The organism is Desulfotruncus arcticus DSM 17038 (genome assembly GCF_900113335.1).
GTDB lineage: Bacteria > Bacillota > Desulfotomaculia > Desulfotomaculales > Desulfallaceae > Desulfotruncus > Desulfotruncus arcticus.
On record NZ_FOOX01000001.1, the window covers coordinates 1 to 115,343 of the forward strand.

Annotated in this window: 112 protein-coding genes, 1 pseudogene and 1 riboswitch (1 of these 114 running past the window's edge); of the genes and pseudogenes, 101 read left to right on the forward strand and 12 right to left on the reverse strand. The window is 45.4% G+C overall.

The features are described from left to right. Positions 1-83 precede the first annotated feature (83 nt). The 5 genes from BM056_RS00005 to BM056_RS00025 all read left to right on the forward strand — a co-directional run bounded on the left by BM056_RS00005 (position 84) and on the right by BM056_RS00025 (position 7,261). On the forward strand, positions 84-389 hold the full coding sequence (locus tag BM056_RS00005; RefSeq protein ID WP_092467465.1) for a hypothetical protein: 306 nt from the start codon (positions 84-86) through the stop codon (positions 387-389). A gap of 203 nt (positions 390-592) precedes the next feature. Beyond that, on the forward strand, positions 593-1,345 hold the full coding sequence (gene ku / locus BM056_RS00010) for a non-homologous end joining protein Ku (RefSeq protein WP_092467467.1): 753 nt from the start codon (positions 593-595) through the stop codon (positions 1,343-1,345). Between the two features lie 347 nt (positions 1,346-1,692). Beyond that, a complete protein-coding gene (locus tag BM056_RS00015) occupies positions 1,693-2,556 on the forward strand; it encodes a tyrosine-type recombinase/integrase (protein ID WP_092467469.1) in 864 nt (287 codons plus the stop codon). 284 nt (positions 2,557-2,840) lie between these two features. Continuing rightward, positions 2,841-6,098: a DEAD/DEAH box helicase gene (locus BM056_RS00020; RefSeq protein ID WP_092467471.1), complete on the forward strand. Its 3,258-nt coding sequence runs from the start codon at positions 2,841-2,843 to the stop codon at positions 6,096-6,098. A 170-nt stretch (positions 6,099-6,268) separates the two neighbouring features. Then, positions 6,269-7,261, forward strand: a complete 993-nt coding sequence (locus BM056_RS00025; protein WP_131820695.1) for a hypothetical protein — start codon at positions 6,269-6,271, stop codon at positions 7,259-7,261. Between the two features lie 810 nt (positions 7,262-8,071). Here the strand turns inward: BM056_RS00025 and istB (BM056_RS00030) are convergent. Together istB (BM056_RS00030) and istA (BM056_RS00035) are read right to left on the reverse strand one after the other, a co-directional pair. Next, positions 8,072-8,848 (reverse strand): IS21-like element helper ATPase IstB, encoded by a 777-nt coding sequence (gene istB, locus BM056_RS00030; RefSeq protein WP_092467475.1) that lies wholly within the window; start codon positions 8,846-8,848, stop codon positions 8,072-8,074. Next, positions 8,848-10,425 (reverse strand): IS21 family transposase, encoded by a 1,578-nt coding sequence (gene istA, locus BM056_RS00035; protein WP_207648106.1) that lies wholly within the window; start codon positions 10,423-10,425, stop codon positions 8,848-8,850. Before istA (BM056_RS00035) ends, istB (BM056_RS00030) begins: the two co-directional genes overlap by 1 nt. Positions 10,426-10,800: 375 nt before the next feature. On the opposite strand from istA (BM056_RS00035), the gene BM056_RS27095 reads away from it, so the two are divergent. Continuing rightward, entirely contained in the window at positions 10,801-10,950 is a 150-nt protein-coding gene (locus BM056_RS27095) for a site-specific integrase (protein WP_274377491.1), read from the forward strand. 320 nt (positions 10,951-11,270) lie between these two features. Next, the gene (locus tag BM056_RS00045; protein WP_207648107.1) at positions 11,271-12,449 is read left to right on the forward strand and encodes an SIR2 family protein; all 1,179 of its coding nucleotides are present in this window, start codon (positions 11,271-11,273) and stop codon (positions 12,447-12,449) included. 144 nt (positions 12,450-12,593) lie between these two features. Here the strand turns inward: BM056_RS00045 and BM056_RS00050 are convergent, their stop codons facing one another. Beyond that, positions 12,594-13,457, reverse strand: a complete 864-nt coding sequence (locus BM056_RS00050; RefSeq protein WP_092467477.1) for a hypothetical protein — start codon at positions 13,455-13,457, stop codon at positions 12,594-12,596. Between the two features lie 611 nt (positions 13,458-14,068). On the opposite strand from BM056_RS00050, the pseudogene BM056_RS00055 reads away from it, so the two are divergent. The 7 genes and pseudogenes from BM056_RS00055 to BM056_RS25950 form a co-directional block, all read left to right on the forward strand. Further along, a pseudogene (locus tag BM056_RS00055) lies at positions 14,069-14,263 on the forward strand (helix-turn-helix domain-containing protein); the annotation flags it as partial. A gap of 1,562 nt (positions 14,264-15,825) precedes the next feature. After that, positions 15,826-18,177, forward strand: a complete 2,352-nt coding sequence (locus tag BM056_RS00060; protein ID WP_092467479.1) for a phosphoadenosine phosphosulfate reductase domain-containing protein — start codon at positions 15,826-15,828, stop codon at positions 18,175-18,177. After that, complete coding sequence (locus tag BM056_RS00065) at positions 18,170-22,321, forward strand: hypothetical protein (protein ID WP_092467481.1); 4,152 nt, start codon at positions 18,170-18,172, stop codon at positions 22,319-22,321. The genes BM056_RS00060 and BM056_RS00065 overlap by 8 nt, the downstream gene beginning before the upstream one ends. Next, positions 22,311-24,551, forward strand: a complete 2,241-nt coding sequence (pglZ, locus tag BM056_RS00070; RefSeq protein ID WP_092467483.1) for a BREX-4 system phosphatase PglZ — start codon at positions 22,311-22,313, stop codon at positions 24,549-24,551. The genes BM056_RS00065 and pglZ overlap by 11 nt, the downstream gene beginning before the upstream one ends. Positions 24,552-24,563: 12 nt before the next feature. Beyond that, on the forward strand, positions 24,564-26,054 hold the full coding sequence (gene brxL / locus BM056_RS00075; protein ID WP_092467485.1) for a BREX system Lon protease-like protein BrxL: 1,491 nt from the start codon (positions 24,564-24,566) through the stop codon (positions 26,052-26,054). Between the two features lie 4 nt (positions 26,055-26,058). Further along, a complete protein-coding gene (locus BM056_RS00080; RefSeq protein WP_092467487.1) occupies positions 26,059-26,256 on the forward strand; it encodes a hypothetical protein in 198 nt (65 codons plus the stop codon). A 19-nt stretch (positions 26,257-26,275) separates the two neighbouring features. Next, the gene (locus tag BM056_RS25950; protein WP_165613304.1) at positions 26,276-26,419 is read left to right on the forward strand and encodes a hypothetical protein; all 144 of its coding nucleotides are present in this window, start codon (positions 26,276-26,278) and stop codon (positions 26,417-26,419) included. Between the two features lie 187 nt (positions 26,420-26,606). Here the strand turns inward: BM056_RS25950 and BM056_RS27100 are convergent, their stop codons facing one another. After that, complete coding sequence (locus BM056_RS27100; protein ID WP_274377492.1) at positions 26,607-26,735, reverse strand: hypothetical protein; 129 nt, start codon at positions 26,733-26,735, stop codon at positions 26,607-26,609. Positions 26,736-26,780: 45 nt separating this feature from the next. On the opposite strand from BM056_RS27100, the gene BM056_RS26730 reads away from it, so the two are divergent. Next, the gene (locus tag BM056_RS26730; RefSeq protein ID WP_274377493.1) at positions 26,781-27,014 is read left to right on the forward strand and encodes an ATP-binding protein; all 234 of its coding nucleotides are present in this window, start codon (positions 26,781-26,783) and stop codon (positions 27,012-27,014) included. 574 nt (positions 27,015-27,588) lie between these two features. On the opposite strand, the gene istB (BM056_RS00090) is transcribed toward BM056_RS26730, so the two are convergent. From istB (BM056_RS00090) to BM056_RS26735, 4 genes are all read right to left on the reverse strand, one after another. Then, positions 27,589-28,365, reverse strand: a complete 777-nt coding sequence (gene istB / locus BM056_RS00090) for an IS21-like element helper ATPase IstB (RefSeq protein ID WP_092467489.1) — start codon at positions 28,363-28,365, stop codon at positions 27,589-27,591. A gap of 6 nt (positions 28,366-28,371) precedes the next feature. Beyond that, on the reverse strand, positions 28,372-29,910 hold the full coding sequence (istA, locus tag BM056_RS00095) for an IS21 family transposase (protein WP_092467491.1): 1,539 nt from the start codon (positions 29,908-29,910) through the stop codon (positions 28,372-28,374). A 178-nt stretch (positions 29,911-30,088) separates the two neighbouring features. Next, a complete protein-coding gene (locus BM056_RS00100) occupies positions 30,089-30,487 on the reverse strand; it encodes a hypothetical protein (RefSeq protein WP_092467493.1) in 399 nt (132 codons plus the stop codon). A 1,180-nt stretch (positions 30,488-31,667) separates the two neighbouring features. Continuing rightward, positions 31,668-32,153: a helix-turn-helix domain-containing protein gene (locus tag BM056_RS26735; protein ID WP_092467495.1), complete on the reverse strand. Its 486-nt coding sequence runs from the start codon at positions 32,151-32,153 to the stop codon at positions 31,668-31,670. A 24-nt stretch (positions 32,154-32,177) separates the two neighbouring features. Between BM056_RS26735 and BM056_RS00110 the strand changes: the two genes are divergently transcribed. From BM056_RS00110 to BM056_RS00240, 27 genes are all read left to right on the forward strand, one after another. Next, positions 32,178-32,867: a GspE/PulE family protein gene (locus BM056_RS00110; RefSeq protein ID WP_435050942.1), complete on the forward strand. Its 690-nt coding sequence runs from the start codon at positions 32,178-32,180 to the stop codon at positions 32,865-32,867. Positions 32,868-33,113: 246 nt separating this feature from the next. Continuing rightward, complete coding sequence (locus BM056_RS00115) at positions 33,114-34,139, forward strand: type II secretion system F family protein (RefSeq protein ID WP_165613305.1); 1,026 nt, start codon at positions 33,114-33,116, stop codon at positions 34,137-34,139. A gap of 42 nt (positions 34,140-34,181) precedes the next feature. Beyond that, a complete protein-coding gene (locus tag BM056_RS00120; RefSeq protein ID WP_092467501.1) occupies positions 34,182-34,691 on the forward strand; it encodes a prepilin-type N-terminal cleavage/methylation domain-containing protein in 510 nt (169 codons plus the stop codon). Between the two features lie 17 nt (positions 34,692-34,708). Continuing rightward, positions 34,709-35,164, forward strand: a complete 456-nt coding sequence (locus BM056_RS00125; protein WP_092467503.1) for a type IV pilus modification PilV family protein — start codon at positions 34,709-34,711, stop codon at positions 35,162-35,164. Between the two features lie 4 nt (positions 35,165-35,168). Then, on the forward strand, positions 35,169-35,681 hold the full coding sequence (locus BM056_RS00130) for a PilW family protein (protein ID WP_165613306.1): 513 nt from the start codon (positions 35,169-35,171) through the stop codon (positions 35,679-35,681). Continuing rightward, a complete protein-coding gene (locus BM056_RS00135) occupies positions 35,682-36,941 on the forward strand; it encodes a hypothetical protein (RefSeq protein WP_092467507.1) in 1,260 nt (419 codons plus the stop codon). Next, the gene (pilM, locus tag BM056_RS00140) at positions 36,922-38,004 is read left to right on the forward strand and encodes a type IV pilus assembly protein PilM (protein ID WP_092467509.1); all 1,083 of its coding nucleotides are present in this window, start codon (positions 36,922-36,924) and stop codon (positions 38,002-38,004) included. Before BM056_RS00135 ends, pilM (BM056_RS00140) begins: the two co-directional genes overlap by 20 nt. Continuing rightward, positions 37,997-38,725 carry a PilN domain-containing protein gene (locus tag BM056_RS00145; protein ID WP_165613307.1) on the forward strand — a complete coding sequence of 243 codons (729 nt, stop codon included), beginning with the start codon at positions 37,997-37,999 and terminating at the stop codon, positions 38,723-38,725. The genes pilM (BM056_RS00140) and BM056_RS00145 overlap by 8 nt, the downstream gene beginning before the upstream one ends. Further along, positions 38,709-39,479: a type II secretion system protein M gene (locus BM056_RS00150; protein WP_092467513.1), complete on the forward strand. Its 771-nt coding sequence runs from the start codon at positions 38,709-38,711 to the stop codon at positions 39,477-39,479. Before BM056_RS00145 ends, BM056_RS00150 begins: the two co-directional genes overlap by 17 nt. 99 nt (positions 39,480-39,578) lie before the next feature. Next, the gene (locus BM056_RS00155; protein ID WP_092467515.1) at positions 39,579-40,973 is read left to right on the forward strand and encodes a TldD/PmbA family protein; all 1,395 of its coding nucleotides are present in this window, start codon (positions 39,579-39,581) and stop codon (positions 40,971-40,973) included. Between the two features lie 172 nt (positions 40,974-41,145). Continuing rightward, positions 41,146-41,228: riboswitch (cyclic di-GMP riboswitch) on the forward strand. A 159-nt stretch (positions 41,229-41,387) separates the two neighbouring features. Further along, positions 41,388-43,058 (forward strand): GspE/PulE family protein, encoded by a 1,671-nt coding sequence (locus BM056_RS00160; RefSeq protein WP_092467517.1) that lies wholly within the window; start codon positions 41,388-41,390, stop codon positions 43,056-43,058. A 20-nt stretch (positions 43,059-43,078) separates the two neighbouring features. Next, the gene (locus tag BM056_RS00165) at positions 43,079-44,140 is read left to right on the forward strand and encodes a type IV pilus twitching motility protein PilT (RefSeq protein ID WP_238456253.1); all 1,062 of its coding nucleotides are present in this window, start codon (positions 43,079-43,081) and stop codon (positions 44,138-44,140) included. 35 nt (positions 44,141-44,175) lie between these two features. Continuing rightward, positions 44,176-45,384 carry a type II secretion system F family protein gene (locus tag BM056_RS00170; RefSeq protein ID WP_092467521.1) on the forward strand — a complete coding sequence of 403 codons (1,209 nt, stop codon included), beginning with the start codon at positions 44,176-44,178 and terminating at the stop codon, positions 45,382-45,384. Positions 45,385-45,395: 11 nt separating this feature from the next. Beyond that, positions 45,396-46,112, forward strand: coding sequence for a sigma-70 family RNA polymerase sigma factor (locus BM056_RS00175; RefSeq protein WP_092467523.1), 717 nt, complete (start codon positions 45,396-45,398; stop codon positions 46,110-46,112). 35 nt (positions 46,113-46,147) lie between these two features. Then, on the forward strand, positions 46,148-47,338 hold the full coding sequence (gene pilM / locus BM056_RS00180) for a type IV pilus biogenesis protein PilM (protein ID WP_165613308.1): 1,191 nt from the start codon (positions 46,148-46,150) through the stop codon (positions 47,336-47,338). A gap of 2 nt (positions 47,339-47,340) precedes the next feature. Next, entirely contained in the window at positions 47,341-48,075 is a 735-nt protein-coding gene (locus BM056_RS00185; RefSeq protein ID WP_092467527.1) for a PilN domain-containing protein, read from the forward strand. Continuing rightward, on the forward strand, positions 48,072-48,602 hold the full coding sequence (locus BM056_RS00190) for a type IV pilus inner membrane component PilO (protein WP_092467529.1): 531 nt from the start codon (positions 48,072-48,074) through the stop codon (positions 48,600-48,602). The genes BM056_RS00185 and BM056_RS00190 overlap by 4 nt, the downstream gene beginning before the upstream one ends. Before the next feature lie 42 nt (positions 48,603-48,644). Beyond that, positions 48,645-49,211 (forward strand): hypothetical protein, encoded by a 567-nt coding sequence (locus BM056_RS00195; RefSeq protein ID WP_092467531.1) that lies wholly within the window; start codon positions 48,645-48,647, stop codon positions 49,209-49,211. A gap of 17 nt (positions 49,212-49,228) precedes the next feature. After that, positions 49,229-50,491, forward strand: a complete 1,263-nt coding sequence (locus BM056_RS00200) for a secretin N-terminal domain-containing protein (RefSeq protein WP_092468376.1) — start codon at positions 49,229-49,231, stop codon at positions 50,489-50,491. A gap of 205 nt (positions 50,492-50,696) precedes the next feature. Then, the gene (locus BM056_RS27105; protein ID WP_274377494.1) at positions 50,697-51,080 is read left to right on the forward strand and encodes a type II secretion system protein; all 384 of its coding nucleotides are present in this window, start codon (positions 50,697-50,699) and stop codon (positions 51,078-51,080) included. A gap of 598 nt (positions 51,081-51,678) precedes the next feature. Then, positions 51,679-51,927 (forward strand): toxin-antitoxin system protein, encoded by a 249-nt coding sequence (locus BM056_RS00210; RefSeq protein WP_092467533.1) that lies wholly within the window; start codon positions 51,679-51,681, stop codon positions 51,925-51,927. Then, positions 51,927-52,274, forward strand: coding sequence for a type II toxin-antitoxin system PemK/MazF family toxin (locus BM056_RS00215; RefSeq protein WP_092467534.1), 348 nt, complete (start codon positions 51,927-51,929; stop codon positions 52,272-52,274). Before BM056_RS00210 ends, BM056_RS00215 begins: the two co-directional genes overlap by 1 nt. A gap of 109 nt (positions 52,275-52,383) precedes the next feature. Next, positions 52,384-53,217: an REP-associated tyrosine transposase gene (locus BM056_RS00220; RefSeq protein WP_165613309.1), complete on the forward strand. Its 834-nt coding sequence runs from the start codon at positions 52,384-52,386 to the stop codon at positions 53,215-53,217. 288 nt (positions 53,218-53,505) lie between these two features. After that, entirely contained in the window at positions 53,506-55,011 is a 1,506-nt protein-coding gene (locus BM056_RS00225) for a pilus assembly PilX N-terminal domain-containing protein (RefSeq protein ID WP_092467538.1), read from the forward strand. Further along, positions 54,996-55,457, forward strand: a complete 462-nt coding sequence (locus tag BM056_RS00230; RefSeq protein ID WP_165613310.1) for a type IV pilus modification PilV family protein — start codon at positions 54,996-54,998, stop codon at positions 55,455-55,457. Before BM056_RS00225 ends, BM056_RS00230 begins: the two co-directional genes overlap by 16 nt. A 15-nt stretch (positions 55,458-55,472) precedes the next feature. Then, positions 55,473-56,024, forward strand: coding sequence for a prepilin-type N-terminal cleavage/methylation domain-containing protein (locus BM056_RS00235; protein WP_092467542.1), 552 nt, complete (start codon positions 55,473-55,475; stop codon positions 56,022-56,024). 21 nt (positions 56,025-56,045) lie between these two features. Continuing rightward, complete coding sequence (locus BM056_RS00240) at positions 56,046-57,200, forward strand: type IV pilus twitching motility protein PilT (RefSeq protein ID WP_337833475.1); 1,155 nt, start codon at positions 56,046-56,048, stop codon at positions 57,198-57,200. Positions 57,201-57,236: 36 nt separating this feature from the next. Here the strand turns inward: BM056_RS00240 and BM056_RS00245 are convergent, their stop codons facing one another. Then, complete coding sequence (locus BM056_RS00245; RefSeq protein WP_092467544.1) at positions 57,237-58,496, reverse strand: hypothetical protein; 1,260 nt, start codon at positions 58,494-58,496, stop codon at positions 57,237-57,239. 164 nt (positions 58,497-58,660) lie between these two features. Between BM056_RS00245 and BM056_RS00250 the strand changes: the two genes are divergently transcribed. From BM056_RS00250 to BM056_RS00275, 6 genes are all read left to right on the forward strand, one after another. Beyond that, positions 58,661-59,413, forward strand: a complete 753-nt coding sequence (locus tag BM056_RS00250) for a prepilin peptidase (protein WP_092467546.1) — start codon at positions 58,661-58,663, stop codon at positions 59,411-59,413. A 250-nt stretch (positions 59,414-59,663) separates the two neighbouring features. Continuing rightward, positions 59,664-60,395, forward strand: coding sequence for a hypothetical protein (locus tag BM056_RS00255; protein ID WP_092467548.1), 732 nt, complete (start codon positions 59,664-59,666; stop codon positions 60,393-60,395). A 1-nt stretch (position 60,396) separates the two neighbouring features. Further along, positions 60,397-61,089, forward strand: coding sequence for an ABC transporter ATP-binding protein (locus BM056_RS00260; RefSeq protein ID WP_092467549.1), 693 nt, complete (start codon positions 60,397-60,399; stop codon positions 61,087-61,089). 5 nt (positions 61,090-61,094) lie between these two features. Beyond that, the gene (locus tag BM056_RS00265; RefSeq protein WP_238456254.1) at positions 61,095-62,243 is read left to right on the forward strand and encodes an efflux RND transporter periplasmic adaptor subunit; all 1,149 of its coding nucleotides are present in this window, start codon (positions 61,095-61,097) and stop codon (positions 62,241-62,243) included. A gap of 8 nt (positions 62,244-62,251) precedes the next feature. After that, positions 62,252-63,439 (forward strand): ABC transporter permease, encoded by a 1,188-nt coding sequence (locus BM056_RS00270; RefSeq protein ID WP_092467551.1) that lies wholly within the window; start codon positions 62,252-62,254, stop codon positions 63,437-63,439. Beyond that, complete coding sequence (locus tag BM056_RS00275; RefSeq protein WP_238456255.1) at positions 63,432-64,658, forward strand: TolC family protein; 1,227 nt, start codon at positions 63,432-63,434, stop codon at positions 64,656-64,658. Before BM056_RS00270 ends, BM056_RS00275 begins: the two co-directional genes overlap by 8 nt. A gap of 85 nt (positions 64,659-64,743) precedes the next feature. Here BM056_RS00275 and BM056_RS00280 read toward each other — a convergent pair whose 3' ends face one another. Beyond that, a complete protein-coding gene (locus tag BM056_RS00280) occupies positions 64,744-65,007 on the reverse strand; it encodes a DUF3243 domain-containing protein (protein ID WP_092467555.1) in 264 nt (87 codons plus the stop codon). A gap of 248 nt (positions 65,008-65,255) precedes the next feature. Here BM056_RS00280 and BM056_RS00285 point away from each other — a divergent pair, with 248 nt between their 5' ends. From BM056_RS00285 to BM056_RS00315, 7 genes are all read left to right on the forward strand, one after another. Continuing rightward, positions 65,256-65,471, forward strand: a complete 216-nt coding sequence (locus BM056_RS00285) for a hypothetical protein (protein ID WP_027363472.1) — start codon at positions 65,256-65,258, stop codon at positions 65,469-65,471. 128 nt (positions 65,472-65,599) lie between these two features. After that, complete coding sequence (locus BM056_RS00290) at positions 65,600-66,943, forward strand: TldD/PmbA family protein (protein ID WP_092467557.1); 1,344 nt, start codon at positions 65,600-65,602, stop codon at positions 66,941-66,943. Positions 66,944-67,179: 236 nt separating this feature from the next. Then, positions 67,180-67,626 (forward strand): type II 3-dehydroquinate dehydratase, encoded by a 447-nt coding sequence (gene aroQ / locus BM056_RS00295; protein ID WP_092467559.1) that lies wholly within the window; start codon positions 67,180-67,182, stop codon positions 67,624-67,626. Positions 67,627-67,693: 67 nt separating this feature from the next. After that, a complete protein-coding gene (locus BM056_RS00300) occupies positions 67,694-68,767 on the forward strand; it encodes a M24 family metallopeptidase (protein WP_092467560.1) in 1,074 nt (357 codons plus the stop codon). A gap of 114 nt (positions 68,768-68,881) precedes the next feature. Then, the gene (gene efp, locus BM056_RS00305) at positions 68,882-69,439 is read left to right on the forward strand and encodes an elongation factor P (RefSeq protein WP_092467562.1); all 558 of its coding nucleotides are present in this window, start codon (positions 68,882-68,884) and stop codon (positions 69,437-69,439) included. Between the two features lie 82 nt (positions 69,440-69,521). Then, positions 69,522-69,956: a CD1247 N-terminal domain-containing protein gene (locus BM056_RS00310; protein WP_092467564.1), complete on the forward strand. Its 435-nt coding sequence runs from the start codon at positions 69,522-69,524 to the stop codon at positions 69,954-69,956. A 320-nt stretch (positions 69,957-70,276) separates the two neighbouring features. Further along, the gene (locus BM056_RS00315) at positions 70,277-71,962 is read left to right on the forward strand and encodes an FAD-dependent oxidoreductase (RefSeq protein ID WP_092467566.1); all 1,686 of its coding nucleotides are present in this window, start codon (positions 70,277-70,279) and stop codon (positions 71,960-71,962) included. 125 nt (positions 71,963-72,087) lie between these two features. Here BM056_RS00315 and BM056_RS00320 read toward each other — a convergent pair whose 3' ends face one another. Beyond that, the gene (locus BM056_RS00320) at positions 72,088-72,330 is read right to left on the reverse strand and encodes a DUF2283 domain-containing protein (RefSeq protein WP_092467568.1); all 243 of its coding nucleotides are present in this window, start codon (positions 72,328-72,330) and stop codon (positions 72,088-72,090) included. Positions 72,331-72,354: 24 nt separating this feature from the next. Then, positions 72,355-72,633 carry a hypothetical protein gene (locus BM056_RS00325; RefSeq protein ID WP_207648108.1) on the reverse strand — a complete coding sequence of 93 codons (279 nt, stop codon included), beginning with the start codon at positions 72,631-72,633 and terminating at the stop codon, positions 72,355-72,357. Positions 72,634-72,867: 234 nt separating this feature from the next. Here BM056_RS00325 and spoIIIAA point away from each other — a divergent pair, with 234 nt between their 5' ends. The 46 genes from spoIIIAA to BM056_RS00560 form a co-directional block, all read left to right on the forward strand. Continuing rightward, positions 72,868-73,887, forward strand: a complete 1,020-nt coding sequence (gene spoIIIAA, locus BM056_RS00330; protein WP_174549921.1) for a stage III sporulation protein AA — start codon at positions 72,868-72,870, stop codon at positions 73,885-73,887. Then, positions 73,875-74,393, forward strand: a complete 519-nt coding sequence (gene spoIIIAB, locus BM056_RS00335) for a stage III sporulation protein SpoIIIAB (RefSeq protein WP_092467570.1) — start codon at positions 73,875-73,877, stop codon at positions 74,391-74,393. The genes spoIIIAA and spoIIIAB overlap by 13 nt, the downstream gene beginning before the upstream one ends. A gap of 16 nt (positions 74,394-74,409) precedes the next feature. Beyond that, entirely contained in the window at positions 74,410-74,613 is a 204-nt protein-coding gene (spoIIIAC, locus tag BM056_RS00340) for a stage III sporulation protein AC (protein ID WP_092467572.1), read from the forward strand. Between the two features lie 11 nt (positions 74,614-74,624). After that, positions 74,625-75,014 carry a stage III sporulation protein AD gene (spoIIIAD, locus tag BM056_RS00345; protein WP_092467574.1) on the forward strand — a complete coding sequence of 130 codons (390 nt, stop codon included), beginning with the start codon at positions 74,625-74,627 and terminating at the stop codon, positions 75,012-75,014. A gap of 42 nt (positions 75,015-75,056) precedes the next feature. After that, positions 75,057-76,223, forward strand: a complete 1,167-nt coding sequence (spoIIIAE, locus tag BM056_RS00350; protein ID WP_435050943.1) for a stage III sporulation protein AE — start codon at positions 75,057-75,059, stop codon at positions 76,221-76,223. 27 nt (positions 76,224-76,250) lie between these two features. Next, the gene (locus tag BM056_RS00355) at positions 76,251-76,889 is read left to right on the forward strand and encodes a stage III sporulation protein AF (protein ID WP_092467577.1); all 639 of its coding nucleotides are present in this window, start codon (positions 76,251-76,253) and stop codon (positions 76,887-76,889) included. A gap of 127 nt (positions 76,890-77,016) precedes the next feature. Continuing rightward, positions 77,017-77,625, forward strand: coding sequence for a stage III sporulation protein AG (spoIIIAG, locus tag BM056_RS00360; RefSeq protein ID WP_092467579.1), 609 nt, complete (start codon positions 77,017-77,019; stop codon positions 77,623-77,625). Continuing rightward, positions 77,622-78,266 (forward strand): SpoIIIAH-like family protein, encoded by a 645-nt coding sequence (locus BM056_RS00365; RefSeq protein WP_092467581.1) that lies wholly within the window; start codon positions 77,622-77,624, stop codon positions 78,264-78,266. Before spoIIIAG ends, BM056_RS00365 begins: the two co-directional genes overlap by 4 nt. A 159-nt stretch (positions 78,267-78,425) precedes the next feature. Further along, a complete protein-coding gene (gene accB / locus BM056_RS00370) occupies positions 78,426-80,279 on the forward strand; it encodes an acetyl-CoA carboxylase biotin carboxyl carrier protein (RefSeq protein WP_174549922.1) in 1,854 nt (617 codons plus the stop codon). Positions 80,280-80,301: 22 nt separating this feature from the next. Continuing rightward, positions 80,302-81,645 carry an acetyl-CoA carboxylase biotin carboxylase subunit gene (gene accC / locus BM056_RS00375; protein WP_092467585.1) on the forward strand — a complete coding sequence of 448 codons (1,344 nt, stop codon included), beginning with the start codon at positions 80,302-80,304 and terminating at the stop codon, positions 81,643-81,645. 187 nt (positions 81,646-81,832) lie between these two features. Continuing rightward, positions 81,833-82,234: an Asp23/Gls24 family envelope stress response protein gene (locus BM056_RS00380; RefSeq protein ID WP_092467587.1), complete on the forward strand. Its 402-nt coding sequence runs from the start codon at positions 81,833-81,835 to the stop codon at positions 82,232-82,234. Between the two features lie 15 nt (positions 82,235-82,249). Next, complete coding sequence (amaP, locus tag BM056_RS00385) at positions 82,250-82,786, forward strand: alkaline shock response membrane anchor protein AmaP (protein WP_092467589.1); 537 nt, start codon at positions 82,250-82,252, stop codon at positions 82,784-82,786. 13 nt (positions 82,787-82,799) lie between these two features. Then, entirely contained in the window at positions 82,800-83,018 is a 219-nt protein-coding gene (locus tag BM056_RS00390) for a DUF2273 domain-containing protein (protein ID WP_092467591.1), read from the forward strand. A 10-nt stretch (positions 83,019-83,028) separates the two neighbouring features. Further along, the gene (gene nusB, locus BM056_RS00395) at positions 83,029-83,475 is read left to right on the forward strand and encodes a transcription antitermination factor NusB (RefSeq protein ID WP_092467593.1); all 447 of its coding nucleotides are present in this window, start codon (positions 83,029-83,031) and stop codon (positions 83,473-83,475) included. A gap of 136 nt (positions 83,476-83,611) precedes the next feature. After that, the gene (locus BM056_RS00400) at positions 83,612-84,472 is read left to right on the forward strand and encodes a sulfide/dihydroorotate dehydrogenase-like FAD/NAD-binding protein (protein WP_092467595.1); all 861 of its coding nucleotides are present in this window, start codon (positions 83,612-83,614) and stop codon (positions 84,470-84,472) included. Beyond that, a complete protein-coding gene (gltA, locus tag BM056_RS00405; RefSeq protein WP_092467597.1) occupies positions 84,472-85,887 on the forward strand; it encodes an NADPH-dependent glutamate synthase in 1,416 nt (471 codons plus the stop codon). Before BM056_RS00400 ends, gltA begins: the two co-directional genes overlap by 1 nt. 35 nt (positions 85,888-85,922) lie before the next feature. Beyond that, the gene (gene xseA / locus BM056_RS00410) at positions 85,923-87,134 is read left to right on the forward strand and encodes an exodeoxyribonuclease VII large subunit (RefSeq protein ID WP_092467599.1); all 1,212 of its coding nucleotides are present in this window, start codon (positions 85,923-85,925) and stop codon (positions 87,132-87,134) included. A gap of 19 nt (positions 87,135-87,153) precedes the next feature. Next, positions 87,154-88,005: a bifunctional 5,10-methylenetetrahydrofolate dehydrogenase/5,10-methenyltetrahydrofolate cyclohydrolase gene (locus BM056_RS00415; protein WP_092467601.1), complete on the forward strand. Its 852-nt coding sequence runs from the start codon at positions 87,154-87,156 to the stop codon at positions 88,003-88,005. 11 nt (positions 88,006-88,016) lie between these two features. Further along, entirely contained in the window at positions 88,017-88,649 is a 633-nt protein-coding gene (locus tag BM056_RS00420) for a cyclodeaminase/cyclohydrolase family protein (protein ID WP_092467603.1), read from the forward strand. Between the two features lie 146 nt (positions 88,650-88,795). Continuing rightward, on the forward strand, positions 88,796-89,026 hold the full coding sequence (gene xseB / locus BM056_RS00425; RefSeq protein WP_092467605.1) for an exodeoxyribonuclease VII small subunit: 231 nt from the start codon (positions 88,796-88,798) through the stop codon (positions 89,024-89,026). Further along, entirely contained in the window at positions 89,026-89,916 is an 891-nt protein-coding gene (locus BM056_RS00430) for a polyprenyl synthetase family protein (protein WP_092467607.1), read from the forward strand. Before xseB ends, BM056_RS00430 begins: the two co-directional genes overlap by 1 nt. An 805-nt stretch (positions 89,917-90,721) precedes the next feature. Next, on the forward strand, positions 90,722-91,288 hold the full coding sequence (locus BM056_RS00435) for a hypothetical protein (RefSeq protein WP_092467609.1): 567 nt from the start codon (positions 90,722-90,724) through the stop codon (positions 91,286-91,288). Positions 91,289-91,404: 116 nt separating this feature from the next. Further along, positions 91,405-93,300, forward strand: coding sequence for a 1-deoxy-D-xylulose-5-phosphate synthase (gene dxs, locus BM056_RS00440; protein ID WP_092467611.1), 1,896 nt, complete (start codon positions 91,405-91,407; stop codon positions 93,298-93,300). 26 nt (positions 93,301-93,326) lie between these two features. After that, complete coding sequence (locus BM056_RS00445; protein WP_092467613.1) at positions 93,327-94,145, forward strand: TlyA family RNA methyltransferase; 819 nt, start codon at positions 93,327-93,329, stop codon at positions 94,143-94,145. A gap of 267 nt (positions 94,146-94,412) precedes the next feature. Further along, positions 94,413-95,282 carry an NAD(+)/NADH kinase gene (locus BM056_RS00450; protein WP_092467615.1) on the forward strand — a complete coding sequence of 290 codons (870 nt, stop codon included), beginning with the start codon at positions 94,413-94,415 and terminating at the stop codon, positions 95,280-95,282. After that, the gene (gene mnmM / locus BM056_RS00455) at positions 95,272-95,886 is read left to right on the forward strand and encodes a tRNA 5-(aminomethyl)-2-thiouridylate-methyltransferase MnmM (protein ID WP_092467618.1); all 615 of its coding nucleotides are present in this window, start codon (positions 95,272-95,274) and stop codon (positions 95,884-95,886) included. Before BM056_RS00450 ends, mnmM begins: the two co-directional genes overlap by 11 nt. Then, the gene (argR, locus tag BM056_RS00460) at positions 95,867-96,322 is read left to right on the forward strand and encodes an arginine repressor (RefSeq protein WP_092467620.1); all 456 of its coding nucleotides are present in this window, start codon (positions 95,867-95,869) and stop codon (positions 96,320-96,322) included. The genes mnmM and argR overlap by 20 nt, the downstream gene beginning before the upstream one ends. 6 nt (positions 96,323-96,328) lie before the next feature. Continuing rightward, positions 96,329-98,038, forward strand: a complete 1,710-nt coding sequence (gene recN / locus BM056_RS00465) for a DNA repair protein RecN (protein WP_092467622.1) — start codon at positions 96,329-96,331, stop codon at positions 98,036-98,038. 388 nt (positions 98,039-98,426) lie between these two features. Then, positions 98,427-99,770, forward strand: coding sequence for a SpoIVB peptidase (spoIVB, locus tag BM056_RS00470; RefSeq protein ID WP_274377504.1), 1,344 nt, complete (start codon positions 98,427-98,429; stop codon positions 99,768-99,770). Between the two features lie 141 nt (positions 99,771-99,911). Continuing rightward, complete coding sequence (spo0A, locus tag BM056_RS00475; RefSeq protein ID WP_092467625.1) at positions 99,912-100,676, forward strand: sporulation transcription factor Spo0A; 765 nt, start codon at positions 99,912-99,914, stop codon at positions 100,674-100,676. A gap of 256 nt (positions 100,677-100,932) precedes the next feature. Continuing rightward, a complete protein-coding gene (gene steA, locus BM056_RS00480; protein ID WP_092467627.1) occupies positions 100,933-102,057 on the forward strand; it encodes a putative cytokinetic ring protein SteA in 1,125 nt (374 codons plus the stop codon). Between the two features lie 11 nt (positions 102,058-102,068). Continuing rightward, entirely contained in the window at positions 102,069-102,953 is an 885-nt protein-coding gene (locus BM056_RS00485; RefSeq protein WP_092467629.1) for a copper transporter, read from the forward strand. A 1-nt stretch (position 102,954) separates the two neighbouring features. After that, positions 102,955-103,641, forward strand: a complete 687-nt coding sequence (locus tag BM056_RS00490; RefSeq protein WP_092467631.1) for a glycosyltransferase family 2 protein — start codon at positions 102,955-102,957, stop codon at positions 103,639-103,641. A 4-nt stretch (positions 103,642-103,645) separates the two neighbouring features. Beyond that, positions 103,646-104,512 carry an MraY family glycosyltransferase gene (locus BM056_RS00495; RefSeq protein ID WP_131820696.1) on the forward strand — a complete coding sequence of 289 codons (867 nt, stop codon included), beginning with the start codon at positions 103,646-103,648 and terminating at the stop codon, positions 104,510-104,512. 5 nt (positions 104,513-104,517) lie between these two features. Next, a complete protein-coding gene (locus BM056_RS00500) occupies positions 104,518-105,201 on the forward strand; it encodes a P-loop NTPase family protein (protein ID WP_092468386.1) in 684 nt (227 codons plus the stop codon). Positions 105,202-105,326: 125 nt separating this feature from the next. Beyond that, on the forward strand, positions 105,327-105,554 hold the full coding sequence (locus tag BM056_RS00505) for a 4Fe-4S binding protein (protein ID WP_092467635.1): 228 nt from the start codon (positions 105,327-105,329) through the stop codon (positions 105,552-105,554). Next, positions 105,547-106,614, forward strand: coding sequence for a 3-methyl-2-oxobutanoate dehydrogenase subunit VorB (locus BM056_RS00510; RefSeq protein ID WP_092467637.1), 1,068 nt, complete (start codon positions 105,547-105,549; stop codon positions 106,612-106,614). Before BM056_RS00505 ends, BM056_RS00510 begins: the two co-directional genes overlap by 8 nt. Then, on the forward strand, positions 106,611-107,363 hold the full coding sequence (locus BM056_RS00515) for a thiamine pyrophosphate-dependent enzyme (protein ID WP_207648109.1): 753 nt from the start codon (positions 106,611-106,613) through the stop codon (positions 107,361-107,363). The genes BM056_RS00510 and BM056_RS00515 overlap by 4 nt, the downstream gene beginning before the upstream one ends. Continuing rightward, positions 107,363-107,908 (forward strand): 2-oxoacid:ferredoxin oxidoreductase subunit gamma family protein, encoded by a 546-nt coding sequence (locus BM056_RS00520; protein WP_092467640.1) that lies wholly within the window; start codon positions 107,363-107,365, stop codon positions 107,906-107,908. Before BM056_RS00515 ends, BM056_RS00520 begins: the two co-directional genes overlap by 1 nt. Before the next feature lie 375 nt (positions 107,909-108,283). Further along, positions 108,284-109,408, forward strand: a complete 1,125-nt coding sequence (locus tag BM056_RS00525; RefSeq protein ID WP_092467642.1) for a M20/M25/M40 family metallo-hydrolase — start codon at positions 108,284-108,286, stop codon at positions 109,406-109,408. A gap of 1 nt (position 109,409) precedes the next feature. Next, positions 109,410-110,501 carry a DUF3866 family protein gene (locus BM056_RS00530; RefSeq protein WP_092467645.1) on the forward strand — a complete coding sequence of 364 codons (1,092 nt, stop codon included), beginning with the start codon at positions 109,410-109,412 and terminating at the stop codon, positions 110,499-110,501. Positions 110,502-110,705: 204 nt separating this feature from the next. Continuing rightward, complete coding sequence (locus BM056_RS00535; protein WP_092467649.1) at positions 110,706-111,380, forward strand: hypothetical protein; 675 nt, start codon at positions 110,706-110,708, stop codon at positions 111,378-111,380. A 50-nt stretch (positions 111,381-111,430) separates the two neighbouring features. Beyond that, positions 111,431-112,063 (forward strand): stage II sporulation protein M, encoded by a 633-nt coding sequence (gene spoIIM / locus BM056_RS00540; protein ID WP_092467651.1) that lies wholly within the window; start codon positions 111,431-111,433, stop codon positions 112,061-112,063. Between the two features lie 368 nt (positions 112,064-112,431). Further along, entirely contained in the window at positions 112,432-113,334 is a 903-nt protein-coding gene (gene xerD / locus BM056_RS00550; protein ID WP_092467655.1) for a site-specific tyrosine recombinase XerD, read from the forward strand. 18 nt (positions 113,335-113,352) lie between these two features. Beyond that, a complete protein-coding gene (locus tag BM056_RS00555; RefSeq protein WP_092467657.1) occupies positions 113,353-114,528 on the forward strand; it encodes a phosphopentomutase in 1,176 nt (391 codons plus the stop codon). An 11-nt stretch (positions 114,529-114,539) separates the two neighbouring features. Further along, a protein-coding gene (locus BM056_RS00560; protein ID WP_165613311.1) for a pyrimidine-nucleoside phosphorylase crosses the window boundary here: on the forward strand, positions 114,540-115,343 show its 5' portion. It continues 501 nt past the right edge of the window; only the first 804 of its 1,305 coding nucleotides appear in the window; the start codon lies at positions 114,540-114,542; its stop codon lies beyond the right edge, outside the window.

Below are 115,343 nucleotides of genomic sequence, written 5' to 3' on the forward strand. Positions count from 1 at the left end.
GGCCTGTGACAGGATTAAGGACCGCTTTGGTGAAAAGGCGGTGGTAAGGGGCGTATCATTAACTGAAGGGAGTCTGCACAAAAATGAGCGATAAAAACAATGTCTTGTGGGAAAAACACCGGCTCTACCTGCCGGATATGCGCAATCGCGCTATCCACCGGTGCGGGCACTGCAAATTTTTTGTGGGCATCCGGGGCAAAACGGAAACCCGCAAAGGCTGCGTGGTTAAAATAAAGGCGTACGGCAACCTGGAGAAGCCCGTTCCGCCTGTGGTCCCGGTTATGGACATTATTAAGCGGGTCGGACTGGAGGGCTTGGATGAGTGTCTAAAGCACGGTGCCCCGGACGCTCAAAGCTGCGGTAGTTTTAAGTTAAAACAAACAAGATAGTAACAACTAGATCGCACCCCGTTGGTGGTAAGGGGTAACACGATTTTAAACTATCGACATCCAATAGCAAAATTAACTTTTAAGGGAAAAAGTCTTTACTATTTTCTGTAGCACTGGTTATAGGATATATGACTTAAACACCATAACTTCCCTGCTGACCTGTCCTTCCATAACTAATACAATGATAGCAGGGAGGGGTTTATATGCGTGCTATATGGAAAGGTTCAATCTCATTTGGCCTCGTGAATATTCCTGTAAGTGTATGCGGGGCTGTTGAAACAAAACAAGTTTCATTTAATCAGATTCACGAACCCTGTAAGTCCCGGATTAAATACCAGAAATATTGTCCTTGCTGCGATAAAGAGGTACCAGCTGAAGAAATAATAAAAGGTTATCAAACTTTTGACGGCATGATTACCGTTACCCAGGAAGATCTGACTTCAATACCACTGCCGTCTTTAAAGACCCTGGAGTTGGATGGTTTTATTAAAGAGAAAAAAGTAGATCCTATGTTCTACCAAAAGCCGTATTATTTGCTGCCAAATAAAAGTGACGAGGCATATTGGCTCCTTTACCATGCACTAAAGAAAAGTGGTAAAGTAGCGATTGCTAGATTTGCTGTCCATTCTCGTGAGCACTTGGCCCTGATCCGTCCGGCAAATAATGTGCTTACCTTGTGTACGTTGTATTACCCTGAGGAAATAAGGGAAGTTAAAGAGGTACCGATGAAGCCGGATGCCAAACACTTGGATATGGCCATTAACCTGATAGAGCAGCAAACAATAGATTTTAACCCGGAGAATTACAAGGATCGTTATCAAGAGGCACTCGTTGAGATGCTAAGCAAAAAGCAGCCTGAGATTGTAAAGCGGGATGAGCCACAGCAAGTAACTGATTTGATGGAGACGCTTAAGAAAAGTATTGAGAAGGCCAAAGAGAAGCAGAAGTCTGCTTAAGTAATTTTATATTTCCTTGTATATTCTTTTAAAAATCAAGTTTGAAATTGCTGGTTATATAACTGGCGTTTTTTATTCTATATGCTAATTAGAGATTAAAACGTTAGAGAAACAATAACATTTTGCGGCAAAGGACCGTTACAGAACCATTAATCTTTATTTTTCTGTAATGTCTGGTTTTCATGTATTAAATGAATAGTGGTATAAGCAACACAATATCATTTGTGTTGCTTAAACCGCCCAAAAGAGGTATAATATACCCACCTTATGCAACATAATTTATCGGTTTTATATGGTTTTGCAATGCAACACAATTTTTTGAGCAACTAATTGGGTGGTGAATTTATTTGGAAAAGTTAGAAGGCTTTGGCGTATATTTACAGAAGCAGGATAAAAGTCAAAATACAATAAATGGATACGTTCTGGATATGCGGCAGTACCTAAAATGGTTTATGGAATCCTTTGGTAAAGAATGTACCGGGCTATACCGTCAAAATGTTTTGGAGTATAAAAGCTTCCTACTAAATATACGAAATCAGAACGCAAAAACGATAAACCATAAACTCAGCAGCCTTTCAAAATATAACCAGTACCTTATCGCTGAAAATATCCAGCAAAATCTAGTAATAACCAAAGAAGATATAGTGAGTGTGCAGCTAGATTACGCATCACCAACAAAGGTAACAGAAAGTGATGTAAAGGAATTTATCCAGGGGATTTTGGAAACTAAAAATAAGAGGGACTATGCTATTGTGGTTCTTCTGGCCTATGCGGGCTTGCGTATATCCGAGGCCCTGGCGGTTAAGATTGCTGATCTTAATTTGAAAGCAAGGGAGCTGCTAATTAGGAATGGAAAAGGGGAAAAACAGAGGACGGTTATTTTAAATAGTAAAGTCATAAATGCCGTTAAGGAATATCTCAAAGAACGGAATAGTTATAAGTCTGCTGGTGATTCACCCTTTTTGTTTGTTAGCAAAAAGAGGGGGCAACTTGACCGGACAGTGGTTAACAGGATATTTAAAAAATACAATCAAGGGCATAACGAAATTACGCCTCACCAGTTGCGCCACTTTTTCTGTACCAATGCAATTGAGAAGGGCTTTTCTATCCATGAAGTTGCCAGTCAGGCTGGCCATTCTTCTGTAAATACTACTTTATTATATACAAATCCTGATAAACTGAAATTGAAGAAGAAAATGGAGTTGCTTTAAGAATTAACGATTAATCAGGATCAGTTGGCGATAAAAATAGGCGAGCTCCAAGTGCTTGCTTTGCGGGTAGAATAATTATTCCTGAAACCGAAAGAAAAAGGTTTTTACAATTTTATGTCGTATTTGCTTTATGTCGTATTTGCTAATGTAGGCAACGTAACGTATCATATAGGTTACGTTGCCTATTTCATTTTTAAATGAATCATTTTTTATTTCCCCAAAAATTTCTGTTCGTATTCACCAGGGTAAGTAACACGAATATAAAAAATGAGGGAGGGAATAAAATGAACGCCATAATCGAACAAAAGGTTCTTAATACTTTAGAAAGGATCAGCAACATGTCTAAACAAGTGCTGGTTTTTTTGCGAGGTTTTCCTTGTAGTGTTTACGAACGTTTGAAAAAACAGCGAATCCCTTGCCTTAGTAACCCAAAATGGATAAATGATAATGGGTATATCAATGTTATCATGTTGACTGAGCATAACAGACAGTTAATGAAAGCATTTCTTACAATAGACGATACCATACCACTTGTTTGGGGATATTACGAAGAATTCATTGCTTTGACAACATCTATTAACGAACTAAATAAGCAGTTTGATGGTGACATAGTTATTTTGGATAACAACCTTTTCGATAAGTACTACCCGCTGGATATTCCTACCTGTCTACTTAAGAAGTTAAAAACATTTTATAACAGCGACATCACTGATGTAGACAGTGATGTTGAAGCACTTTCCAACTTTTATAGTGATGTTGTCGAGTTCAGAGATGGCCTGTACGGTTTGGCTTTTATTAATCGTCACGATGAAGAAAGCATCCCTGTATATGGTTATCTTGAACCACAGGAGTACATAACATATAGCCCGCTTCGTGAGAACTGTATGTCTTACCCAACCCATGATGACGTACTTTTTCCGATTAAAGAAAACTTGCAGCAAGGTAGGGCTTTACCAGAAATGCAGATAGTCGTCGACGGAGAACGGGATACAAAAAAAATTGCGTTAATTATCAGTGCTCTCCAGATGATGGGGGTACCTTTTACTATTGCTAGAAACACGCGTTTTGTCAACCTGAATGATTATGAGAGGGACACCTATCTACCAATCCTGAAGAAATATTGGGGTGAAGATAATAGTTTCCGACTGCTGGATTTCTATAAGAACCCCGACAAGTCCAATGAACTGATAAAAATCTCCCAAGGCCATATTATCAGTGACATTGTTCAGCAAAGCATGCGAGCGGTCAAAAACCAAGGAGGTTTCAATGATATTGTCATTACGGCCCCGACAGGAGCAGGAAAGTCAGTACTGTTTCAGATACCTGCCATTTATATGGCACAAGAACATCAAGCGGTTACCCTTGTGATCACACCTTTAATCGCGTTAATGCGCGACCAAGTTGAACAACTCAATGCACGCGGTATTGATTTTGCGACATTTATCAATTCAGAAATTAGTTTTGAGGAGAAAAACCAACGTATCGAAGGCATCAAGAATGGCCATTATTCAATAGTATACCTATCGCCTGAACTTTTTTTAGTCAATGCATTAGAAAGCATGATTGGACCCCGTCGATTAAGGCTTCTTGTTGTAGACGAAGTGCATCTGGTTACAACATGGGGGCGTGACTTCCGTGCGGATTATTGGTATTTAGGTGGGTATATCGATAAGTTACGAAGCCAACGTCTTTCCAAAACCGAGACGGTGTTCCCAGTTCTTTGCCTAACCGCAACGGCTGTTTATGGTGGTAAAGAAGACATGGTGGAAGACACTATTCGTAGCTTAAGTCTAAGCAATCCCAAGCTCTACATCGGAAATGTGAAACGAAAAAATATTGGATTTGACATCAGATTCCACCAAAAGGTAGTCGGCGGGCACGATGATTTTAAACTATTGAAGACGCAGAATATCATTAACAGCTGTATTAAGCACCAGAAAAAGTGTATTGTTTATTGCCCGTATACATCCCAAGTTGAAGATGTTGTTGACAGCTTTGATGATGTGTCCAAGTCTAGAGTCGGTAAATATTACGGAGGTTTTGACAAGTATGAAAAGATAGATTCCCAGAACAATTTCAAGAATGGGCAATATTTCGTCATGGTATGTACAAAAGCGTTTGGCATGGGTGTGGATATTCCGAATATTGAACAGGTTTATCATTATGCACCAACGGGGAATTTGGCCGACTATGTTCAAGAAATTGGTCGCGCTGCTCGTGATCCTAAAATCAATGGTATTGCAGTCACTGATTTTACAATCAAAGATATGAAATATGTACGCATGTTATATGGCTTATCGGGAATGCGCCAGTATCAGCTAAGGGAAATGATACGCAAAATCTATGCAATATACCGAGAGAAAAAGCACCGACATCTATTGATTTCCCCAGAAGCTTTCTCATATCTTTTCAAGGAGAATGAACTTGAAAACAAAGTAAAAAGCGGAATGCTTCTTATAGCAAAAGATCTTGAGGAAATATACACTTTTCCTGTATTAAACGTACGTCCCAGAGGGTTGTTTACAAAGAATTATGTAAATGTACCATACGAGATTGAGGAGGAGTTTCTACAACGATTTGGTTGCTATATCCAGCGAGTTGATGATGACATGAAGCGCGTTATTCCATGCGCGAACAAGCATTGTTCGGATGTTGTGGTATACAACAGTGGAGCAGTATATGAAATGAATATGGCATCTTTATGGGAAGAACAGTTTAACAAGTTAACATTTGCTCAGTTTAAGAGAAAATTTTTTGATGGGGAACTGTTCCAGTTTGATAACGGGCAGAGGCCCACAGCGCGTGTCAATTTAATCATTAACTATGAAGAAAAATATGAAACTGTCTCTGAGAAGTTGGACGACTGTATGGAAAAGCTTATATCTATTTTCCAATATTTTAAATCACAAGCCAGAACATTTACGAGATTTGAATTCAGAGAACAGTTTAAGGAAATACTTGGTGAACAATATAAAAGCCAGGAGTTGCCCAAAATCATTCTGGGATTGTTCATCGCAGATATTTCACATAATGTTGGATTTAATTGCAATGCGGATCGAATGAAGTTCATACAAGCGCGTAAAGCACACAATAGCGATGAGATGGTATACCGAATCATGAATTCAAACTTCAATATGATCAAACGGCATTTCTCCCGTTTGTTGGAGCAATGTTTACCTAACAACGAAAGCGGACGGTTCGCAACATATATCCCGGTTGCCCATAATGATAAGCTGCCAGAACTCATTAATCTTGCGATATTCCTTGAGCTTTTGGGGTTGGCGACATATGAAATTATCGGGGGTAAAAATACTGAAATCTTCTTGCGTATCAACGATCCAAACAAATTGCGTCGAGCATTGCAAGGAAGTTACTCAAACAATATCCTGACAGATATTGAGCGAAAGCATGAGTATTCGCAAAAGATTCTTGTTGAATTTATGAAAAATAAATTTAGTGACGAAGAACGTTGGGATATAATTGAGGACTATTTTCTTGGTAGAGATGAGATTGTGAAATTCAGACTAGGAATACAGCAATGAAAGATGTTGGCTGCTTATTATAATGCTTATGATGTTATTGGAAGTTTTGGAGGTAATAAATGATTACTGATTAAATAGTGAAAATTGCCTGGTTTTAGAAGGGAGTTTCGAACAATAATTCAATTTCACATTATTCATATAACTAACAACGGTATGGAAGACTAACAATCGTGAAAAAATTAATTAAAGAAGGTATAGGAATGAGATTTAATATGTTGCAAAATTCAATGGATTCTCTAAGCGAAGCTATAGAGTATTATATTAATGGTAAAAAATATACAGATGAACGATGTTATAAATTTTGCATTTTTATGCTTTATCATAGTGCAGAACTTATACTAAAGGAAATACTTTATAGGGAACATAAAGTATTGATTTGCGAAAGAATAGAAGATTTTAAAAATAGTGGAGATATAAAAACAGTTGGATTAAAGGAATCACTCAAAAGGGTGCATAGAATTTGCCAAATAGACTTAGGCAGATACCATAATTATTTAATAGTTTTGGCTGATAATAGAAATAAAATTCAACATTACGAATTTAATATTGATGTGGAAACTCTAATTAAGGTTATTATATCTTCATTTTCGTCAATAGAATATTTAGTGCATAGCGTATTAAATACTCATTTTGACGACTTCGGTGATTTGATTACACAAGAACAGATTGAAGAATTACATAGTGATCAGGAAGCTTATATTAAACGAAAAAGGGATATTCGTGAGGATATAAAATCAAATAATTTACAGAAAGTATCATTCGAATGTTGGGAAGATAAATATATAGCCCTACCTTGCCCGAAATGCTCAGAAACTTTTTTGGTAAATGACGATTTGGTAATAAAATGTTTATTTTGTGGCAAACAATATGGTTCTATTGAAGATTTATATAATCATGACAAAAACTGCATTATTGCTGATTTCATGGAACGAGAATTAGAAAGAAGAGAAGCATTATTTGATGAATTGATTGAGTGTCCATGGTGCAATTATAGGACTGTAATATTTGATAAAGGCAACTTAAGATGGAAATGCGCTGCGTGTGGAAAAAGTTTTAGTAACGATGAAGTTAGAGATTATCATTACATGAAAGGAAGAGACGATTGGGAAGCTGAAGTTGCAGATATGATGGAAGACCCTCACTATAACCATCTTTGGGAGTAAACATTTAAATTAACTTCCCATATACTGTCAATGCGGCCACTAAACATAGATTTTGCTAGATGCCTCAATAATGAAAAGCAAAACCCAGGTTAACAAAATTAGTATTTATAACTCCGAAGCAGAATTTTTCTGAAGTTAAATATTTCTTACCATGTGCGGGAAACACCGGAAAGATGACAAAAATAGTACGACCCTCGAAAAGGTGGAATAAGCGAATTAGGTATCCGTGGTTAGCCTTAAGGCGACCTGCAATTGAGCCAACTCCTGAATGCTTGTATCCGTGTTAATTAATTCTTGATCCTAATTGAACTCGTATCGACCGTAAAGAACATCACAGGAACCACTGCGCCAGCAGTTTAGTGCTATCCATATTAGCCTAAGATCAGTTATCTGTTTAAATAACATACTGGCGCATATTGAGCTAAAGTAACTGATTCTGCCCCGCAAAGGCTTGTACGGGAGGTATTTTGTGTGTTTCGTAGCTTCAGATGGCTGGTCATTCTAGTCATCCTCCTGTCATGCGTCGGCTTCTATGTGTTATACTTCCATACATTTTATCCGGGCCGGCTGGGAGTGATAGCCGCCTGTGACTGTCAAGTAAAAATGAACAAATTTCGATAAATAATAATTAACACACAAGATATTCCATAAATGGAGTTTGGTATTTCCCTCTAACGGTAGGCTGATGCAGTGTCGCCTATGGACAACCTAATGGTTGACCACAGGGCTTGGATAACGCTCAACGCGTTCTCCACACTGACCACAGCCTCGGCTGCAATAAAACAAATAGTAATATCAAATGCAATATCATTACGGTTTTGTGGGTTCCTTTTCCCCTGGGTTAAATATGGTTTGCCTGTGTTTAAGCCGGTAACTGTCACCATCCAGAGCCAGCACTTCGCTTTTATGAAGAATACGATCAAGTATTGCTGTGGTGATAGCTGTGTCACCCAGGATTTCTCCCCATTCTTCCGGTCCCTTGTTGGAAGTGATGATGAGAGAAGTCTGTCCGTAAAACTTGTTAATCAACTGGAAAAACAAGTTTGCTTCATGGCGATCGATGGCCATGAACATTAAATCGTCTATAATGACCAGATCAGAGGTGGTTAACCGCTTTAGCCTGGCCCTGGAAGAGCGGGTAATTTCCTGGGTTTTAAGCAACCCCACCAGTTCATCCATGCCGGTAAAATGAACCTTGTAGCCACGCCTGACAGCTTCTACGCCCAGCCCGGTCGCCAGATGCGACTTTCCTACCCCCGGAGGGCCAAGCAGAACCAAATTGTAGGCCTGCTCCAGCCAGTGAAGCTCTTTTAACTGATTTAGCTGCTTCTGGCTTAATGATTTTTGCTCACTAATATCAAATGTCTCCAGTGTCTTGTACTCTGGAAATGCAGCCCATTTGAGCTGTTTTTCCAAGCGGCGCTTTTCTCTGGTGGTTACCTCGTGAGTTACCAGTTGATAGAGAAATTCTTGGTAGGTGAAATCATTATCCTGGGCTTTAATCAGTAGTTCATCTAATATGCCGGCTGCTGCCGGTATGTTTAACGCTGTCATATGCTGCTTTATGAGGGATAAACCGGGTTCCATTAAACCCCTCCCGTCGATGTAATTTTATAGTCATTCAGATCTCGTACTTTTGGTTTTATCTTTAATTTGTAACTGTTTGCCGGGTCAACAGTTTTAATCTCTGCTGGGGAGAACGATTCAGGTATAGAGATGGCTTTTTGCCTAAAGTAATCCACAGCATCGCCAAAATCGCTGGCGCTAAAAAGTTTGTTTTTAAGGCAATATTGTAAAGCTTTTTCAATTACTGCTTTCTCCGTATCCTGAATGGTGTTCTGAATGAGCTGCAGTTGGTCGCGTACGTATCGCGGCTTTGCAACATGGATACCGTTTAGGAAGGGCTGGAAATCAGGCAGGTCATGATATTCTTCTATTACCTTGTCAATCAGCTGCTGTATTTTACCGCTCTTATTGCGCCCATGATCATTGTTTTTCACGAGCTTTCCTTTATCTATACTTATACAATGGCGGGCGATAACCTCACCGGTTTGCGGGTTAATGATCTTTAGTGTACCAACTTCCGCCAGATCAAGGTAGACAAAGGTCTTTGGATCTTTATATGTGCCCAGGGGCACGCTATAGCGGTTTCCATTGTAAGGTACAGTGTTGTTCTTTCTCACTGAAACTGATATACTGCCGGTAACAAGTATTTCTTGTTGTTCGATTTTTTCTATTACCGGCGTTAGGTATTTGCGTTCCTCGTTAAATACCTCTGCCGGTATTTTCTTTGTGGTGTTGTGTATTTTACCGTTGCCGGTGCGATTAAGCCAGGACCGGCATTCTTCATTAAGTTTATCGATATGGTAAAAAATGCGGTTGCGTGAGAAGTTCTTTTTTACAAAGCCGACTACGTTTTCTATCCGTCCTTTGGTCTCTGGGTCTTGTTTTCGGCACATGTAAATTTTAAATTGGCGTTTTGTTAAGTATTTGGCAAATTCTTGGGTTAGTACTAGATCTCCGTGATTTTCACTGACCAGAATCAGGTGATCTTGGTCGTAGACAATCTCTTTAGGCATCCCCCCATAATATTCAAAAGCGTTTTCATGGGCCTGGATTACATCCCTTGTGGTAAAGGGGCGGGCCAGCCATTCTACATACTTATATCGGGAGTTGGAGAGGACAAAAGCTATAAACCATAATCTTATGGGTTGTCCTAGTGTATCCAATAGCTTTGTTTCCCCAAAATCAACCTGGGCCTGATAACCCATAGGCGGGTCCTCGACTGCTTCATATTGCCGTCTAGTTACGATTTTAGGTATGTCATACTCCTTTCTCAGATATCGAACATAATTTCTAACAGTTCCTTCGCAAAAGTTAGCATGGGAGTGTTTCTCCATAATCCAGTCCAGCACTTGGGCTGCAGACAAATCAGGATATGTCTTGAGCCAGTCAATTACCTCATGTTTATATGCATCTAGTTTCTTTTGGCGTGTTCTGCTATCCCGGTTTAGTTTTTCCACGTTTTCTGGTGTAGCGTCGAGGTAGGCATAGACTGTGTTTCGGCAAACACCCAACTTTCTAGCTATTTGGGAAACGTTTAACCCAATTTCTCTGAGTGACTGAATGTCGTAGTACATCTTCCACCTTTCATTACTGTGCATATTTTCCTCCAGCTATGATGTATTGCTTAAATAATTTCCAGCTCATCATAGCCTAAAAGGAGGATTCTGGTATATAGTGTTCATTCTTATTTGTTGAAATCTGTTGATTCTATTTTATCAGTCACACCGCCGCGAAGAGACTCACCCAAGAAGGAAGGGTTAATCAGGCAGCTTGAAAGTTGAAGGAGATTCTTTACGATTACTCGGGCAGCCGACTACTGCAAATCGGGCTCTTAGTCTGCACAGACATCCCACGTCTTAGTTATCAGGCGTCACAGTATATTAATACCTTGTAAAAAGAGAGGGCACTTTGACCGGACAGTGGTTAATAAGATATTCAAAAAGTATAAACAGGAGCGGAATTAACCTCACCAGTTGCGCCATTTTTTCTGTACAAATGCGATTGAGAAGGGCTTCTCTATCCATGAAGTTGCCAGTCAGGCTGGTCTTTCTTCTGTAAATACTACCGTATTATATACAAACCCTGATAAATTAAAATTAAAGAGGAAAATGGAGCTGCTGTAAGAATTAACATTTTGGGTGTTAAGAGATATAAAAGTAGAATAGAGCAATCTCCATCCCCAGGGTGCTTTGCTCTGGTCAGCAGATTGAACTATTCCTGAAACCCAAAAAGGATTTTACAATTTTATGTCGAATTTGCTAATGTAGGCAACGTAATACATCATATAGATTACGTTGCCTGTTTCATTTTCCAAAGGAAATCGCACCTAACGCAGAATTTAAAAAATTGATTTATTGACTAAAAAAACATAGGCAATATTTATTGGACTTGTGTTGGAATTAATATGATATTTGCAATTAAGGAAAAGGGAAGTGGTGGTTAAGTGTCTTCTTTAGATATATCATTAGTTACTACGGCAGCAGTTGTTCCGATATTATCTATGGGTATTGAAAAAATATTAAATAACATTACAGATTTAAATAAAGATGAGCTGGAAAAATTATATCAAGAAATAGTTAAGAAAACTTCTAATGAGCAAATATCAAAGGAACAACAGATTATTAAATTAATAGAGGCTTATAAGAGTGGTAAATTAGTATTAACTTTAGGGGCCGGAATAGCAAAAGAGCACGGATTACCTGACTGGAATACATTATTACAAGAACTATTTATTGATGCAATTATGTCTGAAACCAAAGAAACAAAAGAGAGGTCTTTAGTGTTATCCAAATTATTTACTGAATTTGGAATGTCTAACCCATTGTTATCAGCCAGGTATCTAAGATATCACTATCAAAATAATACTAAAGTAATTGATAATTTATCATTTGAGAAAGCAGTTAAACAAGTAATATATGATAAAATTAAGATAAATGTTAACTCTGAGTTATTTAAAGAGATTAGGCAATTATGTATAGCGGCTGGCAACAATCCTAATTTAAATAGTATTATTACTTACAATTATGATGATGTCCTTGAAAAATTTCTTTCTAGTTTGGAAATAGATATACCTTTTAAGTCCATTTATGGAAATGGCATAAATCCTTCCTATGGAGAGTTACCTATTTATCATGTGCATGGATTCTTGCCTCAGAATGGTGAATTAAGTAAAATAACTTTGAGTGAAGATATATACCATCAACAATACAACGACATATATAGTTGGAACAATATAGTTCAAATAAACAAATTTAGAGATAATATTTGTATTTTTATTGGCCTATCGTTTACTGATCCTAATTTAAGGAGAATCCTAGATATTGCAAGATTACAAAAGGGCCATTCTGACGATTATCACTATCTTGTTAAAAATCATTACAATGCTAATAAATTAAAGGAAAATATTGAAAAGTATTTAGAATTGAATCCAAGTATTTTAAATGAAAAACAAAAGGCAAACCTTAATTTGGATGAAACTGTAAATTACCTTGTTAATATCACTGAGAAATTTGAAGAAAAAGATGCTTTATCATTTGGAGTGCAAATAATCTGGGTAGATGACTATGCACAGATTCCAATAATACTTAGGCAAATAAGAAAAATGGATTTAAACAGCAAATGACACTATAAGTTTTTGTGATGATATCCCTTTAATGTAACACAATAGAATTGAGTTACATTGGCTAGAAAAAATAAACCATACCATTCGTGGTATAGATGCCAATCTTGAGAAAGAGAACATAGACAGACAGAAAAAATGAATATATTAGTTCTTAAGCTTTTGGTCAGCAAGGATTGCTTCTAAAGATTTTGAATTTAACACTCTGCTTGGGTTTTTTTCAATTGTTTCATTTATCTTTTCCCTTTGGGTTTCACTCATTTGAGAAACTAATTTATTTGTTTCCGTTATGCGATGATTTAAAAAATCCCCAAACCCTGGAACCTCACATGATTGAGGTATTTTAACAGTTCCCCTTTTGTAAATACGTGTTTTGCTCCACCCCTTTATATCATGGGGAAATATGTGACTTACTAATATTATCCCTGGCAGTTTTGAGTAAGCAAATACTACTTGTTTACTATTAGCCACAGTTGCATCTGTAGTACGTAATAAATACCAGTTTGTATGGTCAATTACTTCGGTACCAGGAGTGACTGATTCTATAGTGTCAAGGAAGAAAATGTGATTTTTGTATGGCCCCATATTTCTGCTATTATTTAGTAGGTAATCTTTCCAGACTGAAACTGCTTTTCCCAATTCTTTATCTAATTTCTGTGGGAGATTATTTTTCTGGTTTATTATCTCTAGAATAGCCACTCGCCAATTAATAGAGATAATAAACTTAAGAAGCCATTCATCATAATGGAAAAATTTTTGACCATTTTGGAACGGTATGAATATCTTTTCTGCAAACTGCTTTTCGAAACGGGAAAACAATAACTCACAATCATTACACAATAAGCGACACTTAAACAAATCCTGAGACCTTCTATTTGGAGTTGTTGCTTGGCGAAGATACCCCGTTGCAGAGGATTTCTTCAACCATCTTCCAGCAAAATCAGGAATAATATGGCTTTCCCTTAGTTCTTTTATTTGATTGCACAAAGCGCATTTACTAATTATAGCCATGTAATATATATCCTTCTTTTTATAAACTTTTAAATCTATAACTGGTTATTGATAATTGAAAAAAATAGGATGATACATGTCTATTTTTGATATTAGGTTTAGTTTGTTTAAATGTCAAGGGGATTCATGTTATAAGTTGCAACGCCAAAAAAATAAACGGCCCCTGGTCGCGGTCATAAACGACACAGGGGCTATATTATAGAGGTGGTTGGATATTATTATCTTCACCTTCCATGGGCCATTTTAAAAAGAACCCAGCTGTTTCTACCAGTCTATAATGTTCTAACAATGATGGTGTAAAAATTATCCAGGATCTGCTAGACAATGATGCCAAAGTATAATCGTCAGTCAGTTCATTTTGCCTTCAAGTCTCTTTTTGGTGTCCTTATTGGCAAGCACTGGTTTAACTTTAGTAAATTGCATAAATAAAACCAACATGCAACCTGCTTAATCAGCAGGTTGCATGTTGTTATAAGTTGTTTTTAATTCAGGTGATTTTTATATAAGTGTGCTGATTATTCAAGATAAAACGTAGTTTATTCTTGCGTTCATAAAGATTTACTATTGTAATTTGAAGTTATGAGTGCTATAAGTGGAAAGAGGTGACTTTGTTGGCCGTTAGTTATAAGAAATTATGGAAAATATTGATTGACAAAGAAATGAAAAAAAAAGACTTACAAGCAGCAGCAAAAGTCAGTTGGGCGTCAATTACAAAGCTGTCTAAAGGTGAAAAAGTGAGTATGGATGTTCTGATTAAAATTTGTAAGGTACTCGAGTGCGATGTCGGGGATGTTATGGAATTGATTCTTGATGCCCCCAAAGAATATGCAAAAGCTTTATCGAGCGAAAACAACACTATAACATTGATTTCACAAGATAAGGCCATACTTGTCCCTGCAGAGAAGCATGATGAAATGACGTTGCTTGAGGGTGGGAATGTTGCAACGACCATTTCGCCTAAAGGAGTACGTGAGCCTGCATTTGCCGAAATAATAATAGGGGTAATGTCGGCGCATTTCCCTAACGGCTTTAGGATTGATTCTCCGATTGAGTTATTGCGCTTTCGCCGTTTCGCGGCCGAGGACTTTGGTGATGAGATCTCGATAGCTGATGAAGAGTTAATGAAGTCCATCGCCTCTTGCGGCACCTTCTTTGATGGCAAGATGTATGTCGTCGAAAGTGAAATTGAAAGAAGAATACAAAACAAAGTTGATTTGGCAATTTGGGGTGGTGCGAAAATTATCTTCTACAATGCGTTTTACGCACGGCACGAAGAATGGCTGTTCGCCGGAAGCGTTATCTCGGAGAAAATGCTGAAAGACATCCTCGTTAAGCTGTACCCTAAATACACTCACAGGGCAAATTACTTCTCACCGAAAGCGCGAAACGGTACGGAACTCGCCAAAATCAGAAGCGAAATCATGCGAGTTTGGGGTAGCGATGTCGTGCTGAACTATGAACAGCTTTCCGAACGCCTACCGTACATTCCCCTCGACAAGATAAAATATGCGTTGGCATATAATGGTGACTTTATATGGAACGCTACGGAAGTTTACACTCACGTTGGTAGGGTTGACGTGACTGATGAGGAATGCGCCGCCATCGCCAACTATGTTGCGGTTGCCTGTCGGACAGACGGTTACGCCTCCCTCAACGACGTTCCGCTTGGGGAAATCGAAAAGCGCAATTACGAACTGACACTCAGGGCAATTCACAACGCAGTGTTTGGGATTGTCCTTGCCGACAAATATGACAGGCGCGGTAAAATCATAACCAGAAAGGGAGACACACTCGACGCACTCGCCATAATGAAAGAACATTGCCGCACGTTGGATAAATGCTCTCTCCAGGACTTACTCGACTTCGAGCGGGAACTTACGGGCGAATCACACCGTTGGATACCGATGGAAGCAGGCTACTCCGTAATGGTGCGAGCGGATGAGGATAGCTATGTCGCGGAAAAGTATGTTCATTTCGATGCCGCCGAGATTGATCGCGCACTTGACCTTTTCGTGACTGGCGAATACCTGCCGCTTAAAAGCGTCACCACGTTTGCGGCGTTCCCGCATTGCGGACAGGCTTGGAACTTGTTTTTGCTTGAAAGCTATTGCCGACGGTTCAGCGATAGATTTTGCTTTGAGGTGTTGGCAGTCAATTCTAAGAATGCCGGCGCGATAGTCCGCAAAAGCTGCCGTCTGTCTTACCTTCAAATTATGGCGGATGCAGTCGCTGATTCCGACATACTGCTTGAAAAGGCTGCGATTGAAGAATTTTTGTGTAATAACGGCTATATAGGCAGACGGTCTTATGCAAAGACCGATGAGTTAATTAAACAGGCAAAAGCCATACGAGAAAAGAGGGATTGAGGTTGTACTCGTATACCTACGACAAGAGAACAGGCGGGGTATTGCTCAATTCCTCGCCTACGGGTTTTTCAAAAGAGCCGCGCCCCGTCTATGCTACAGAGCTTGACATTTTGGGCTTTGATAGATACTGGAAGTACGATAGGCAAACCGAATTCCCATACATGTGGGCGGAGGCGAATAACTACTGGTATCGCGGAACACTTGTAGCCAAACTTAAAGGCGGCAATCTCTACACAGCGCCAGAGATAATTATTACTACAGATGAAAATGGTATCCCCGTATTGCCTGAGCCAAACGGCAACGCCTTGCGTCCTGTTGATATTACGGAAATGGTTGAGGCAAACCGCGAGATGCTCGAAATCATAGAGCAAACTACGGTTAAAAAAATACTAGCAATATACGAAAAATACAAGGGCACGCTTGACCTATTCCACGTCGCCTTTTCCGGTGGGAAGGATAGCGCTGTTTTGCTTGACCTTATTAAAAAGTCTTTACCAAAGGGTAGCTTCGTGGTTGTGTTCGGAGACACGGGGATGGAGTTTCCGGATACGTACGATGTGATAGATAAAACCCACCAATCCTGCGAGGAGGAGAAAATACCTTTTTATATTGCAAAGTCGCACCTTGAACCCAAGAAGTCATGGGAAATGTTTGGCCCCCCGTCGCGTGTTTTGCGCTGGTGCTGTAGCGTACATAAAAGCACACCTCAAACCCTGAAACTACGAGAAATTACAGGAAAAAACAATTACAAAGGTTTGGCATTCGTAGGCGTTCGCGCACAAGAAAGCGCGGCGCGTGCCGAATACAAATACGAGAGTTACGGTAAAAAGCAAAAGGGACAGTTCAGCCATAACTCTATCCTCGAATGGACATCAGCAGAGGTGTGGCTTTATATATATGCAAACAATATTCTGATAAATGATGCGTATAAAAAAGGTAACTCGCGAGCAGGCTGTCTGTTTTGTCCTATGACGGGCTGCACAAGCGATTATATGCGACTACAAAGCTATACCGCTGAAATTGATGGTTATATAGATACTATTAAGAGAACATACGATGGTCTAAAGTGGAAATCTAATAATTGTGAATCATACGTTATGAGCGGTGCTTGGAGTGCACGAAAAAACGGCAGGGAACTTGCTAACAACATCTTCCACTGCGTTGAAAGGTCAAAAGATGGAGACTTAACAATAGAAGTAATAAACCCTTTTTCTGAATGGAAGGAATGGGTAAAAACGCTCGGTAACCTGAAAGAAAACAATGACAAATACTCCGTTTCTTTTAACGGAGAAACGATAAGATTTTTTATTAAGGCGCTAAAAAATGGCTATACCGTCACCATCTCCGAACAGGTACTGAAAGACAAACCTTCTTTCAGTAAAATGTTTCGGCAGGTATTTCGAAAAGCAGCTTACTGCAGAAGTTGTCGGGTTTGCGAAGCAAATTGCAAAAACGGTTGTATCAGTTTTAGCGATGGCAAAGTTAAAATAAGTAATTGCATAGGTTGTCACGAGTGTCATTCAATAGACAGTGGTTGCCTGATGTACCATTCTTTACGACACCCTAAAGGAGGAGGAAAGTCAATGAAAAGCCTAAACTCTTTCGCAGGTCATGCACCAAAACCGGAATGGTTAAGGTCATTTTTTGAATTAAAGGAGGATTTCTTTTCGGAACATACTCTGGGTCCAATGATGTATGATATGTTCAGACGTTTCCTTAGAGACTCTTCGTTGAACGAAAAGAACCACTTTACGGAGTTTGCCGAATTGATTTCGCAAATCGGGTGGGAAACAGACGTAGCACAGGGACTTATTCTCATTAACCTTGTTGCCGAAAATCCACAAATTGAGTGGTACGTCAAGAACTTGGATATTGGGCGTGCTTTCCCGAAAAATTATGTTGTAGAAATGTTGACCGCTGAGGGACTTTCTGATAAAGCGGCCAAATTTCTTATAAGTGATTTCAAACGCCTTACAATAATCCCACTCGGTACAAATCTCCGCTTCGGCTACATTACTGATGACGGCGACCTTGTTCGCACGAAATGCTCCGTGTCCGACCCACGCGTGGTGCTGTATGGATTATTCAAATTTGCCGAGAAATGCAACGATTATAAGGAGTTCACACTCGCCACACTCTTGAACGACAGCATAGACCGTGATGGGATAAGCCCTACCCGCATTTTCGGCCTTGACCGAGAGGATATGACGCCACTCTTAATCGGGCTATCGGCGAAATACCCGGAATTCATAACAGCTTCGTTCACGCACGATCTTGAAAAGATAACGCTTGCGGAAGACAAAACCTCGTCGGATATACTCGACTTGTTTAAGGAGGAAAACACGAATGGCTAACAAATACCGTGAATACTTCGACATCGACGAAGAATACTTTCCGCAAATAAATGACTACTCCATAGCGGCCGCAAGTCCAGATTTTTGGACGCGTACATACCCACACCAGACTTTCATCGATATGCTAAGCAGTATGGAGCGTGTCTTGGCACGGCAAGAGAAGCGGTCCCTTTGGATCGAGGGTGCATACGGCACAGGTAAATCTCAATGCTCCTATGCCTTGAAGAAAATTCTTGAAGTGCCGGAAGAAGAACTCCGTGCCTACTGGAATAGGTATGAACCGCTGAAAAAGAAACCCGACTTGCTTGAAAAACTAGTCGGACATAAACAAAAAGGAATCGTTACCGCGCACCGCTATGCCTCCGGCGGCATCGGTTCGCCCCGTGACTTGTTCCTTGCCGTGCAGGATAGCATAAGAGCTGCCCTGATTGAGCAAAAACTCTATGCCGGAGAGAACACGCTGAAGGAAAGTGTCATCGCTTGGATTGATGAACCGTCGCACAAGCTGTTCTTTGACGCGCTTTTGCAAAAGCCGGAATGGTCGGCTTTGTTCTCGCAATCAACTGCGGAAGAAGTGCTGAAAGCGCTCCGCAAGGGCGGCGAGGTCAAAATGCTGATGGACAACTTGTTTCGCCTTGCCGACAAAGAAGGCATTACCGCTTTGAACATCGATGCAGACAGGCTTCTGGCTTGGCTGACGGACATTATCGACCAAAACAACGTGAAAATCGTCTTTATTTGGGACGAGTTCTCCGACTATTTCAAAAACAACCGCGAGAGCCTGTCCGAGTTTCAGAAACTCGCAGAACTGGTAAACTTAAAACCGTTCTATTTTATCGTGGTCACACACGAGTCAGGACAACTTTTCACCACGGCTGATACAACTTGGACAAAAGTGCGCGACCGCTTTATTCCGGTTCAAATCACTCTGCCGGATAACATTGCCTTTAACCTTATAGGTCACGCCTTTAATGTAAAGCAGGCGGCAAAAAGTGACTGGGACAAATGGGCTGACGACCTGAACAGTCGTGTCAGTTCTTCCCGTACGGCGGTTATGAAAGCGGCGAAAATCACCGAACCGCAAGTAATGAAAGACATTATGCCACTCCACCCTATGGCAGCGCTCTTGCTAAAAAATATAGCTTCCGCATTTAAGTCCAATCAGCGAAGTATGTTCGACTTTATAAAGTCGCCAAATGCGGAAGACGTGAAGGCATTTCAGTGGTTCATTGAGAACACGGGTCCATTTGACGACCATCCACTCCTGACAGTGGATATGCTGTGGAATTTCTTCTACGAGAAAGGCAGGGATAACCTCACTGCTGACATTAGGCTTATTTTAGACACGTTCCCCCAGCAGCAGAATTTAAGGGAAGATGAGAAAGCTGTCCTAAAGGCTATTCTGATAATGCAGGCGATTGACCAACGCTTGGGTGGTACGATTGATCTGTTCAAGGCTACTGAACAAAACCTAAGCTATGTGTTTGAGGGAATTACTTCAGGCTTAGACGTGTCCTGCAAGAACATTGCGAAACAGCTTGTCACAAAAGGAATTCTGGTTTCGAATCCGATTAGCGGTGGGAGGTATGTTTTTACCGCCGCTGTGCTTGCAGGCGACCAAGCAAAAATTGACGGTTATAAAAAAGAAATCCGCCAAAACAGCACAACCTCGAAACTTGTTACTGAGGGTGGCCTTTCGACCGTACTCTCTCTGTCTCCTGCGCTCCGTTTGAGGTTTGAATCCGAACCCAATACAGGGAAAATTACGCCTGTGACCACTGCGGATTTTACCCGTACAATAAATAACCTACGCGACAAACCCACTGGGTGGAAGTTCCATGCTGTTATAGCGTTCGCCAAAGACGATGCCGAAGCCATAAGTTTCCGCAAGACTATCAAAGCGGCAGTCGCCGATAAACAGTACGAGAACATTGTTTTTATTGATGCACTCTCCACCCCGCTCGGCATTGAAGCTTTCGAACAATACGTGGATTATTCCGCTATGGCAATGTACTATAACGGAAACAACAATTCAGCATCTCGGGAAAGTTCCGACAAGGCAAGGCACGTTTTAGACCAAGATTGGAAGAACTGTATTTATAACGGTCAGTTCATAGTATACACCTATGCAAATCAAGAGGGTGAGAAACTCGGCAATGGACAAGGCGTGGCGAGCGTCCTCCAAACCATAGTAACTGCTCGCTTCCCTCTCGTATTTGATTTTGCTAAAGGACTAAGCGAGAATCAGTTTAAACTAACTAACGGAAAAGCAAGTGCAAAAAGTGGTATCTTGCAAAGCACAAGTGGCGTTATGGTAGGCGTAGAGAAGCACGTTTTACATACTGTATGGAAAGTGGATAAATACTGGGAAGTCCCGCCCACGGCAACGTTGTCGATTTCAAAGATAAAAGTCGAGGTAGACAAGTTGATTGAGGACGCGTTTAATCGCGATGGGCAAATTTCAATCGATGAAATATACGACTTTCTTGAAGAGAAATACGGTTTTGCGCCTTGCAATCTTTCAGCGTTTTTTGTAGGCTTCCTGCTGAAAGAATATGGTGGTGAACCGTTCCGCTACAGCGATTCATCTGGTGGTCACGAATCCATGACGCAGGACAAACTCGCGGAAATGCTAGGCAACCATATTGGAAAAACTCCAAAACCTACTTACATCGTAAAAATGACTGCCGAGGAAATGGCGTTCTATGAACTCACTGAAAAGGCGTGGGGCATTGCGCCTAATTCTTGTTCATCGGCGGGACAGGCGGCTATTGCCGTTACCGCAAAAATGCGTGGGCTTGGATTGCCCGTGTGGTGCCTTGCCGAAGTTGACGATTATGGTGTTTATAACGTTGTTCAAAAGTACATTGAACTTGTCCAAAAAGAGGGCAACGAGGCGCACAAAAAAGCCGTTGAAATAGGCAATGTCGCTACTGTCAAAACAACGCTACCCGAGAACTTAGCGGCTTTTCTTACGGGAACAAACTGCCAAAAGGGAATGCGCGAGTTCTTAACCTCATTCGAGGGGGGCAAAATTTTGTCACTTGCTACTGAAATCGGTGCAAGTGGGAATGTACTCGCGGATATACGTGCTTTGTTCGCGGTGAAGCATTCCTGCTTATGGGATAAACAGACAGGTGAGGACGAAATCCGCAAACTCCTGACCGATTACGGCGTTGTCAAAGAAAGCAACATCCTTTTGAACGTGACTGCCCATTCTCGTTCGGAAGCATTCAAAGAGTGGCGCGAACGGCTGAAGTTTATTGGGGTTTCTTGCGAGGCATTACGAGCAAAGTTTCCTTCGTTGACTAAAGTCCTTGATGCACTTCTGAAAATATATCAGCAATCGGACGTGTTGCCAGACCAGCTAAAGATGTTACTTTCAGAACTGACGGCACATAGTGTAGAAATACGTAATTTGCTTAATAACGAAAAGCAAATATTCACCGAAGTTTACGCTCCGTATCTCGACGACTTGAGCGATTCTGATATCAGCGAGGTAAAGAGCAAACTACCAACAGGGATGTTTGAACTCCAAAAAACGGACTGCAATGCAAAAGTTAAGACGGCAGCGGAGGAATTCCGTAAAAACCAGCTAAAAACACAACTTTTTAACCTCTGGAAAGAGAAGACTGGAACGAAAACCCCTCGTGAATGGTCAAGTCATTATAGAACCCCGATACTTTGTTGTGTATCCGAAAACGAGTTTGGTTCGGCGAAAAAAGCGTTTGACACACTGAACAGAAAATGGTCTACAGACGCGGAAATAAAATCCGCTCTTGCATTCCTTGAAACTACGAGCTTGTTTGGAGTTCTGTCAGACGAAAGCAAGCGTAATGCCGCATTTGAACGCGGTATCGTCGGCGAATACCGTGCCTTGCTTCCAAATCCGGACAAGGTTAGGGACGCGCTCGACCGTTTGTCTGTTGACACCTACGAATGGCTCGCGAATCCCAGTGTCAAAAACAAAGTCAAGCAACTTGCCGAAGCGGAATACAACGCTGGTGGGAGTGACAAGGCTCTTATGAAAATTGACGAAATGGACGATTCCCAATTGAAGCAGTACCTTAAAGGACTCGTCAGGAAAAACATGACCGTTGGGATTAAAATTATAACGAACGGAGGCAAGGCAGATGTCAATTAAAGCGGTAAAAAAGTACCTGTCCTCCAACGTTAAGCTACCTTACTTCCTTATCGTCGGCGATAGGCAGTATAAGGATATCAAGAACAAATTGTCGGAATTAGGACTTGCTTCCGTCAAAGTAAGCGACTATTGCGGCGACGATAAATTTCCGGATATTGATGGTTTGTTTGAACGCCTTAAGACCGCCGATGTGAACGCAGGTGACAACAAACTGGTTGTCATAGGACTTGGCGAATATCTCGCTCTTCGTGGAAATACCGAAGCCGCAAGCGTATTTTCGCAACTGAAAGACCTGAACATTGGAGGGGCAAAAGTTGTTTTGCTTTTGCGTGGAGTTGCCACTCAAATCAATAGCTTGCAAGTAGATCCGCGTTTTGACAGTCGACGCTTCAGTATAATTGATAAAGCAGATTGCGATTTGTCGTTCACACTTGCCCCTCCATCTGTTGGTCTGCCGGCTTTGACAGGAATTAAGGCTTTACTCATAACACTCGAAAATGGCATATCCGGGAATGTTGTCGTCAACACAACGGTTAATCTTGATAACGCCCTATTAACCGTTCATAAAATAACTGATGCCTACGATGGTATTAAATTTATCTCACTTGGCTTCAACTTGCCGCGCTCCTGCGGCAGTGATGTGCAGTGGGCTAAACTACTGACGGAATTGGTGCAAAATAAGGGCTCGCTTGATGCAGCGTTTGAAAAAAACGGCTTTGGCGGCACCCTTGAAGCAGATTTTTATGTCCGAGTTGCGGGGCTTGAATATAGGAATTGGCTTTACTTCATTGCCTTGAAAAGCAAATCTGACACTCTGTCAAATGGCTATTTGCGGTTCGTATTGGATAATACGAACCGTTTTGAAGACTTTAAGACGAACGTGCTTAACGCAATAATTGAAGTTCCGCACATTGATAAGCGGTTTCGCATGTTTTACGCCGAGAGAAAACTACTTGTGGAGAAATTTCCGGAGTCGGACATTGCCGATTTCGTTGTTAATAACCGTAAGAACATCGCTGAAAGTGTTTATAAGCTGACGGACGGTACAAAAACAGAGCGTGAAGAGGTTATAGCTTGGGTTTCTCAAAATGGAGTCATACCGCAAATTGCTGATATATACCCCGCATTGACAGCTTATTTGAAAAAATATGTCTTTAATTGTGGTGACCTGTCAAATCTGCTGACGGAGTATTTTGACGCATATAAACGACAGAAAGTTTCCAACACGCTTGAAACCGATTTCATGGAAAAAGTGGAGAAACTTGCCAAAAGCCGTGAGTATAACCGATTGCCCACGCGCAACGAAATAATCGACGGTTTGAATAAAGATGACACCTATCTTTATTGGCTAGATGCGCTCGGCGTTGAGTATTTGGCATTTATATTGGAATTGGTGCGCATTCGTGGGCTATCTATTTCAATAAATATTGCCCGTGCGGAGTTACCGACCATAACCTCTATTAACCGCGATTTTTACGATACTTGGCAAGGCGGTAGAAAGGAAAAGAGCGATAAACTCGATGACACAAAACATAACGATAAGGGTGGGTATAATTTTGAGAACAATGTTTTGCCTATCCATCTTGCCAAAGAGCTGGAAATCATCTCAGGGGTTATTGACAAAGCGGCTACAGAACTTGCCCTGCGTCATTATAAGCGTTTCCTGATTGTAAGTGACCACGGAGCCTCTCGCCTTGCAGTATTGCGACGCAAGGAAGAACAGTACGAAACCGACACAAAAGGCGAGCATTCTGGGCGTTGCTGTAAATTATTTGAGCCATATGACTTACCGTTTGCCGCAGAAGAGAACGGTTACCTTGTGCTTGCGGATTATGGGCGTTTCAAGGGAAGTCGCGCGGCTAACGTCGAGGTTCATGGAGGGGCTTCACTTGAGGAGGTTGTCGTTCCGATTATTGAACTGACGCTGAAAGACAGCAACATAATCGTTGAAATGGTAGAAAAATTCGTAACTGTTGACTTCCGTACGGGAACGGAAATGACGTTATTCTTCAACTCTCCATTGAAGAATGTGTCGGTTGTCTTGAACGGCGAACGTTACTCCGCTTCTCCGCTTGATGGCAATCACTATAAGGTTGCGCTTCCTGACACAAAGCGGGCAGGCAATTACCCCGCTGATGTTTATGCTGGAGATGACCTGATCGGGAAAATACTGATTAAGGCACAAGGCAAGAGCGGCAAGGTCAACGACGCATTTGACGATTTATTTTAAGGGGTGCTTTTGATGATTGAGAAACTGCGAAATTGCTTTGACGAGATGGTTGTATATAAAGACCTTAAGAAAAGTAACTTCTTTTCTGCGCTAAGCCTACCTTCATTCATGCGGGACTGGCTCTTGAAGAAATTTGAGGATGAGAACGGACATTTTGATTCGGACGAATTGGCTCGCTTCGTGCGGACGTATCTGCCGCGCAAGGACGATTGGACAGCAATAAAGAATAGGGTAATTATTGAAAACGAACGTGTAAAATTTCTTGCCAAGATTTCTGTCGATATAGATATTAAAACTGGCGAGGTATCTTTTGCACTTCCTGACTTTGGCCTTTCAAGCAAAGATACCATCATTGAGGATATTGTCTGGCACAGTTGCAAGGAGGATTTGGTTCGTGGACGAGAAACTTGGGGTATGGTTGAAATAGGGTATCGACCTCCCGATAACTACGACTTGGAATTTTCTCGGAACAAAGCCAAAGGAGCTAACAGAGGCAAAATCAAGCTTACTGCCTTTAAGAGCTTCTGCCCCTACACAATTGACATTGAGTACTACAAAGATGCCCGTTGGGAATTCAGTACGTCAGAATGGCTTGACGTGCTGTTGGGCGCAGTTGACTACAACGAGAGTGGTTACCTCGGTGACGAAGAAAAGAAACTCACAATGCTGACCCGCTTGCTTCCTTTTGTAGAAAAACGGTTGAACCTTATCGAGCTTGCGCCAAAAGGAACGGGAAAATCATATCTATTTGGGCGCGTCAGCCGTTTTGGTTGGCTCTCAAGCGGAGGCGTTATGAGTCGTGCAAAAATGTTCTACGACCTAAACAAACGCAAAGAAGGTTTAATTTCAGGAAACGACTTTATTACACTTGATGAAATACAGACCATATCATTCACTGATGTAGATGAAATGAGAGCTGCTCTGAAGGGCTACCTTGAATCAGGTATTTTTACTGTCGGAAACTACGAGGGAACCGCCGACGCGGGTGTGATCCTCTGCGGCAATATTAAAAAGGAAACAATGGATGCAGACGGTTATAGCAATATGTTTGAAGAATTGCCTGCCGTATTTCACGAATCTGCCTTGATAGAGCGTTTTCATGGTTTTATAAAAGGATGGAATATTCCGCGAATGAACGATGACCTTAAGATTTCTGGGTGGGCGCTTAATTCAGAGTATTTCTGTTCAATAATGCATGAACTACGGGAGGATATGAGTTATCGCGCCATTGTGGATGAACTCATCGAAGTTCCTGAAGCCGCCGACACACGCGATACCGAAGCTGTAAAGCGAATTGCGACTGCCTACCTGAAACTGCTCTTTCCAAATGCGCGTGAACTCGGTGATATTACAGCCCGTGAGTTCAAGCGCTACTGCCTTGACAGGGCGCGCAAAATGAGGGACACCATAAAATACCAACTCGGTGTCCTTGATGAGGAATATCGGGGTAAAGATATACCCGCATTCAGCGTCAGACTCGACCAGGACATGCAGGATGGGTAACGCAATGGAAAGCAAGGTTTGTTATGTCTGTGGAAAAGAAAACCTTAGCAAGAATGAGATTGGGCTTACAAAAAAGTTGCTTAACAAAAATGCCAAACGCTTTTATTGCCTTGATTGCCTTGCGGAGTACTTGGAAGTAGATACCGAGTTTCTGCTAGAAAAAGTCGAAGAGTTTAAAATGCAAGGCTGTATATTTTTTTAAGGAGGCGATACTTTGATTTATGCCCGATAATGCAGCCTACGACAAAAATATCGGACGCGTCTTAGAGAAAATGCTCCCTTTTTTTCGGGAGCAATATGGTAACGCCTCCAGTCAGTATACACTCGGAGTAAAAGCAAAACGTGCCATTGAACAAGCTTGCTAGCAGGTTACGTGGCTATCGGAGCAGAGCCTTCTGAAATCGTGTTTACTTCAGGAGGCTCTGAGAGTAATAGTTGGGTGTTGCCTTCCGTGTGAAGCAATGTTGTACACGTTATTACCTCTTCAATCGAGCTTCACTCTGTGCTAAACTTATGCCTTTCGCTTGAACGTAAGTGCATAGATGCGACTGACTAGGCGTAGAAGTTGTTCGACGTGGCTACAAGGTTCATTTTACCGGCATGGATGATGCTTAAAACCCAGGAGATTACCAGTTCTTCCAGGGCCAATCTAAAGCGGCTAACCACTTCTGATCTGGTCATTATAGACGATTTAATGTTCATGGCCATAGATCGCATGAAGCAAACTTGTTTTTCCAATTGATTAAAAAGTTTTATGGTCAGACTTCTGTCATCATCACTTCCAACAAGGGCCCGGAAGAATGGGGAGAAATCCTTGGTGACACAGCTATTACCACAGCTATACTGGATCGTATTCTTCACAAAAGCGAAGTGCTGGCTCTAGATGGAGACAGTTACCGGCTTAAACACAGGCAAACCATATTTAGCCCCGGGGAGGATCAACCCATAAAACCTTATTGATACCTACATTAAATATTATTATGTGTTTTATTGCAGCGAGGTTGTGGTCAGTGTGGATAACGCGTTGAGCGTTATCCAAGCCCTGTGGTCAACCATTAGGTTGTCCATAGGGCGGCACTGTCCATCAGCCTACCGTTTGCGGGGAATACCAAACTCCATTTATGGAATGTCTTGTGTGTTAATTATTATTTATCCTGGATTCCTGGTGACACATAACGAGGATGTTGAGAATGTCCTGTAATTTTAATGGTTTTAGGTTTTCACCTGTCATTCTCTCCTCGTTATGTGTTGTTTCTCATAACGAGGAGAGAATGAGCGTTTTCAATCTTTGCGGGCACCTCGTTATGCTTTTCCGGGAATCCAGGATTTATCGAAATTTTGTTCATTTTTACTTGACAGTCACAATATGGATATACCGTTGCGGTGAAACCGCAGTTCCGGAAAAACGGAAACCGCCTGTCCGGAACTGGGAAACCGCCATTAATATGGGATATAAGTGTTCCTGTGCGGCGAAGCCGCAGTTCCGGTGTGGCGTGAGTCGCCTGTGTGGAACTACTGGGCCACCACCATTTAGTTATTCACTAAGTATTTTATCTAAACCGTATACCTCACGCATTGAAATGTCCCTGGACGGATCAATGCTTTCGATATTGATTTTATATGCATCATGAACGATACGATCCAGTATGGCATCTGCCAGGGGACCATCGTTACCACCAAGCTGCTCATACCAGCCGTCTGCTCTGTATTGGGAACAGAAGATAGTAGAGGATTTCTTCCTACGGCGATGTAGTAATTCGAAAATGTCTTTGCGTTCATTTTCATTTGGTTTTAGTAGCAACCATTCATCAATAATGAGCAGTAATGGGTTAGCATATTTCGCCATGACCTTTTTGTAGGTGCCTTCATTCCTTGCCATTTCAAGGTCTATTAGAAGGTCAGGGAGTCTTACGTACTTTGCAGTATAATACTGCTTGCAGGCTTCCATGCCAAAGGCACAGGCCATATATGTTTTTCCACTACCTGTGGCTCCGGTAATGAAAATGTTACGATATTCCGTGATATATTCACAGGTTGCAAGCCTTGTGATAAGCTGCTTGTTTAACTTACGTCCAGATGTATAATCAATGTCCATGACACTTGCATCCGGCTGGTCAAAATTAGCATTCCTGATCAGTCTTTTTAGACGGTTATTTTTTCGGCTGCTGTATTCAATGTCTACCAGCATACCGAAGCGATCGTCAAAAGGTACTTCTTTCATTTTGGCATCAGTCAGCTGGTTGCGGAATGAATTTGACATGGCAGTCAGGCGCATTTCAATTAATTTATCAATCGTACTTTGGTTTGTCATAGATGTTTACCTCCCGTAATAGCCGGCACCTCTTGTAATGCCGTAGTTATTGTGTGTGGTTTCCGATTTATCCGGTTCACTTTGTGACTTGTCCTGCCCAGTTGTTAGTATGTTTTTGATACTTTTATAACTGGGGGTGGCTGTATAGGAAAGTGCCTTATTGCAGGCGGCTTCCAGACGCTCGACTGAATATTTGTCAGCCAGCTTTAAAAGCCCCATACAGCTTTTGTAAGTCTGCTGTTCCACACGTTTGGAGGTAAGTATTGCATCTACCACCTGATACGTATTGCTTCCAATTCGCTCAGCCCATTTGCGGAAACGATCGCCGTTCCATTCCAGATATTTCTGGTGGTCTTCCGGCATGTGTTCTACTATGGTGCTGTAACGTCCTTTGCGACCGTAAAGACGGCGATGGGAGGCTATGCGGTTATGATTATAGAAAACTTCAATTGTTTTATCTGTTATCCTCACGTCAACCTTACGTTTTATGTATTCGTAAGGGGCTGAGTATAGCATTCCGTCAACGGATATGTGATAATTGAACTGAACGGTGGCTTGTTTCCATTCGGCCAGTTCATAAGGGGTAGCAGGTAATGGCGCCAGTAATGGCAGTTCTTCGTCGCGGAAGAGACTTAACCGGCTGCCCTCTTTCTTTTGGAAAAGTCGGGCATTGAAGGCCTCCTGTTTCTCCCGAATGGCGCGATTTAATTCCGCCAGTGAAAAGAACTGTTCATTTCTTAATGCAGCGGTAATCCATGTGGATATATTCCCTACAGAACCCTCTACATTTGGTTTATCTTTTGGCTTTCTAACCCTGGCGGGAATGATGGCAGTACCATAGTGTTCCGCCATCTCGTGGTAAACGGCATTTAACTGCTGATTGTACCAGCCACCTTTATGTATCACGGCAGTCTTGCAGTTGTCGGATACAAGGATTTTGGCAACGCCGCCAAAGTATTCATACATATGAATATGGGCAGTTATCCAGGCTTGCTGTTTTTCATTGACGAAAGCCTCAACATAAGCATACTGGCTATAGGTCATAACCCCGACAAATAGATGGGCATCAATGATTTCACCAGTATCAGGATCGATGATGTGTCCAGGGTCGCCTGCCCAATCTACCTCAACCTGTTCACCTGGTTTACGTCCAATATGCATGGTTGCACGGCGTTTCTGCTCATCCTGCTGGATGTAATAGCAGAATTGGGAATACATGAGTGGTTCCTCACCGTTAAGGCGGCAATCCTCCATGTATTCTGTCCATAAGAGCTTTTTGCTGACTCCGTTTTTGAGTAGCTCTTTATGGATATAGTTTAGGTCAGGCATTCGTTTTTTGACGTTTTCCTGCTTGGTCTTAGGGAACAGGATTCCCCCTAATACAGCATCAGTCTGATTGTCATCTAATGGCCAAGTAATATTTAACTCCTTTGCTCTATTGATGACTCGGTTGACCGTTTTCTTAGAGACACTGCTGCTGTAAGCAATGTTCTGCTGACTGAATCCCAAACTATGAAGCCTAAGGATTTCTCGGTATTTGGTCACTTAAATGACCTCCTTCAAATGTATTTACATCATTTCTGATGCATAAATACATTGTAAAGGAATTTCATTTAGCGGTTTCCGCTACCGGAATAACGGTTTCCTTGCAGCCGGAATGACGGTTTCCTATAATCGGACAGGTGGTGTAATATCGCCCGGATTACTCACAATATTTACCAAATTAGCAATTACACGTAATACCACAACATTCAATTGAACAATCTTTTATTATAAATGGTTCAAAACCAACTAGATTTTTTTTAAGCAAACAATTAATTGGAAAATTGTATCTTTTTCGAAGCTTGCGTCCAAAGTCATGACGCCACTCTTTACTGTACTCGTTTACTATTCCAATAAGTATTCCGTCATCAATTGGCAATTTGTCTAAAATGATAATTTGAGCAAAGTGTTTAGAATTTTTTTTGTTTTTTGAGTAAGTTTTAATCGCTTCCGCAAGAGCATAATTATTGTCAATGTTGGCCCTACTGAGATATTCCCGTACGTTTTCTGTTCTGAGAAAATTGATTTTCTGGATACATATATTGTTACAATCCATAATTGCATTATCAAGTGTAATCATATTTACCTCCAAATTTTAAATTTCCTCGCGAGGTGGTGTTATTATATATAAATTAGTATCTTCTTGGCTACCCGGAAAATTGGGCATTTAAGGCCAAGTACTTATTTTCACTATTAATGCAGGGGTGGGGATGTTACCTACTAGGTGTAAAAGTGGAGATCTTTGATTTTCTTTAATTTTCTTAGATTTTTAATTTAAAATGGAAAGGGACTAATTAACGTCATATGAAAGTGCTTGTGAGACTAGCGTTTAAAACACAAGCATTAAAAAAGGCAAATTAAAGACACTTTGGACCGTCGATCTTTGGAAAAAATAGCTTAGCTGTAACACCATATACAGGGGTGTAGGTTGAAACCAACGCCAACTTAACAATCTGTATTTTGATAAACCGGGTGAAACGACCGATTAATAGCTTGTCCAACTTAACACAATAGATAGTTTGATAAGTTGAGGCTTAGAGGCACAATTACTTGTTATTTCTGAGGTTGAAGGTATTTTTTATTATATTTTTAATTTATCATAATGAATTCATTTTTAAGTTCTACTTAACAAAACGTATTATGCTAAAAGGGGTGCATATTCAACCCAATGTGATCGGTATCTATTAATCATAGTTAAGGCCTTGGGTCGGTGTAATATGAGGATAAAAAGGGAAAAGGGGCGGCTGTGCATACGTCGACAAACGGCCCGTCTCCACCATATACAGCGGAGGTAACCAAGAATAGTCATTCCTTGTGTCTATGTGGTACCTTTAATGTAATCAAAAGAAAAGAGTTATGATTTGGGGTAGCGCCCGGTCTCCGGCACCAACCGGTAACCCAATATAACTAAACTTAACTTTTTCTAGGTACATAATCCCTTTTTCTTATAATTGAAACCGATTCTTGTATTAGCATATTGGAGCGATTCCGGGTGTCGCCTCCACCTAAAGCAGGGAAAGTCGGGGAGCTGTTATCTCCAGTTTTTCTGTTTTTTCTCTGCGGGAAATTTTTAATTAATTATTGGCTGCGCACCACTCTGTTGCGCTCTATCCTCTGGCCCGATATTCGATAATCCGAGTCTCCCATCCTTTTTGCTGTTCGAGTCTCATATAATAAAATCTTCCCCCAATTAGTTTTCTGAGGGAGATTATCCTATCAATCTAGAAATAACAACATGTGGGTAGTGTTTGAGACTTACATTATTTTCCTATCTTCCCCCTTATTTTTTCAAAGGTATCCCTGGACATTCTCTTGCCTTTTTCCCAATCCAGGTATGTTATAATAGACACGCCTAACATTTTCCCTACATCATCACATCTTTTCGTGTTTTTCTTTCTCCACTGCCGGATAAAACTTGTGTATTTATCTGACAAAATAAAATTGTAATAATCATCCTCGAAATACCCTACCGGAACCTTTAAAGCTAGGCAAATTTTTTCCATTATACTATGGTGAGGAGGATTAACGCCGGATTCGTACGCATATATGGCTTGTTCTGTACACCCACAAAGGTTACCTAGTTGGGCAGCGGTGAGATTCCTTAGGAACCGTTTCTTTCTAATTTTCTGACCCAGGGTATCCTCGGGGTAGTTTATATACTTATGTGCCTTATTAACTTTCTGATATAGAACTATCCCAGTTTTATCCCGCTTGCAACAGGAAGTGGAAAAACTACTACCCTTTATGCTGTATTAAACCATCTTAATGATATTGAAAAAAATATTATTACGGTAGAAGACCCGGTGGAGTACATAATTAAAGGAATTAACCAAACTCAGGTTAATGTCAAGGCTGGAATGACCTTTGCCGCCGGATTGCGCTCGATCCTGCGTCAGGACCCCGATATTATCATGGTTGGTGAGATAAGGGACACGGAAACTGCGGCAATAGCAGTTCGGGCCGCTAACACCGGTCACCAAATTTTTTCCACTTTGCATACCAATGATGCTCCGGGAGCGATAACCAGGCTTCTCGATATGGGAGTGGAACCTTTTAGAGTTTCCTCATCAATACTGGGCGTTGTAGCCCAACGTCTTGTGCGCGTGATCTGCCCGCACTGCAAAGAAGCCTACCAACTGGACCCGGGTGCCCCGGAGCGCCAGTTTTTATGTTTAGAGCCAAATGACGAAATTACTTTATATCGTGGAAAAGGCTGTGAAAAATGTGGAAATATAGGGTATCGGGGAAGAATGGCTATTCATGAAGTGCTTATAGTTGACACAGAACTGCGCAATGAAATTGTAAAAAATGTTTCAACCGGTGAATTGCGGCAAAAATCCCTGGCAGGGGGGATGATTTCACTGAAACAGGACGGAATTGAGAAGGCAAAACAAGGGTTAACTACGATAAAGGAAATTATGCGGGTAGCTTACACGCAGGAATCGAATATACAATCATAATTGCGGAGACAGGTGACCTTTTATTAAATAAAGAAATTTAAATGAAGAAATTAAATTAAAAATTAAATTAATGAAAAATATGCCAAGATGTGAAGGATTTGGTTGATGGCTGTCGTATTATATAAGCAATATTTCCAGATATGGAAGGCGTGAAAAAAATTCATGCTTCCCCAACGAAAAATATTTTTCCAAGCCGTAAAACCAAAAGAATTTTGGGGTATAATGTTTGACTCTCTGCAGCCAAGAGTGGGTTCAAAAGATCTGGCTGAGTTTTGCCGCCAGTTTTCGACTATGCTCAGCTGTGGGATCTCCATTATTCAGTGTTTAAATATATTAAGCCGGCAAGCAGAAAATAAAACGCTGGTACGAGCCACAAAGGGCTTGGTGGAACTGCTTGCGAATGGGCAGTCTCTGGCGCAAGCTGCCGGTTCCTATCCTAAAGTGTTTCCAAAGATTTTTGCCAGCATGCTGGAAGCGGGAGAGATCAGCGGCTCTCTGGATCAGATTATGGAAAGACTGTCCATTCACTTTGAAAAAGAGCATGATTTAAGAGAAAAAATCAAATCAGCCATGACTTATCCGGCAATAGTTCTGATGGTGGCGATAATAGCAGTTGCGGCAATGATTATATTGGTGCTTCCTACCTTTGTTAATATGCTCAATGAATACAATGCTGAGTTGCCTTTTGCTACAAGAGCGTTGCTAAGCTTGCTTATGAGCGGCTATTGGTATGTTCTACCGGGCGTTTTAACAATTATCTTTTTAATATTTAAACATATTGCCACAACAACCGGAGGAAAAACATTTATCGATAGCCTATCCTTGCGGATTCCAGTGTTTGGCGGATTAATCAAACGAATAATTATAGCCCGCTTTGCCCGTACCCTGGCCATCTTATTAGCCAGCGGAGTTCCCCTGTTGCAGGCGTTTGACGTGGTTAAAAGGGTTGTGGGCAATGCTATTGTTGAAAAGGCCATCATCGAAGCAAACCAGTGTGTGCGGGAAGGTCAGGGCATCGCCCTCCCGCTGCAACAAAGCGGTGTGTTCCCCCCAATGGTTACCCGCATGATAGCAATTGGCGAGGAAACCGGTGCGCTGGACTCCATGCTGGAAAAACTGGCTCAGTTTTACGAACGTGAAGTGGGGTATTTGGTTTCTCGTTTAGCTTCAACTATTGAACCAATATTGGTAGTTGCTATGGGGGGAGTTATCGGGTTTATTATACTGTCGATCATGTTGCCTATATTTAGCGTCATGAATTCAGTTCAATAACTCAACTTAGATACGGGAGAAAAAAGTGGGGCCGTTTCCTAAATGCCAAAAGAATTTGGGTGGGCGATCATGATTGCAAGAAATATGAAATTGCGCTCAGGGTATACACTTGTTGAAATTTTAGTTGTATTGGTGATTATGTCCATAATTATGGCTATAGCAATTCCTGACTTTAAAGACACTTATTTCAGGCGTATTTTGCTTACTGCAGCGTTAAGTTTGCAGCAGGAGGTTAGAACCACCGGTCAGGATTGTCTGCGTCTGGAATTCGCTAAATATTATATTCTTCTAGATACCTCCGGTGAACGCTGTATCATCTATGAACGAACCGGAGTAATTAGCCACCCGATTAAAGTAATTAAGATGCCCTATGATGTTGACCTGGTATCTACAAACTATGCGGCAAAAAAAATTGAATTTTCCGCCATAGGATATCCTACTACCGGTGGGCACATAGCTTTAAAGAGCAAAATTACCGGCGATTTTAAATACGTAATTATTACACCGGTTACCGGGCGGAGCAGGGTAAGTGACGCTTTAGCCGTTGAATAACCTGCAGGAGGACTCCTTTGTTTAGGGATAAGCAGGGTATGACCCTGATTGAAGTCATGATAGCTCTTTTAGTACTATCAATAAGTATTACTCCGCTTTTGAGCAGTTTTCTGGTATCAGCAAAGCAACTGGCAAGCTCGGAGAGGAAAGCGGCAGCCTTGTATAAAGCCCAGGGAATTTTGGAAGATGTAGTGCAGCAAAATTATGATAATATCAATGATCTATTAAAGATCGATGGTGAACTGAGCCGGGTGGCTGCTGATTATGGATACACAGAGGCTTTAAATGTAATTGCGCAGGATAACCGGGACAATAACGTCTTGCTTGCTTCGGCTGCAACAGGTTATAGTTATACGGTTGAAGTAACTGAGCAAAATGCTGTCAAAAAAATTATTGTTACCGTTTATTATATGGAGCCTTCCGTTGGCCGGGAAACAAGCATCAAGCTGGCGGGGGCCAGGGCCAAGAGGTGAATCCGTGCCTGCCAAAACTCAAAAAGCTTCAAATCTGGGTTTTACCCTGGTTGAATTAATGGTATCGATGGTGATTTTGGGTATCCTGCTGGTTTTGCTCAACGGGTTTTTTATATCCGGCCTTATAAAGTGGCACCGCGTTCAGGATAAAGCCGAAGTTGTAGAGAACTTGCGGATAGGGTTGAACCGTGTCACCAGGGAGATCAGGCAGGCCCGGTATTTTCCTTTTGAAAGCGGCAGCCCGTCTCAACAGGGGAAAGTGACTTTTACCAGTTTAGAAGGTATTAACGTCACTTACTACTGCTCAGTTAGTACCGATGCTGAGCACGCCTGCCAGTTGATCAGAAAAGCAGGCGGTGCTGCCAACCCGGTGGCCCGGTATGTTAAAGAGATAATTATTGACCCACCGGATTACAATGAACACACCCGGATGATTAATATTACCCTGGCAGGCGAAAAAGGAAAAAGCGGCGTTGTACGGGTTAGCACCAGAGTTTCGCTGCGGAAGGCGGATTGATTGCCATTGCGCCAAAACGACGGACAGGCTTTGATCATGGTGGTTATCAGTATTGCCATATTGTACGTTATTACAGCATCTCTGGGGTCTATTACCGGCCATACCCACAAAAACATGATTAGCGAGCTGGAACTTACGCAGGCTCTGTATGCGGCAGACGCCGGAATTGAAAACACCATCGGCAAAGTACTTAACGATTCAGCATGGTATGAGGGGTTGTCCTCTGCTTTTACCACTGTTTTTAATAACCAGGAATTGACCGCCGGAGTTGTATATGGAACTAAAATAAAAAAAGTAAATAATACTGATCAAGTATTTGGCACTGCGGCGATGATCGAATCCGTGGGGCAGTGCATCAACGCCGGTAATGTTCAAGCTAAAAAGACGCTGCAATGCTATATAGCGGTTTATACAGCAAACGATTACTTTAAAGGCTTAACTGTTTTACCTGGAGAAGCTGCAGGGGCGACGGTTACAGGATCTGCTGCAATTAACTCCCCGGTCATCTGTAGCAGCGATTTAACCCTGGGGGACAGCCTGACCGTAGTTGGAAATAACCCTGTTTACACCGGTGGCGAGCTGACTCTTGCGGATAGCGCCTCCTGTGACGCCGGCAATGTACAGCAAAGTTATTCTTACATACCACCGGTTCTGGACCTTAATGACTCCTATTACCAAATTCTTGCTGCAGAATACGGGGCGGAACATTTATTTACTTCGGGTGTGTCTGATCCAACATATACATTCCCCAATAGCCACATCGACACCAAACAGGTTATCATACCCGACAGCGACGGGGCAGAAGCCACTGTTTATTTATACTCAGGCTGTTATTACGTGAACGGGGATTTGAACATCAGCGGCTGTTACCAGGGTAAAGCCGTAATTTTTGCATCCGGTGATATTAAAATTGCCAGCGATCTGGTAAGCGTAAACGACTACTGCGAAGAGACTGCCGGGGCAGGGGATCTAACGCTGATTGCGCTTGGGAATATCATGGTTGAAGAGAGCAAAGTATATGCCAACCTCATGGCTCGCGGAGTATTTCAAACCAGCGGTGCTGTAATATTGCGGGGCGCCGTATGCGCAAGCGGGATTGATTTGGGCCGGAGCCATTTTGATCTGAATTTTAACAGTTTGGATGTTAATAAAGCCGCCATACCTGTTACGGTGAAGGTGTATAATTGGCAAGAATTGTACCCGGTAATTGCGGGTACCAAAGTTACGGTGGTAATGCGCGATGAAAAAAATTCTGCATAAACTACTCCCAAGAAAAATACCCTGCTCGGCTCTTGATATAGGGGTTGGGGAAACAAAATTCGTATCCCTGGCTCCGAGCGGAGAAAAACCCGTAATCATGTTCACTGCCAGGTATCCCACTCCGCCCGGGTTTTGGACCGAAATAATCAGTCGAAAGTTGACCGGTGGAAACTTGGCGGAAATGATCGTACAGCACGATCTGGGTGGAACGGAAATTATTTCAACCATCGGCAACGACAGCGTGGTTACCCGCCATATCAGTCTGCTCAAAGCTGCGCCAAAAGAACTGGCTAAAGCGGTGATCAATGAAGCGCAAAAAGTCATGCCTTATGATACTGACGAACTGGTGGTACGCCATATCATGCTGGAAGAGCGGGCAGCCGGAAACCAAAACAAGGTAGAGATTTTATTTGCGGCGCTGCCACTTTCATTAAGCTATCAGTATCACGCACTGTTAAAACACTGTGGCCTGGCGCTGGTCGCGCTGGACCTGCCCGCCATTGCCCTATGGCGGCTTTTTAAAAATGAACTGGCCCAAAGCGAGGCAATAACGGCCATTATGGATATCGGAGAAACCAGAACTTGTTTGGTTATAGCAAAGGGCCAACAGCTGCAGTATACCCGGACAATGCCCGTCGGCGGTGCTTTATTGACCGGTTCCATGGCTGACGGCTTTGGCATGAGCATTGAACAAGCCAGGGCGATGAAGGAAGAGCAGGGAATTATACTGGATAAAGGAAGCCTGGCCGGGGCAGAGGCAACTGCACTACAAATTGATTTATCCCTGCGGGATGGATTAGGCCAAATGATTAAGGAAATACGGCGTTCACTTGAATTTTATGCTGCCAGGGATTATGCCGCACCCGTCAGGCAAGTCTTTCTTGCCGGCGGCACCAGCAAGCTAAAGGGTTTTGAGCAGTTTATCGGTGAGGCATTGGACCTGCCCGCGAAAGTAGTCCAGCCGTCCAGTATCTTATTTAACGCTTCGGGAGAATTAGGTTACGATCCGGCAATGGCAGTAGCCTATGGCCTGGCGCTGCGGGAGATGCCGCCCGATGTATGAGATTAACCTCCTGCCACCCGAGCTGCAAAAAAAGGTTGCCATTGATGTAAGTAAAATGCTTGTGCCGTTAGTTGTTGTCGTCATTCTTATAGTTATGGGCGGCAGTTACTGGCTGCTGCAAATGAAACAGTATCAGGCCGCCGCGGAAACTGCCCGGATAGATGTAAGATTAAACGAAATCAGCCCTCTGGTGCGGAAAATTGAGCGAATGAAGCGGGAAAGATTGGATGGAGAGAAAAAAATTAAGACCTACCGGCAAATTACCGCTCAGCGGGTAACCTTCATCCCCATGCTAAACGCTATTGCCCAAACTATGCCCGTGGATATGTGGCTTACCGACATCAGTTTGGAAAACCGCCGGGAATACGCGGCACGCGGCGGTTTTGCCTCGCCGCCGGGAGTTTTGGCCATGAATGAGCAGCCGGAAGATATAAATAATAAACCCGGTAATAATACCTTTAGCTCGGATAGTAAGGACAATGACCCGGACGGGGAAGAAGGAGTAAAGGAAGTGCCGCCTCCCAATCTGGTGGTGCTTAAAGGCGTTTCTTATTCTCCCGCCTCGGTTGGTGTTTTCATCAATAACTTGTCCGGGCTGCCCTACTTCCGGAACATTGATTTAATTGAGACTTCGGTAAAAAAATTGGAAGGCTCGATAGGTCAGGCCTTCTGCATTGAAGCCAGGCTGCGGGAGGGAAAACAAGATGTATCAAAATCTTAGCTCCCGCGAAAAGAAAATGCTGCTGGTGCTGGCCGTGGTTATTATACTAAGCGGGTTTTACGTATTCCTGTTACGTCCGCAAATAGGCAACTGTACTGAAAACATGGATAAATTAAAGCAAAAGCGGGAACAGCTGCAAAAAGCCGAGGCAACCTTGCACTCCCGAAAAGAGGAAGAAAAAAAATATGCCGAGTTTCAAATAAAATGGAAAGATTATACCGTAAAGCTGGATACTGAGTACAGGCGGGGTTCGTCACTTGTGCTGATCGGGCTAAAAGCCGCCGATTTAGGTGTGACCATCAATAAACTGGTGCCGGGCGGGATTATAGACAAAAAGGACTACCTGGAACTGCCCCTGGTTTTAGAAGTAGAAGGAGAATACGAAAACGTTAGACAGCTATTGAACGAAATTGAAACATTATCTAATACCACGGAAATAAGGGCTTTAAAGGCTAGTGTTAATAAAGAAGAATTAAAGCTGAAAATACCGGGTTGGGAGAAACCTGTTACGGTTGCTGCCTATCCGGTTAACGTGCAGTGTGACATAACGGTGTATTCAGCGACCACTCCCGGTGGCAAACTCTACCTGGAAGAGGAAAAAGGCAGCGCCTGGCAAATAGGCCGGGAAAATCCTTTTAGTCAGCCTGATCCTGTATCGCCTTATCCGGAAGTGCCGGTTCCCGTGATTCACTATGAAGATGAAGCCGGTAACAGCATCCAAAGTGACATTTACGGTGAGATACCTCCGACCTAAAATTTAAGGAATGTTTTGATCAATTTGCCATTTATCAAGTATTATATATAAAGAACCGGAAAACAATATGCTAATAGTAAATTAATACGGGGTGAAGAAATGGATCAGCAGGTTATCAAGGATGTACTGGCCGAAGCGTTAAAAAACGGCGGAGACTTTGCCGATATATACATCGAGCACAAAAGGGCAACCGGTATCGGCTGCGAGGGAGGCAAAATCGAACGAATTCAATCCGGCATAGAATCCGGTGCCGGAATCCGGGTAATCTCCGGTGAAGCAACTTCCTATGCCTACACCAATGATTTAAGCCGGGAAGGTTTGATGGGCGCGGCGAAAATCGTCAGCCACGCCGCCAAAGGGGAGAAAAAAGATATTCAATTTGAGCTGAAGCAGGTGCAGCCCCGGGTGACTTTTAACATTAAACAAATGCCGGACAGCGTAACCACCGAACAAAAGGTGAAGGTGGTAAAATCCGCCGACAGGGCTGCCCGGGCGGTGGATCCGGATAAAATCAAACAGGTCATGGTAGGTTACGGCGACGTGGTGCAAAAAATAATCATCGCCAACAGCGAAGGCGATTACGTAGAGGATCAGCGGGTACGCACCCGGCTGATGGTGCAGGCTGTGGCCGCTGAAGGTTCAGTTATACAAACAGGCTACGAAGCGGTGGGCAGTCACAGCGGCTTTGAGCTGCTGGAGCGCAACGACCCTGAGGAAATTGGCAGAATCGCTGCCAAGCGCGCGGTGCAGATGCTCACCGCCAAGCCCGCTCCGGCAGGTAAAATGCCGGTAGTACTGGCAGGAGAGGCCGGAGGCACAATGGTCCACGAAGCTTGCGGGCACGGCCTGGAAGCGGACCTGGTGCAAAAAGGGCTTTCGGTCTACGCCGGGAAGAAGGGCCAAAAGGTGGCCGCCGACTGCGTAACCGTAATCGACGATGCCACTATGGATGACCGCTATGGTTCCTATAGTTTTGATGACGAGGGCGTTCCGGCGCGCAAAGTGGTGCTGATTGAAAACGGAATGCTGAAAGACTACATGTATGACCGGCTCACCGCCAAACGGGACGGGGTGGAGCCCAACGGCCACGGCCGCCGGGAGTCCTACCAGGATAAACCCATCCCGCGTATGGGCAACACCTACATTGCGCCCGGCCAAGACGACCCGCAGGAAATAATCCGCAGCGCCGGCAGCGGGCTGCTGGTGAAAAAAATGGGTGGCGGTCAGGTTAATACCACCACCGGCGATTTTGTTTTTGATGTAGCCGAAGGCTTTTTAATCAAAAACGGGGAAACCGGCCCCATGGTGCGAGGAGCCACCCTCACCGGCAACGGCCCCGAGGTGCTCCGGATCGTTGAAAAAGTGGGCAGCGACCTGGGCTTCACCATCGGCACCTGCGGTAAAGACGGCCAGGGCGTACCGGTCAGCGACGCCCAGCCTACACTGCTGATCAAACAGCTAACCGTGGGCGGCACGGCTCACGGGGAAGAATAAAGTAAATATTATTATAACCAAAGCCCGGTTATGGTAAATGCCGGGCTTTGGGGCGTCAGGGCTCTTTGGTTCTGATAATTTTTCTAATTATTAGCGAATTATGTCTTTGGCTGTTGTTTTTTAAAGTATTTATATATATAATTAATCAATATATTGATATAAATTATTTTCAGTCTGAAAAAGGCAAACGTTTCGAAAGAGACGGGCGCAAAGTTGCGGGCCTAAGGCGAAAGCTATGGCAGTCGGACTACCAGGCGCGATTACTGTAAAGTATCGTGCTTTTTTTATGAGCACATGTAAAGCATGCGCGAAGTGGCACATTATACCAATCGATTTTATGCGCAATTAAAAGGAATATGTTGCTTTTTCTTGAAATTAATTAAATAATCATCTTATATGCCGGAGGATTGGAGGATGAGATTAACCAAGGACTTTTTAGGAGTTCGGCTGGTTCAAGAAGGGGTTATCTCCCAGCAACAATTGAATCAGGCATTAATTCATCAAAAAGCTAACCGGGGTTTCCTTGGCAAAGTGTTGGTGGATTTAGGCTTTTGCACGGAGGAAGATATCGCCAAAGTAATGGCCAAACGGGCCGGGGTGCCATTCGTATCATTGGAAAAGTATCCGATTGATCCGTCAGCCGTAGCCAAGCTGCCGACGGAAGCCCAGAGAAAATATAAAGCACTGCCCATCAGCTTTAGTGGGGATAAACTACTGGTAGCGATGCAGCATCCCAATAATGTTATAGCCATTGATGATATGCGCATACTGACGGGATATGATATTAAACCTGTGGTTGTCGCCGATAGTGAATTTAACGCAGCCCTGGAAAAATACAGCCGGATCAACTTGGAGTTCGAACAACCGGCAGATGAGCAGCTGCCGGAGGAAGAACTCGATATCGAGGCGGATGACTCCGAGATTAAGCCTGCGGTTCAACTGGCCAACATGATTCTGTCCCAGGCGGTGAACTCTAAGGCCAGCGATGTACATATTGAAGTTTATGAAACTCAACTGCGCATACGTTTTAGAATTGACGGCGTTTTGCATGATACAATGCAGCTGTCCAGGAAGCTGCATGCTTCGCTGGTTTCGCGCATTAAAATAATGGCTAATATGAACATAGCCGAGCGCAGAATCCCACAGGACGGCCGGATGTCGATTAAAATAGAGGGACGTACTATTGATGCCAGGGTAGCTTCGCTACCCGCCAGTTTCGGCGAACGGTTAACCCTGCGGCTGCTGGACCGGTCAGCTAAAATAATCACTCTTGAGGAACTGGGGCTGGAGCAAGGGGTTTTGCAAAAATACCGGGATGCCATCAACATGCCGTACGGCTGCGTACTGGTTTCAGGACCGACCGGTAGCGGCAAAAGCACCAGTTTATATGCCAGCCTGATTAATGTGGACAGGGTGGCTAAAAATGTAATTACCGTAGAAGATCCGGTCGAATACCGCATGGAAGGCATTAACCAGATTCAGATCAACTCCAAAGCCGGTCTTACCTTTGCTTCCGGGTTGCGTTCCATATTACGCAGTGACCCGGATATTATTATGGTTGGCGAAATAAGAGACTATGAAACAGCCAAATTGGCTATTGAATCTGCTTTAACCGGGCATATGGTTTTTTCCACGTTGCATACAAATGATGCGGCCGGCGCAATCAGCCGCCTTACTGAAATGGGAATCGAACCCTTTTTAACTGCTTCATCAATTGTCTGCATTTTAGCCCAGCGCCTGGCGCGGGTTTTATGCCGGAACTGTAAACAGGAGTACGAAATGACGCGCGATCAACTGCGGGATATACCGGATTTTCCATTTGATAAGGGAGAAAACCGGGTAAAATTATACCGCCCCAAAGGGTGCATGCGCTGCAGTAATACTGGGTACCGGGGACGGATAGGCATATACGAGTTGCTATTTGTAACGGAAACAATTCAGCGTCTGGCCCTGGAACGCAGGCCGGCCAAGGAGATCAAGGAAACTGCAATCGCCGAGGGCATGATGACGCTGCGTCAGGATGGACTGCACAAAGTAAAGAATGGCATTACTTCATTAGAAGAATTAATGAGGGTGATACAATGAGTTCCCAGGCGGGGCTGAGCATGAATGAAATTCTTACCCGCACAGTAAAGATGAATGGTTCCGATTTACACCTGACTGCCGGCAAGCCGCCTGTAATCAGGATCAATGGTGAACTGGTAACGACGGATATGCCCAGACTGATGCCGCAGGATATAGAGCAACTGGTATATGCTATCCTTACGCCCAAGCAGAAAGACAGTCTGGAAAAGGATCTGGAACTTGATTTCTCCCACTCTGTACCCGGCATCAGCCGGTTCCGCGGCAATATCATGTGGCAGCGCGGCTCACTGGCGGTTAACTTCCGGGTAGTGGCTATGGATATTCCCAAATTTAAAAGCCTTGGTTTACCCGCTTCGGCGAAAAATATTGCCCGGCTGCCGCGCGGCCTGGTTCTGGTTACCGGTCCGACAGGCAGCGGCAAATCAACCACGCTGGCATCAATTATTGATCTGATAAACGAAAACCGCTGTCTTAACATAGTTACCGTGGAAGACCCCATTGAATTTTTACATAGTCATAAGAAATCCATTATCAAGCAGCGCGAGGTGGGCAGCGATACGCATTCCTTTGCCGCGGCGCTCAGGCATGTGCTGCGTCACGACCCCGACGTCATTTTAATCGGTGAAATGCGGGACATGGAAAGCATCTCCATAGCTCTGACTGCAGCTGAAACCGGGCACCTGGTTTTTTCCACACTGCATACCCAAACAGCGCCGCTGGCCATCCACCGTATTATTGATGTTTTTCCGGAGGGTATCCGCAGTCAAATCAGGCAGCAGCTTTCGGATTCATTACAGTCCGTTGTGGCCCAGCAGTTGATTCCCCGGACTGATGGTAAAGGCAGAGTGGCCGCTGTTGAAATACTTTGGGCCACCTCGGCGGTTAGAAATTTAATTAGGGAAGGCAAAGAATACCAGCTGTACACGGTTATGCAGACCGGTCGCAATGTGGGGATGCAAACCATGGACCAGGCACTGGCCGAATTATGCCTTTCCGGTTTGATCTCCAGAGAAAATGCTTTGGGCAAGGCAGTTGATCGTATTGAACTGGAACGAGCTTTGAAGAACAATATTTCTTTCTAAAAATTATCTGCAGCAAGTTCAGGAAGGTTGGTTTTATGCCTCTTTACACGTATGAAGCCATAGATGAAAAAGGCCTGCCGGTATCCGGCAAAATGGAGGCGGAGCAAGAAAATTCCGCCGTTGCCAAATTGAAAAAAATGGGATACATGGTCATAGACCTGGCGGAGGTCAAAAATACTTCTTTAACCTTTACATTTGCCGGACGGCGCAAAATTAAAATAGGCGATATCAGTTTTTTCAGCCGCCAGCTATCGGCCATGCTTATTGCCGGCATCCCGCTGACCCGCTGTCTTTTTACTTTGCAGGAACAGACAAGCAACCCAACTTTGAGCAAAATTATCGGTGAAGTGGCTAAAAGCGTGGAAAGCGGCGTTAGTTTCTCCGATGCGCTGCGGGCATACCCGGAAACCTTTTCCTCTATGTATGTTGATATGATTAAAGCGGGCGAAATCAGCGGTTCTATAGAAGAAATGCTTAGAAGGCTGTCCGACCAGCTGGAGCGCAGCAAACATCTGCAGGACCAAATCCGGGCCGCCACCTTTTACCCGTCGGTAGTTTTGATTTTTGCCTTTTGCGTAGTCATGGCGCTGATGATTTTCGTTGTCCCCATTTTCGTAGGATTCTTTCCTGAAGGTGTAAGCCTGCCGCTGCCCACCAGAATTGTCGTGGGGATCAGCAACGTGCTGCGTGGTTACTGGCATCTATGCTTACTGTTTATGGTTTTATTTGTTTTTGGTTTGCGTTACTATTTATCCAGTACAAATGGTAAAAAAGCTTGGGACATGTTTAGATTCAGGCTGCCGGTGATGGGGGACCTTTTTAAAAAAACAACTATTGCCTCCTTTTCACGCACTCTGTCCACCCTCCTGTCCGGAGGTATTCCGGTCTTACAGGCGCTGGAAGCGGCCGGCCCGGCCTCCGGCAGCATCCAGGTCGCCGAAGCGGTCAAACAAACGGGCTACGGCATCCAGGAAGGACAAAGTATAGCTTTTTTACTTAAAAAGAGCGGCTTTTTCCCGCCCATGCTGGTTAATATGGTGGCTGTCGGTGAGGAAACCGGCCAGCTTTCCACACTGCTCGGACGGGTGGCTGATTTTTATGAGGAAGAAGTGGCAGCCATGACTAAAGGTTTGACTGCCATGCTGGAGCCGGTATTGTTGATAGTTGTGGGTATTACAATTGGTTCTATAGTAATAGCTGTTTACTTGCCCATATTTACCGTGGTAACTTCAGTTGGTCAGTAGGGAGGTAAAAGATGGATGGATACCCCAAGAAGGAACAACCCTCTGCCAATATTGAAGCAGCCATGAAGGCTTATCTAAATGCAAAAAACGAATCAACTTTAGATAAATTGGTAAGTTCCGGAACGGGTCTTGTGCATTACTTTGCCAAAATCTATGCTCCCGGACAAAGCAAAGAGGATCTTATTCAGGCCGGTTATGAGGGTTTGATTAAAGCGGCGGAACGATATGACCGGAATCGCGGCGTTTCTTTCAGTACTTACGCTGGTCATTATATCATGGGCGAAATGCGCCATTTGATTCGCCGGGAAGCTGCTTTTGACCGTCCCGCCTGGGTGGCCGACCTACAGAATAAGGTCAATTGCGTAATTGAAAAGCACATGCAAATTAACGGTGAACCGCCGTCTATCGCCCAAATCGCCAATGAATTGAATGTTCGCGAAGAAGGAGTGGTACAGGCTATGCGCGCGGGCTGGGTTTCCATAGAAGAGATAGACATATCACAAATTCACAGCCAGAGGTATGCAAGTTTTACCTTGCCGATAGAGGACCGCATAGCTTTAAAAATAGCTATGGAAAAGTTATCCAAGATGCAGCGCAAGGTGATAGAAGCACTTTTTTATCAAGGCATGACCCAAACGGAAACGGCGGAAGCCTTGGGTGTCAACCAGCGGAAGGTTTCACGCTTGCTTAAAAGAAGCTTGGAAATATTGGCCAGGTTTTTTTCTTAAATATTAGACCCTTGATAAGGAGCTGATGAATTAATTTGAAATTTTTTAAAAATAAAGGCGCGGTGGGACTCCAATTAGAAACAGGAGTTATCCGCGCTGTGGAAATAACAGGCACGTTACGCACCGCTGCGCTGGTAAAAGCCGAAAAAATTGAAGTTCCGGAAACAGCAATTGTGGAAGGGGTAGTCGAAAATGCCGAAACTGTTGCCGGCGCGCTAAAGGAATTATGGACCCGTTCCCATATCGGCAGCCGGGAAGTGGTGCTGGGTGTTTCCAATCAAGGGGTTTTAATGCGTCTGGCCAATTTACCCAAAGTTGAACCGGGCAAGCTGGAGAAAATGCTGCGTTTCCAGGCCGGTGACTATTTTCCCATTCCACTGTCGGAAATGGTGCTGGATTACGCTGTTGTTGACGAAGTGCAGGGAGAAACCGGTCCGCAGTTGGAAGTGTTAATGGTCGCCGTAAGGCAGGATCTGCTGGATAAAAGCCTGGAGACCTTGACCTGCGCGGGCCTGGTGCCCCGGATTGTTGACGTATCCCCGCTGGCATTGATGCGTACGCTGCCTGAAAGCCGGTTGACGGGCACAACCATATTTGTGGATATGGCTGACGGGATTACCTCGTTGATGCTGGTAACAGGAGGTATACCCCGCTTTATCAGAATAATTCCCACTAATTTGCAGACTGCTTCAGAGCAAGATAATTATTTTGCTGAGATAATATTGCAGAGTAAACAGCAGGCAGCTTCGACTAATACCGGTGATAGCATGTCGGATATTTTTTTGCCGGATGACCTTATACCGGAGGCTGAGTCACAGGTCTCTTTTACCAACGCGGCTGAAAGCAAGTCGGGTAGTTTTGCTCCCGGTGAAATTATATGGAAGAAAGAACAGGAAACAGAGGACCCAATTAAAGATGAAAATATGCCCGGCAACGTTTGGTATAACTGGGCCGGTGCTGTGGCGGAGGAGATTAGATCATCCATAGGCTTTTATTTGGCCCAGCGCGACTCGCTGACTGTTGACTGTTTGTTTCTCAGCGGGTGCGGAGCCCGTGCCGAAGAGGTCAAGGAATTGTTTAATTTAGAACTGGATATACCGGTTGAAGTAATAAACCCGATCGTTTCTTTTAAAGGTGCGGTTAACACGCTTAATGTGGATTGGAATAAGGTGGGTCCTGATTTTGCCGTGGCCGTAGGGCTGGCTTTAAGAGGAATGGAGACCTGAGCATGGCTGTTAACATAAATTTATTGCCGTCTGAAATTAAATTGCAGTGGGAACTGAAGCAAAAACAGCAGAGATTTGTGGTGGTTGGGAGCCTGACAGGCATACTCTTGTTGATTATATTTGGGTTTTTATTGGTGGCAACCTTTCAGGCTAGGAAGAACGCAGCCGTATTGGCAAAGGAAAATGAAGCCTTATTAAATAGTTTTCCCGCCCTGGAGCAATATGCCGCACTGCAGGCCAGGGTTAATAACGGAGAGATAATCTTAAAACAGGCTGTAGGCGCGCCCCCTGACTGGGTAAACATTTTATATGACCTGGGACAGTGTATGCCGCCGGATATCTGGCTGACTGATTTTTCCGCCGCTTATCAGCAGGGATCGGAAAAACAGCCGGAAAAGCAGGTGGCTAAGACAGCAGAAAGCAAACCGGCTGAAAATAAAGCTGCTGTTACCGGAGAACAACTGCGCGGTCTGCTGGGCATGCAGGCGGAGCAGCCTGAGGAAGCGCCTCTTGACGGGGGTATTGTTATCGGCGGGTATGCAGACGACCAGCTTTCCGTGGCTGAATTGCTAAAAAATATGCAACAGGTAAAAGGACTAACCGGAGCGAACTGCCGGATGTTAGCTCAGGAAGAATTAGACGGAAAAACTGTTATTCGTTTTGAAATCCAAGCGGAACTATTGCCCGGATCTTCCATACAACCCACGGGTGAAACGGCGGAGGACAACCAATCATGAATGGCATGCAGCGGAAAAATATGCCGGTTCTGTTCTTCGGGATAACAGCTCTGTTGCTGGTTTGCTTTTTATTATATAACCAGATAACCGCATTAAAGAGCGCGCGCGCTGAATTGGCTGCCAACCGTGAAACCCTGGCACAAACCCGGGCGCGGATGCAGAATTTAATTCAGTTAAAGGGAAAATCAGCTGAATTGCAGGAAAAGATGACCCAAATGGAGCAAGCGCTGCCTGCTGAACCCGAGGAAAACAATATAATTGAGCAAATCAACAATATTTTTGTGCAAGCGGGGGTGGATTTACTGCAAATTAATTTTAATGAGCAGGTGCCCCAAAAAGGTTATGTGGAAATGCCCATAGATTTAACATGCCAGGGCAGCTTTAATGACTTGTTCAATTTAATAACCGGTTTGCAAAACGGAACCAGAGCTATGCGCATTAATTCTGTTGACTTGACCAAAGATAGCCAGAACCCAAACTTACTCAAAGCTGATCTATCAGTCTGTGTATTTTACCTTGCCAAATGATTTGTGTCAAAAGTAACTACATCCAGCAAGGAGTGTACAGTCTTGCCCGGCAAAAATATTAAAGATTTGTTCAAACAATTTGAAGCATTGATTAAAAAGGATAAAAAGAAAACGCTTACTGTTGTGGTATGTGTTTTTATTATCCTTGCCGGTCTGATTTACATAATTAAACTAAATTACAATTTCATAAAGGAATCTCAAAGCAAGCAGGAAGGGCAGCAAAGCACTGCCACAAGCGGTAGCGGGCAGCCGGACGCCGATAAGACTGCCAGCACGCTTTTACCGGAATTAAAAAGGAAAACAGAGACCGGGCAGGAACTTCGGAATCCATTTAATGTTGCTTTAAAACTTAAGGGGATTATCAATGGAGGCAACGGGGGCGATCTGGCTATTATTGAAGCCGGAAGCACAACATATATAGCTAAAGTGGGGGAAGAAATTCAAGGTGGTTGGAAAATAAAAGAGATTAAAGACGGTGTGGTAATTTTAACGACAGGTAAACAATCTTTGGAGCTTAAATTTAACGGTCAGGCTAATATAAGGATAGGCGATAACAATAATGCGGACCAGGAGCAGTCGGTGAACGGGCAGGGGGGTGACGGCCAGTGACGCGGGCCAACTGTTGTATGATGAGGCGTGCCGGCAAAATGTTAACTTATTACATCGCGGTCCTGGTATTGACCCTATTGTTATGCGATACGGCTATTGCTGACGGATCTTCCAACGCGGTATCGGAAGATTTTGCGGATATACCTGCCTGGTCCGCCACCGCCGGTATCAGTGATTCCATTTTTACAGGGGACGGTGGTGAAATTTCCCTGGAGGTCAGGGATGCTGATTTGCGGGATGTTCTCTCAGCGCTGGCTGTAAAACTGGGTGTAAACATAATTCTGACCAATTCCGAACCGGTAAGCATAGATTTTAAAGTCAAAAACATAACAGCCAGGAAAGCTCTTGAACTGATCATTGAGAACCAAAAAATGGCTTACCTGCAAAACGGCAATATCATCCTGGTTGGTGATCCGGGAACGTTAAAAAGTGATTTCTTTAACCAGATGCTGCTGGTAAAATTTGATTTGTATTATATTCAGGCGGATAAAATTAAAGATTTAATCGGACAACTTGGCGTCGACCAAACAAACATCATGGTTGATACAAATCCTAATGCCATTTGGGTGCAAGGAACCGCCCAGACTTTGCAAAAAGTAAGAGAGCTCATCTATGCGGTGGACGAGAAAGAGAATCAGCTTTCCCTGGATTATAAAGCCCTGGAAACATACACGATCCCGCCGGACCGGCTGGTGGAACTGATGGCCAGAGCTGGAGTGGTTTTTAAGCGTTACGTTATATTGGACAACCGGCTTTTGGTATTTGACCGGGAATTATTCCCGCGGTGGGAGGAACTGCAAAAGCTGACACAGCAGCTGGACGTAAATGCGGCTCAAAAAAATAAAGCGTTTGTTTTTCAATTAAAAAACATTGCCGCCGGAGATGCTAAAACAAGATTGGATGAATTCGGCTTTACCGATGTTCAAGCTGAAGCATATAACTATGATCGATTAGGTCATGAATTGATGGTTATCTGCCCGCCATATCTGGAGACCCAGGTACGGGCAGCTTTAGTGAGCCTGGACCAAACCCGGGAAAAAACCAAAGTGCCGTTGCTTACGGGTAGTTATGATCAGGTAAACTCCATGCGTAGTTTACTAAGCGAGCTTTCCGGCGTTTCGGCAAGTTATCTACACATATCTAGGAATATTGCGGATACTACCGATAGTGATAACAGAGAATATGTATTATGGGTGGAAGAAACTCCTGACAAAGCCCAGTTGATCAAAGATTTGATTGAAGAGATCGGCGGCGGGTCAGGTGGGGAGTCGGGTGATTAGGCGGGTGGATAATTATGGGGGGTGTGATGATGAAAAAATGTTAACTTTCAAGCAGCGCCTGCGAACGCTCGCGATTGATAACAAAAACTTATTTGAAAAATTTATAATTTAAGTGTCTAAAATTAGCTTCTCCTGGTATAACTTAATTAGAATGCATTAATAAGGAAGCAAACTTTTATCAACCAACTAATAAGGGGGTGAAAATGTGATTCAAAAAATAAGCTATGCGCTAAAAAACCGTAAAGGCTTCACTCTGGTTGAACTGATGGTGGTTGTTGTTATTATTGGTATTTTGGCTGCGATTGCGGTACCGGTTTATAGTTCCTCACAGGCTAAAGCAGCTGCAACAGCTGACGAAGCAAGTATTAGAATATTAAATGGTGCTACACAACAATGGGCACTGGATCAAGGCCCGATTAAAGCACTCTCAGACATTACTACTACTGAAATGACTGATAACGGTGCTAGCTTAGTTACCGATGGTTACTTGAAAGAAGCCGTTACTCCTCAAACAAGTGGTATGACAAAATTTGTTTGGGTGCCGGGTGATACAGATGCTGAATCTACTTGGGAAGCACAAAGTGACTAACAGAAGAGAGGAAGAAAACATAGGGCGTCAGGCATCTAACTTATCAACTTATGGAAATAGGGTGCCAGGCACCAAACTTATTAACTTATTTTTTAATTGATGATCAGATACCTCCTACCATGTTGGCGGGAGGTTTCTTACTTAGAATTAGGTAAGGACAGGTAACGTAAAATAGGGTGCCAGGCACCAAACTTATTAACTTATTTTCTAAGAAATAGGGTGTAAGAAACCTTGCAACTTTAACCTTTCCCTTGTAATTCTAATCAGTTATAGACCTTCCCCTTACTTTGTTTTCTGACAAGATTATAAGCTTTCCTCCAAATCCATTTTTGAAGTTGCGCAAAAAATAGATAGAATGGTATTTATTATACCGGGGCGAGTATCCTTTATTCAAATAACTAAAATTGCTACATTTTCGGAAGGTTTATCAGAAAGGATGTTGGCAAAGTTATGGATATCATTTCATACCTTTCTTTGGGTGAGCCTAAGGTGTTGATAATATGTTAACAAGTTTGGTGCTGAGCACCTTTTACTTGACAAAATTGTAAACAAATGCGTATACTAACTTGTAGCAAATTTAATGTGGGAGGTTTTTTAGATGTCTGCTACAGTTAGAATTAGTAAGGAATCCTGGCAGGCACTTAAGTTAATTGCTGCACAGGTAGGTGAACCAATGCAGGCAGTACTTGATAAAGCTATTGAAGCATATCGGAGGCAGTATTTTTTACAAAAAGCAAATGATGCTTACGCAACCTTAAGGGAAAATGCTGAAACCTGGCAAGAAGAAATTAAGGAGCGTGAAGCATGGGACGTCACCTTGCGAGATGGGTTGAGGAGAGATGAATAGTGGCTGAAAAACATCCTGTTCGTGGAGAAATTTGGTTTGTTGACCTCAATCCTGCCCGTGGACACGAACAAGCTGGTAAAAGGCCCGCACTTATTGTTTCAGTAGATTTATTTAATAGTGGTCCGGCAGGACTCATAGTTGTTCTGCCGATAACCACTAAAGAAAAAGGTATACCTTTTCATGTGGAAATTTACCCGCAGGAGGGTGGATTAAAAGAAAAAAGTTTTATTAAGTGCGAGGATATAAGATCTATTTCAGAAGAAAGGCTTTTATCAAGGATAGGTATGATATCTTCATTAACTATGAAAGCAGTTGAGGATAGAATTCGCATATTGCTGAACCTTTAGAAAAGGATGCCAAAATTAGGGGTATGGGGTGCCAGGCAGCACCTAACTTGTTAACTTATTATTGAAAAGAGATACACCTCCTGTTAAAATATAGCAGGAGGTGTTGTTTTTGGGTAGAAAGCCGCGGGTGGAGTACGCTGGAGCTTTATACCACGTGATACAGAGGGGGAACAACAGAGAGTATATATTTGATAAAGATGAAGATAAGACGTTTCTGTTAAAAGATATAAAGGATAGAAAAGTTGGAACAGGATTTAAGCTTTATGGTTATGTAATTATGGATAATCATTACCACTTGGTTCTACAGGTGGAAGATGAACCGTTGAGCAAGCTGATGCATCTAATAAACAGTAGTTACGGTCGCTATTACAACCGTGAACATAACCGTACGGGGCATGTATATGATGGGCGCTACAAGGTTATACCCATCCAGAACGAACGGTATCTTATGGCAGTACTAAGGTATGTTCACCGGAACCCTGTACGGGCCGGGATATGCTCCCAAGTTAATAAATACAGCTGGAGCAGTGATGAGTATTACCGCAATAATCGAGGCAACTTTATCGATATAGATTTACTGCTTGGTATGTTGTCAAATGATAGGGAAAAAGCGATCAAACAGTATATATCGTTCATGGAGCAGGAAGATACTATTGATTATGAACAGATGGATGTTATCGGTGATCGCTCTTTTATGATCACGATTAATCCACCTAAAAAAGAACCTGTTAAAAAAAGCCTTGATGAAATATTAGTAGATACCGGTGTATGTCCTGCAGATTTTACACTAATAAAAAATGGTTCCAGGAAAAGAAACCTGGTTCCATACAAAGTGGCTTATGCTGAAGAAGCAGTAAAACAGAAATACACCTTCAAGAGCATAGGCGAGAATATCAACGTTTCAGCAACGGCAATTTCTAAACTGTTAAACGGAGTTGAATAATAAAACCTAAATGTTGAAATAAGTTAACAAGTTTGGTGCCTGGCACCTACCGCACCATTAACAAAAAGTAGAAGATTATTTTTTTTTGCAAGTATTTTATGGCTTTTTTGTTAAACCGTGCCAAGATGTAGCTAATCTATTTGACAAATAATGCAACTGGAAAATTATATGCTAACAATGCCTCTTTTTTATTCAGGCGGATAGTTGTTTTTGTGAAATTAAATGGGGGCTATATCTTTTGGAAATGGGTTTATACAACTTTAACATTACCGAAAGAAGGTGTGTGTTGTGTTAAAAAACGAAAAGGGAATGGCCATGTTATTTGCCCTATTTATCGGAGTTATTGTTACATTATTGGGTATTACGCTGTCGCAGGCTAGTAATGCTGACACTCTTCAAGTGCAAAGGGATGCGGATAGCGCTCAGGCATATTATTATGCAAAATCCGGTGTGGAGCTGGCTATAGGAAATATTATGAAAAACGGACCGGATTATTTGTCGGGGCAGGATGAACCTGTAACATTTTATGGCGGCCTTGGTGATACGACTTTTTCCAGTGAACCTGAAGACACTCCCAATTATAACATAAAATTTGAAATCCAAAGGAAAAACAATGATTTTATTATTAAATCCACAGGCATAGTGAGAAAGGGTGACGCCGAGGGAGCACAGGTAGCGTCAAATGCTGTGGGGTTTACCATTAGTTGCGAAAAGGTTTTTGATAATGATAATACTGGTGGTGGCAATGGTGGTTCGGGCCAAGTGCCTCCGCTGGATATGATATTTGCTCTGGGAAAAATCGATTTATCAGATAATAATGGTAATGGCGGTAGTTCGGAAATAATTGGAGATGCAGGTACCAACTCGATAGCACCGAATAGTGTAATTTTTGGTTATTCAACTTTAATTAAAAACGGCGATTTATATATTGGCCCCGGTGTTGAGTGGGATGAAGATGATGTGGTAGTTTTCCCTGGCAACAACGGTAATGGTAACGGCAATGGCAATGGTGGTTATCGAGGTCCTGAAACAAATATACCTGATGGTGAAATTTTAAATCTATCTTCTCCTCGCGACTATCCTTTGCCAAGTTTCCCAGAACTTCCGGATTTTGGGGATGAGGAAGTTAAGAAGATGGATGCGGGATGGAATAGTATACCTCCTGGGGGATTCAGAATAAGCCAAAGTGGTAAATATTCGAACATCGAGGTAAAAAGCCATTTAACCTTTGATATCGGTGACGAGGACTTGATTATTCAAACAAATAATTTGAGCGTTACCGGTAGTGGTCAAATTAAATTAAATAAAACCGGTTCAGGTCGTTTAATCCTATATGTATTAAACAGTTTTGACTTACAAGGTAGCAGTACTATAAATCAAAATGGAAGTTATGACGATATTTATATGTATTATTCAGGAGACCAGACTATTGATGTAGGCGGTAGCACCAAGTTTGTAGGATCGATATACGCATTAAACTCTGACGTTAAAATTAGGGGTTCAGGGGGAATAGTGGGTCATATTATAACGGGGGGAGATATTGTAAATCTTACCGGCGATGCATCAGCCAATACAAGAGTAATTTACGCGCCAAATGCAACGTTTAATATTCAGGGAAGCAGCTCTATGCGAGGCGCTTTGGTAGCCAAAGAAATTAATATGAAAGGTAATGCCAGGATCTATTATGATGACTCCATGGATATGAATTTCTTAAATCAATTATGGAATACTGGAGAACCGGTCCTGACTCCAAACAAAAGCTGGTGGGAAGCTGGGCAATGGGTAAAACAATAAAGCGTCTAAGTAAACCAAATTCCAATAAAGGCATGACATTGGTGGAAGTCCTGGTCTCCATAATGATTCTGACCATACTTGTCGTTGCTTTTACTAATCTTATAGGTTGGAATTTTTTTAGTATATTTAGCATGGGCGAAAAAAGCAAGGCTATTGCAAAGGCAGTGGAAAAAACGGACCAATTAAATGCCTTGGTATGGAATGCCGATGATGCCGAGGCAGCGGAAGCGGCTTTACAAGACCCCGCTAATGGTTGGGTTGATTTTAATGACTTACCTGAGGAAGTCACTGAGGATTGTGTGTATAGTTTTACAAAAGTAACTGACAGAGAAATAGATGGCACATTGGTTGACGGCTACGATGTTACTGTTGTTGTTTTTTATCACGATTTTAAGTTTCATGTGAAGCTTGATTCTTTTATATTGCAATCACCTGAACAAATATAAAGGTAGACAAAGGAATTGAATAAATTTGAAGTAATCAAGATCCAAAATAAAGGCTTTACTATTGTCGAGTTGCTTATTGCCTTGGCACTGCTTGTCATTGTAATTGCACTTGGCTATACGTTTAACTTTTATGTTTTTCGTTCTTTTGATATTGCATCAAAGCAATCCGAGGTTCAGCAAAGCGTAAGTCTTGCCAAAAATATTATTGAAAACAAAGTCAGATATTCTCAGATGGATTTATTGGATGAATTGCCCGAGGAAATAGAACCGGGATACCAGGCAATATACATTGAAAGTGGTGTTGTTAAATATATTGATGAGGATGGAAATACGTCTGACCTTTTAGGCGCAATTTCCGGAAATGTAAATATGCAGGTTTATTTTGAAAATAAAGGTGATTCTTTTTTAAGGGTTTATGTCCAGGGTGATATTGACGGAGACCATGAATATAATATCGACTCCAATATTTTAATCCATAAGGTTACAGATAGATCTGATACAATCCAAGGTAGTGATGGTACACTTATTTATTTCTATGTTCCACCACCGCCGGAAGAAGGAACGTAGGATTTATTAATAAGCACGTGCATGAAAATGGGTGGCGATACGTTATTCATTACCGCGCTATCAAATATTACCCGCACTATTGAAAGGGTCAAAATTGAAAGGAATAAAATCATGCATATCAACGAGCTGCTTAAACAGGCAGTGGAACAAGGGGCTTCGGATTTGCACATTTCGTCCGGCGCCGCCCCGGCTATAAGGTTGGACGGCAGGTTGCATTCACTGGACCTGCCGCCCCTGCTGGCGGAAGAAACAATGATGCTGACAAAGCAGGTTATGAGTGAAGAAAAATACCGCGCTTTATTAGAAATAGGAGAAGTGGATTTCTCTTATAACCAACCCGGGATAGGCTGTTTCCGCATCAATGCATATTTTCAGCAGGGCTCTGTAAGTCTTGCCTGTAGGGTCATCAATACGCAAATTCCAACTATAGATTCCCTAATGTTGCCTGAAGCTGTAAAGTCACTGGCCAGCCGCTCCAGGGGGTTGATTATTGTCACGGGACCGGCCGGCAGTGGCAAATCAACCACTCTGGCGGCAATGATCGACCATATCAACAGCGAAAAGTTTTATCATATTATAACCCTTGAAGACCCTATTGAATATTTGCATAGTAAAAAGAAAAGCATTATCAACCAAAGAGAAATCGGCAGGGACACCAAAAATTTTCCCAATGCGTTGCGCTCGGCTTTACGCCAGGACCCGGATGTAATTCTAGTTGGAGAAATGAGGGACCTGGAGACCATGTCCATAGCTATAACGGCTGCTGAAACCGGTCACCTGGTGATGGCCACCCTGCATACTATGGACGCTCCCCAAACTGTCGAGCGGATTATCGATGTTTTTCCCTCCAACCAGCAGGAGCAAATTAGGGTGCAGCTGGCCAGTACTCTGGCCGGGGTTCTTTCGCAGCGTCTTTTGCGCCGTCAAGATGGTCTGGGCAGAATTGCGGCGGTGGAGATCTTAACCAGCACACCGGCGGTGCGTAATTTAATCAGAGAGAAAAAGGTGCACCAGATATATTCTTTTATGCAAACCGGGTCCAAGCACGGAATGCAAACTCTCGACGCGCACTTACAAAAATTACTCGCCAAAGACCTTATTAGTCCTGAAGAAGCAATGGAGCATGCCACTGACCTGGATACCATGACCAGATTCCTTCAACAACGCGCAACTTAGTTTTGTTGTTAGTAACTCGTATTAGCCAACTGTCAGCTAAGGCTGTTCAACCCTCACAACGGCAGTATATATTTGACACCCATCATTCTTTACCTCTTGATTTTTTAGCAGTTCTTCCCACCAGCCGGTGATTATGTAAGCATCTTCACCGGCCGGCTGAATGGAAAACCTGCTATCAAAATTGTCGTTCTCCAGCGTATTCTCCCAGATTGTTGTTCCTGCTGGGTCCGTTTCGGCCATGTAAAAATCATTTTGTCCGTATCCGTTTGGATCAGTCCACCCGGCTATCATATAACCACCGGCACTGGTTGGTTTAACGGATTTGCCTACATCCCAATTTGCTCCGCCTAAGGTTTTTTCCCACTGTTTTTCCCCGTTGGCATTGGTTTTAATGAGGTAAATATCCTGACCGGTTTGGCTGGAAAAAGTTTGCCCCAAAACAATGTAACCTTCATCTTCAGTTTGCAGCACATCTGTCGCGGTATCCCAGTTTAAACCGCCAAAAGTTTTTGCCCATACCTGATTGCCGTTTGGGTCCGTTTTAATCAGGTATATGTTGTAATCTCCCGTAACGGAGGAAAATGTCTCTCCGGCAATAATATAACCACCGTCAGTGGTTTGCCGCACACTTACGCCTGCATCGGCTTCTTTACCCCCGAAGGTTTTTTGCCACAGCTTTAGGCCTGTGGCGCTGGTTTTAATCAGATATACATCGGTATCACCGGCACCAAAAGAACTTGTCTTACCGGTGATGATGCAGCCCCCGTCCGCGGTTTGCTGCGCTGAGGTTCCCGTATCTTCACCGGTGCCGCCATAAGTTCTTTGCCACTGCATTTTCCCCGCGGCATCCGTCTTAACCAGGTAGGCATCATGGTCTTTGCGGGCGAAAGGGGCTTCTGTACTGCCGATTATAATATAGCCTTTGTCGGCAGTTTGGGTAACCGACACAACTCGATTGTCTTTGAGGTTGCCGATTGTTTTTCGCCACTTCATACGTCCGTCGGAATCTAGTTTTGCCAGGTACCAGTCGTAACCACCGTGACCCCACATGTAGTAAGATTGTGTTTCCCCGGCGATGATGTAACCTCCATCATCGGTGGATTGGGCACATATACCACGGTCTTCCTTTTCAGCGCCCATTAATTTTTCCCACTGCAGCACAATATCCCTTGCCGGCTCAGCCTGAGCCGTGGGCGCATAATAACAGAAGGTCCCCAATAGCCAGGTTAGCGCAGCCAATATTCTGCCCCAAACGGTCACTTTTTGTATTAATTTAGTCTGGTATTTTGCATACATGAATTTCTCCTTTGCTTTGATCAGGGTGGAGTTTATTTTATATTATAAAGGATTAACGCTTTTGGGTAACTATATAGTTTATTAAAATTTTTATCTGGTATAATATGTGTTGTGCAATAGGTGTTTTACTTTATAAACATTTCTATATTAAGAGGTTAAATATAATGATTATAAATTTTGTTTTTGTATTTCTTCTGGGGACCTGTATAGGAAGCTTTTTAAACGTATGCATTTTACGCATACCGAAAAAGCAGACAGTTATAGCCGGCTCTTCTTACTGCTATGCCTGTGGTCACAAGCTAAACTTTTTGGATATGGTTCCAATTCTAAGCTACTTATTTTTAAAAGGCCGCTGCCGTTACTGTGGGGACAAGTTTTCCGTGCAGTACCCGCTGGTGGAATTATTCTCCGGCATTATGTTTTTGCTTGTTTTTATCAAACATGGATTCGGATTGCCGTCCTTAATGTTATGGGTTTTGGTTTCAATTCTTATTATTGCCGCCGTTATTGACATCTACCACCGTATTATCCCTGACGGCCTGGTGATTACAGGCGTGTTGGCCGGTATACCTTTAACGGTAATACAGTCACCGGACAAATTGATTAACGGATTGATAGGATTTTTGATAGCCGGGATAATTATGCTTGCTATTGCCGTGGTATCCAAAGGGGGAATGGGGGGCGGAGACATAAAATTAAGTGCTTTGATGGGATTATACCTGGGCTGGCGGGGTGTGCTCCTGGCGTTATTTATTTCATTTTTCTTTGGCGGCATGACCGGTATCTTTTTGCTGCTATCCGGGCGGAAAGGTCGTAAAGATCCTGTGCCTTTCGGCCCCTTTTTGGCGCTGGGGGCTGTACTGACGGCACTATGGGGTAATGAACTGCTGGTCTGGTACCTGGGGTTATGTCGTTAGGACTATATTTAACCGCTTTAGGCTAACGTCTGAGGCGGTTTTTGCTTTTGTTTTTCACAATTTTCCATAATATCTTTATAATTTCTCCACACTTTTATAGTAATTTAATTATAGTAAGGTAAATTATCCAGATAAACACAATAACAAGCGGTGTAAAGGAGGTATCATTAGCATTAGTAATATTTTTTGCTGTCAATTTTGAAAAACTGATCAGTTATGTAATTGGCATATTAAAAATGAGGTGATATACGTGAAGCTTAACAGAATTAATATATTGTTTATTGCACTGATCTCAGTGCTGGTAATCGGCTGCAGCAACGGTACCCAGAGCGGTACCCAGACCCCTCAAAAGGCTGCGCAGGAGAATACTGCAGCTGATACAGCGGCACAGCAGGTCGCTCTTCCCGAGGAACAACCGGCTTTATTTGGCAAGGTCAAAGATATTGTCGGCAATGAAGTAATCGTGTTTAAAGGGGAAGTTGCTCAAAATGAGGAGTCACCAAAACAAGATACACCAAAAGAGGAACCGGTAAGCGATGAGGCACAGGATAAAATGCAATCCCTGCGTGCAGACCTCCAAAGCGGCAAAATCACTCCTGAACAAGCAAGAGAGGAAATGCAAAAGCTTGGTCTGCAGCCAGGCCAAGCTCAAAACCGGGCTAATAGCATGAATTTTACCGATGAAACCGAAACATTTATTATACCGGTGGGAACTCCCATTGTAACAATGCAAAGGGGCAGCAATGGAGCCAACCAGGTTGGGCTCACAGAGATTAAAAAGGATACAATTTTACGCATCTGGAAAACAGATGATACAGTTTCATTTGTCCAGGTAATGAGTGGTAGTGGCGCAATGGGCAACAGACAAGGTGCGGGCGGACAAACACCAGGAGGCGGAGGCGGCATGCAACCAGGCATGGGTGGGGTGATTATTAACCCAGGCATGGGCGGGGGCACATCAGGCGCGGGCGGTAGACAGTAATATGATGGATAACGCGAAATGTATCATAGATGCTAAAAACATTGTCAAGATTTACCAGAACGGCGCTGAAGAGCTTAAAGTCTTGGATGACATCAGCATTCAGGTTTTTCAAAGTGACTTTACAGCAATTTTAGGACCTTCCGGTTCCGGCAAGTCTACTTTAATGAATATACTGGGCTGTTTGGACTTGCCCACTGCCGGTCAGTATTATTTAGACGGCATGGATGTTTTAAAAGCCAGGGACAACGAATTAGCCGAGATAAGAAATCAAAAAATAGGTTTCGTTTTTCAAAAATTTAATTTGATGCCCAGGCTGTCGGCGATCCAAAATGTTATGCTTCCTTTACTTTATCGCGGTGTAAATGAAAAGGAAGCCGGGGAAACAGCCAAAGAAAAATTAAGCCGTTTAGGCCTGGGGGACAGGCTGCAGCACCGGCCCAATGAACTGTCCGGCGGGCAGCAGCAGCGGGTGGCCATTGCCAGGGCGATAGCAGGCAATCCACCATTGATTTTAGCAGATGAGCCTACAGGAAATTTGGATAGCAAATCAAGTAAAGATGCCATGGAAATTTTTAGGGAGCTTAACAGCGAGGGGAACACCATAGTAATTATTACTCACGATGTTGAAGTGGCGGAGGAAGTTAAAAAAATATTCTACATACGTGACGGTAAAATATACAGCGATGGGGGTTAAAGGAGTTGATCAAGCTTAAAAATAAAAAAGCCATCTGGTTTATGGTCATCTCGGTTATTGTCATAGCGGCGGGTACAAGCTATTGGTTGAAAAACAAAAATCAGGCTGAAAACACAGAAGTACAATATGAGCAAGCACAGGTAACCAGAAACGATATTGTTGTCGGATTTGATTCTGACGGAACCATTGACTATTCCAAGGTAAATTTGAGGTTTGGCGTTAAAGGCACTATCTCTGAAATACAGGTTGCCGAGGGCGATAAGGTCAACAAAGGTGACATTATTGCCAAACTAAACGACAAGGATTATCAGGACCAGTACCAGTTAGCCCTGGCTAGGCTGCAAGATGCACAGGAGGAGCAACAAACCAGCCTGTTAAATGATGAGCTAAGTATTAAGAAAACTGAATCTGATCTGCAATTATTAAAAGATGAGTACCAGGAGATGGAAGCTATTCCTGATGCTTATTCAGCAAATGATATTAAGATGAAAAAGATGGAACTTGATAACAAAGAAACGGAATATCAAAACATGTTGAAACAATATGAGCTCAATAAAAATAAGGAACTGCAGCAAGATGAATTACAGGTGAAAATGGCTCAAGAGGATTTAGAAGATACAATTTTATATGCGCCGGTTTCCGGTGTTGTTTTAGGTCTATCGGCGAAAGTGGGGGAAAGCCTTACGGATGAAGAGGACTTTGCCATTGTCCATGAAAGTAATGTTGTCAAAGCAGTAACAAATGTAATTGAATATGATATTAGTCAAATCAAAGTGGGGCAAAAAGTTTATGTGACTGCGGAAGCCTTGCCGGACCAAAAATTTGCGGGGGAAGTAAGCAAAATAAACTCGCTGCCATCTGAAGATTCATCCGGTTTGGTTAATTATTCAGTTGAAGTAACGATAAAAGACCCCAGCCCTGAATTAAAAGACGGGATGACCTGTAGTGTTTCATTTATATTAAAAGAAGTAAATAACTGTTTAATTGTACCCTACAAGTCCATTAGAATGGTGGATGGCAAACAGGTTGTAACTGTAATCGACAGATCCGGTCAACAGGTAGATAAGCAAATTAAAGCCGGTTTTACCGATGGCAATGAAGTAGAGGTTTTGGACGGTCTCAATGTTGGTGAAACTGTGGTTTACCAGAAGTAGGTGATTTTTTGAAGCTAAAACAGCTAATTAAACTTGTCTTAACCAACATCTACCAGAATAAGATGCGAACTTTTCTCACTACGCTGGGGGTTATTGTCGGCACAGTTACCATATTTTTAGTGGTGGCCATTGGGGCGGGGGGAGAGGCCCAGGTTAATGAGCAATATTCCAGGCTTAACGTTGGGACTATTATCGTTATGGCCGCCCAAAGGGGCCGGGTGGTGGACCCGTTAACAGCTCAGGATGCCCAGCTGTTTGCGGAAAGTGAGAATATCGGCCAGGCTTATCCTGTATTGCAGGGCAATGGTGATATTAATTACGATAACTATTCTACCAGAGGCAGTTTTGTAGCCATCCTCCCGGATTTTCAGCAAAACAGCCATTTAACAATACAAGAGGGTAGAATGCTGGAAGAGGAAGATGAAACTAAAAAAAATAAATGTGTGGTAGTGGGGGCGGAATTGGCCAACACGCTTACCGACGGCAATCCTTCTGAAATCGTCGGGCAAAACATCAGCATCAACGGCAGGAAATTTGAAGTGGTGGGCATCTATAACCGGGTGGGAGATGCCGGTCCGGGCATGAGCTATGACGACTCGGCCTTTATCACTTACACAGTGGGGCAAAAGTATTTATTGGGCACCAGGGCCAATCCCATGATTATGGCTCAGGCTACGGGCCTGGACACTGTTCAAGCGGCAATCAGCGATATTACCAATATTCTTGACGCGAATCACCGTGTCGGGGGGGCGGACCAATTTCGCATTGTGGATGCGGGAAGCAGATTGGCGGCGGCTCAGGAGTCGGCCAGAACCATGTCCTTGCTGTTGCTGGCGGTTGCCGTAGTCGTCTTAATCGTCAGCGGCATAGGAATTATGAACGTAATGTTTGTGACAGTTAAGGAAAGGACCAAAGAAATAGGAACATTAAAAGCGATCGGAGCTAAAAAACGGGAGATATTGAGCCAGTTTTTACTGGAGGCCGTTGTTATTAGCCTGGTCGGCGGTGTGTTAGGCGTCATTATTGGTTTTTTCACCGTCCCTTTGTTGAAATATTTCGAGCTTCCGGCTATCCCTACATTAAACGGAATTTTGTTGGGCTTAATTTTTTCCATGGTTACCGGTGTGTTCTTTGGTTTTTATCCGGCATTAAAGGCTGCCGAGTTAAACCCAATAGAAGCTTTAAGATATGAATAAAGGTGGTGTTATGATGAGATGGAAATTTATCGTATTAATGACACTGTTTTTTACCCTTGGCAGTTTTTCCGGCGCATTTGCTGCAGATGATAGTATAACTTTGGATCAAGCTAAAAAATTAGCTAATGAAAACAGCAGAAGCTATGTAAAGTATCAAAATGATGCAGACAAAGCGAAATATCAATTAAACCAGTCTAAAAACCAGTTAAATGAAGCCGAAAGGGAAAACGAGAGACTGATCTCCCAATACAATGACCTTGAAGAACAATTAAATGAAGAATTAAATAACAATGATCCAGATAATCCACCGGATGCAGACGAGATAAATAAAATACAAGAAGAAATGTCTTCTAAGATGGATAATGCAGTCCAACAGGCCAAGTCAGTACAAACATTGCTAAATAACAAAAATGACGCCGAAGATAATTATGATGACTCAATTAAAGCAGCAGAAAAATACCAAAAACAATTGGAATACCAGGTGGAACAGCAATACACAACAATATTGATACAGGAGGAAAATCTGCAGGCATTAAATAAAGAATATGCCATAGACCTTAATTTGTTTGAATCAGAAAAAGCAAAAATGCAGTTAGGCAGCAGTAATCAAGCTAATGTTAATAAAATGTCCTCAGATGCAGAAAGTCTAAACAAACAGATAATTGATCTTAATAATTTAATTAAAGCTCTAAAAGGAAACTTAAATGACATAATGGGCAGAGATTATGATGATAATTTAACATTAGTCGCATTTGATGTCCCGGAGGAGTTTGAATTACCTGAGTATGATGCATTGCTGTCTAAAGCTACCCAAAATTATGATACGTTATCGGTTATTAAACGAACTATAGATAATAATGAGGACGATTTAGATGATACTGATGATTATAACCAGCGCAGCTTAATAAGATTAGATATTAAAGAAAAAGAGCTGCAACTGGAAGATGAAAAATTTAATTTAAAGGATTCAATTAATAATTTAATATCCGACTTTAAAATAAAACAGGAAGATTATAAATTATCTTTAATAAACCTTGAAGATGCTCAGAATAGTTACGAATGGGATAAAAAGAGATATGAATTAGGCCAGATATCAAAGCTTGACCTTTTGCAAAGCGAATTAAATTATCTAAACTCAAAAAATAAAAATGTATCCGCCGGGTATGCCTTCTATTTGGCTTATAACAGTATTGAGTTGGCGGAAAACGGAATATTCTAAAATGGGAAAACAAAAACTAACCCCAAAAAACTCAAATAAATCGAAAAAAGCGCCTGTCATAAAAACAGGCGCTTTAATCCATCTTTTACTGGTTTACCACCTTGGTCATCAAACGGGCCAGCGTTTGGCGCTCGCTCTGGTCTGCAGCGTTCCATAGTTCTTTTAAAAGCTGCTGCTCCGGATTGGCCGGCGGTACATTTTGGGCTAACAGGTCTCCTGCCTGATTGGCTAAATTTTGAATTTTATCCCTGGAAATGCCCAGTTCTTCAGCGAACTCCATCGCCTGCTTGAGGTAATTTTTCCATGTTACCCAGTCGGTATTGGCGTTTCTGGCAAAATTAAAATCCATGCTTATCCCCACCTTAAAGTTTTAAATGATTTTTGATATAAAATATTTTCTCCAAAATTTAAGATGTTATTCTTTTAACCAGAAAAATTTTCATATCTAACCAATCTTTATATAATGAGATAATATTTATATTTCACAAATACCTGTGTAAAGGCATATGTTGTAGAAGGTAAAGAAAAATGTAATGTCAGCCGGGAAAATGTATGTCATCCCGGTGGTCGATACTTCCTTGTAGGAGGTATTTATTTATGAAAATTGGCGATATTGTCACCAGAAGGTTTGCCGGTGAGGAAGCCCAATTTTGTATTATCGGGTTTTATACAGACCAGAGTTCTGGAGAAAGGGTAGCAATAGTTGCTATGTTGGATCCACATTCGGTCCGGGAAGTAGCAGTACAGGAGTTGGCACCGGTGGCCTTCAAAGACTTGATAGCTTTGACTGCAAATTCCAGTTATATGCATTAGCTGCCTGCTCAAAGGCAGTTTTTATTTTGCGCGTTTGATTTGCGCGCTTGATTTTGTTGGTACTAAAAGGAATAGTATATCTTTTATTGAATTATACTATTTTAACTGAAAGGAGCGGGTGATAAACAATGGAATCGAGATATGGCAAATATGCCGAAGGCGCCGTTCAAAAAGCTGCAAAGTTGGGCGCTGATATGGCTGAAGCATATATCGGCAACAGTAAGGAACTGGTAGTTGACGTTCGCAACGGGTCAATTGAAACGATGAAGCTGGCTGAAGACAGGGGCATGGGGATAAGAGTTTTTGCAGGCGGGAAGACCGGTTTTGCTTTTACCACGGATTTCGGAGACAGTGCTCTCGAAGAGGTCGCGAGACAAGCCCTGGCCAACGCGTCCTGTGCGGAACCAGACCCTTTAAGAACGCTTCCGGTGCCGGCTCCGTCCTACCCGCAGATGGATTTGTTTGATCCCGGTATTAAAAACGCCGCGGTGGAGCAAAAAATTGAAATGGCCAAGTCGATGGAAAATGAGGCCCGGGCTTTTGACAAAAGAATCAGCGTTATTGAGAGCTCAACTTACCAGGATGGTGAGGTTGAAGTTACCCTGTTTAATTCCAAGGGGACTTCTTTGCATTACCTTGGTGCCTATTGCGGTATGTACATAGCCCTGGTAGCAGGGCAGGGTGAGGACAGCCAAACGGGCTTTGCGCTGGGCTACGGTCTTCGCTTTGCTGAGCTGGATCCCTCCAAGTTCGGAAGGCAGGCAGCGGAAAGGGCTGTCCGCATGTTGGGCGCAAAGCCTGGTGCCACCCAAAAGGCGCCGGTTATTTTGGACCCGTATGTGGCAACAGGGTTTCTGGGTATGCTGGCGCCGGCGCTTTCTGCCGAGGCAGTGCAAAAGGGGCGCTCCCTGTTTGCGGGAAAAGTCGGACAGCAGGTGGGCTCGGGGAACATCAACCTGGTAGACGACGGCACATTAAAAGACGGCATCTCTTCCGCTCCCTTTGACGGGGAAGGAGTTCCAACCTCCCGCACGGTACTGATCGAGGGAGGTGTGTTAAAGTGCTTTTTGCATAATACTTACACTGCTGCTAAGGACAAAGTACTTTCCACCGGGAACGGTGTGCGTGGCTCCTTTAAAGGGACACCCGAAGTGGGCACCACCAACTTTTTTATCGAGCCCGGCGCTAAAAAGCCGGAAGAAATTATCGGTGAAATCAATAACGGTTTTTACGTGACGGAAGTTATGGGCATGCATACCGCCAACCCTATCAGTGGCGACTTTTCTGTCGGTGCCAGCGGGCTGTGGATAGAAAACGGGAAACCGGCCCGTCCGGTGCGGGGAATGGCCATTGCCGGTAATATCACGGATTTGCTGAAGTCGGTCGATGCGGTGGGCAGCGATCTGCAATTTTTCGGCGGCAAAGGCGCGCCGACGATCCGCGTATCGGCTATGAGCATCAGTGGCCATTAGGCTCATTTTTCAAAAAATCCTTTTACCTTTAATGATGCAGTAAAACCAATACGATTAAATAACCAAAATAAGTGATGAGGGCAGGCAGCGCAAGTACCAAGTTCATTAATAATGAATGAACTTATCCCATTACCACATGCATGTCAAGTAATTGTTTGAAAGGTGCTGGCATTAACTGACTTTGCAACTTAAGGGGATTATGTTAAAATATTTCCAGTATTTTTAGGGGGAAAAGCGTGAGAATATTAGTTTTAAACGGACCCAATTTGAACCTGTTGGGGCTGCGGGAACCCGGCGTTTACGGTGCTGTTACCCTTGATCAAATAAAGTCGTCCATGCTGGCCCTGGCCGGCGAATTGGGCGTTGAGCTTGATTTTTTTCAATCCAACCACGAAGGCGCTTTAATTGACCGGCTGCACGAAGCAAGAGATAATTTCTCCGCGGTCATTTTTAATCCAGGAGCCCATACCCATTACAGCTACGCGCTGCGCGATGCTGTTGCCGCTATTAGTATTCCGGTGATTGAGGTTCATCTTTCCAATATTTACACCCGGGAGGAATTCAGGCGGCATTCGGTGATAGCGCCGGTGGCGGCCGGGCAGGTATCCGGTTTCGGCGCGGCGGGTTATTTATTGGCATTAAGGGCGGCTGTCGATTTAAAACCCGAGTACCATTCAATCTAAGGCCTGCAACGATTTCACCTAATACACAAATTTCGGTGTCTGTTTGAGCAACGGAGGACATTTAATAATGATGGAGCGAGTTAAGCGAATTGCCGGGTACCTGGCTGAAAGCGGAACCAGCGCGATGTTGGTTATGCAGCCGGAAAACAGGCTGTACCTCAGCGGCTTTACCGGTAGTTCCGGTGCCGTATTGGTTACAGAAAAAAAGTCTTTCCTGATCACTGATTTTCGATACATTGAACAGGCCAAACAACAAAGCCCGCACCTTGAAATTTATAAATTGCGGGAAACCATGGAAGACACACTTGCTGATATGGTCAGCTCATTGGGACTAAAATCCATAACCTTTGAAGCGGATTACATAAGTTATCATTGTTATGAACAGCTTAAAGGCAAGCTTCAAGGTGTTGAACTTAAACCGGCAACAGGGGTGGTTGAACGGGGCAGGCAGGTTAAGGACAGTGGCGAGCTGTTGGCTATTGCCAGGTCCATGTCCCTGCTGGACGATGGGTTTGACTTTATCTGCGGGCGGATAAAACCCGGTATCACTGAGCAAGAGCTTGAGTTTGAACTGGAAACCTATTTACGCCAAAAAGGCGCATCGGGTCCGGCCTTTCCCTTTATTATCGCATCCGGTCCCAGGTCATCATTACCGCACGGAACTGCCACGGACAGGGTTATCGGCTACGGTGACCTTATCACCCTGGATTTTGGTGTTGTTCTGGACAATTACAATTCTGATATGACCAGGACAGTAGCGCTGGGCGAGCCGCCGGCGGAATTAAAGAAAATTTACTCTATCGTGCTGGAGGCCCAACTAGCCGGGCTTGCCGCAGTCAGGGCCGGTATAACCGCCAGCTCGGCGGACAGCGCGGCCCGTCAGGTTATCGAGTCCTATGGTTATGGCGGATATTTCGGACACGGGACCGGCCATGGAGTGGGCCTGGCGGTGCATGAGGCGCCGCGCCTGTCCTCCAGGGATAATACCGTGCTGCTTGAAGGAATGGTGGTTACGGTGGAGCCGGGCATTTACCTGCCCGGGGTCGGCGGAGTCCGGATTGAAGACAGTGTAGTGGTGGAAAAAGACGGCTGCCGGGTTTTGACAAAATCACCTAAAGACAAGTTAATAATTCTTGCTTGAATGTAAACACGAGGAGCCAGGAGTCAGAAATCAGGAATCAACATAAGAACCGGTTATATAATATTCTGAATTCTGACTCCTGACTCCTGACTACTTTTTTAGGAGGCGGGGAACTTGATATCAACCAATGAATTTCGCACAGGTTTAACCATTGAGCTGGAAGGTGACGTGTACCAGGTTGTGGACTTTCAGCACGTAAAGCCCGGTAAGGGTGCGGCATTTGTCCGCTCCAAGCTAAGGAACCTCAGGACCGGCGCTGTGGTCGACAAAACCTTTAATGCCGGTGAAAAAATCCCCCGGGCCAGGGTGGAGCGCAAAGAAGTGCAGTATCTTTATAACGACGGAACCGATTATAATTTTATGGATATGGAAACCTACGATCAGTTTGCTATGAGCAAAGATCAACTGGAAGATGCAATTAAGTTTTTGAAGGAAAATATGGTTATCAGCATCCTAACATTCAAGGGCGAATCAATAGGTGTGGACCTGCCCAACTACGTTGACCTGGAAGTGGTGGAAACAGCGCCCGGCATCAAAGGCGATACGGCATCGGGTGGTTCCAAGCCGGCGACAATGGAGACGGGGTATGTCGTCCAGGTGCCGTTTTTTATTAACATCGGCGATGTGCTGCAGATAGATACCCGCACAGGCCATTACATCAAAAGAGTTTAGGAAATATATGTTTAAAAACCCCCGGTGCGAGGGATACTATTTTTGTTGAAATGTATCTTGGAAAACCAAAGGGGGTTTCTTAATGTCCGACCTTAGATCAAAAGTGGCTTACCTGCAGGGGCTTTCAACCGGGCTGAACCTGGAGGGCGAAAGCAAGGAAGGAAAAATAATACAAAATATCATCAGTGTATTGGAGGATTTTGCCGATTCGTTTTCCGAACTTGAGAATGCCCAGGAACAACTGGAAGATTATGTGGAGACCATTGATGAGGATCTGTATTCTCTTGAAACCGACTTGGATGAAGAGGATATGGAAGATTACGTGGAGGTGGACTGCCCTCGCTGCGGTGAAACTGTTTTGTTCGATTCCGGAATAGTAGAAGATGAGGATATTATCGAAGTAACCTGTCCCAATTGCGATGAGGTTGTTTTTGTAAATGATGATAGCTTTGAATCGGCCGATGACGTTGAAGAAATTACGGGACAGGCTGTAGCTTCGGTTGAAGAAGACTTGTAAAAATTAAAAAAGCATAAAAAATGGCGGCAGGAGGTTATCCTGTCGCTTAATTTTTTTATCTTCGCACAGCCTGTAAAACCCCGCCCTCTTAGGTCGGGGATTAACAGGCTGTAAGCTCGAAATAAGTGCGACTAAGGTTCAGATGGGGTCAAAACCCCACCTTGAACCAAGTCTTCTTTATTATAATATGCGAATATAGCATGTTAATGACCCGGGTGGTTCTTGACTGCACAGCATGTACGATTTACAATTAACCCAGGTGTAAAATGGGGTATTGTTCAAAACAAGTTAAAAATAACTATCAAGCGGGGTGGGAAGAAATGGGCAAAAAAATCGTGATTATCGGTGGTGTGGCCGCGGGGCCGAAAGCGGCGGCAAGGGCTCGCCGGCTGGATCCCGAGGCTGAAATAACCATTATTGAGAAGGGTAAATTAATCTCTTATGCCGGTTGCGGCATGCCTTATTACCTGTCGGGTGAAGTTCATAAATATGATCTGCTGTTTGAGACCACCTACGGTGTTATTAGAGATGAAGATTATTTCTGGCGGGAAAAAGGGTGCCGGGTATTAACCCGGACTGAAGCCAAATCCATTGACAGGGACAAAAAAGAAGTACTGGTTGAGAATCTTGAGACCGGTGAAAAGCAAGCACTGCCTTATGACAAGCTAGTATTGGCCACAGGGGCCGAGCCGTTTGTGCCGCCCATTGAAGGGTTGAATTTAAAAGGGGTACATAAACTCAATCACCCCGAGGATGCGCAAAAAATCAAGGAAATGCTTGGTGCCGGTGAAGGCGGCGAGGCGGCTATTATCGGCGCCGGTTTGATCGGCTTGGAAACCGCCGACGCGCTGATGAAACTGCATATGTTTTGCTCGGTGATAGAGCTTCAGGATCAGATTCTGCCGGGTATGATGGATCCTGATATGGCTGAGCTGCTGGCTAAAAAGCTAACGGATCAGGGTATTGAATTTTACCTGGGCCATAAAGTGTTAAAGCTGGAAGGTGACGAAGACGGCAACGTGACCACGGTTGTCACTGATCAAGGTCCGGTTGACGCCGAACTGGTTGTGGTGGCGGTAGGGGTGCGCCCGAACGTTAAACTGGCCCGTGACGCCGGCCTGGTAATCGGAGATACCGGAGCCATTGCGGTTAATGAATACCTGCAGACCAGTGACCCGGAAATTTATGCTCTGGGCGATTGCGCTGAAACTACGCATCTGATTAGCGGTAAAAAAGTATTTCTCCCCATGGCCACTTCGGCCAACAGGCAGGGACGCGTAGTGGGAGATAACCTTACCGGTGGGAATACTGTATTCAAGGGCGTCCTGGGCACGGCTGTGATGCATGCCATGGGCTTTAATGTCGGCCGGACCGGACTGGGCGAAAAACAGGCCCGCGACCTTGGCTACAAGGTCGTAACCGGGGTTTTTCACGGCTTCGACCGCACGCATTACCATCCGGAGCATGGAATGGTAATGATGAAACTGATTACCGAGGAAGGCACGGGCAGGATTCTCGGCGCTCAGGCTTTGGGTTTGGGCGACGCAGTAAAACGGATTGACGTTGCGGCTACGGCGATAACCTTTAACGCCACCGCGGACCAACTGGCTGAAGTCGACCTGGGCTACGCTCCCCCCTTCTCCACACCCATTGACGTGGCCATGCACGCGGCAAATATTGTACGCAACAAAGTAGCCGGACTGGCCGAGACCATCAGCGTAAGAGAACTCAAAGAGAAAATGGAGCGCGGTGACGACATGGTGATCCTGGACGTGCGCACCGAAGGCCAGTTTAAAATGCGCCATTTAAAAGACGACAGGGTGATGCTGGTGGTGCTGGGCGACCTGCGGGAAAGGATTAACGAGATCCCCAGGGACAAGGAGATCGTGGCGCTCTGCGCCCTTGGCACCAGAAGCTACGAGGCACTGCGTATACTAAAAGGTGCCGGGTTCAAGGATGTCAAGTACATGGAGGGCGGCCTCCAGGCCTGGCCGTACGAGTTCTAAAGCGGCACCATCTTAGGAAAGTGTAGGGGCGGACGACCCAATGTCCGCCCGTCTTAGCAACAAGGGGACAGGGTTGTTGAGTTTTAGCAATTCCGTCCCCTTGTCATATATCTGGAGCCTAACTTTTAGTTGCTTTTCCCGCGGGCATTAAGCATTGTTATTCCGACTATTTTCCCGCTCAGATAACGAATAATTAAGTCATCGTCTGTTAGTTCACTATCATCTGCTTCAACGGGCGTATCATTAAAGTTAATGTAAAGAATATCGGCTTCATCATCGTAATGTAAAAAGATCTGGTTTTGGCCCAGAGCCGAAACCAGGGCCGGTAATGTGCGAACAACCTTACTCAATTCAGCTACTTCGGCCATACCCGCAGCCTCCTTTGCATTTGTTTAATTTTCTTTGTAATAAAAGCAGTAATTATAAAACCATCCTTTGTATTGATCTCCCGATAAACTACCCCTATGTATGTACCTACCTCCAATTCTTTGTACCGCCAAAAGCTCATCATTATTTCCCAGCCTAACTGATAAAGGTTCCCTTATTGTATTTATAACCTCTGTAAACAAATCCTTTAATTCGGGATGTCCGATTACTATATGTTTCCACCTTTCATCCGTCAACCTTATAGGAACACCATTTACAGAGATCGCAACACCTATTAATACCAAATTAAAATTCATCTCCTTAAAGTATAAACCAATTTACAAAAAACTTTTGAGACTCTCATAGAGATATAGGTAAGCATTATCCCTACCCTTATTATAAAGGTTATTTCTTTAATTTGCATGATTCAGGTGCCTGGTACCTGAATTTTTTTGGGCATATTTTTCCAGCAACAAAAATACACATTTATAAAAGAGGACGGGCTTAATCCCAAACCCTTCTCGGAAAGGAGGAAAAAGTTGAGCGGAATAACAGCGGCAAAAGCGGCTTTGCGGACGGAAGACGCATGGCGGCAAATAGTTTCTTTTTTATCACCCGAGCTTAAAGCGATCATCAGCTCCGTGCCGCAGCGTTACCTTTCCGAACTGGAGGAAATCAGGCTGCGCCGGGACAGGCCTATGATGTTGGGGGCGGGGGGCACTGACTTTTTCGTGCGACGGGACGGATCGGTTAGTCATACACCCGCCGGCGGATTCGTAATCGAAGCTGCCGACCTGGAAAAAGTAATTCACAACATCAGCGGTTATTCCATTTACGCGCTGGAAGAAGAGCTGAGAAACGGGTACCTGACCCTGCCGGGTGGGCACAGGGTGGGGCTAACCGGGAAAACGGTCCTGGAAAACGGCCGGATTAAAACAATTAAACACCTATCGGGCTTAAACATCAGGGTTTGCCGGGAGGTCAAAGGGATTGCCGGCGGTGTGCTGGGTAAGCTAATCGATCGTACAGCCGGTAGCGTTTATCATACGGTGATATTTTCCCCGCCGCGCTGCGGCAAGACCACTTTGCTCCGGGATCTGGTGCGGCTAATTAGCGACGGGATGCCGGGGCTCAATTTCCCGGGCCGTACTGTGGGTGTGGTGGACGAGCGTTCCGAGATTGCCGGATGCCACCGGGGCGTTCCTCAAATGGATGTCGGGGTCAGGACCGACGTGCTCGATGGCTGTCCCAAAGCCCAGGGGATGATGATATTGCTCAGGGCGATGTCACCGGATGTTATTGTTACTGACGAAATAGGCAAAATGGAGGACATTAAGGCGCTGGAGGAAGTTTTTAACGCCGGAGTGCGCGTTATCGTAACCATCCATGGTTCATCACTGCGGGAACTGGCCGGCAGACCGGCACTGAAATATTTGCTGCAGCTAAACATTATTGACCGGTTTGTACAGCTTGGCAGATCCCGTGGTGTGGGGACAGTGGAAAAAATATATACCGGCAGTGAACTGCCTCAACCGGGGGTGAAGCAATGCTCAAACTAATCGGTGGATTGCTCATTGTCACAGCCAGCGGGCTGGTCGGATGGAAGAAGGCCGGCCTCTACTCCCGCAGGCCGCGCGAGCTGCGTCAGCTAATCTCTGCGCTGCAGATGCTGGAAACCGAGATAACATACGTTGCCACCCCGCTGCCGGAAGCGCTGGCCAGGGCGGCTGAGCAAATGGGTTCTCCCATCTCGGCTTTGTTCGGGCGCATTGCCGGGGAATTACGAACCGGCAGCGGCCGGCCGGCCCGGGAAGCATGGTGCGAATCACTGCAGTGGTATCACCAGCGCAGCTCCCTTTCGGAAAGTGATTTATCCATCATCAGGGGGTTGGGCAACAGTATAGGTATCTCTGATCGTGAAGATCAAGGGAAACATATCCGGCTGGCGGCGGAACAGCTGAAAGCAGCTCTGGCCGCGGCGGAGGAAGCTGCCCAAAAAAACGTTAAAATGTGGAACTATGTTGGTTTGCTGGGTGGACTGGTGATAGTATTGGCCCTTTATTAAAAAAGGAGGAGTGCTTATGGGTGCCAACATCGATCTGATTTTCAAAATTGCCGGAATTGGAATTCTGGTGGCCGTTGCTCACATGGTGCTAAAAAACTCTGAAAAGGAGGATTACGGGTTTGCGGTAACCCTCACGGGAATTGCGGTGGTGCTGATTATGGTTATTCAGATGCTGGGCACCCTCTTCGATGAGGTAAAATCTGTATTTAGACTGTTTTAGGCGGTGGTAGCGTGGACTTTGTATTTCAAATATCCAGCATCGCCTTAATCGGGGCGGTACTGGCGGTGGTGCTTAAATACAACAAGCCGCCTATGGCTGTGCTGCTGGGGATAGCGGTTGGCGTTATCATTTTCCTGCTGGTAATCGGCAAAGTCGGGGCAATTATCGATATCCTCAAGCAGCTGTCCGATCGTGCCGATATAAGCTCTTTTTACCTGGGCACATTGTTGAAAATTATAGGTATCGCCTACATAGCGGACTTTATAGCCCAGATTTGCCGGGACGCGGAACAGGGCGCCATTGCCGTAAAAGTGGAACTGGCGGCCAAGGTTATGGTGCTCATGCTGGCGCTGCCTATCGTAGTGGCGGTATTGCAGGCGCTGTTGCGGCTGATTCCGTAAGGGGCGTGTGAGGGGTGCAAAGGGGTGATAAATTTGAAAAAAATAACATACCTTGCTCTAACCATGTTTATATTTTTAACTACAATTCTCCCCGTAGCTGCCTGGGCGGCCCCGGAACCGGAACAGGGATTGGATGACCAACTGGGCAATTTGGACATGGGACAAATTCAGAGTTTTGTTAACCGCATGGATAATGACATTAAAAGCGCCCTGCCGGAAACAGACTTTCGTTCTCTGGTTACAGGCATTGCAACGGGAAAAATTTCATTGCAGCCTACAGAGATTTTTAACCAGTGCATCAAATATATTTTCCGCGAGGTGGTGGCCAATTCCGCCCTTTTGGGAAAATTGGTGGTGCTGGCCGTAATTTGCGCTGTTTTGCAGAATCTGACCGGCGCGTTTGAAAAGGGAACCACCGGGCAGTTAACCCACATGGTGGCCTACCTGGTAATCATCACACTGGCTATTGGCTCTTTCGGGCTTGCCATCCATATGGGGCGGGAAGTTGTAGATAAAATGGTTATCTTTATGCAAGCCCTGTTGCCCTTGTTGCTTACACTGCTGGTTGCGGTAGGGGGCATCGCATCGGCGGCCATCTTTCACCCGGTTATATTCCTTACTATTGCTGTCTTTGGCACTGTAATTAAAAATGTTATCCTGCCGCTGATATTTTTTGCCGCAGTGCTGGAAATAGTCAACGGTTTGTCCAAGCACTTCCAGGTATCCAGGCTGGCCGGCTTGTGCAAAGGGGCGGCAATGGGCTTAATGGGACTGATGAGCACCATCTTTTTAGGGGTTATGGCTTTACAGGGAGTGGCAGGCGCGGTGGGCGACAGTTTAACTTTTCGCACCGCAAAATTTGCCACGGGAACATTTATCCCCGTGGTGGGGGGCATGTTCAGCGACGCTTTGGAGGCGGTTATCCGCTCATCGCTTTTGATCAAAAACGCAGTGGGGATTGCAGGGGTTTTGATCATTGCCATGATTGTAGTGATACCACTGATTAAAATCATCACTATTGCTTTGATTTATAAATTGGCCGGCGCGGTAATTCAGCCGGTGGGCGAAGACAGGATCAGCGACTGCCTGAACGGACTGGGCAACAGCCTGATTACTGTTTTTGCCGCTGTGGCCACGGTAGGGCTGCTGTTCTTCTTTGCTCTGGCGATAGTGGTCGGTCTGGGCAACATTACAGTAATGCTGCATTAACAAATGCCTTAGGGAGTGCTAAATACCATGGATATGATCCGCGAGCTTATTAAAACCATAGTGATCATTGTCTTGCTGGCGGTGTTTATTGAGATGATACTGCCCAAGGGTGACATGCGACGTTATGTCAAAATGGTGATGGGGCTTTTGGTGATACTGGCTGTGGTGCAAACGGCAGCCGGTGCTCTAAATCTGAGCCTGATGCAGGAGGTTCCGCAGCTAAAGGTTGGTGAAGGAGGCGGAGCCCCGCCGCTGGATGATATCATCGCCACCGGGAAGAAACTCTCTGAACTAAACCAGGATGAGGCAGTTGAACAGTATAAGCAGGGAATTGCCAGCCAGGTGCTGTCCATGGCCAGGTTAAATCCAACTGTGAGCGCCAGGGAAGCCTTGGTTCAATTGGGTGGTGAGATGAATGACGTTAATGAAATCACTATCATCTTCGGCCCGGCTGCCGACAGGACAGAAGAGCAGGCTCGTGGTGAAAAAGGCATAAATGTAGCTCCGGTTGAGATTGGGGCGATAGGAAACAACATCGACACTCAACTGGCCAAGGATCAAGTCAAAGTTTCACCGGAAGAAAAGAAAGCCGCCGGTGAAGTGGTCCGTGCAGTGGCCCAATTTTATAATCTGCAGCCCGATCAAGTGCGGTTTGAATTTAGATAGTTGGTTAGTGGTTAGTTGGTTAGGAGTTAGTAGTCGGAATGAGAGAATCATTCATCGTTAGTAGTATTCTGACTCCTGAATTCTGACTCCTGGCTACTGAAATAATCATTTTGTGCGAGGTGAGAGTATGGACAAAAAAGACATCTTTAACCCACGCAACAGACAATTTTGGGTGCTGTTGCTGCTTTTAATGCTGGGGGTTCTACTGATGCTGCTGGGCAGCTGCGGCACCGGAAAGCCGGCTTCCCCAAACACGCAGCCGCAAGGCGGACAGAAGCCGGAAGATGCGGTGAAAACCAGTGTTGCCGGAGATTCTCTCATGAGTAAAGAAGAAAAAGCACTGGCTGTGGAATTGCAGCAAATGCTGGAGGATGTTTCAGGGGCGGGACGGGTAGAGGTTTCGGTAAACCTGGCCACATCTACTTATAACAACTATGCCATTAATACCACGTCCGGGTTAAAAACTACCCAGGAAAAGGACCAGAGCGGCGGTACCAGGCAGATCACTGAAAACACCAACTCCGGTCAAGTGGTATTAAGCAGGAGTGAACAGGGCTACGAAGGACCTGTGTTGGAACGGGAAATGGCGCCGGAGGTGGCCGGGGTGCTGGTGGTGGCCGAGGGGGCCGATGACCCGCTGGTTAAAGCCAGTTTGTTCCGGGCGGCACAGGTGGCGCTAGGTGTTGAACCCCAAAAGGTTATTGTTCTTCCAATGAAAAAGGAGGGATTGCAATGATAAAAGTGATTAAAGTTAACCGCAAAAAAATTGCGCTGGGCTTATTAGCCCTATTGGGAATAGCCTGTTGCGTGGCGGGCTTCAGCGGTGCGGCTCAAAAAATAGCCGGCATTTTTGGCGAGACGGAACCTACCAGCGTTTTCATCACTCAGCCAGAGCAGCCTCAAAGCCCTTCCCTTACCGGGGATGCAAACCCTGAAGACAGCCAAAATTTAAATTCTGAAGAGCAGGTGTTTGAAGATCCACAGGAAGCTTGGGAAACGCAAAGTGACATTTCCGACCCCGAAGCTTTTTTTGTGGAGTACCGTATGGACAGGGAAAGGGCCAGGGGTAAGCAGGTGGAATTACTGAGGGAGGTAATGGCCTCTTCTTCCATTGATGAGGAAACACGCAAAACCGCTCATGAGAAATTTTTAAATATCAGCAGCAGTATTTCCAAAGAAATGGAATTGGAGAACTTGCTCAGGGCCAGGGGTTTCCAGGATGCCGCAGTTTTTCTGGACGGAGATAGCGTAACCGTGGTTGTTCAGCCGGGTCAAAAAGAGGTTGCTGCCGAAGACAACTACGACCTGACCCAGCTGGTGGCGAAAAGCACCGGTGTAACTGAAGAAAATGTAATTATCATAACCAAAGATTTTTAAAGAATACCATATATATTGTACTGTATACAGTGTATTTGATCGAAATATTGTATACTTGCGCTAAAGCTATTTAAAATTTCCTCAAAAATAATATAATTCATTATGTGTAATGGGTTGTTTACAAATTAAACAGCCTCTTTTTTTTGGGAGGAGATCATAATGCGTGCAGTAAAAATTACCGATACCACCTTGCGTGACGGACACCAGAGTTTATGGGCTACCAGGATGCGCATAGACGATATGCTTCCTATAGTTGAGAAACTGGACCGGGTGGGCTATCATTCGCTGGAGGTTTGGGGAGGCGCAACGTTTGATGTGTGCCTGCGCTATCTGAATGAAGACCCCTGGGAAAGGTTGCGCATAATTAAATCTTATGTTAAGCGAACGCCACTGCAAATGCTGCTTAGAGGGCAATCGTTGGTTGGCTACCAGCATTATCCGGATGATGTGGTTGAGGCATTTGTCACCAGAATGGTGGAAAACGGCATTGATATCATCCGGATTTTTGATGCTTTAAATGATATACGCAATATGGAGACGGCAATTAAAACAGGAATCAGGACGGGGGCCCATGTGCAGGCTTCTGTGGTATATACGATCAGTCCCGTTCATAATACCGAACACTACCTGGAGACTGCTGTAAGGTTGGAGGAACTGGGGGTGCACTCAATTTGCGTCAAGGACATGGCCGGCTTGCTGACTCCTTACCAGGCCTACGAACTGATCAGTAAAATAAAAGCAAAAACGGGGCTGCCGGTACAACTGCACAGCCATTATATCGGTGGATTGGCACTGGCAACCTACCTTAAAGCTGTTGAGGCCGGGGTGGACGTAATAGATACGGCTGCAGTGCCCCTGGCCTTTGGGGCGTCACAGCCTCCGGTGGAAACAGTGGTCAGGGCTCTGCAGGGAACACCCTACGATACCGGCCTGGATATGGTCCTGCTGTTTGAAATCGCCGGGTATTTTGAAGAGGTGCGCAAGGAACGGGGCTACGAGCGCGGAGTTACGCGGATTAACGATATGAGGGTTTTTGAACATCAGGTTCCGGGGGGAATGATTACCAACCTGGTAACCCAGTTGGAAGAACAAAAGTCGGCCCATCTGCTGCCGCAGGTGTTGAATGAAATCCCCAGGGTGCGCCGGGAGTTGGGTTACCCCCCGCTGGTAACTCCAACCAGCCAGATTGTCGGCACCCAGGCGGTATTAAATGTGCTGCTGGGCGAGCGGTATAAACTGGTGCCCGGAGAGGTAAAAGCCTATTTTCAGGGGCTGTACGGAAAACCGCCGGCCCCCGTGGATGAGGAAATCGCCCGCAAGGTGCTGGCGGGTAAAAAGCCCATCACCTGCCGTCCTGCTGATATGCTGGAGCCCAGGCTGCAAAAGGTGGAGAGCGAACTGCAGGGAGTGGCCCGCTCGGCGGAAGACGTAATCTCGTATGCTATTTTCCCTCAAATCACCAAAAAGTTTTGGGAACAACGCCGTCAGCGTGCAACCGGCGCTCTCAATAACCGTGAAAAAGTATCCACTAACAGTCCAAAGGAGGAAAATGAAATGGATTTGGCACAAATTAAGGAACTGATCCAGGTAATCAACCAAACCGATATAGCCGAATTTTCCCTTGATAGTGACGGGGTGAAGCTGGCGATAAGAAAGGCGGGGGCTGCCAGGGAAGGCATTAACCACGACGACAAAGAGGTTGATGAAAACAAAAGCAGCGCGGCCCCGCCGGCGCCTCCCAAGGCTGTTTCCCAAAAGGAGCCTGAACCGGAAGGAGCGGTTGTTAAATCACCCATGGTGGGAACCTTTTACCGGGCCCCCGCTCCCGAGGCCGAGCCTTTCGTTGAAGTCGGGACCAGGGTTGAAAAGGGGCAGACCCTGTGCATCATTGAGGCCATGAAGTTGATGAATGAAATAGAGTCTGAAGTAAACGGCACCGTGGTCAAGATTTTAGTAGATAACGCCCAGACCGTGGAGTACGGCCAACCGCTGGTGATTGTGCAGGAGGATTAACAGAATAGGTGGGTAAACAAAAATGTTCAATAAAATATTAATCGCCAATCGCGGAGAAATAGCAATTAGAATCATCAGAGCCTGCCGTGAGATGGACATTAAATCAGTTGCTGTGTATTCCGAGGCCGACCGGGAAAGCCTGCACGTGCGCATGGCGGATGAAGCGGTCTGCATTGGCCCGCCCTCACCAGGGCGCAGCTATCTTAACATTGCCAACGTCATCAGCGCCGCCAAAATCACGGGCGCGCAGGCAGTTCATCCCGGTTACGGTTTTCTGGCGGAAAACGAGCGATTCGCGGAAATGTGCGCGGCCAATGACCTAACCTTTATTGGCCCTCCGGCTGGGGCCATCCGGATGATGGGCAACAAAGTGCTGGCCAGGGAAACCATGGAGGCGGCCGGAGTGCCGCTGGTGCCGGGCTCGGACGGGCTGACCGGAGATAAGGAACAGGCTTTGCAGGTAGCCAGGCGAATTGGCTATCCCATTTTAATTAAAGCGTCATACGGTGGCGGGGGCAAGGGTATGCGGGTGGCCCAATACGAGGAAGAAATGATTAAAGGGATGATGACAGCCCGTTCTGAGGCAGCCGCAGCCTTTGGCAACGGAGAGATTTATCTGGAGAAATACATTGAAGAACCGCGCCACATTGAAATGCAAATTCTGGCCGACAACTACGGCAATGTGGTGCATCTGGGGGAAAGAGACTGTTCCATCCAGCGCCGCAATCAAAAGATAATTGAGGAATCGCCCTCAGTGGCGGTTGACGGCGAGCTGCGCCGGCGCCTTGGGGAAACTGCCATTCTTGCCGCCAAAGCGGCTAACTATTGCAGTGCCGGAACGGTTGAATTTCTACTGGACCGGCATGGCAGCTTTTACTTTATTGAAATGAATACCAGAATTCAGGTGGAACATCCGGTTACCGAGATGGTTACAGGCATTGACCTGGTAAAGGAGCAAATACGTATAGCTGCCGGGGAACAATTGGAGTTTAAACAAGAAGACATTCAATTTAACGGCTGGTCCATTGAGTGCAGGATCAACGCCGAAGATCCCCGGCGTAATTTTGCGCCCTGCCCCGGCAGGATAACCAAATATCACCCGGCGGGAGGCGCGGGGGTGCGCTTGGACAGCGCCGTTTTTGCGGGCTGGGAAGTGCCGCCGCATTATGATTCCATGTTGGGCAAGCTGATTGTCTGGGGCAGGGACAGGAATGAAGCGGTGGCCAGAATGCAGCGGGCGCTGGATGAAATGCAAATTGAAGGTGTTAAAACAACTATATCTTTTCACCGCCGGATTTTACGCAACGCGTTTTTCAGACGCGGTGAAATATATACCAACTTTATTCAAAGGAGAATCATGGGCTGATCTCGTTAACCGCCGCTAAGACTCCCGCCTCTATAGGCGGGAGTTAAGCGGCGATAAACTCGAAATAAGTGCGACTAAGGTTCAGGTGGGGTCAAAACCCCACCTGAACCAAGTCTTCTTTATAAAAATTGCGAAAATTTTCCTCTATGTGTTATAATTGCTGTAAAGACAGGCTGGAGGGATACAAATGGAACAACAGGAAGGCACGCTGCGTGAAGAGAAAAACAATTTGGGTTCGATTAGAATATCAGAAGAAGTTGTAAGTGTCATTGCCGGTTTGGCTGCAACCCAGGTACCCGGTGTGGCGGGCATGAGCGGTGGTGTTGTCGGCGGTTTAACTGAAAAGCTGGGCAGAAAAAACCTGACTAAAGGAGTAAAGGTAGAGGTTGGTGAAAAGGAAGCAGCGGTTGACCTTTACATTGTGGTTGATTTCGGCTCCCGCATACCCGAGGTGGCCGGAAAAATTCAGGACGCTGTGAAGCAGGCGATTGAGAAAATGACCGGCCTGCTTGTGGTGGAAGTTAACGTAAATGTACAGGGAGTTGCTTTTGCACAGGAAACGGAAGTTGAAGAAAACAGGGTAAAGTAACCGGGAGGATCAAGCATGGGACCCTTTGATCGGGGGATTTTGGCAATCTACAGTTTAACACTGACTTTGTTGTTTTTGGCTGCCGCGGCGTTTATGGCCGGCTGGCAGGATCCTTGGTTGCGGTTGTGGCGGGAAATATCACTGCCGGGCAACAGGGATATTTTATGGGCGCTGCTGGCCATTTATGTTATCATGGGGGGCCGCTTGATCTGGAAAAGCATCAGGGGGGAACATAAAAAGAAACAGGCCATTGTTCATGAGCACAGCCTGGGCGAAGTACGTGTTTCCCTGCCTGCAATTGAATCGCTGGCTGAGAAGGAAGCCTATAACGTGGAAGGTGTACGAGAGGCCAGGGCCAGGGTTGGTGCTGCTCCCGAGGGCATTAATATAAAACTAAAAGTAACGGTTACTCCTGATATTGGTATTCCGCAGCTGTCCGAAGGCCTGCAGCAGCAGGTCAGGGACCGGATTAACAACGTGGTTGGGATAACCGTGCATGAGGTCCGTGTAGCGGTGGAGAGTTTTTCAAATCGCAAAACAAGGGTGGAATAGGGAGTAGCGGCACATGGATAATCGTTTTATACTGGAATGGATCTTGGACAACCGGGGTAAAATAATAGGTGCGCTGATAGGCTTGGGGATAAGCCTTTCGATTATTCTATGGGGTATCTTGAAAACACTGCTGATCATTATTTTTGTTTTTATTGGTTATTATGGTGGTAAACAATTGGATGACCAGGTTGACATAAAGGATAAAATTCTGCGTTTGCTGGGAGAAAGGTGACGGTTAATTCATGGGAAGAAGACAGGCCAGGGAATCGGCTATGCAGGTGCTCTACCAATTGGAAGTAGGCAAGGTTGATGTGGAAGAAGCTTTTCGGTATTTACAGGACAACTTCGCCATAGCCGCAAAAGACCTGGAATTTGCCCGGCACCTGGTAAAAGGCACAGTAGAAAATCTAACAGCGCTGGATGAAATCATCGCCGGGTACAGTCATGACTGGCAGATAAAAAGAATAGCTGTGGTGGACAGAAATATACTGCGTCTGGCGCTTTACGAGATTATGTATGAAGACACCCCTTATGGTGTTTCCATTAACGAGGCCGTAGAAATGGCCAAATTATATGGCGGTGAAAAGTCCGGCAAATTCATTAATGGAATATTAAGCGCCGTGTCCAAACAAAATAAACCAGCAAGCAGTCAGGAAAGTATTGGCGAAAGCACGCAAGAACCGGGGTAAACAGCTCCGGTTTTTTATTTTTAGTTTTTTAAAAATTTGCTCATTGCAAAAAAGGTGGCAGGAATCATATCCTTGGCCTCGAAGTATATATTTTAGAATTTTTTAAATACATCTTGGGGGAGGGTTAAGGGGTCATATGTATAAAATTTTAGAAAAAGAAGTATTCTCACCAATTATCAAGCAATTTGTCATTGAAGCGCCTAAAGTTGCCAAAAGCTGCAAGGCCGGTCAGTTCATCATTTTGCGTATTAATGAAGAAGGGGAAAGGATTCCCCTTACCATTGCCGATTATGACCGGGAAAAAGGTACAATAACCATCGTTTTCCAGGAAGTCGGCAAAAGTACAACCCAGCTCGGCCAGATGGAAGCGGGAGATACGATTAAGGACTTCGTGGGGCCGCTGGGCGAGCCTTCACACATTGAAAAATTTGACGGTCCGGTTGTGGTTGTAGGCGGCGGTGTTGGTGTTGCACCGGTACACCCCATTGCCAGGTCGCTTAAAGAGGCCGGAAACCACGTAATCGGAATTATCGGCGCCCGCAATGGCGACTTGTTGTTCTGGGAAGGCAAAATGCGGGAAGCCTGTTCTGAACTGCTGGTTACCACAGATGACGGTAGTTACGTGCGTAAAGGTTTTGTAACTGATGTTTTAAAAGAGGTTATTGAAAAACACGGTAAGGAAAACATCCCCCTGGTTTTGGCCATTGGGCCTCAGCCGATGATGCGTGCGGTCAGCAACCTGACCAAAGAATACGACCTTAAAACAATTGTCAGCTTGAACGCTTTAATGGTTGACGGCACGGGGATGTGCGGCTGCTGTCGCGTTTCCGTGGGCGGAACCACCAAATTCGTCTGCGTTGATGGACCTGAATTCGACGCCCATGCGGTTGACTGGCTGGAACTGGGACGCCGCGGCGGCATCTTCCGTCAGGAAGAACAGCAGGCTATGGAACACCATCAATGTAAATGCGGATCCGGATGCGGAGGTGCTAAATAATGACTGATGAAAAGAAGCCTAAAAAGGAAATAAAACCGACCAAGAACCCAATGCCTGCCCAGGATCCCATGGAGCGGGCCAGGAACTTTAATGAAGTGGCTCTGGGTTATTCCGAGGCGACTGTTATCGACGAAGCCAAACGCTGCCTGCAGTGCAAAAAAGAGCCCTGCCGTCAAGGCTGTCCGGTGGAAGTTGAAATTCCGTCATTTATCAAGCTGGTGGCGGAAGGCGATTTTGCCGGCGCCATCGCCCGTATTAAAAATAAAAACGCGCTGCCCGCGGTTTGCGGCCGGGTTTGCCCTCAGGAAGCCCAGTGTGAAAAATACTGCACTCTGGGTAAAAAATATGAGCCGGTTGGCATTGGCCGGATTGAACGTTTCTGTGCCGACTGGGAACTGGCGCACGGGGTTAAAACTCCGGAAGTTGCCCCTGCCACAGGTAAGAAGGTTGCCATAGTAGGTTCAGGCCCCGCCGGCCTTACCTGCGCCGCCGACCTGGCCAAGAAGGGACACAAGGTAACCGTATTTGAGGCGCTGCACGTTGCCGGCGGTGTTTTAATGTACGGTATCCCTGAATTCCGTCTGCCCAAGGCAGTAGTTCAGGCCGAGGTGCAAAACCTCAGGAATCTGGGTGTGGAAATAGATGTTAACTCCGTGGTGGGTAAATTTACCACTGTTGACGAATTAATGGAAGATGGCGGCTTTGACGCCGTATTTATCGGAACCGGTGCCGGTCTTCCTTACTTTATGAACATTCCCGGTGAAAATTCCTGCGGCGTTTATTCCGCCAACGAATTTTTAACCAGGACCAACCTGATGAAAGCATACAAATTCCCCGATTGTGATACACCCATTAAATTGGGCCGGAAAGTCGCCGTACTGGGCGGCGGCAACGTGGCCATGGACGCCGCCCGTACCGCGCTGCGCCTGGGCGCCGAAGAATCCTGGATTGTTTACCGGCGCTCCCATGAAGAGCTGCCCGCCAGAAAAGAAGAAGCTGAACACGCCGAGGAAGAGGGCGTCAAATTTGCCTTGCTTACCAGCCCCGTTGAAATCATCAGCAATGAAGACGGCTGGGTAACCGGTATGAAGTGTATCAAATACGAGCTTGGTGAACCCGATGCTTCCGGCCGCCGCCGCCCGGTGGCCATTGAAGGGTCAGAATATTTAATGGAAGTGGATACCGTGGTTGTGGCTATCGGCCAGGGGCCAAACCCGTTGGTGCCCAGGACCACCAAGGGATTGGAACTAACCAAAAAAGGCAATATCGTTGCCGATCCGGAAACCGGCGCTACTTCCAAACCAGGCGTATTTGCCGGTGGCGACGTGGTAACCGGGGCCGCCACAGTTATTCTGGCCATGGGTGCGGGCCGTACTGCAGCTAATTCCATCCATGAATATTTGAGCAATAAATAAACCGACTGGTTAGCTCATAACTCGGGAGGAAACTGATGCCTTTTATAACTGTGCGGGAACTGACTTGGCGGGTCAAGGAACTGCTGGAAAGTGATTCCCTGCTGGGCAACCTGTGGGTTAAAGGCGAAATTTCAAATTATAAAAAAGCAGCGTCCGGACATATTTACTTTACGCTAAAGGACAGTTATTCCTGCGTCAGGGTGGTTATGTTCCGGTCCCGCGCCAGAAACCTGCAATTTGGCATGGAAAACGGGTTAGCTGTTCGCGTTAACGGATACGTAACCGTGTTTGAGCGTGACGGGCAGTACCAGCTCTATGCTGAGCGGGTGGAGCCGGATGGCGAAGGCGCCCTTTACGCCGCGCTGGAAAAGCTCAAACAAAAGCTGGCTGCCGAAGGCTTGTTTGATCCGGCCCGCAAAAAAAAATTGCCCTCGTTTCCCGGCTGCATTGGTTTGGTGACTTCACCAACCGGAGCGGCGGTGCGGGACATGATCAACATACTCAGGCGCCGCTGGCCTGCCGTGCGGATTATCCTGGCACCGGTGGCTGTGCAGGGCGAGACGGCACCGGAAGAAGTGGCCGGGGGCATCAGGTTGTTAAACAAGTTGCCAGGGGTGGATTTAGTCATAGCGGGTAGAGGCGGGGGGTCGCTGGAAGAGTTATGGGCATTTAATACCGAAATTGTGGTCAGGAGTATTGCCGCGTCAAACTTACCGGTAATTTCGGCGGTGGGACATGAAACCGATTTCACACTGTCCGACCTGGCGGCAGACCTCAGGGCGCCCACACCTTCGGCTGCTGCTGAAATAGCTGTCCCTGAACGGGTGGAAATCAAGAGAATGATCGACATGCACCGGGTCAGAATAACCCGGTGCATGCAGCAAAAAACATCTGCTTACCTGCAGAGGCTTGAACAATGCGCCAGGAACCGGGTACTGGCCAGGCCGGTGGAAACCATTTGTGACCAGCGGCGTATGGTGCTGGATCAGTTGGAGAGACAACTGGGCAAGGTTGTTCAGGGCTCCGTTAAGGAGTCGGCGGGCAAGATTGCTCTGCTGGCCGGACGCCTCGACGCTTTAAGCCCTTTGGCCACGCTGGCCCGTGGCTACAGCCTTTCCTTCGGTCCTGACGGCCAGGTGCTGCGTGAAGCCCGGCAGGTTAAAACCGGAGATTTTGTAACCGTACGGCTGCACCACGGCGTGTTGGAGTGCGAGGTACGGGAAATTAATAAGACTAAAGATTCTTAAAAAGGGGAGGAAAATAATTATGGCTGCATCCCTTATTGATGGAAAAGCAATTGCGGCGACGATCAGGGAAGAAGTTAAGGCAGAAGTAGCCCAATACAGGGAGAATGGTCTTATTCCCAAGCTGAATGTGCTGCTCGTTGGCGATGACCCGGCATCGGTGGTTTACGCCCGTTCCAAGGAAAAAGCCTGCTCCAATGTGGGTATTGATTTTGAACTGGTGACCCTGCCCGGATCCACACAGGTTGAGGAAGTACTGGCACTGATCGACCAGTGGAACAAAGATCCCAAAGTACACGGCATTATGATCGAAATGCCGCTGCCCAAGGGAATGGACAAAAAAGTTGTTTTAGAAACCGTAGATCCCAAGAAAGACGTTGACGGCGCTCATCCCATCAACCGCGGCTATATTTTAAGCGGCGGCGAAGGCCTGTTCCCGGCCACTCCTCAAAGTTGTATCGAAGTTATGCTGCGCTCCGGCATTGAAATTAAAGGTAAGAATGCCGTAATCGTCGGACGTGGCGAAACTGTGGGTAAACCGCTGGTATTTATGATGCTGAATCAAAACGCCACTGTAACTGTTTGCCATACCAAGACCGCCGACCTGGCCTATCATACCAAGCAGGCCGACATTATCATTGCGGCTGTGGGCAGAGCGAAAATGATTACCGCAGACATGATTAAACCCGGTGCGGTCGTTGTTGACGCCGGCATTAACCCTGCCGAGGGCGGTGGAATTTGCGGCGACGTTGATTTTGCCAACGCCAAAGAAGTGGCCGGGAATATTTCTCCCGTTCCCGGCGGTGTAGGCAGCCTGACCACCGTGCTGATTCAGAAGAACGTGTTAAAAGCCATTAAGCTACAATCTCAATAGGAGGTTTAACTGTGAGCGAAATTTATGATTTTCCATTTCGTAAAGTAGTGGCGGTTTCCGCTTCCGATGCTCCCACCCCCGGTGGCGGCAGCGTGTCGGCTCTGGTTGGCACTCTGGGAGTAGCCATGACTGCCATGGTCGGCAATCTGACCGTGGGTAAGCCCAAGTTTAAGGATGTTGAGCCTGAGGTAAAGGAAATTACCGGCGCGGCCTATTTCATTATCAACAAGCTGGAAAAACTGGTTTCAGCCGACATAGCAGCCTTCGGTAAATTTATGGATGTATTCCGCATGCCTAAAAATACCGATGAGGAAAAAGCCAAGCGGGAAGAAATGATGCAGAAGGCTTTAAAAACAGCTACCGACACCCCGATGGAAATTGCCAGGGCCCTGCTGGAAGCTTTGGAAATTACCGACCGCCTGGCCAAAATAGGCAACAAAATGGCCATCAGCGATGCGGGTGTTGCCGCGTACATCTGCGAAGCGGCTTTAAACTCTGTGCTGCTCAGCGCCGATATCAATATCCCCATGGTTAAGGATGAAGAATACGTTAATACTATCCTCGCCGAAAAAGAACAGCTGGTTAAAAGAGCCAGGGAACTAAAAGATAAGGCCGTTGCGGTTGTGCAGGAAAGAATGAAGTAAATAAACTAACTTTAAGAAGGGGCTGCATAAGCCCCTTTTTGTGTTATAGAAATTTTTTTTATTTGACTGGTAATTTACTTGACGGATTATATATAATAGTTAAAAAATAAACAAAACGGTTAAAATGGAGGTCTAAACTGGAGATAATGGGTAATAACAAGGATGTATCTTTCGAAAAAGCTTTGGCCAGGCTTGAGGAACTGGTCAGTAAATTGGAGGAGGGAAACCTCCCGCTGGAGGAGTCGCTGAAGTTATTTGCCGAAGGCATTGAATTAACCAAGAAGTGTAGCCGGCAATTGGAAGCAGCCGAAAAACATATCAATATTTTGATTGAAGGCGGGGACGGTAAACCTATGTTGCAGGAAGAGGATCTGTAATGGACTTTAAAACAGAGTTAGCCCGACGGGCCCTGGTAATCGACCAAGCTCTTAATCATTGCCTGCCTGCAGCCGATGCCCATCCTTCAATAATCCACGAGGCCATTCGGTACAGCATTTTCGCCGGAGGCAAGAGGTTAAGGCCTGCTCTGGTGATGGCGTCCGCCTGCGCTGTTGACGGAGATGAGAGCTTGGTTTTACCGGCAGCCTGCGCTGTGGAGGTGCTGCACACTTATTCACTGGTGCATGATGACCTGCCCGCCATGGATAATGACGATTTGCGCCGGGGTAAGCCCACCAGTCACAAGAAATTTGGAGAAGCAATCGCTATTTTGGCAGGTGACTCAATGCTGACCATGGCTTTTGCATTGCTGGCCGGAATGGGTGCAACAGGCAGGGTGATGCCGGATAAGGTGGTGCAAGTTATATCCGAAGTAGCCCTTGCGGCCGGTACCTGCGGCTTGATTGGCGGACAGGTAGTAGATCTTTTATCCAGCGAAAAAGAGATTGCGCAGCAGGAGTTAGAATACATCCATACCCATAAAACAGGAGCTCTGTACCGGGCCTCGGTTAGGGCCGGTGCTATCTTATCCGGTGCCTCCCCGGATCAAATTGCCAAACTTACTGCTTATGCAGATAACTTGGGGCTTGCTTTTCAAATCACCGATGATATTCTTGATATTGAAGGCGACGAGGAAAAATTAGGAAAACCGGTGGGCAGCGATAATATAAATAAAAAGGCAACTTACCCTGCGCTTTACGGGCTGGAAGAGTCCAGAAAGCTAGCCCGTGCAGCCGGGGACCGCGCCCTGGCTGCGCTGAATCCCTTTGGCGCTGAAGCGGAATTCCTGCGCTTGCTGGTTCAATTTGTGCTATCGCGGGATAATTGAAAGATATATTGACCTCGCTAATCCAACTAAACACAAGTGCGGCATAGAGTGGATCAGCAACAGCAGGCACCTATTCATAATTGAGCATAACCGGCCGTAATTGACTCATAGGAGCTATAAGCGGCGTTTGTTCTTACCACAGGTTTTGTGTTATAATTTTGGACTGAACAGTATTCTAAAGACAAGTAACGCAGTATCCTAGTCGGGAACCCTTTTTTGAAGGCGGGCCTAAAAATCCGTCAAGGGCACATCGATGAAGTTCCTGGTGCTGGCTGCTGACGCCCAGTTGGGGGTCGGTACTGGGAGTTAAGGGGGCGGGGCGACCTGCAATGGCATGTGGGCGTTGACCCTGCCCCCGTGGAGACCCAAGTGCGTGGGAAGTTGTCATTGGCAATTACTATGGCTTGGGTATAAACCTGCATGTGGTGAAAGCTGCGTGCAGTGTAGCCTGCCTTGAGTGGTGGCGGTGGAGGTCCATAGGGTGTGATATAATGCATGGGCCCATGCATTATATCACATGGGTTTAAACCGTCACTGCAAAAGAGGCTAAAAAAAGGTACTCCCGTAGAGGAAAACTCCTAGGCTGTCCGAAAAACGGGGCGGTATGGGGATTAAAGTGCGGACTAAGTGGTAATTCAGCCTCGAAAACGGCAACGTTTCGAAGTTTCGTTTAAAGGGAAACCGCCGGTATGGCGACAGCCGGTACGAAACTGGGAAAACCTGCTGGACCTAAGCCGCAACATTTACCCGTATCGCTGTTACTTGTCCTTTTACATATTCCTCTAACATAGATGGAGTGAATTTGTTGAGAAATAATAAATCCACCGTATCCATTAAGTTTGTTTTTGTTGTTGCTTTTATTTCCTTCAGTTTAGCTGCGCTGTTTTTTATGTTATCAGAGTTTTTATCACGTTCCATCAACAGCTTAACATTATCTTTTTTGTTTTTAGCTTTAATTATACTTTTGGGTATTTCTTCAGATATCGTCGGCACTTCAGTTGCAGCAGCTGAAGAAGCGCCTTTTCACGCCAAAGCGTCAAAACGGGTAGCGGGAGCCAGGGAAGGTGTGTTTTTAATTCGCAACGCCGACCGGGTGGCAAATATTGCCAATGATGTTGTCGGCGACATTGCGGGCACCGTTAGCGGGGCGCTGGGTATAGCGCTGGTAATTAAAATAATTAGTATCTGGCCTGACACAAATAGATTTATTTTGAATATGATAATCACAGCGTTTATCGCGGCTTTTACTGTCGGGGGCAAGGCTTATGGCAAAAAGATTGCAATTAGCCGGGCAAATGATGTGATTTTTTTTGTGGGTAGAATTATTGCAGTATTCAGCGGTATAACCGGGATCAAGCTGGTTAAAAAATAGTAAAAGCAGGAGTCAGGAGACAGAAGTCAGGAGAAAGAATATGAATGGTTTATCGTCTTGTAATATTCTGAATTCTGACTCCTGACTTCTGAATACTTGAATGAGTAGGTGGAACTTTGGGCAAATATTTAGATCAAATCAATGCACCCAAAGATATTAAATCTTTAACGCTGGCACAACTTGATAAACTTGCATCGGAAATCAGAGAAGAAATAATTACCACTGTTGCCCATAACGGCGGGCACCTGGCGCCCAATTTGGGTGTAGTTGAACTAACTCTGGCGCTGCACTATGTTTTTCGTACTCCCGTGGACAAAATAATTTGGGATGTAGGGCACCAGTGTTATGGTCATAAATTGATTACCGGGCGGCGGGAACAATTCAATACCCTCCGCAGGTATGGCGGGCTCAGCGGTTTTCCCCGGCCGGATGAAAGCGAGCACGATGCTTTTGCCACAGGGCACAGCAGCACCTCTATATCAGCCGCCCTGGGTATGGCTCTGGCCAGGGATTATAAGCGCGAAAACAGCTCGGTCGTGGCGGTAATAGGTGACGGGGCCATGACCGGCGGCATGGCCTTTGAGGCGCTCAATCATGCCGGACATCTTAAAACAGATTTAATCGTGGTATTAAACGACAATGAAATGAGCATTTCGCACAATGTGGGCGCTATGTCCGGTTATCTGAGCCGGATCAGAACAGACCCTAAATATTCCAAAAGTAAAGATGAGATAGAGCAATTGCTGCGTAGAATACCTTCTATCGGTTCCACCGTGTTAAAAGTGGCGGAACGCCTTAAGGACGGTTTAAAATACCTGATGGTGCCCGGGATGATTTTTGAAGAGTTGGGCTTCACCTACCTTGGCCCGATAGACGGGCATAACATCGGGCCGATGTTGGTTACCTTGGAGCAGGCCAAGAATCTTGGCGGTCCTGTTTTGGTGCATGTAATTACGGAAAAAGGCCGGGGCTACGGGCCGGCGGTGCAAAAAGCCGATAAATTTCACGGCATCGGCCCCTTTGATATTGACTCCGGAGATTGTCTGAAAAAAAGTGACGTCAGTACGTATACGGAAGTGTTTGGGAACACCCTTACCCGGCTGGCCGGGGACAATCCTGATATTATAGCCATAACAGCGGCGATGTGCAGCGGTACGGGACTAAGCGATTTTGCCCAAAAATTCCCAAAACGCTTTTTTGATGTGGGCATTGCCGAACAGCACGCTGTGACTATGGCTGCAGGGATAGCCAAATCGGGACTGCGACCGGTGGTGGCTGTTTATTCAACCTTTTTGCAAAGGGCTTATGATCAAATCATTCACGATGTGTGTCTGCAAAATTTACCTGTAGTCTTTGCCGTAGACCGTGGTGGCATCGTAGGAGACGATGGGCCTACTCATCATGGTGTATTTGACTATTCTTTTCTGCGGTCCATTCCCAATATCACTATAATGGCGCCGGCTGATGAGAATGAATTGCAGCACATGCTGTTTACAGCGATTAAGCAGAACGGTCCCTGTGCTTTGCGTTACCCGCGCGGTACCGGTGTGGGCGTGGTGCTGGACGCGGTGCCCGCCCCAATAACCGTTGGTGAGGCGGAAGTGATTACCGAAGGCAAGGACATAACATTGCTGGCCGTGGGGAATATGGTGCAAGTTGCCCGCAAGGCCGGAGTTATGCTGAAAGAGCAAGGTATTCTTGCTACAGTGATTAACGCCAGGTTTGTAAAACCCCTGGATGAAAACTGCATTATCAAACACGCAATGCGAACCGGCCGGGTTATTACCATTGAGGAGAATGTTCTGGCCGGAGGTTTTGGGGCGGCGGTGCTGGAGCTATTGCAAGCTGCTGGCTATACCGGGATACAGGTTAAGAGTATAGGTATTCCGGATGATTTTGTTGAACACGGTACACAGTCTGAGTTGCGCCGGAAATACGGGTTAATACCGGAGAATGTTGTGGACACAGCCTTGTCAATGATTAACCGGCGCAAAATTAAAGGTATAAAATAGCCGGTTTATTGGAGGAACCTAAAGTTGTGACGGAGAAGAAAAGAATAGATCTGGTGCTTGTGGAAAAAGGTTTTTTTCCAAGCCGGGAGCAGGCCCGGGCTGCAATTATGGCCGGTGAAGTAACAATTAACGGCATGCCGGTGGATAAACCGGGTCAAAAGGTAACTGCAGACCCGGACATAACCGTGCGCGCCAAATTGCGCTATGTGAGCCGGGGCGGGCTTAAATTAGAAAAAGCACTGCAAGTTTTTGCGATCAACCTGCAGGGGAGAGTAATCCTTGATATAGGCGCTTCCACTGGAGGGTTTACTGATTGTGCCCTGCAAAACGGAGCCCGGTACGTTTATGCAGTTGATGTCGGCTATGGTCAGATAGCCTGGTCCCTGCGCAATGATCCCAGAGTTGGTGTACTTGAGCGAACAAACATCCGGTATCTGGAAAAAGATGTTTTTAAATCCGGAATGCCGGATTTTATTACTATAGACGTTTCTTTTATTTCACTGTGTCTTGTTTTGCCACGGGCAGATTTTTTATTGGGCAATTACGAGGGCGTTGCCCTGGTGAAACCCCAGTTTGAGGCCGGCCGGGAAAAAGTCGGTAAAAAAGGCGTGGTAAAAGATCCGGCAGTCCACAGGGACGTGTTAAAAAAGGTCATTAACTGCCTTGTAGAGCTCAACTGCTCCGTTTTAGGACTGGACTACTCTCCGGTAAAGGGACCGGAAGGTAATATAGAATATCTGCTGCATTTTCAAAAAGGTGGACAAGCTGTTGGGGACAATCAAGAATTGATTGATGCGGTGGTGCAAGCGGCCAACAACAACCTTGATCTCGTTAACCGCCGCTAAGACTCACGCCTCGCATAAGGAAAGGGGACACACCTGCTGAAGCTTGGGTATTTCTCTGGGGACAGGAATGTCCCCAACTAATGGAGTTAAGCGGCGATAAACTCGAAATAAGTGCGACTAAGGTTTATCGGTCAGGGGACACACCTCTGCTTATGGGTCAAATTTTTGGGTCGAGGAATGTCCCCAACGTGTGGGTCAAAACCCCACCTGAACCAAGTCTTCTTTATTGATCCTGGGCTTATAGCGCTTTTTACGGAGGGCAATCGTTTGAAAACAATTGGCTTGTTATCCAACCTGGAAAAGGATAAAATAGCGCCCCTGGTGGATGAAATATGCAACTGGTTGGGAAACCAGGGCATTACTTTGCTCAAAGACGAGAAAAGTGCCTGCGGCACTGCGACGGGTACTTTTGTTTGTACCCGCCGGGAAATGGTTGAACGGGCCGATTGCCTGATTGTACTTGGCGGAGACGGTACTTTGCTGCATAGTGCCAGGCTGGCGGCACCTCTGGGTGTGCCAATTTTCGGTGTTAACCTGGGGCGGCTCGGTTTTTTGACCGAAGTTGATAAACCGCACATTCATCTGGCCCTGGAGAGGTTATTGGCCGGCCAGTATACCATTGAAGAACGAATGATGTTGGAGGCCGGCGTAATCAGGGAAGGACAAACTTATGAGCCTGTGACCGGATTAAACGATGCTGTAATTACCAAAGGGGGCTTTGCCCGGTTAATTGTTTTAGATACTTTCGTGGACGGGCAGCATTTTAATACCTACCATGCAGACGGAGTAATTGTGGCTACACCTACCGGCTCTACCGCTTACTCGTTATCGGCCGGAGGCCCGCTGGTGGTGCCGGATCTCGATTTAATGGTTGTTACTCCAATTTGCCCCCATGCCCTTTGGGCCAGGCCGCTGGTTATTGCCGCGGGCAGTGAGGTTAGTGTGACACTGCTTTCCAGGCAGGGCGAGGTAATGCTTACTATGGACGGACAGCATGGAATGCGGCTTAACTATGGTGATGTGATCAAAGTTAGAAGGGCTGAGCACCGGGCCAGGTTTATTAAACTGAATAATCGGACATTTTTCAATATCCTCAGAGAAAAATTAAAAGAAGGGGACGGAAAAAATGAAGTGTAATTTACCCGTTCACTTCACGGGTGTTCATGGCAATGCCGTCCTTTTGGCGCAGAAGTTTCTTGCTGAAGTGCTGCAGGAGGGCTGCTGTGCTGTAGACGCCACCGCCGGCAACGGAAATGATACACTTTTTCTGGCCAATTGCGTTGGCCAGACAGGAAAGGTTTACTCCTTTGACATCCAGCCTTCCGCACTGGAGCAAACAGCTGCGTTATTAAAAGAAAACGGGCTGCTGGAACGGGTGCAGCTGATCCAGGCCGGTCACGAAAATATGGAAAAATACATCAAAGAAGTTTTAAGGGCGGTAATTTTTAACCTGGGCTATTTGCCCGGCGGGGACCATGCCATGGCAACCAAACCGGAAACTACCATCAAAGCCGTTGAAGCGGCATTAAGGAAACTGGAACCGGGAGGTAGAATAAGTATAGTTACATATACCGGACATGCCGGTGCCGTGGAAGAAAGCCGGGCGCTGGAGGAACTGGCGGCAGGGCTTGATCCTAAGGTTTACGGGGTTTTGAAATTATCATTTATTAATCGCTCCGCCTTGGCTCCATATCTAGTTTTGGTTGAGAGGAAGGTAACATATGAAAACCTGGCGTCATAAAAAAATCCTGGAAGTTATCAAGGATAATGACATCAGCACCCAGGAAGGGTTGGTAGAATCCCTGCGGGAAGCCGGGTTTGCAGTTACCCAGGCTACAATTTCCAGGGATATTAAGGAACTGGGACTAATTAAAATCCCCGGCAGTTCGGGCATTTCACGTTATGCCGTGGCGGGCGAGCCAGTAAACCCAAGAAATGAAGACCGGATAAAAAGATTTTTCAGGGATTCGGTGGTGTCTCTGGATAACAGCGAAAATTTGATTATCATCAAAACTTTACCAGGGGAGGCCCAGGGTGTGGCTTCTGCTATCGATAATTCAGGCTGGCCGGAAATAATCGGGACAGTGGCCGGTGACGATACCATTTTAATCGTAATCAAACCTAAAAAGATGACCCACTCTGTGATGAAAAAGTTTGCCGCCTTAACCGGGAGGTGATCACGAGTGTTAATAGCACTTTATATTCAGGATTTTGGTCTTATTGACAGTGCCGAAATTGAATTTAGTGGCGGGTTAAATGTTTTAACCGGTGAAACCGGCGCAGGTAAATCGGTTATTCTTGATGCGCTTAAGGCTTCTCTGGGTTTTAGAATTCAATCCGACATGATCAGAACCGGGCGGGAACGGGCAGTGGTGCAGTCATTGTTTGACATTAACAGCCTTAGCGGTGTCCTGGCCAGACTTGAAGAGTACGGCCTGCAGCCCGATGCCGCCGATGACCTTATGCTGGCGCTAAGCAGAGAAATTAACCGTCAGGGCAGAAACATTTGCCGAATTAACGGTCGTATAGTGAATTTAAGTGTATTTAGAGAAATCGGCGGGCTGCTGGCAGACCTGCACGGGCAGCATGACCAGCAATCATTGCTGCAAAATGACAAACAGGTATTGCTGCTGGACGGGTTTGGCGGGTACGACCTGGAAGTGCTGGTAAAAGAAACGGCGCGTACCTATCGTGAATGGCAAAATAATATTAAACGTAAGGACGATATTATTGGCGGCAGCCGGGAAAGACAGCAGCGCAGGGATACGATCAAGTACCAGTTGGAAGAGATCGAGGCGGCCAAACTTGCTGGCGAAGACGAGAATCAATTAAACCGCCGCCGCAATTTGTTGGCCAATGCTGAAAAGATCGGCTTGCTGACGGAAGGGATATTGAAAAAAATACACAGCGGCGACGGTATGAGCCAGGCTGTGGTTGATTTGCTGGGAAATTCCCAAACTGAGCTGGAGGAGTTAGTCCGTTATCTGCCGGATACGGCAAGTATCTTCGAAAATATCCAAACAGCACTTTGCCTGGTGGAAGATGCCGCCAGGGAGCTTTCCTCATACCGCGAAAACATAGAAATGGACCCTCGCGAGCTAAATTACCTGGAGGAAAGGCTCTCGCAAATTGAACGATTGAAAAAGAAATATGGAGATACCATTGAAGATATTGTACAATACCGCAATTCCTTAGCTGCAGAATTGGAGCAGCTTGATGAACTTGATATTGACGCAACCGGTATTGAAAAACTGGTTGAGACCAGCCAAAATAGCTATTTTGCAACAGCAAATAAAATGGAAAAGCTCAGAGAGAAAGTTGCGGAAAGATTAAAAAAGGAAGTAGAAGCTGAGTTGTCTGAACTGGAAATGGCAGGAGTGCAGTTTGATATTGGTTTCTTTCCCGGGGCACCGGGACCAGGTGGTATAAATAAAATTGAATTTATGATTTCGCCCAACCCCGGCGAACCTCTAAAGCCCCTGGCTAAAATTGCCTCCGGGGGGGAATTGTCCCGGGTGATGCTGGCCTTAAAATCCATTCTGGCCGGCAATGATGATCTGGCAACCCTGGTTTTTGATGAGGTTGACGCGGGTATTGGCGGAAGGACACTGCGATCTGTAGCCGAAAAGCTGGACAAATTGGCGCTGAAAAAACAGGTTTTATGTGTTACGCACTCAGCGGTAATTGCAGCTTATGCTTCAACCCATTATTTAATTGAAAAATTGGTTGGAGATAAAAAAACCACAACAACAATCAAGCGGTTGGATGATGATGAACGAATCAACGAATTAAGCCGCATGCTTGGTGGAGACAGCACATCCGAAAACCTGATTGAATTCGTCAAGAAAATAAGGAAAAAGGAGTCAGGAGTCAGGAGCCAGGAGTCAGAATAATTTTGGAGTACATTTCAAATGGAATGTAATAACCCCCCTGAATACTAAATTAGTAATACTGAATATCTGAATAACCAAAAAACTAATTAAATATTTTTGAAGGAGCCTTCAAACAAAGGCTCTTTTTCTTTTGGAATAAACCTTTAATTTAATCGTTACTAATCAGGAGTCAGAAGTAGCATAAGAGAACGGTTTATCGTCCTTTAATATTCTGACTCCTGAATTCTGACTCCTATCCAATCTCCAACTTCTAATATGTTACAGGTCCAAAGCGTCCCGCTTCAAACGGGCAAATACCAATGTGCGGCACAACAGGGCGGAATAATTGAATCGCTGCGAGGCCAATTTAACTATAGAAAAAAATTTTATAAAAAGGAGGTAGGCCGCCCTGAGACGCAGCAATAAAAGCAGCAGCGGATTTCGCTCTATAACAGCATTTATTTTAGTATTTGTTTTTTTTATGTGTTTAATGACTGTAAATTCATATTGGCATAATTTATTACCCGCGCGACAGTATATTAAAACCGGTGATAATATTTTTGCCGGCATGGAACTTCCCGGGATGATTAAAAAAAATGTCAGTCTGCACATGCATTCCTCTTCAAACCTGCTTTCAATAGGTGGTAATAACTATCAGGATTTAATTATCAAGCCCGGCAGCGCACTGCCGGTGGCCGCAAAACCGGGCATGCTGGACCTGCAGTTTAAACTTTTTGGCTTGATCCCGATCCACCATATGCTGGTGGATGTTGTTTCTCCGGTTAAAGTTATACCCGGCGGGCAGTCAATTGGAGTTCTGCTTCATTCTGAAGGTGTTATGGTTGTCGGAGAGGCTGCTATTGACCAAGGCGGCAAAAAGATTTTTCCCGCCAGGGAGGCAGGTATTTCCGTAGGTGATTTAATATTGAAACTTAATGGTAAAGAAGTGACAGGTGAAAACCAGCTGCAAAATTTAATTGATAAATGTGGCAGGCAGGGAAAAGATGTTAATTTATTAGTCAAACATGGAAATGAAGTGAAAAACCTCCGGATAAATCCAATATTATGCGACGAAACAGGCCGTTACCGCGTTGGATTATTTGTCAAAGACAGCGCTGCCGGTGTGGGAACCATAACTTTTTATGATCCCGACAGCCGCGTTTACGGAGCCCTGGGACACATTATCACTGATTATAGTGGAAAAAGTATTATTAATCCCCGGGATGGAAAAATTGTTGAAGCTTCAATAAAAGGCCTTCATCCCGGTAAAAAAGGCGAACCCGGTGAAAAACTGGGGGTTTTTAAAGGTAAGAGTGATATTATTGGCGATATCAGCAAAAACACCAAGTATGGTATCTTTGGTGAACTGGAGAAAGGGCTAAAAAATCCTATTTACGGCAAGCCGGTTGCTGTTGCACTCACTTATCAGGTTAAACGTGGCCCGGCCCAAATACTTACAGTTCTTGATGATAATAAAATACAAAGCTTCGATATCGAGATAGCCCAGGTGTTACCTGGCAACCAGAGTAAAGGACTGGTTCTGCAGGTTACCGACCCGGAGCTGATACAACGTACTGGCGGGATAATTCAAGGGATGAGCGGAAGCCCGATATTACAGGACGGCAAGCTGGTGGGTGCGGTTACTCATGTTTTTATCAACGATCCGACAAGGGGTTACGGGGTATTGGCTGAAAATATGTTAAAAGAAGCAAATTTGATTAACATCGAGCAATTACAAAAGAAAGCTGGATAAATACTACTTAAACGCTATTTAAGATCAATAAAAAAGTAAAATATTAACAAAAAAGTTAAAAAACATTAAAGGTATTCCCTCCTCTACGTCGAAAAGTAGTAATATAGAAAAAGATATAACTCTTAGGAGGCGGGAATTTTCATGAGAAAGGCTATTAAAATATTAATTGCAGATGACAACAAAGATTTTTGCGAATTATTGAAAGAATTTCTGCAGCAACAAGAAGATTTTGAATTAACGGGTATTGCTTTTAACGGCATGGAGGCACTGGAATTAATCAAAGAGAAGTCTCCCGATGTTCTGGTTCTCGATGTAATCATGCCCCACCTGGATGGTATAGGAGTTTTAGAAAAACTTAGTGAAGCCACCAGGGAAAAACCAAAAGTTATCATGCTCACTGCATTTGGCCAGGAAAGTATAACCCAGCGCGCTGTAGAACTGGGAGCTGACTACTATATATTAAAGCCATTTGATTTTACCGTATTGGCTAACAGGATTCGTCAGCTGGCCGGTGGTTTAAGAGTTTCACAATATATTTCAGTGTCAAAACCTAAAAATCTAGACGTTTCAGTTACAAATATCATACATGAAATGGGAGTGCCGGCTCATATTAAGGGCTATCACTATCTTAGAGATTCTATATTAAAAGTTATTGAAGATGTTAATCTGCTTGGCGCCGTAACCAAGGAACTCTACCCCATGATAGCTCATAAATATCAGACAACCCCCAGCCGGGTTGAAAGGGCCATCAGACACGCTATTGAACTGGCCTGGGACCGCGGCAATGTTGAAATGATGACCAAGTTTTTTGGCTACACCATCAACCTCGAACGCGGCAAGCCCACCAATTCCGAGTTCATCGCCATGGTGGCGGACAAGCTCAGGATTGAAGCTAAAGTAAGTTAAATGTTGGGCCTGACCCTGTACACATTACCAAAATGTAATCGGTAACTGGGACCACGCACATAAAAGGGAAAAAAAGGCAGGACCGGATTTTACCTTCCGGAACTGCCTTTTTCATTTTGTTAGCATATATTAGAGGAACTTACCTGATTAATTTAATGGGGTTTTTGTGCATTTATATAATAAAATCCGACTCATAAATAAACTTGACGGCAACAAGCAAAAACTGTAAAATAACTAAGTTAAGGGCGGTGATATTTTGAAACATATCAAGGGTATAGCCCGTTTAGATAAAAAAACCAAAAACCTGGTTAAAAGATTAAACCCGGGAGACATAGCCATCATTGATCACGCCGACTTGGATGAGGTTGCGGTAAATTCTCTGCTGGATGCACGGGTTAAAGCCGTTATCAATGTTGCCCATTCGATGAGTAAAGCATATCCCAATAGCGGTCCACTGTTACTGGTTAAAGCAGGAATTAAGCTGATAGACTGCCCCGGGGCCGATCTGTTTCAAAAGGTAACCGAGGGTGTAGAATTAGAGCTCAGGTATGGACAAGTTTTTGGGGCGGGAAAAATTTTAGCCACGGGCCGTGAATTGGACGAGGGTTATATTCAGGAAAGAATGGAAGCAGCCAGATCTAATTTGGAGGATGTGCTGTCAGGCTTTGTGCAAAACACCATGGATTATGCCAAAAATGAAATCGGCCTGATTTGCGGCCAGTACAAAGCGCCCGAAATTAAAACTGTTTTCAAAAGAAAACACGCGCTAATTGTAGTACGGGGAAAAAATTACAAAGAAGATTTAAAAGCAATAAAATCATATATTGATGATGTCAAACCGGTATTAATAGGAGTGGACGGTGGCGCTGACGCCCTGACAGAGTTTGGCCTGCAGCCCGATATAATCGTGGGGGATATGGACAGCGTAAGCGATAAAATGCTCCTCAGTGGTGCAGAGCTGGTTGTACATGCTTACCCCGATGGCAGGGCTCCCGGGATGGCCAGGCTAAATGAGCTTGGCTTGACAGCGGCGAGTTACGCTGCGCCCGGTACCAGTGAAGATATTGCCATGCTCCTGGCATACGATAATGAGGCTGAACTAATTGTAGCTGTAGGCACTCATTCCAACATGATCGACTTTCTGGAAAAAGGGCGCAAGGGTATGTCCAGTACCTTTCTGGTTAGGGCTAAAGTTGGTTCAATCCTGGTGGACGCCAAAGGGGTCAGCAGACTTTACAAAAGCAAACCCCAGGCCAAACACCTGGCACCAATTTTTGCCGCGGCGCTGGTGCCGGTAGCAGCTATTGCGGTTATTGCCCCGGCTACCAGAGAGCTGCTGCGCTTACTGTACATACAATTTAAACTGCTGGTTGGCATTTAAGGTGGGACATGATGATAGTAGATTATAAATATCACATAGCGTCTCTTGTGGCTGTATTTTTAGCCCTGGGCATAGGGATCTTAATTGGCAGTACGCTGCTTGGGAATACTACGCTGGTTGAATCTCAAAAACAGGTTACCAACAATCTGGAAAGCCAGTTGGAGGCACTTAGAAAGACCAATGAGGATGTTACCGCCCGGTCTAATGCCTTGCAACTGGATGCCAACATCAACAAACAGTATGAAGATCAGACACTGCCATTGCTGGTAGATGGCAGACTGGCTGATAAAACCTTTGCCGTAATTGAGTTGAATGGCTCCGGTTTTCCCCCTGAAATTACCGAGGTTATTGAAGATGCAGGGGGAACGGTCAGTTCAGTTACTTCGATTAATGATTTTTACGATGAGCCAAAAGCTCTTAATGTTCTGCGTGAAGAATTGGAGCTTTGGCCCGACCTGAGTGATGATGAGTACCTCGGTAAACTTGGTACGGAAATTGCGGTAGGGGTCATTGACGGAGAAAAAGATTCTATTGTAAATAGTCTTGTTGATAAAAAGATTTTGCAGTTCACCGGAGAATTTGGTATACCGGTTGACGGTGTCATTATTATTGGCGGAGGCTATAAGCCTGAAGCGCGCAATATGCAGATTGACTTAGCTTTAATTGATTACTTTAAAGAATTAAACATTCAGGTTGTTGGCGTTGAAGAAACGGATGTTTCGTTCTCTTTAATGAAAGAATACCAGCGCAAGCATATTAGTACGATAGACGATATCGACAGCGCGCCTGGCCGGTTGGCGATGGTGTTAGTCCTTGGCGGGCAGCCGGGTAATTATGGTATTAAGCCAACTGCCCAAAAGCTTTTACCTGATATGCAAAAACAGGAGGTAAAGTGATTTGACCAGAGTAACGGCGATTATTCCGGCGTATAACGAGGCGAGGTATATAACTGATACGGTGGCCTCGCTTGCGTCAATACCGGAAATTAACGAGATTATTGTTGTTAATGACTGTTCCGGCGACGGAACTGCTGATCTAGCTGCGGCGGCGGGAGCCAGGGTTATCAGCCTTGAGCGCAATATGGGCAAAGGCGCGGCGCTGAATAAAGGCGTGGCAGCGGCAGCGGCTGACATTTATCTGATACTGGATGGGGATTTAGGCACTTCCGCCCGGGAGGCCGGCCGACTTCTTCGGCCTGTGCTGTCAGGACGGGCCGATATGACCGTGGCCCAGTTTCCACCGGCGCTTCGCAAGGGTGGCTTTGGTTTGGTCAAGGGCTTGGCCCGTCTGGGTATTAAATTAAATACCGGGCTGGAAATGAAAAGCCCTCTTTCCGGGCAGCGCGCCATGACCCGTAAGGTGCTGGAAAGGGTTATTCCCTTTGCGTCGGGTTACGGTGTAGAAGTCGGTTTAACTATTCGAACTGCCAGAGCCGGTTTTCGGGTCCTGGAGGTTCCCTGCGCCATGACGCATGCCGAAACGGGGCGTGACTTAAAGGGATTTATACACCGGGGAAGGCAGTTCTGGCACATCATCCTTGTTTTAGCCAGGATCATGTCTTTTAAGAAGCCTGTATTGAGGTGAAATTGTGAACTGGCTATTGGAGACACTTTCTTTGCCGGCGGGGCTATTGATATCTTTCTGTGTTACTTACGCCATCAGGGAAAAGTTACTGCGCATGATCACAGCGGCCGGTTTTGTCCGCCCTAATTACCGGGGCGAAGCAATACCACTTGGCGCGGGTATTATTTTTTTTGTTTCTGCGCTAATTACAGTAACGCTGTTGATTGTATTTTGGCCTCAAAACCTGCGCAGCCTGGCCCTGGTTTTTTTATTTTCTATTGGCGGAGCAACTTGCCTTGGCCTGATTGACGATTTTTGGGGAACCAGGGACGCAACCGGTTTGCTCGGCCACTTCAAAGCACTATTGTCCGGACGGCTGACTACGGGCGCTGTTAAAGCCATTGGCGGCGGTTTAATTGCGATTATTGTTGCAGTTCAGCTATATCCGGGTAATTGGCTTAGGATCATAGACAGTTCATTAATCATTGCTCTTTCGATTAATCTGGTAAATTTATTTGATTTGCGTCCCGGTCGGGCGGGCAAAATATTTATTTTGGCCTGTATTGTTATCATGCCGCCGGCATTGGGTAGGCCGGAGGCTGTAATGGCGGCGATTATTCTGGGCAGTGTACTGGCTTACCTGGGGGCGGACCTTAAAGCGAGGGCCATGATGGGAGACGCCGGGTCCAATACTCTGGGTATGGTTGTAGGCGTTACTGCCGCAGCAGTATTGGATGGCTATTTTAGAATCTTGTACCTGGCAGTGCTTGTTTTAATCCACATTATTACCGAAAGATATTCCTTAACCAGCATTATCTCAGGAAACGTGTTTCTCAACTACCTGGACATGCTGGGACGGGAGAAGGATTCGGGAAACAGATGTCGAAATTAAGAGATATGCGCAGATTAAAAGAAAAAATTACCATTTTTGTTGGCAACATAGGCAGCGGGAAGACTGAGCTGGCCATTAATTATGCCCTGCGGCTTAAAGAAGAGCATGACCGGGTGGGCATAGTCGACCTTGATATAGTAAACCCCTATTTTAGGACCAGAGTGTTCAGGGATTACCTGGAGCAAAACGGCCTTAAAGTAGTGGCCCCGGCGGGTGAACTGGCGGGTGCCGATGTTCCGGCCCTGCCGTCTGCGATACTGGGTATCCTGGAGGATGAGGGGATCAAGGGTGTTTTAGATGTGGGTGGCGATGAGATTGGCGCCACCGCACTGGGAAGGTTTAAACCCTACCTCCCTAACGGTTCTTATGAGATGCTTTTTGTGGTAAATACCTGCCGTCCATTCACCAGGACTGTGGAAGGCATTATGCAAGTGCTGAAATCGGTGGAAAAGGCCTCGCGCCTGGAAGCCACCGGCTTGGTCAGCAATACTAACCTGGGATCAGGCACTGACATTGCCACAATCGAGGCAGGCCATAGCATTGTGACAGAGGCTGCAAGCAGGCTTAACGTGCCTGTTGCTTTTATGGCTGTTAGAAATGAGCTCGCAGCAGAATTGGCCCAAAGGTTGCCCCGGGAAAATTTATTCCCTCTTAAATTGCATGTACTGCCCCCATGGCTGCGGGGATAGATCAATTTTTAGGAGTCAGAATTCAGAAGTCAGTAGTCAGAATAAAAAATCGACTTAGGGGATTGGTGAATTCTGACTCCTGACTTCTGACTTCTGTATACTTTATATAATAAGGAGGAATTGCCTTGGCGCGAGCGCAAGTTACTTTCCGCGAAGATCGTTGCAAGGGGTGTAAATTATGTGCTTCAGTTTGTCCCAAGCAAATTATCAAAATGGCGGATCACATTAATGTGATGGGATTTCACCCGGCGATCGTAGAAGATCAGGAGAAATGTACCGGCTGCGCACTGTGTGCGATCATGTGCCCGGACCTGGTTATCGAAGTGGCAAGGGAGGAAAAAAAAGTTGGCTAAAATGTTGATGAAAGGCAATGAAGCCATTGGTGAGGGAGCCGTAAGGGCCGGTTGCCGTTATTTTTTTGGTTACCCCATTACTCCCCAAAGCGAACTGCCCCATTATCTGGCTAAAAGAATGCCGGAAGTCGGAGGAACATACCTGCAGTCCGAAAGCGAGACTGCCGCGGCTAATATGGTGTTCGGCGCTGCCGGAGCAGGGGCCCGGGTTATGACTTCATCTTCGGGACCGGGAATCAGCTTGATGCAGGAAGGTATATCTTATATTGCCGGCGCCGAGCTGCCCTGTGTTATTGTTAATATGATCCGTGGCGGCCCCGGCCTTGGTAATATTGCCCCGGCCCAGTCCGACTACTTCCAGGCCGTTAAAGGCGGTGGCCATGGAGATTACAGATTGATTTGCCTGGCCCCTGCTTCCGTGCAGGAGATTATTGATTTGATGAAGGATGCCTTCGACCTGGCGGATAAATACCGCAACCCCGTTATGCTGCTGGCCGACGGAGTTCTGGGACAAATGATGGAGCCGGTTGAACTGGGAGAAGAACAGGAAATTACCGTACCGGACCGTCCTTGGGCTGCAACCGGGCGTAAAAAAGGTGGCCCCAAACGGTTAATTAATTCATTATATATTGTTCCGGAAGATTGCGAAAAGCATAATATTAAATTAGGTGAAAAGTACGCCATCATAGCCCGCGAAGAGCAGCGGTGGGAAGAATACCGGCTGGAAGATGCCAAAATGGTGGTTGTGGCGTTCGGCACCAGCGCCAGGATATGCAAGGCGGCGGTTGACAGCGCCAGGGAAGAGGGCATGGCGGTGGGACTGATCAGACCTCTTACTGTCTGGCCGTTCCCCAATGATGTTTTTGCCAGGGTTAAGGAAACAGCAAATAATTTTTTGGTTGTGGAAATGAATATGGGTCAAATGATTGAGGATGTGCGCCTTGCCACCAACGATGCCAAGCCGGTGCATTTTTACGGCCGGGTAGGCGGTATGCTGCCGGTGGCCAGAGATATTCTTAACGAAATTAGAAAACTTTACGATGGGGGTGCAGCGAAGTGAAAACAGTTTTTACCAGGCCGGAATCGTTAAAAGACATGCCGATGCATTATTGCCCCGGCTGCACCCATGGTATTGTGCACAGGCTGGTTGCTGAAGTAATTGATGAAATGGACATCTACGAGCGGGCGCTGGGTGTGGCCCCGGTTGGTTGTTCCGTATTTATATACAATTACATGGACTTTGACATGTACCAGGCAGCCCACGGAAGGGCACCCGCGGTGGCAACGGGGATTAAAAGAGTTCTGCCGGATCGTTTGGTATTTACCTACCAGGGTGACGGGGACGCGGCGGCCATTGGTACCGGAGAACTGGTCCACGCCGCTGCCAGGGGAGAAAGAATAACTGTTATTTTCATTAACAATGCCGTATACGCCATGACCGGCGGTCAGATGGCGCCCACCACCTTATTGGGCCAGAAAACCACCACCACACCCTTTGGGCGTGACGCTGCCGCCAACGGTATGCCGGTTAAGGTTTGTGAAATGCTGGCCCCGCTGGACGGCAGCGCCTACCTGGCCAGAGTCGCGGTAAACAGCCCCAAGAATGTAATGGCGGCCAAAAAGGCCATTCGGAAAGCGTTTGACGTTCAGATGAGCGGAGCCGGGTTTACACTGGTGGAGGTGCTTAGCGCCTGCCCCACCAACTGGGGGCTGTCGCCCCTTGAAGCGCTTAAATGGGTGGATGATAAAATGATTCCCTATTACCCGCTGGGTGAATACAAAACTCCGGCAACGGAGGTGCAACCATAATGTTTGAAGGTGTTTTAATAGCTGGTTTTGGTGGTCAGGGTGTGCTCTCAACGGGTCAACTGCTGGCTTATGCCGGAATGAAAGAGAACAAACACGTGGCCTGGATACCCTCGTACGGTCCGGAAATGCGCGGCGGCACAGCCAACTGCGGGGTCACTGTTTCCGACCAGCCCATCAGCTCGCCGGTGGTAAGTGAGCCTACCGTACTTATTGCCATGAACAGGCCGTCTTTGGAAAAGTTTGAGCCCGCGGTAGTGCCAGGAGGATTGATTCTCGTCAATAGCTCGCTCATAGATATTAAAACCAAGCGCACTGATGTACGCACTGTCTACGTGCCTGCCAATGATCTGGCCGAAGAACTGGGCAGCGGCAAAGTAGCCAATAATATTATCCTTGGCGTTTTACTGGAACTGACCGGTGTAGTATCTACCGATTCCGTGCTGGAGGCATTGAAGGACGTGCTGCCCCCCAAACGGCACAACTTAATTCCACTCAACCGTGACGCCCTGGAAAAAGGCAGAGAATTGGCCATTAAAAATAAGTAGTCAGAAGTCAGGAGACAGGAGTCAGAATGAAAAAAAGTCGTCCCCATGGCTTCGCTACATTGTTATGGGATACTACTTATCTTTGGGGTCACACTTAAGGGTCCGAGATTGCCACGCTGCGCTCGCAATGACATTATCCATAGCTGTAAAAAATATAAGCAAAAACATATCATAACCGCCGTTCCTGTTTTACAACAAGGGAATAGGCGGTTATTATATTATAAAGAGGAGACAGGAGTCAGTATTCAGAATTCAGAATGAAAAACCGGAAAATATCAGGGATTTAGCACAAGAGAACGGTTAATCGTCCAATACTGTTTTTAATTCTGACTCCTGACTCCTGAATTCTGAATACTCAAAGGATGTGGTTTTCGTTTGATCAATAAGGAACGATTAGTGGCCGAATTTAAGGAATTAGTCCAGGTGGGCAGTGAGAGCGGCCGGGAAGGGCGGATGGCCGCGCTGCTGCAACAAAAACTTGAAGCTTTGGGTTTTGAGGTAGTGATAGACGAAGCAGCAAAGGCAATTGGCACTGAAACCGGCAACATTATTGCCAGATTAAAAGGAAATGTTGAAGCACTGCCGGTTTTATTCTGTGCGCACATGGATACGGTTACTCCCGGCATGGGAATCAAACCGGTTGAAGAAAACGGAGTTATCCGTTCCGCCGGCGATACGGTGCTGGGTTCCGATGACAAGGCCGGGATTGCCGTTATCCTGGAAGCTATACGGATACTAAAAGAAAAAGGATTAAAACACGGTGACCTGGAGCTGGTGTTTACCGTGTGTGAGGAAACCGGGCTTTCCGGAGCTAAAGCGTTGGATTATGCAGGGCTTGAAGCAAAGATGGGGTTTGTGCTGGATACGGATGGCCACGCCGGCACTATTGTTAACCAGGGCCCGTCGCAGGATAAAATTGTGGCTGAAATATATGGGCGGGCAGCCCATGCGGGGATTAATCCGGAAGACGGGATCAATGCGATTCAAATTGCCTCCAAGGCTGTGGCGGTCATGACACTCGGCAGGATTGATGAGGAAACCACCGCCAATTTAGGTATCATCACCGGCGGTAAAGCAGTCAACATAGTTCCGGACAGGGTAATGCTGCAGGGGGAAACCAGAAGCTTAAACGAGCAAAAAAGGATCAACCAAACCAAAGCCATCTGTGCTGCGCTGGAAAAAGCCGCACATGACGCGGGAACAACGGTGCAGATAAAAATTGAAACAATATACCCGGCTATGTTCGTGCCGGAAAGCGAGCCGGTTGTGCAGTTGGCTCAAAAAGCCGCGTTAAATATCGGGCTGAAGCCGGAAATCAAAGGCACCGGCGGCGGCAGTGACACTCATATATTAAATCAAAACGGTATCCCTTCCGTAAACCTGGGCATCGCCATGAAAAAAGTTCATACTACCGAAGAATATATTGCGGTTGACGACCTGGTTAAAGATGCGGAATATGTTCTGGCCATCATCAGGGAAGCGGCGGAAAAGGAGCTTTAATGTGATCAGAATCAGGCGGGGGACAGTCCAAACAATTCTATCCCGGCGTCCGGGAATAACAGCTGTTTTGGTGGAAATACCAGGTGAAAGCACGGGCAGGGCCTATAATTATGATGCCATAACCGGGCCGGTGGCTGAGGGCGACGGGGTATTGCTTAATACGACGGCGGTGGCCAAAAACCTGGGCACCGGCGGCGCACATTTTGTAATGGCCAACTTGACTTCCCCGGAAAAGGAAATGAACGAGCCTGGCCACATTATGAAGCTCCGCTACACTCCGGGGCAGGTTAAAGTGCTGGCTGCCGAAGAACCCGAAAGCCCTGTGGCGGAAAAGATCAACCGGACAGAATCACTGGACGGCTTACCTGTGGTGATTGGGACTTTGCACAGCATGCTTGCTCCCGCCGCTGCGGGAATCAGAGCAGCTATGGGCCAAGAAGCCAGGATAGTTTATATCATGACGGACGGGGCGGCGCTGCCCTTGTGGCTGAGCGAGCTGGTTTATGAGCTAAAACAAAAGGGATTGATTGATGCTGCAATTACCTGCGGGCACGCCTTTGGCGGAGACTGGGAAACCATTAACGTCTATACCGCACTGCAGGCTGCCGTGGCCGCTGCTAAAGCCGATGCGGTGATTGTGGCCATGGGGCCGGGTATAGTTGGTTCAGCTTCGAAATTCGGGTTTACGGGAGTGGAGCAGGGGGAAATAGTTAACGCTGTAAATATCTTAGCCGGGGAACCCGTCGCCATCCCCCGGATCAGCTTTGCCGATCAGCGCGAAAGACACCGGGGAATCAGTCACCATACGATTACGGCACTGGGTTCCGTTGCACTAACTCCGAGCACCATAGTGTTCCCCCGGTTGCCCCATCATCTTGCCGCGATTATTGGGGAACAGGCCAAGGCGGCCGGGTTGGATCAAAAGCATCGGCTGGCAACGGAGGACGGCGCCCCCGCGCTGGAATTATTACAGCAACAAAGTATTAATGTTAAATCAATGGGCCGGACCATCCAGGACGACCCGGCATTTTTCCTGGCTGCAGGCGCCGCCGGCATCCATGCCGGTAAAATGGCGGTAGGACGGAAAGACTAGACTAGTGCAAAGAGGAAGTTAAAAAGTCCTTCACAGTTAGCCGGGATTGAGACCAGCTTTGTAATAGTTTTTGTAAATCGCCTATTTTGCCGCAGTAGCAAAAACAGTTTCTAGAGATAAGAATACGCATAACCACACCAACCTTCAACCAATATATACCAAACATTATGCGGTTGAAGGTTAATATATTCCGGAGGGACCCGCATGAAAATTAACACAGTTAAACTGGGTATTAATGCCAGTGGTGCGGCAGAAGCTGCCAGAAACGGGGATGTGGTGGTAATCGTTGACGTGATCGATATGTCCACTACTCTGGAAGCCGCCCTGGATGCCGGTGCTCTGGCCGTGTTCGGTGCGGCGCCGGATGCCGCAGCGCCTCCGGTGCCGATTAACCCGGAAAAAGTAGGTTTGCTGGCAGGCCGCCTGGCAAAAAAAAAGGAGGCCGAGGTGATCCTGGTGGCCGAGCCCAGGGTTGGTTCGGACGAGCAAAGATTAAGCGGAATAACTAGGCTGTGCGGCGGGCTGGCCCGGACAGCGGCAAAGGTTGGTTCAGTATTGCCCAATATCGGGGCCGAAACCGTCAGACTATGTGACTTTCGCGATAAGGTGGTTATCGCCGCAACATCAACGGGCGGCGTAGCCTATGACGCAGCAGTGCAAGCAGGGGCACAGGTTGTTTTAACAGGCACTGTAGCCAGAACAATGTCTAAAAAAGGTTCCGCTCCGGCCCGGGCGGCGGCGTCCCGGGCGATAAAACACGCAAACTTGCTTAACACCGGTATAACGGTTGTCGCGGCCAGTGGTAACTCCATGGAAGATATCCTGGCCGCTGAGTACATTACCAAGGCTATTTTAGAAGAATATCAGCGGCTGGCCTGACATATAAATTACCAATAAAGCCATGGACAGGTTGTAGGGGGAACGGTTATATGGAATATTTACGCCGGATTTGGACCGCCTCCCTTAAAAAGAGCTGGCCGCTGTATCTAATCGTAATTATAGTTTTTAGCGTAGGTATATTATTAGGTTCGCTGGGAGCCAATACACTTCAAGATGACCAAGCCCAGGAATTGCATCAATACCTGCAGTCGTTTTTATCCCAGGCGGCCGAACTGGATATTGAAAAGGGGCAGGCTGCCAGAGGGGCTTTATATGACAATATCATTGTAGTCGTTGTAATGTACATTCTGGGACTGACGATAATCTGCCTGCCCCTGGTTTTAACTTATATCTTTTTCCGCGGTTTCATACTAGGCTTCAGTATAGGGTTTTTAATTATGGATAACGAATTGCACGGATTTCTGGTGATATTATTATCAATGCTGCCTCACAATATATTTTACATCCCGGCCATGATTATTGGCGGAACGGCTTCGCTTTCTTTTTCTATCTTATTGATTAAAAGGTTCTTTAATTCCAGAACGATAATCTGGCCTGCATTTTTAAGCTATTCACTGGTTATGACGGGCGTATTGGCTGCTTTTGTTTTAGCGGCTCTAACCGAAGCCTATATAACTCCGGGTTTTACCAAATATTCAGCCTCGCTTTTTGCCGGTTGGTAATTTTTTGGCAGTGCAACAGGAGGCAGGTTTTATGTTCTTTGTTGTCATAACCAGATTAAAAGATAAAGTTATGCTGTTGATTAGACTCATACTAATTCTTTGTATCTTACTTTTACTCTCTGTTCAGCTTTACAGCGCTGTAAGGAAAGGGGACACACCTCCTCTTAGGGGTCAAGGCTTTGGTGTGGAGGAACACCCAACCAAAGTGACATACATAAACTAAGCCCGGTTGTTATTAGATGCGAGTGAATTATGATAGCGTCTTATGTAAACCAGGGCTTTTTGTTTTATTTGTTACATATTTGTTAGATACAAAGGAAAGATCTGGGGTTATGTTGAATTTAAAATTAAATCGGGGGTCGGGAACAATGGAAATGCAGATTGCAATTTTTTTGGATTATCTTGCAGTCGAGCGGGGTTTAGCTAAAAATACCGTTGAATCATATCAATTTGACCTTAAAAATTTTATGGCGTTTTGCGCTAATCGCCAGGTGCTGGATGTCCGCCGGATCGACAGGGTGCTGGTATTAAACTATTTGCTGGAATTAAAAAAATTAGGACGTTCTCCTGCCACCATAGCCCGGCATATGGCTGCTTTAAAGGTGTTTTGCAGGTTCCTGCTGGACGAGGGGTTACTTGCCAGGGACCCTACCACTAATTTGGAGTCCCCCGGCTCCGGGAAAAAATTGCCCGGGGTACTTGACCAGTCCGAAGTGGAATTGCTGCTGGAGCAGCCCCGCATCGGCAACCCTGCCGGGCTAAGGGATAAGGCTATGCTGGAATTAATGTATGCCACCGGCATGCGTGTTTCCGAATTGATTTCTCTAAATGTTGAGCATGTTGATCTTGAGTCCGGCTATGTCCGTTGTACCGGTAAAGGTTCTAAAGAACGAATCATACCGGTGGGATCAATAGCGAAAAAATACTTGTTGGAATACCTGAGCAGGGGAAGGGCCAAAATAACGGCAAACCGTACCGAAAACGCCCTTTTCTTGAATATGCGGGGAAAAAGATTAAGCAGGCAGGGTTTTTGGAAAATAATTAAAAAACATGCCCGTAAAGCAGGGATCAAGGAAATTACGCCCCATACCCTGCGGCATTCCTTTGCCACACATCTGCTGGAAAACGGGGCCGACCTGAGGTCGGTGCAAGAAATGTTGGGACATGCGGATATAACAACCACGCAAATATATACTCACCTTACCGACACCAGGTTAAGGGAAGCGTTTAATAAATCGCACCCCAGGGCTCTAAAAAGAGTTGACGGGTAAGCAGTTGGAGGTTTGGACATGTCATCTGATAAAAAAGTGCTGCTGATCGTATTGGACAGCGCCGGCATTGGATTTCTTCCGGATGCGGACAAGTATGGGGATGTGGGCAGCAACACGCTGGGCAACTGTTCCAGGGCGGTTGGGGGCTTAAACCTGCCTAATCTCGGTAAAATGGGACTGGGTTTACTGACCGATATTGCAGGCGTTCCCCCCGTAGATCATCCGGAGGCCTGCTATGGTAAGATGGCGGAACGCTCACCGGGTAAAGATACCACCACGGGACATTGGGAAATGTCCGGAATTATACTGGACCGCCCCTTTCCCGTATATCCTGATGGGTTTCCCCCGGAAATAATTGAACCGTTCAAAGAACAAATCGGCCGAGATATACTTGGTAATAAAGCGGCTTCGGGAACGGCTATAATTGATGAACTTGGACCATTGCACATACAAACTGCCAAACCCATAGTTTACACTTCCGCCGACAGTGTCTTTCAGATCGCTGCGCATGAAGAAGTGATACCGTTGGAGGAGCTTTACCGGATGTGCGGAATTGCCAGGGAACTGCTGACCGGAAAACACGCAGTGGGCAGGGTAATCGCGCGTCCTTTTGTCGGAACTCCGGGAAACTTCAACAGAACTGCCAATCGTCACGATTTCTCGCTCAAACCCCCAGCCCGGACAGTGCTGAATCTTTTAAAGGATAACAATATGGAAGTAGCCGCAGTGGGCAAGATTAATGATATTTTTGCCGGTGAGGGGGTAACTGAGTCTGTACATACCGTTGGCAACATGGACGGTGTTGATAAAACACTGGAGTTGGCCCGCAGACAATTTAAAGGGCTTATCTTCACCAACCTGGTGGACTTCGACCAGCAGTACGGGCACCGGAATGATTTCCGGGGCTATGCCGCCGCGCTGGAAGAATTCGATCAGCGGCTGCCGGAAATTATAGCTGCCATGCAGCCTCAGGATGTACTGATGATAACTGCCGACCATGGTTGTGATCCCACCACCGCCAGCACGGATCATTCCAGGGAGTACGTCCCGCTGCTGGTTTACGGCAAGCAATTACGGCGGGGAATAAACCTTGGGACCCGTTCAAGTTTTAGTGATATCGGCGCTACCATAGCTGGTTTGTTTGGTTTGATTTTTCCGGTGGGCGAGTGTTTCTTGGAGGAAATTTTAATTTAAGGTGATTTATCATGCAAATGTATGACTTGATCTACAAAAAACGAAACGGCAGGGAACTTACCCGGGAGGAAATAAACTACTTTATTCAGGGTTATACAGCCGGAACCATACCGGATTACCAGGTTTCGGCTCTGTTGATGGCGATATATTTTAAGGGCATGACCGGGCGGGAAACCGCTGACCTGACTATGGCCATGGTTAATTCAGGCGAGGTAATCAACCTGGAACAAATACCGGGTATTAAAGTGGACAAGCACAGTACCGGCGGGGTGGGTGATAAAACCACTCTGGTGCTGGCCCCCCTGGTTGCTTCCGCCGGGGTGCCCGTGGCCAAAATGAGCGGGCGTGGTTTGGGCCACACCGGGGGCACAATTGATAAATTGGAATCAATCCCCGGCTTCAATGTCAACTTGCAGCCCGAAGATTTTATCAGACAAGTAAAAGATATCGGTATCGCCCTGATGGCCCAAACAGGTATCATAACACCGGCGGACAAAAAACTATATGCTTTACGTGACGTAACGGCCACGGTGGACAGCATTCCGCTAATCGCATCCAGTGTAACCTCCAAGAAAATTGCCTCGGGAGCAGACGCTATATTGCTGGATGTAAAATGCGGCAGCGGAGCATTCATGAAAACCAGACAGGATGCAGCGTCCTTGGCCCAAGCTATGGTTGCCATCGGAAAGCTGGTTAACCGCCGCATGGTGGCAGTGGTGACCGAGATGGGACAGCCTTTGGGACGCGCAGTGGGCAACGCCCTTGAGGTTAAGGAAGCCCTGACCACGTTAGTAGGCGAGGGGCCGGGGGATTTA

Coding starts and splice junctions, on each gene's coding strand:
- accC (WP_092467585.1), top strand. CDS start 80,302: ATGTTCAATAAAATATTAATCGCCAATCGCGGAGAAATAGCAATTAGA.
- BM056_RS00050 (WP_092467477.1), bottom strand. CDS start 13,457: ATGGCTATAATTAGTAAATGCGCTTTGTGCAATCAAATAAAAGAACTA.
- BM056_RS00415 (WP_092467601.1), top strand. CDS start 87,154: ATGGCTGCATCCCTTATTGATGGAAAAGCAATTGCGGCGACGATCAGG.
- pglZ (WP_092467483.1), top strand. CDS start 22,311: ATGTCAATTAAAGCGGTAAAAAAGTACCTGTCCTCCAACGTTAAGCTA.
- xseB (WP_092467605.1), top strand. CDS start 88,796: ATGGGTAATAACAAGGATGTATCTTTCGAAAAAGCTTTGGCCAGGCTT.
- BM056_RS00210 (WP_092467533.1), top strand. CDS start 51,679: ATGTCTGCTACAGTTAGAATTAGTAAGGAATCCTGGCAGGCACTTAAG.
- BM056_RS00400 (WP_092467595.1), top strand. CDS start 83,612: ATGTATAAAATTTTAGAAAAAGAAGTATTCTCACCAATTATCAAGCAA.
- BM056_RS00080 (WP_092467487.1), top strand. CDS start 26,059: ATGGAAAGCAAGGTTTGTTATGTCTGTGGAAAAGAAAACCTTAGCAAG.
- BM056_RS00120 (WP_092467501.1), top strand. CDS start 34,182: ATGCCAAAAGAATTTGGGTGGGCGATCATGATTGCAAGAAATATGAAA.
- BM056_RS00485 (WP_092467629.1), top strand. CDS start 102,069: ATGATAGTAGATTATAAATATCACATAGCGTCTCTTGTGGCTGTATTT.
- BM056_RS00315 (WP_092467566.1), top strand. CDS start 70,277: ATGGGCAAAAAAATCGTGATTATCGGTGGTGTGGCCGCGGGGCCGAAA.
- BM056_RS00320 (WP_092467568.1), bottom strand. CDS start 72,330: ATGGCCGAAGTAGCTGAATTGAGTAAGGTTGTTCGCACATTACCGGCC.
- BM056_RS00200 (WP_092468376.1), top strand. CDS start 49,229: ATGATGAGGCGTGCCGGCAAAATGTTAACTTATTACATCGCGGTCCTG.
- spoIIIAC (WP_092467572.1), top strand. CDS start 74,410: ATGGGTGCCAACATCGATCTGATTTTCAAAATTGCCGGAATTGGAATT.
- brxL (WP_092467485.1), top strand. CDS start 24,564: ATGATTGAGAAACTGCGAAATTGCTTTGACGAGATGGTTGTATATAAA.
- spoIIIAG (WP_092467579.1), top strand. CDS start 77,017: ATGGACAAAAAAGACATCTTTAACCCACGCAACAGACAATTTTGGGTG.
- BM056_RS00155 (WP_092467515.1), top strand. CDS start 39,579: ATGGATCAGCAGGTTATCAAGGATGTACTGGCCGAAGCGTTAAAAAAC.
- pilM (WP_092467509.1), top strand. CDS start 36,922: ATGAAAAAAATTCTGCATAAACTACTCCCAAGAAAAATACCCTGCTCG.
- BM056_RS00065 (WP_092467481.1), top strand. CDS start 18,170: ATGGCTAACAAATACCGTGAATACTTCGACATCGACGAAGAATACTTT.
- argR (WP_092467620.1), top strand. CDS start 95,867: ATGAAAACCTGGCGTCATAAAAAAATCCTGGAAGTTATCAAGGATAAT.
- BM056_RS27100 (WP_274377492.1), bottom strand. CDS start 26,735: ATGACCAGATCAGAAGTGGTTAGCCGCTTTAGATTGGCCCTGGAAGAA.
- istA (WP_207648106.1), bottom strand. CDS start 10,425: ATGCACAGTAATGAAAGGTGGAAGATGTACTACGACATTCAGTCACTC.
- BM056_RS00150 (WP_092467513.1), top strand. CDS start 38,709: ATGTATCAAAATCTTAGCTCCCGCGAAAAGAAAATGCTGCTGGTGCTG.
- spoIIM (WP_092467651.1), top strand. CDS start 111,431: ATGGAATATTTACGCCGGATTTGGACCGCCTCCCTTAAAAAGAGCTGG.
- spoIIIAB (WP_092467570.1), top strand. CDS start 73,875: ATGCTCAAACTAATCGGTGGATTGCTCATTGTCACAGCCAGCGGGCTG.
- BM056_RS00185 (WP_092467527.1), top strand. CDS start 47,341: ATGGCTGTTAACATAAATTTATTGCCGTCTGAAATTAAATTGCAGTGG.
- BM056_RS00260 (WP_092467549.1), top strand. CDS start 60,397: ATGATGGATAACGCGAAATGTATCATAGATGCTAAAAACATTGTCAAG.
- istB (WP_092467489.1), bottom strand. CDS start 28,365: ATGACAAACCAAAGTACGATTGATAAATTAATTGAAATGCGCCTGACT.
- BM056_RS00145 (WP_165613307.1), top strand. CDS start 37,997: ATGTATGAGATTAACCTCCTGCCACCCGAGCTGCAAAAAAAGGTTGCC.
- BM056_RS00380 (WP_092467587.1), top strand. CDS start 81,833: ATGGAACAACAGGAAGGCACGCTGCGTGAAGAGAAAAACAATTTGGGT.
- BM056_RS00285 (WP_027363472.1), top strand. CDS start 65,256: ATGAAAATTGGCGATATTGTCACCAGAAGGTTTGCCGGTGAGGAAGCC.
- xseA (WP_092467599.1), top strand. CDS start 85,923: ATGCCTTTTATAACTGTGCGGGAACTGACTTGGCGGGTCAAGGAACTG.
- BM056_RS00355 (WP_092467577.1), top strand. CDS start 76,251: ATGGATATGATCCGCGAGCTTATTAAAACCATAGTGATCATTGTCTTG.
- BM056_RS00310 (WP_092467564.1), top strand. CDS start 69,522: ATGTCCGACCTTAGATCAAAAGTGGCTTACCTGCAGGGGCTTTCAACC.
- BM056_RS00190 (WP_092467529.1), top strand. CDS start 48,072: ATGAATGGCATGCAGCGGAAAAATATGCCGGTTCTGTTCTTCGGGATA.
- BM056_RS00245 (WP_092467544.1), bottom strand. CDS start 58,496: ATGTATGCAAAATACCAGACTAAATTAATACAAAAAGTGACCGTTTGG.
- spo0A (WP_092467625.1), top strand. CDS start 99,912: ATGAGAAAGGCTATTAAAATATTAATTGCAGATGACAACAAAGATTTT.
- BM056_RS00275 (WP_238456255.1), top strand. CDS start 63,432: ATGAATAAAGGTGGTGTTATGATGAGATGGAAATTTATCGTATTAATG.
- BM056_RS00175 (WP_092467523.1), top strand. CDS start 45,396: ATGGATGGATACCCCAAGAAGGAACAACCCTCTGCCAATATTGAAGCA.
- nusB (WP_092467593.1), top strand. CDS start 83,029: ATGGGAAGAAGACAGGCCAGGGAATCGGCTATGCAGGTGCTCTACCAA.
- BM056_RS00520 (WP_092467640.1), top strand. CDS start 107,363: ATGTTTGAAGGTGTTTTAATAGCTGGTTTTGGTGGTCAGGGTGTGCTC.
- accB (WP_174549922.1), top strand. CDS start 78,426: ATGCGTGCAGTAAAAATTACCGATACCACCTTGCGTGACGGACACCAG.
- mnmM (WP_092467618.1), top strand. CDS start 95,272: ATGAAGTGTAATTTACCCGTTCACTTCACGGGTGTTCATGGCAATGCC.
- BM056_RS00500 (WP_092468386.1), top strand. CDS start 104,518: ATGCGCAGATTAAAAGAAAAAATTACCATTTTTGTTGGCAACATAGGC.
- amaP (WP_092467589.1), top strand. CDS start 82,250: ATGGGACCCTTTGATCGGGGGATTTTGGCAATCTACAGTTTAACACTG.
- gltA (WP_092467597.1), top strand. CDS start 84,472: ATGACTGATGAAAAGAAGCCTAAAAAGGAAATAAAACCGACCAAGAAC.
- BM056_RS00390 (WP_092467591.1), top strand. CDS start 82,800: ATGGATAATCGTTTTATACTGGAATGGATCTTGGACAACCGGGGTAAA.
- BM056_RS00365 (WP_092467581.1), top strand. CDS start 77,622: ATGATAAAAGTGATTAAAGTTAACCGCAAAAAAATTGCGCTGGGCTTA.
- BM056_RS00170 (WP_092467521.1), top strand. CDS start 44,176: ATGCCTCTTTACACGTATGAAGCCATAGATGAAAAAGGCCTGCCGGTA.
- BM056_RS00300 (WP_092467560.1), top strand. CDS start 67,694: ATGATGGAGCGAGTTAAGCGAATTGCCGGGTACCTGGCTGAAAGCGGA.
- BM056_RS00290 (WP_092467557.1), top strand. CDS start 65,600: ATGGAATCGAGATATGGCAAATATGCCGAAGGCGCCGTTCAAAAAGCT.
- BM056_RS00100 (WP_092467493.1), bottom strand. CDS start 30,487: ATGATTACACTTGATAATGCAATTATGGATTGTAACAATATATGTATC.
- BM056_RS00160 (WP_092467517.1), top strand. CDS start 41,388: ATGAGATTAACCAAGGACTTTTTAGGAGTTCGGCTGGTTCAAGAAGGG.
- BM056_RS00230 (WP_165613310.1), top strand. CDS start 54,996: ATGGGTAAAACAATAAAGCGTCTAAGTAAACCAAATTCCAATAAAGGC.
- BM056_RS00535 (WP_092467649.1), top strand. CDS start 110,706: ATGAAAATTAACACAGTTAAACTGGGTATTAATGCCAGTGGTGCGGCA.
- xerD (WP_092467655.1), top strand. CDS start 112,432: ATGGAAATGCAGATTGCAATTTTTTTGGATTATCTTGCAGTCGAGCGG.
- istB (WP_092467475.1), bottom strand. CDS start 8,848: ATGGAACCCGGTTTATCCCTCATAAAGCAGCATATGACAGCGTTAAAC.
- BM056_RS00555 (WP_092467657.1), top strand. CDS start 113,353: ATGTCATCTGATAAAAAAGTGCTGCTGATCGTATTGGACAGCGCCGGC.
- BM056_RS00020 (WP_092467471.1), top strand. CDS start 2,841: ATGAACGCCATAATCGAACAAAAGGTTCTTAATACTTTAGAAAGGATC.
- BM056_RS00005 (WP_092467465.1), top strand. CDS start 84: ATGAGCGATAAAAACAATGTCTTGTGGGAAAAACACCGGCTCTACCTG.
- BM056_RS25950 (WP_165613304.1), top strand. CDS start 26,276: ATGCCCGATAATGCAGCCTACGACAAAAATATCGGACGCGTCTTAGAG.
- ku (WP_092467467.1), top strand. CDS start 593: ATGCGTGCTATATGGAAAGGTTCAATCTCATTTGGCCTCGTGAATATT.
- BM056_RS00250 (WP_092467546.1), top strand. CDS start 58,661: ATGATTATAAATTTTGTTTTTGTATTTCTTCTGGGGACCTGTATAGGA.
- BM056_RS00240 (WP_337833475.1), top strand. CDS start 56,046: ATGAAAATGGGTGGCGATACGTTATTCATTACCGCGCTATCAAATATT.
- BM056_RS00165 (WP_238456253.1), top strand. CDS start 43,079: ATGAATGAAATTCTTACCCGCACAGTAAAGATGAATGGTTCCGATTTA.
- BM056_RS00430 (WP_092467607.1), top strand. CDS start 89,026: ATGGACTTTAAAACAGAGTTAGCCCGACGGGCCCTGGTAATCGACCAA.
- BM056_RS00280 (WP_092467555.1), bottom strand. CDS start 65,007: ATGGATTTTAATTTTGCCAGAAACGCCAATACCGACTGGGTAACATGG.